General features: G+C 61.8%; 110 protein-coding genes and 2 pseudogenes (2 of these 112 only partly in view). 55 read left to right on the top strand and 57 right to left on the bottom strand.

What is annotated here, in order from left to right:
- From QCBJ_RS05190 to tam, 4 genes are all read left to right on the top strand, one after another.
- Positions 1-467, top strand: the 3' portion of a protein-coding gene (locus QCBJ_RS05190; protein WP_015886131.1) for an MFS transporter. 928 nt of this gene lie to the left of the window's left edge; only the last 467 of its 1,395 coding nucleotides appear in the window; its start codon lies off the left edge, out of view; the stop codon is at positions 465-467.
- A gap of 9 nt (positions 468-476) precedes the next feature.
- Positions 477-992: a single-stranded DNA-binding protein gene (locus QCBJ_RS05185; RefSeq protein WP_015886130.1), complete on the top strand. Its 516-nt coding sequence runs from the start codon at positions 477-479 to the stop codon at positions 990-992.
- A 169-nt stretch (positions 993-1,161) separates the two neighbouring features.
- Positions 1,162-1,920, top strand: coding sequence for a DUF4365 domain-containing protein (locus tag QCBJ_RS05180; protein ID WP_102060264.1), 759 nt, complete (start codon positions 1,162-1,164; stop codon positions 1,918-1,920).
- Positions 1,921-2,026: 106 nt separating this feature from the next.
- Entirely contained in the window at positions 2,027-2,788 is a 762-nt protein-coding gene (tam, locus tag QCBJ_RS05175; RefSeq protein ID WP_102060263.1) for a trans-aconitate 2-methyltransferase, read from the top strand.
- 21 nt (positions 2,789-2,809) lie between these two features.
- On the opposite strand, the gene QCBJ_RS05170 is transcribed toward tam, so the two are convergent.
- Positions 2,810-3,370 carry a cysteine hydrolase family protein gene (locus QCBJ_RS05170; protein ID WP_102060262.1) on the bottom strand — a complete coding sequence of 187 codons (561 nt, stop codon included), beginning with the start codon at positions 3,368-3,370 and terminating at the stop codon, positions 2,810-2,812.
- A gap of 96 nt (positions 3,371-3,466) precedes the next feature.
- Between QCBJ_RS05170 and QCBJ_RS05165 the strand changes: the two genes are divergently transcribed.
- The 3 genes from QCBJ_RS05165 (at position 3,467) to QCBJ_RS05155 (ending at position 6,452) form a co-directional block, all read left to right on the top strand.
- Positions 3,467-4,426, top strand: coding sequence for a GlxA family transcriptional regulator (locus QCBJ_RS05165; protein WP_043205977.1), 960 nt, complete (start codon positions 3,467-3,469; stop codon positions 4,424-4,426).
- Positions 4,427-4,597: 171 nt separating this feature from the next.
- On the top strand, positions 4,598-5,707 hold the full coding sequence (locus QCBJ_RS05160; protein ID WP_102060261.1) for a DUF3182 family protein: 1,110 nt from the start codon (positions 4,598-4,600) through the stop codon (positions 5,705-5,707).
- Positions 5,697-6,452 carry a S9 family peptidase gene (locus tag QCBJ_RS05155; RefSeq protein ID WP_102060260.1) on the top strand — a complete coding sequence of 252 codons (756 nt, stop codon included), beginning with the start codon at positions 5,697-5,699 and terminating at the stop codon, positions 6,450-6,452. The genes QCBJ_RS05160 and QCBJ_RS05155 overlap by 11 nt, the downstream gene beginning before the upstream one ends.
- A 55-nt stretch (positions 6,453-6,507) precedes the next feature.
- On the opposite strand, the gene QCBJ_RS05150 is transcribed toward QCBJ_RS05155, so the two are convergent.
- The 4 genes and pseudogenes from QCBJ_RS05150 to QCBJ_RS30305 all read right to left on the bottom strand — a co-directional run.
- The gene (locus QCBJ_RS05150) at positions 6,508-7,464 is read right to left on the bottom strand and encodes a lysylphosphatidylglycerol synthase domain-containing protein (RefSeq protein ID WP_015886123.1); all 957 of its coding nucleotides are present in this window, start codon (positions 7,462-7,464) and stop codon (positions 6,508-6,510) included.
- Positions 7,454-8,716, bottom strand: coding sequence for a cardiolipin synthase ClsB (gene clsB / locus QCBJ_RS05145; protein ID WP_102060259.1), 1,263 nt, complete (start codon positions 8,714-8,716; stop codon positions 7,454-7,456). Before clsB ends, QCBJ_RS05150 begins: the two co-directional genes overlap by 11 nt.
- Positions 8,713-9,492, bottom strand: coding sequence for an endonuclease/exonuclease/phosphatase family protein (locus QCBJ_RS05140; protein WP_046035687.1), 780 nt, complete (start codon positions 9,490-9,492; stop codon positions 8,713-8,715). Before QCBJ_RS05140 ends, clsB begins: the two co-directional genes overlap by 4 nt.
- Before the next feature lie 132 nt (positions 9,493-9,624).
- Positions 9,625-9,839, bottom strand: a pseudogene (locus QCBJ_RS30305) (hypothetical protein); the annotation flags it as partial.
- A 185-nt stretch (positions 9,840-10,024) separates the two neighbouring features.
- On the opposite strand from QCBJ_RS30305, the gene QCBJ_RS05130 reads away from it, so the two are divergent.
- Positions 10,025-12,130 (top strand): mechanosensitive ion channel family protein, encoded by a 2,106-nt coding sequence (locus tag QCBJ_RS05130; RefSeq protein WP_102060258.1) that lies wholly within the window; start codon positions 10,025-10,027, stop codon positions 12,128-12,130.
- 113 nt (positions 12,131-12,243) lie between these two features.
- On the opposite strand, the gene QCBJ_RS05125 is transcribed toward QCBJ_RS05130, so the two are convergent.
- Positions 12,244-16,503: a DEAD/DEAH box helicase gene (locus QCBJ_RS05125; protein ID WP_102060257.1), complete on the bottom strand. Its 4,260-nt coding sequence runs from the start codon at positions 16,501-16,503 to the stop codon at positions 12,244-12,246.
- Positions 16,504-16,644: 141 nt separating this feature from the next.
- Between QCBJ_RS05125 and QCBJ_RS05120 the strand changes: the two genes are divergently transcribed.
- Complete coding sequence (locus QCBJ_RS05120; protein WP_015886118.1) at positions 16,645-17,529, top strand: sugar nucleotide-binding protein; 885 nt, start codon at positions 16,645-16,647, stop codon at positions 17,527-17,529.
- 154 nt (positions 17,530-17,683) lie between these two features.
- Here the strand turns inward: QCBJ_RS05120 and QCBJ_RS05115 are convergent, their stop codons facing one another.
- From QCBJ_RS05115 to QCBJ_RS05095, 5 genes are all read right to left on the bottom strand, one after another.
- The gene (locus tag QCBJ_RS05115; protein WP_015886117.1) at positions 17,684-18,382 is read right to left on the bottom strand and encodes an OmpW family protein; all 699 of its coding nucleotides are present in this window, start codon (positions 18,380-18,382) and stop codon (positions 17,684-17,686) included.
- A gap of 94 nt (positions 18,383-18,476) precedes the next feature.
- Positions 18,477-18,998: a DUF3299 domain-containing protein gene (locus QCBJ_RS05110; RefSeq protein ID WP_015886116.1), complete on the bottom strand. Its 522-nt coding sequence runs from the start codon at positions 18,996-18,998 to the stop codon at positions 18,477-18,479.
- An 11-nt stretch (positions 18,999-19,009) separates the two neighbouring features.
- A complete protein-coding gene (locus tag QCBJ_RS05105) occupies positions 19,010-20,275 on the bottom strand; it encodes an ABC transporter permease (RefSeq protein WP_102060256.1) in 1,266 nt (421 codons plus the stop codon).
- A 1-nt stretch (position 20,276) separates the two neighbouring features.
- A complete protein-coding gene (locus tag QCBJ_RS05100) occupies positions 20,277-20,987 on the bottom strand; it encodes an ABC transporter ATP-binding protein (protein WP_102060255.1) in 711 nt (236 codons plus the stop codon).
- 6 nt (positions 20,988-20,993) lie between these two features.
- Positions 20,994-21,584, bottom strand: a complete 591-nt coding sequence (locus tag QCBJ_RS05095) for a DUF2796 domain-containing protein (protein WP_102060254.1) — start codon at positions 21,582-21,584, stop codon at positions 20,994-20,996.
- Positions 21,585-21,714: 130 nt separating this feature from the next.
- Here QCBJ_RS05095 and QCBJ_RS05090 point away from each other — a divergent pair, with 130 nt between their 5' ends.
- Positions 21,715-22,062: a hypothetical protein gene (locus QCBJ_RS05090; protein ID WP_015886112.1), complete on the top strand. Its 348-nt coding sequence runs from the start codon at positions 21,715-21,717 to the stop codon at positions 22,060-22,062.
- Here QCBJ_RS05090 and trxA read toward each other — a convergent pair.
- From trxA to QCBJ_RS05075, 3 genes are all read right to left on the bottom strand, one after another.
- The gene (trxA, locus tag QCBJ_RS05085; RefSeq protein WP_015886111.1) at positions 22,059-22,931 is read right to left on the bottom strand and encodes a thioredoxin; all 873 of its coding nucleotides are present in this window, start codon (positions 22,929-22,931) and stop codon (positions 22,059-22,061) included. The two genes, QCBJ_RS05090 and trxA, sit on opposite strands and share 4 nt — an antisense overlap.
- Positions 22,932-23,171: 240 nt before the next feature.
- The gene (locus QCBJ_RS05080) at positions 23,172-23,828 is read right to left on the bottom strand and encodes a methyltransferase (RefSeq protein ID WP_102060253.1); all 657 of its coding nucleotides are present in this window, start codon (positions 23,826-23,828) and stop codon (positions 23,172-23,174) included.
- Positions 23,825-24,280, bottom strand: a complete 456-nt coding sequence (locus QCBJ_RS05075; protein WP_015886109.1) for a YbaY family lipoprotein — start codon at positions 24,278-24,280, stop codon at positions 23,825-23,827. The genes QCBJ_RS05080 and QCBJ_RS05075 overlap by 4 nt, the downstream gene beginning before the upstream one ends.
- A 140-nt stretch (positions 24,281-24,420) precedes the next feature.
- Between QCBJ_RS05075 and nrdR the strand changes: the two genes are divergently transcribed.
- From nrdR to QCBJ_RS05020, 11 genes are all read left to right on the top strand, one after another.
- Entirely contained in the window at positions 24,421-24,891 is a 471-nt protein-coding gene (gene nrdR / locus QCBJ_RS05070; protein ID WP_015886108.1) for a transcriptional regulator NrdR, read from the top strand.
- Positions 24,888-26,024 carry a bifunctional diaminohydroxyphosphoribosylaminopyrimidine deaminase/5-amino-6-(5-phosphoribosylamino)uracil reductase RibD gene (gene ribD, locus QCBJ_RS05065; RefSeq protein WP_043205972.1) on the top strand — a complete coding sequence of 379 codons (1,137 nt, stop codon included), beginning with the start codon at positions 24,888-24,890 and terminating at the stop codon, positions 26,022-26,024. Before nrdR ends, ribD begins: the two co-directional genes overlap by 4 nt.
- A 48-nt stretch (positions 26,025-26,072) precedes the next feature.
- The gene (locus tag QCBJ_RS05060) at positions 26,073-26,735 is read left to right on the top strand and encodes a riboflavin synthase (protein ID WP_015886106.1); all 663 of its coding nucleotides are present in this window, start codon (positions 26,073-26,075) and stop codon (positions 26,733-26,735) included.
- A 15-nt stretch (positions 26,736-26,750) separates the two neighbouring features.
- Complete coding sequence (gene ribBA, locus QCBJ_RS05055; protein ID WP_015886105.1) at positions 26,751-27,842, top strand: bifunctional 3,4-dihydroxy-2-butanone-4-phosphate synthase/GTP cyclohydrolase II; 1,092 nt, start codon at positions 26,751-26,753, stop codon at positions 27,840-27,842.
- Between the two features lie 90 nt (positions 27,843-27,932).
- Positions 27,933-28,409 carry a 6,7-dimethyl-8-ribityllumazine synthase gene (gene ribE, locus QCBJ_RS05050; protein ID WP_003176356.1) on the top strand — a complete coding sequence of 159 codons (477 nt, stop codon included), beginning with the start codon at positions 27,933-27,935 and terminating at the stop codon, positions 28,407-28,409.
- Entirely contained in the window at positions 28,406-28,906 is a 501-nt protein-coding gene (gene nusB, locus QCBJ_RS05045) for a transcription antitermination factor NusB (protein ID WP_093544197.1), read from the top strand. Before ribE ends, nusB begins: the two co-directional genes overlap by 4 nt.
- Positions 28,907-28,924: 18 nt before the next feature.
- On the top strand, positions 28,925-29,890 hold the full coding sequence (thiL, locus tag QCBJ_RS05040; RefSeq protein WP_015886103.1) for a thiamine-phosphate kinase: 966 nt from the start codon (positions 28,925-28,927) through the stop codon (positions 29,888-29,890).
- 62 nt (positions 29,891-29,952) lie between these two features.
- Complete coding sequence (locus tag QCBJ_RS05035; RefSeq protein WP_102060252.1) at positions 29,953-30,681, top strand: transporter substrate-binding domain-containing protein; 729 nt, start codon at positions 29,953-29,955, stop codon at positions 30,679-30,681.
- A 129-nt stretch (positions 30,682-30,810) separates the two neighbouring features.
- Entirely contained in the window at positions 30,811-31,428 is a 618-nt protein-coding gene (gene ribA, locus QCBJ_RS05030; protein WP_046035696.1) for a GTP cyclohydrolase II, read from the top strand.
- Positions 31,425-31,844: a nuclear FMR1 interacting 1 family protein gene (locus QCBJ_RS05025; RefSeq protein WP_015886100.1), complete on the top strand. Its 420-nt coding sequence runs from the start codon at positions 31,425-31,427 to the stop codon at positions 31,842-31,844. Before ribA ends, QCBJ_RS05025 begins: the two co-directional genes overlap by 4 nt.
- Positions 31,841-32,629 carry a cobalamin-binding protein gene (locus QCBJ_RS05020; RefSeq protein WP_015886099.1) on the top strand — a complete coding sequence of 263 codons (789 nt, stop codon included), beginning with the start codon at positions 31,841-31,843 and terminating at the stop codon, positions 32,627-32,629. The genes QCBJ_RS05025 and QCBJ_RS05020 overlap by 4 nt, the downstream gene beginning before the upstream one ends.
- A gap of 19 nt (positions 32,630-32,648) precedes the next feature.
- Here the strand turns inward: QCBJ_RS05020 and QCBJ_RS05015 are convergent, their stop codons facing one another.
- From QCBJ_RS05015 to QCBJ_RS04985, 7 genes and pseudogenes are all read right to left on the bottom strand, one after another.
- Complete coding sequence (locus QCBJ_RS05015) at positions 32,649-34,544, bottom strand: TonB-dependent receptor domain-containing protein (protein ID WP_102060251.1); 1,896 nt, start codon at positions 34,542-34,544, stop codon at positions 32,649-32,651.
- A gap of 77 nt (positions 34,545-34,621) precedes the next feature.
- Complete coding sequence (dxs, locus tag QCBJ_RS05010) at positions 34,622-36,520, bottom strand: 1-deoxy-D-xylulose-5-phosphate synthase (protein WP_102060250.1); 1,899 nt, start codon at positions 36,518-36,520, stop codon at positions 34,622-34,624.
- A 110-nt stretch (positions 36,521-36,630) separates the two neighbouring features.
- Positions 36,631-37,518, bottom strand: a complete 888-nt coding sequence (gene ispA / locus QCBJ_RS05005; RefSeq protein ID WP_046035700.1) for a (2E,6E)-farnesyl diphosphate synthase — start codon at positions 37,516-37,518, stop codon at positions 36,631-36,633.
- Positions 37,515-37,757: an exodeoxyribonuclease VII small subunit gene (locus tag QCBJ_RS05000; RefSeq protein WP_003176346.1), complete on the bottom strand. Its 243-nt coding sequence runs from the start codon at positions 37,755-37,757 to the stop codon at positions 37,515-37,517. The genes ispA and QCBJ_RS05000 overlap by 4 nt, the downstream gene beginning before the upstream one ends.
- Before the next feature lie 75 nt (positions 37,758-37,832).
- Positions 37,833-38,972, bottom strand: a pseudogene (locus QCBJ_RS04995) (Fic family protein).
- An 89-nt stretch (positions 38,973-39,061) separates the two neighbouring features.
- Complete coding sequence (locus QCBJ_RS04990; protein ID WP_015886094.1) at positions 39,062-39,442, bottom strand: MerR family transcriptional regulator; 381 nt, start codon at positions 39,440-39,442, stop codon at positions 39,062-39,064.
- On the bottom strand, positions 39,381-40,025 hold the full coding sequence (locus tag QCBJ_RS04985) for an NAD(P)H-dependent oxidoreductase (RefSeq protein ID WP_102060249.1): 645 nt from the start codon (positions 40,023-40,025) through the stop codon (positions 39,381-39,383). The genes QCBJ_RS04990 and QCBJ_RS04985 overlap by 62 nt, the downstream gene beginning before the upstream one ends.
- Positions 40,026-40,236: 211 nt before the next feature.
- On the opposite strand from QCBJ_RS04985, the gene QCBJ_RS04980 reads away from it, so the two are divergent.
- Positions 40,237-41,025, top strand: a complete 789-nt coding sequence (locus QCBJ_RS04980; protein WP_102060248.1) for a PDDEXK nuclease domain-containing protein — start codon at positions 40,237-40,239, stop codon at positions 41,023-41,025.
- A gap of 185 nt (positions 41,026-41,210) precedes the next feature.
- The gene (locus QCBJ_RS04975; RefSeq protein WP_163825761.1) at positions 41,211-42,524 is read left to right on the top strand and encodes a sensor histidine kinase; all 1,314 of its coding nucleotides are present in this window, start codon (positions 41,211-41,213) and stop codon (positions 42,522-42,524) included.
- Between the two features lie 52 nt (positions 42,525-42,576).
- On the opposite strand, the gene ycaC is transcribed toward QCBJ_RS04975, so the two are convergent.
- Positions 42,577-43,209, bottom strand: a complete 633-nt coding sequence (gene ycaC, locus QCBJ_RS04970) for an isochorismate family cysteine hydrolase YcaC (protein WP_102060246.1) — start codon at positions 43,207-43,209, stop codon at positions 42,577-42,579.
- Between the two features lie 451 nt (positions 43,210-43,660).
- Between ycaC and QCBJ_RS04965 the strand changes: the two genes are divergently transcribed.
- Positions 43,661-43,897, top strand: a complete 237-nt coding sequence (locus tag QCBJ_RS04965) for a DUF6124 family protein (protein ID WP_043205969.1) — start codon at positions 43,661-43,663, stop codon at positions 43,895-43,897.
- A gap of 56 nt (positions 43,898-43,953) precedes the next feature.
- On the opposite strand, the gene fic is transcribed toward QCBJ_RS04965, so the two are convergent.
- A complete protein-coding gene (fic, locus tag QCBJ_RS04960) occupies positions 43,954-45,075 on the bottom strand; it encodes a protein adenylyltransferase Fic (protein WP_102060245.1) in 1,122 nt (373 codons plus the stop codon).
- 93 nt (positions 45,076-45,168) lie between these two features.
- Between fic and QCBJ_RS04955 the strand changes: the two genes are divergently transcribed.
- Positions 45,169-45,405: a hypothetical protein gene (locus QCBJ_RS04955; RefSeq protein ID WP_102060244.1), complete on the top strand. Its 237-nt coding sequence runs from the start codon at positions 45,169-45,171 to the stop codon at positions 45,403-45,405.
- Between the two features lie 227 nt (positions 45,406-45,632).
- Here QCBJ_RS04955 and QCBJ_RS04945 read toward each other — a convergent pair whose 3' ends face one another.
- The 9 genes from QCBJ_RS04945 to QCBJ_RS04905 all read right to left on the bottom strand — a co-directional run bounded on the left by QCBJ_RS04945 (position 45,633) and on the right by QCBJ_RS04905 (position 55,050).
- Positions 45,633-46,409, bottom strand: a complete 777-nt coding sequence (locus tag QCBJ_RS04945) for a S24 family peptidase (RefSeq protein ID WP_015886088.1) — start codon at positions 46,407-46,409, stop codon at positions 45,633-45,635.
- A gap of 213 nt (positions 46,410-46,622) precedes the next feature.
- Complete coding sequence (gene ppa / locus QCBJ_RS04940) at positions 46,623-47,150, bottom strand: inorganic diphosphatase (RefSeq protein ID WP_003219382.1); 528 nt, start codon at positions 47,148-47,150, stop codon at positions 46,623-46,625.
- A gap of 109 nt (positions 47,151-47,259) precedes the next feature.
- Complete coding sequence (locus QCBJ_RS04935) at positions 47,260-48,075, bottom strand: zinc-dependent peptidase (RefSeq protein WP_102060242.1); 816 nt, start codon at positions 48,073-48,075, stop codon at positions 47,260-47,262.
- A 6-nt stretch (positions 48,076-48,081) separates the two neighbouring features.
- Positions 48,082-48,738: a DedA family protein gene (locus QCBJ_RS04930; RefSeq protein WP_043205963.1), complete on the bottom strand. Its 657-nt coding sequence runs from the start codon at positions 48,736-48,738 to the stop codon at positions 48,082-48,084.
- 309 nt (positions 48,739-49,047) lie between these two features.
- Positions 49,048-49,506 (bottom strand): N-acetyltransferase, encoded by a 459-nt coding sequence (locus QCBJ_RS04925; protein ID WP_015886085.1) that lies wholly within the window; start codon positions 49,504-49,506, stop codon positions 49,048-49,050.
- Positions 49,507-49,598: 92 nt separating this feature from the next.
- Complete coding sequence (gene eutC, locus QCBJ_RS04920) at positions 49,599-50,432, bottom strand: ethanolamine ammonia-lyase subunit EutC (RefSeq protein WP_102060241.1); 834 nt, start codon at positions 50,430-50,432, stop codon at positions 49,599-49,601.
- Entirely contained in the window at positions 50,429-51,823 is a 1,395-nt protein-coding gene (locus QCBJ_RS04915) for an ethanolamine ammonia-lyase subunit EutB (protein ID WP_015886083.1), read from the bottom strand. Before QCBJ_RS04915 ends, eutC begins: the two co-directional genes overlap by 4 nt.
- 64 nt (positions 51,824-51,887) lie before the next feature.
- Complete coding sequence (gene eat, locus QCBJ_RS04910) at positions 51,888-53,321, bottom strand: ethanolamine permease (protein WP_093544214.1); 1,434 nt, start codon at positions 53,319-53,321, stop codon at positions 51,888-51,890.
- Between the two features lie 208 nt (positions 53,322-53,529).
- Positions 53,530-55,050, bottom strand: coding sequence for an aldehyde dehydrogenase family protein (locus tag QCBJ_RS04905; protein ID WP_015886081.1), 1,521 nt, complete (start codon positions 55,048-55,050; stop codon positions 53,530-53,532).
- 273 nt (positions 55,051-55,323) lie between these two features.
- Between QCBJ_RS04905 and QCBJ_RS04900 the strand changes: the two genes are divergently transcribed.
- From QCBJ_RS04900 to QCBJ_RS04885, 4 genes are read left to right on the top strand one after another with little or no spacing between them, the layout of a single operon-like run.
- On the top strand, positions 55,324-57,231 hold the full coding sequence (locus QCBJ_RS04900) for a sigma-54-dependent Fis family transcriptional regulator (protein ID WP_102060240.1): 1,908 nt from the start codon (positions 55,324-55,326) through the stop codon (positions 57,229-57,231).
- A 57-nt stretch (positions 57,232-57,288) separates the two neighbouring features.
- Positions 57,289-58,638, top strand: coding sequence for a UDP-N-acetylmuramate:L-alanyl-gamma-D-glutamyl-meso-diaminopimelate ligase (mpl, locus tag QCBJ_RS04895; RefSeq protein WP_015886079.1), 1,350 nt, complete (start codon positions 57,289-57,291; stop codon positions 58,636-58,638).
- Positions 58,635-59,264: a flavin prenyltransferase UbiX gene (gene ubiX, locus QCBJ_RS04890; RefSeq protein WP_010206807.1), complete on the top strand. Its 630-nt coding sequence runs from the start codon at positions 58,635-58,637 to the stop codon at positions 59,262-59,264. The genes mpl and ubiX overlap by 4 nt, the downstream gene beginning before the upstream one ends.
- Complete coding sequence (locus tag QCBJ_RS04885; protein ID WP_015886077.1) at positions 59,257-59,541, top strand: YceK/YidQ family lipoprotein; 285 nt, start codon at positions 59,257-59,259, stop codon at positions 59,539-59,541. Before ubiX ends, QCBJ_RS04885 begins: the two co-directional genes overlap by 8 nt.
- 189 nt (positions 59,542-59,730) lie before the next feature.
- Here QCBJ_RS04885 and QCBJ_RS04880 read toward each other — a convergent pair whose 3' ends face one another.
- The 3 genes from QCBJ_RS04880 to QCBJ_RS04870 all read right to left on the bottom strand — a co-directional run bounded on the left by QCBJ_RS04880 (position 59,731) and on the right by QCBJ_RS04870 (position 62,680).
- Positions 59,731-60,372: an oxidoreductase gene (locus tag QCBJ_RS04880; protein WP_015886076.1), complete on the bottom strand. Its 642-nt coding sequence runs from the start codon at positions 60,370-60,372 to the stop codon at positions 59,731-59,733.
- A 29-nt stretch (positions 60,373-60,401) separates the two neighbouring features.
- Positions 60,402-62,120, bottom strand: coding sequence for a C13 family peptidase (locus tag QCBJ_RS04875; RefSeq protein WP_064052197.1), 1,719 nt, complete (start codon positions 62,118-62,120; stop codon positions 60,402-60,404).
- 104 nt (positions 62,121-62,224) lie between these two features.
- Complete coding sequence (locus QCBJ_RS04870; RefSeq protein WP_003194496.1) at positions 62,225-62,680, bottom strand: MaoC family dehydratase; 456 nt, start codon at positions 62,678-62,680, stop codon at positions 62,225-62,227.
- 176 nt (positions 62,681-62,856) lie between these two features.
- Between QCBJ_RS04870 and QCBJ_RS04865 the strand changes: the two genes are divergently transcribed.
- The 4 genes from QCBJ_RS04865 (at position 62,857) to QCBJ_RS04850 (ending at position 64,851) form a co-directional block, all read left to right on the top strand.
- Positions 62,857-63,210: a CidA/LrgA family protein gene (locus QCBJ_RS04865; protein ID WP_015886074.1), complete on the top strand. Its 354-nt coding sequence runs from the start codon at positions 62,857-62,859 to the stop codon at positions 63,208-63,210.
- The gene (locus QCBJ_RS04860; protein ID WP_102060239.1) at positions 63,207-63,923 is read left to right on the top strand and encodes an LrgB family protein; all 717 of its coding nucleotides are present in this window, start codon (positions 63,207-63,209) and stop codon (positions 63,921-63,923) included. The genes QCBJ_RS04865 and QCBJ_RS04860 overlap by 4 nt, the downstream gene beginning before the upstream one ends.
- Before the next feature lie 21 nt (positions 63,924-63,944).
- Complete coding sequence (locus QCBJ_RS04855) at positions 63,945-64,535, top strand: LON peptidase substrate-binding domain-containing protein (RefSeq protein ID WP_015886072.1); 591 nt, start codon at positions 63,945-63,947, stop codon at positions 64,533-64,535.
- Positions 64,536-64,635: 100 nt separating this feature from the next.
- Complete coding sequence (locus tag QCBJ_RS04850; RefSeq protein ID WP_093544366.1) at positions 64,636-64,851, top strand: hypothetical protein; 216 nt, start codon at positions 64,636-64,638, stop codon at positions 64,849-64,851.
- Here QCBJ_RS04850 and QCBJ_RS04845 read toward each other — a convergent pair.
- Positions 64,845-66,161: a bifunctional DedA family/phosphatase PAP2 family protein gene (locus tag QCBJ_RS04845; protein WP_015886070.1), complete on the bottom strand. Its 1,317-nt coding sequence runs from the start codon at positions 66,159-66,161 to the stop codon at positions 64,845-64,847. The genes QCBJ_RS04850 and QCBJ_RS04845 overlap by 7 nt on opposite strands.
- 64 nt (positions 66,162-66,225) lie before the next feature.
- The gene (locus tag QCBJ_RS04840) at positions 66,226-66,909 is read right to left on the bottom strand and encodes a DNA-3-methyladenine glycosylase (protein ID WP_015886069.1); all 684 of its coding nucleotides are present in this window, start codon (positions 66,907-66,909) and stop codon (positions 66,226-66,228) included.
- 175 nt (positions 66,910-67,084) lie between these two features.
- On the opposite strand from QCBJ_RS04840, the gene QCBJ_RS04835 reads away from it, so the two are divergent.
- From QCBJ_RS04835 to QCBJ_RS04775, 13 genes are all read left to right on the top strand, one after another.
- Complete coding sequence (locus QCBJ_RS04835; protein ID WP_102060238.1) at positions 67,085-68,350, top strand: glutamate-5-semialdehyde dehydrogenase; 1,266 nt, start codon at positions 67,085-67,087, stop codon at positions 68,348-68,350.
- Positions 68,350-68,994, top strand: coding sequence for a nicotinate-nucleotide adenylyltransferase (gene nadD / locus QCBJ_RS04830; protein ID WP_102060237.1), 645 nt, complete (start codon positions 68,350-68,352; stop codon positions 68,992-68,994). Before QCBJ_RS04835 ends, nadD begins: the two co-directional genes overlap by 1 nt.
- 69 nt (positions 68,995-69,063) lie before the next feature.
- Positions 69,064-69,558, top strand: coding sequence for a ribosome silencing factor (rsfS, locus tag QCBJ_RS04825; RefSeq protein WP_003237041.1), 495 nt, complete (start codon positions 69,064-69,066; stop codon positions 69,556-69,558).
- 9 nt (positions 69,559-69,567) lie between these two features.
- Positions 69,568-70,035 carry a 23S rRNA (pseudouridine(1915)-N(3))-methyltransferase RlmH gene (gene rlmH / locus QCBJ_RS04820; RefSeq protein WP_003176297.1) on the top strand — a complete coding sequence of 156 codons (468 nt, stop codon included), beginning with the start codon at positions 69,568-69,570 and terminating at the stop codon, positions 70,033-70,035.
- 15 nt (positions 70,036-70,050) lie between these two features.
- Complete coding sequence (gene mrdA / locus QCBJ_RS04815; RefSeq protein ID WP_102060236.1) at positions 70,051-71,949, top strand: penicillin-binding protein 2; 1,899 nt, start codon at positions 70,051-70,053, stop codon at positions 71,947-71,949.
- 31 nt (positions 71,950-71,980) lie between these two features.
- The gene (rodA, locus tag QCBJ_RS04810) at positions 71,981-73,084 is read left to right on the top strand and encodes a rod shape-determining protein RodA (RefSeq protein ID WP_015886065.1); all 1,104 of its coding nucleotides are present in this window, start codon (positions 71,981-71,983) and stop codon (positions 73,082-73,084) included.
- Between the two features lie 17 nt (positions 73,085-73,101).
- Entirely contained in the window at positions 73,102-74,112 is a 1,011-nt protein-coding gene (gene mltB, locus QCBJ_RS04805; RefSeq protein WP_102060235.1) for a lytic murein transglycosylase B, read from the top strand.
- A complete protein-coding gene (locus QCBJ_RS04800) occupies positions 74,112-75,116 on the top strand; it encodes a septal ring lytic transglycosylase RlpA family protein (RefSeq protein WP_102060234.1) in 1,005 nt (334 codons plus the stop codon). The genes mltB and QCBJ_RS04800 overlap by 1 nt, the downstream gene beginning before the upstream one ends.
- 180 nt (positions 75,117-75,296) lie before the next feature.
- Positions 75,297-76,454 carry a D-alanyl-D-alanine carboxypeptidase family protein gene (locus QCBJ_RS04795; protein ID WP_015886062.1) on the top strand — a complete coding sequence of 386 codons (1,158 nt, stop codon included), beginning with the start codon at positions 75,297-75,299 and terminating at the stop codon, positions 76,452-76,454.
- Between the two features lie 84 nt (positions 76,455-76,538).
- The gene (locus tag QCBJ_RS04790) at positions 76,539-76,814 is read left to right on the top strand and encodes a DUF493 domain-containing protein (protein ID WP_015886061.1); all 276 of its coding nucleotides are present in this window, start codon (positions 76,539-76,541) and stop codon (positions 76,812-76,814) included.
- Positions 76,814-77,461, top strand: a complete 648-nt coding sequence (gene lipB / locus QCBJ_RS04785) for a lipoyl(octanoyl) transferase LipB (RefSeq protein WP_015886060.1) — start codon at positions 76,814-76,816, stop codon at positions 77,459-77,461. The genes QCBJ_RS04790 and lipB overlap by 1 nt, the downstream gene beginning before the upstream one ends.
- A 26-nt stretch (positions 77,462-77,487) precedes the next feature.
- Positions 77,488-78,489 (top strand): lipoyl synthase, encoded by a 1,002-nt coding sequence (gene lipA / locus QCBJ_RS04780; RefSeq protein WP_057444888.1) that lies wholly within the window; start codon positions 77,488-77,490, stop codon positions 78,487-78,489.
- A gap of 201 nt (positions 78,490-78,690) precedes the next feature.
- The gene (locus QCBJ_RS04775; protein WP_015886058.1) at positions 78,691-79,611 is read left to right on the top strand and encodes an LD-carboxypeptidase; all 921 of its coding nucleotides are present in this window, start codon (positions 78,691-78,693) and stop codon (positions 79,609-79,611) included.
- A 131-nt stretch (positions 79,612-79,742) separates the two neighbouring features.
- Here the strand turns inward: QCBJ_RS04775 and QCBJ_RS04770 are convergent, their stop codons facing one another.
- From QCBJ_RS04770 to leuS, 5 genes are all read right to left on the bottom strand, one after another.
- Positions 79,743-81,068, bottom strand: a complete 1,326-nt coding sequence (locus QCBJ_RS04770) for a lytic murein transglycosylase (RefSeq protein ID WP_015886057.1) — start codon at positions 81,066-81,068, stop codon at positions 79,743-79,745.
- Positions 81,069-81,129: 61 nt separating this feature from the next.
- A complete protein-coding gene (gene arfA / locus QCBJ_RS04765; protein WP_003176285.1) occupies positions 81,130-81,294 on the bottom strand; it encodes an alternative ribosome rescue factor ArfA in 165 nt (54 codons plus the stop codon).
- 217 nt (positions 81,295-81,511) lie between these two features.
- Positions 81,512-82,549 carry a DNA polymerase III subunit delta gene (gene holA / locus QCBJ_RS04760; protein ID WP_064052972.1) on the bottom strand — a complete coding sequence of 346 codons (1,038 nt, stop codon included), beginning with the start codon at positions 82,547-82,549 and terminating at the stop codon, positions 81,512-81,514.
- 39 nt (positions 82,550-82,588) lie between these two features.
- On the bottom strand, positions 82,589-83,194 hold the full coding sequence (lptE, locus tag QCBJ_RS04755) for an LPS assembly lipoprotein LptE (protein WP_015886055.1): 606 nt from the start codon (positions 83,192-83,194) through the stop codon (positions 82,589-82,591).
- 88 nt (positions 83,195-83,282) lie between these two features.
- The gene (leuS, locus tag QCBJ_RS04750) at positions 83,283-85,889 is read right to left on the bottom strand and encodes a leucine--tRNA ligase (protein ID WP_015886054.1); all 2,607 of its coding nucleotides are present in this window, start codon (positions 85,887-85,889) and stop codon (positions 83,283-83,285) included.
- A 262-nt stretch (positions 85,890-86,151) separates the two neighbouring features.
- Between leuS and QCBJ_RS04745 the strand changes: the two genes are divergently transcribed.
- Both QCBJ_RS04745 and QCBJ_RS04740 read left to right on the top strand, forming a co-directional pair.
- Positions 86,152-86,469: a hypothetical protein gene (locus tag QCBJ_RS04745; protein WP_043205955.1), complete on the top strand. Its 318-nt coding sequence runs from the start codon at positions 86,152-86,154 to the stop codon at positions 86,467-86,469.
- A gap of 98 nt (positions 86,470-86,567) precedes the next feature.
- Entirely contained in the window at positions 86,568-87,329 is a 762-nt protein-coding gene (locus QCBJ_RS04740; protein WP_102060233.1) for a YdcF family protein, read from the top strand.
- Between the two features lie 122 nt (positions 87,330-87,451).
- Here QCBJ_RS04740 and lnt read toward each other — a convergent pair whose 3' ends face one another.
- The 5 genes from lnt to miaB form a co-directional block, all read right to left on the bottom strand.
- Positions 87,452-88,975: an apolipoprotein N-acyltransferase gene (gene lnt / locus QCBJ_RS04735; protein ID WP_102060232.1), complete on the bottom strand. Its 1,524-nt coding sequence runs from the start codon at positions 88,973-88,975 to the stop codon at positions 87,452-87,454.
- Positions 88,976-88,983: 8 nt separating this feature from the next.
- Complete coding sequence (locus QCBJ_RS04730; protein WP_010206772.1) at positions 88,984-89,823, bottom strand: HlyC/CorC family transporter; 840 nt, start codon at positions 89,821-89,823, stop codon at positions 88,984-88,986.
- Positions 89,824-89,864: 41 nt separating this feature from the next.
- Complete coding sequence (gene ybeY / locus QCBJ_RS04725) at positions 89,865-90,323, bottom strand: rRNA maturation RNase YbeY (RefSeq protein WP_046036575.1); 459 nt, start codon at positions 90,321-90,323, stop codon at positions 89,865-89,867.
- Positions 90,316-91,320, bottom strand: coding sequence for a PhoH family protein (locus QCBJ_RS04720; protein ID WP_015886050.1), 1,005 nt, complete (start codon positions 91,318-91,320; stop codon positions 90,316-90,318). The genes ybeY and QCBJ_RS04720 overlap by 8 nt, the downstream gene beginning before the upstream one ends.
- A 215-nt stretch (positions 91,321-91,535) precedes the next feature.
- Complete coding sequence (gene miaB, locus QCBJ_RS04715; RefSeq protein WP_102060231.1) at positions 91,536-92,864, bottom strand: tRNA (N6-isopentenyl adenosine(37)-C2)-methylthiotransferase MiaB; 1,329 nt, start codon at positions 92,862-92,864, stop codon at positions 91,536-91,538.
- Positions 92,865-92,995: 131 nt separating this feature from the next.
- Between miaB and QCBJ_RS04710 the strand changes: the two genes are divergently transcribed.
- Entirely contained in the window at positions 92,996-93,322 is a 327-nt protein-coding gene (locus tag QCBJ_RS04710) for a DUF1820 family protein (protein ID WP_003194436.1), read from the top strand.
- 146 nt (positions 93,323-93,468) lie between these two features.
- On the opposite strand, the gene QCBJ_RS04700 is transcribed toward QCBJ_RS04710, so the two are convergent.
- From QCBJ_RS04700 to QCBJ_RS04685, 4 genes are all read right to left on the bottom strand, one after another.
- Positions 93,469-94,023, bottom strand: coding sequence for a tetratricopeptide repeat protein (locus QCBJ_RS04700; RefSeq protein WP_015886048.1), 555 nt, complete (start codon positions 94,021-94,023; stop codon positions 93,469-93,471).
- A 225-nt stretch (positions 94,024-94,248) separates the two neighbouring features.
- The gene (gene hemL / locus QCBJ_RS04695) at positions 94,249-95,532 is read right to left on the bottom strand and encodes a glutamate-1-semialdehyde 2,1-aminomutase (protein ID WP_102060230.1); all 1,284 of its coding nucleotides are present in this window, start codon (positions 95,530-95,532) and stop codon (positions 94,249-94,251) included.
- An 11-nt stretch (positions 95,533-95,543) separates the two neighbouring features.
- A complete protein-coding gene (thiE, locus tag QCBJ_RS04690) occupies positions 95,544-96,173 on the bottom strand; it encodes a thiamine phosphate synthase (protein WP_015886046.1) in 630 nt (209 codons plus the stop codon).
- Between the two features lie 18 nt (positions 96,174-96,191).
- Positions 96,192-96,989 carry a hydroxymethylpyrimidine/phosphomethylpyrimidine kinase gene (locus QCBJ_RS04685; RefSeq protein ID WP_015886045.1) on the bottom strand — a complete coding sequence of 266 codons (798 nt, stop codon included), beginning with the start codon at positions 96,987-96,989 and terminating at the stop codon, positions 96,192-96,194.
- 276 nt (positions 96,990-97,265) lie between these two features.
- On the opposite strand from QCBJ_RS04685, the gene QCBJ_RS04680 reads away from it, so the two are divergent.
- From QCBJ_RS04680 to QCBJ_RS04665, 4 genes are all read left to right on the top strand, one after another.
- A complete protein-coding gene (locus QCBJ_RS04680) occupies positions 97,266-99,656 on the top strand; it encodes a hybrid sensor histidine kinase/response regulator (protein ID WP_046036576.1) in 2,391 nt (796 codons plus the stop codon).
- Between the two features lie 67 nt (positions 99,657-99,723).
- On the top strand, positions 99,724-101,379 hold the full coding sequence (locus QCBJ_RS04675) for an acyl-CoA dehydrogenase family protein (RefSeq protein WP_102060229.1): 1,656 nt from the start codon (positions 99,724-99,726) through the stop codon (positions 101,377-101,379).
- A 178-nt stretch (positions 101,380-101,557) separates the two neighbouring features.
- Positions 101,558-103,030 (top strand): AMP nucleosidase, encoded by a 1,473-nt coding sequence (amn, locus tag QCBJ_RS04670; RefSeq protein ID WP_162471075.1) that lies wholly within the window; start codon positions 101,558-101,560, stop codon positions 103,028-103,030.
- 71 nt (positions 103,031-103,101) lie between these two features.
- Positions 103,102-103,737, top strand: a complete 636-nt coding sequence (locus QCBJ_RS04665; RefSeq protein ID WP_046036578.1) for a pseudouridine synthase — start codon at positions 103,102-103,104, stop codon at positions 103,735-103,737.
- Here QCBJ_RS04665 and QCBJ_RS04660 read toward each other — a convergent pair.
- Both QCBJ_RS04660 and QCBJ_RS04655 read right to left on the bottom strand, forming a co-directional pair.
- Positions 103,732-103,941 carry a DUF2788 domain-containing protein gene (locus QCBJ_RS04660; RefSeq protein ID WP_025999909.1) on the bottom strand — a complete coding sequence of 70 codons (210 nt, stop codon included), beginning with the start codon at positions 103,939-103,941 and terminating at the stop codon, positions 103,732-103,734. The two genes, QCBJ_RS04665 and QCBJ_RS04660, sit on opposite strands and share 6 nt — an antisense overlap.
- Before the next feature lie 199 nt (positions 103,942-104,140).
- Positions 104,141-104,620 carry an Lrp/AsnC family transcriptional regulator gene (locus QCBJ_RS04655; protein ID WP_003176264.1) on the bottom strand — a complete coding sequence of 160 codons (480 nt, stop codon included), beginning with the start codon at positions 104,618-104,620 and terminating at the stop codon, positions 104,141-104,143.
- A 397-nt stretch (positions 104,621-105,017) separates the two neighbouring features.
- Here QCBJ_RS04655 and QCBJ_RS04650 point away from each other — a divergent pair, with 397 nt between their 5' ends.
- On the top strand, positions 105,018-106,091 hold the full coding sequence (locus QCBJ_RS04650) for a DUF6515 family protein (RefSeq protein WP_102060228.1): 1,074 nt from the start codon (positions 105,018-105,020) through the stop codon (positions 106,089-106,091).
- Here the strand turns inward: QCBJ_RS04650 and QCBJ_RS04645 are convergent.
- Together QCBJ_RS04645 and QCBJ_RS04640 are read right to left on the bottom strand one after the other, a co-directional pair.
- Complete coding sequence (locus QCBJ_RS04645; protein WP_015886039.1) at positions 106,088-106,981, bottom strand: cation diffusion facilitator family transporter; 894 nt, start codon at positions 106,979-106,981, stop codon at positions 106,088-106,090. The two genes, QCBJ_RS04650 and QCBJ_RS04645, sit on opposite strands and share 4 nt — an antisense overlap.
- 9 nt (positions 106,982-106,990) lie before the next feature.
- Positions 106,991-107,410, bottom strand: coding sequence for a hypothetical protein (locus QCBJ_RS04640; RefSeq protein WP_043205945.1), 420 nt, complete (start codon positions 107,408-107,410; stop codon positions 106,991-106,993).
- Positions 107,411-107,534: 124 nt separating this feature from the next.
- On the opposite strand from QCBJ_RS04640, the gene hrpB reads away from it, so the two are divergent.
- Positions 107,535-110,045: an ATP-dependent helicase HrpB gene (gene hrpB / locus QCBJ_RS04635; protein WP_102060227.1), complete on the top strand. Its 2,511-nt coding sequence runs from the start codon at positions 107,535-107,537 to the stop codon at positions 110,043-110,045.
- A 122-nt stretch (positions 110,046-110,167) separates the two neighbouring features.
- Here the strand turns inward: hrpB and QCBJ_RS04630 are convergent, their stop codons facing one another.
- Together QCBJ_RS04630 and QCBJ_RS04625 are read right to left on the bottom strand one after the other, a co-directional pair.
- A complete protein-coding gene (locus tag QCBJ_RS04630; RefSeq protein WP_046036581.1) occupies positions 110,168-111,256 on the bottom strand; it encodes an endonuclease/exonuclease/phosphatase family protein in 1,089 nt (362 codons plus the stop codon).
- Between the two features lie 40 nt (positions 111,257-111,296).
- Positions 111,297-111,855, bottom strand: the 3' portion of a protein-coding gene (locus tag QCBJ_RS04625; protein WP_015886035.1) for a YciC family protein. 101 nt of this gene lie beyond the right edge of the window; only the last 559 of its 660 coding nucleotides appear in the window; its start codon lies beyond the right edge, outside the window; its stop codon occupies positions 111,297-111,299.

The raw sequence follows: 111,855 nt of genomic DNA, 5'->3' as shown, positions 1-111,855 counted from the left end.
TCATCGGCACGGTGGTGTTCTTCACCGCGTTCAACCTGCTGGAGGCGTCATTGCCTTCGCTGATCAGTAAGGTTTCACCGGCGGGCGGCAAAGGCACGGCCATGGGGGTGTACTCCACCAGCCAGTTCCTGGGTTCGGCACTGGGCGGCATCATGGGGGGCTGGATGTTCCAGCATGGCGGTTTGTCGGTTGTCTTCCTCGGATGCGCCGGGCTGGCTGCACTTTGGCTCGCCTTTGCTGTTACCATGCGCGAACCTCCCTACGTCACAAGTCTGCGTCTGCCGCTATCGCCTGAGGCGATCCGTGAAAGCGGCCTTGTAGAGCGCCTGAAGGCCGTCGTAGGGGTAACAGATGCAGTTGTGGTCGCAGAAGAGGCGGCCATTTACATCAAATTGGACACCGAATTATTGGATCGCGCGACGCTCGAGCAACTGGTCAACCCAGTGCCGACAGCGCGCCCAGCCTAGGAGAACGTTATGGCCCGTGGGGTTAACAAAGTCATATTGGTCGGTACGTGCGGCCAGGATCCCGAAGTTCGCTACTTGCCTAACGGTAACGCCGTGACCAACCTGAGTCTGGCGACCAGCGAGCAGTGGACCGACAAGCAGAGCGGCCAGAAGGTCGAGAAAACCGAATGGCACCGTGTGTCGATGTTCGGCAAGGTTGCAGAGATCGCCGGTGAATACCTGCGTAAAGGTTCGCAGGTCTACATCGAAGGCAAACTGCAAACCCGCGAGTGGGAAAAAGACGGCATCAAGCGTTACACCACCGAAATCGTGGTCGACATGCAAGGCACCATGCAACTGCTGGGCGGCCGTCCACAGGGCGACCAACAGGGCCAGGGTGGCATGTCCAACTCGGCACCGCGTCCACAGCAGTCGCGTCCACAGCCAAGCCAGCAGCCACAGCGTGAGTCGCGTCCAGCGCCACAACAGGCCGCTCCGCAACCGGCTCCGGATTTCGACAGCTTTGATGACGATATCCCGTTCTAGGATACGGCTCAGAGACTTGATGTAGAGTTTTACCCTGAAAGCCCCGGTGCATAAGCATCCGGGGCTTTTTCTTTGCCTGTGAGAAAGTAAAGATCACATGGCTGGCCACGCTGTAGACCTCAGCAGGGGCCGCATGATGTAAGCCACTTTTGGAGGGGGATAGTTAGCAATGAGGGCATTACCTAAACGTCCAGCTTCTCACGTCATAGGGACTCTGGCTGAGTCTCTGGTAGAACGGGCTATCACGGCGAGGGGCTGGATTTATCGCCGTCTGGAAAAAGATAAAGACTATGGCATCGACGGCGAGGTTGAAGTATTCAGCGAGCGTGGTCATGCGACTGGGATCCTCTTCAAGGTTCAAGTCAAAGGCTCCAGGAAGAAGGTACGAGCCCTGAAACTCAAGCAAAGTACTGAAAACTATCTTTCTATTTCGCCACTGCCTGTCTTCCTTTTCGTGGTTGAAGTGGAGAGCGGCACGATCAGGTTTCTGCTGGCCGAGCGCAATCGGGCAAACCATGGCGCGATTAGTCTGGATGAGTCCGAGGAGCTGGATGAGAGTGGCTTCGCATTGCTTGAGGAGATTGCCGGCGAACACTGTCAGGCGTGCTTAACGATGGGTGATTACACGTTGCACAACGCGTCGGCGCAGCTCATCAGGTGCCTTGATCTGATGTTGAATTTTGGTGGTGATGTGGAGGCGATGGTTAAGTGGTTACGTTTTTTTGCGTCAGATGAAGTGTTAACCCTTTCCTATGGGTACGCGGTGTTTTTGAGGAATGAAATAAAGCGAGACGAAGGTTTACTCGAGAGAATTCGTGAGTGGGTGATTGAATTTTTCCCTGAGTGTCAGGAGGAAATCGATCAGGCCATAGCGGCCTTTGATCGTGGAGAGGTGATGGGGCGGCGTCTGGAGGTTGCTCACCTTTGATTGGCGACGATGCTCTTTCCGCCGGCATGAACAGGCACTGGTGTTTGTGCATTGCAGGTCGCAAGAATTAGGCTGTCGCCCACCCTCAAAAACAAGGAAAGCCGTGATGACCTGGTCAGCCCAGCAGTACACGATGTTCGAACAGCAGCGCACCCGTCCTGTCCGTGACTTGGTCGCGGCCATTCCGAATGCTGAAGTGCGCCATGCCGTGGACTTGGGCTGCGGTCCCGGCAACTCCACAGAGGTGCTGGCCGCGCGCTTCCCGCACGCGCACGTCACCGGCATGGACAGCTCCGACGACATGCTGGCCGACGCCCGTAAACGCCTGCCCGCGCTGAACTTCGAGCTGGCGGATATCGGTGCCTGGAACCCCGCGCAAGCCTTCGATGTGATCCTGGCCAACGCGTCCCTGCAATGGCTGCCGGACCACGCCACGCTGTATCCGCACCTGGTCAAGCACCTGACGCAAGGCGGCACGCTGGCGGTGCAAACCCCGGACAACCTTGATGAACCCGCCCACCGTCTCGCCCGCGAAGTCGCGGCCGATGGCCCATGGTCTGCCAAAATCGGCGCGGTCAAACACAATGAGCGCCACACCGCGAGTGACTACTACGAGCTGCTGAGCACACATTGCAGCACCGTCGATGTGTGGCGCACCACCTACCAGCACCCGCTGGCGGACCACGGCGCCGTGGTGGAATGGTTCAAGGCCTCAGCCCTACGTCCATTCCTGGCGCCGTTGAGCGACGACGAAAAAGCCGCTTTTCTTCAGGCATACAAAGCGCGGATCACCCAGGCTTACCCAGCGCTGGCCGATGGCACCGTACTGTTGCCATTCCCGCGCTTATTCATCATCGCGACTCGCTGATATGCCCTGAGCAAGCGGTGGTCAAGACGCCGCTTGCGCCTTCAAGTATTCATCCGCCGACACCACGCCCGCATAACCAAACGCCAGCGACGCCATATAAGCCCCATGCACCTGCGCCGCTGGAATCACCGTGCCATTAAATTCCAGATCCCGCGTCGCACACGCATCATGAATCACCGTGACCTTGTAACCCAGGTCCGCCGCCGCCCGTACCACGCCGTCAATACACATGTGGCTCATGCTGCCGACTACCACCACTTCGGTGATGCTGCGTTGCTCCAGTAAGGCACGTAGGTTGGTCTCGCGAAACGCATTCACGAAATGCTTGAGTACCACTGGCTCACTGCCCTCGTTCAGCACTTTGCTATGCAGGTGCGCGCCCTCGGAGCCTGGCGTGAAGAACGGCGCTTCATCGGACGTGAACTCATGACGCACATGAATCACTGCATCGCCGGCCTGGCGAAAAGCATGCAGCACCTGCGCGGCTTTGTCTGCCGCGGCCTCCACGCCGTCGAGTGGCCACTTGCCCTGGGGGAAGTAGTCGTTCTGGATATCGATTAGGATGAGCGCTTGCTTGGCCATGTGTGTTGCCTCGTGATGGGTTGATGGGCCCAGTATGTTAGCTGGCGCCTGCACTTAGGATTGGCTGCACCGACAATAACAGGGGGAAAACTGACAATGGTCGTTGTTGAGCTGGGCGTGTTGATCTACCAAGGCGCGCAATGGGCGGCCGTGCATGGCCTGACCGACCTGTTCGGCGTGGCCAATCGCATCGCCGCCGAGCACCAGTCCGCGCAATTGCCGTTGCTGCGGGTCAGCCATTGGCAGGTGGAGGCGAGCGGCACACCCGTGCGCGTATTCAGCAGTGCCCCCGGCCCCGATCAACCGTTGATGGCCGTACTGGTGCCGCCCTCGATGGGTGAGTTCACCGAAGACCAGGCGCCCCCTGCGCTACTGGAATGGCTTCGCCGGCAACACACGGCCGGCACGGTGTTGGGCGGCGTGTGTGTGGGCTCGATCATGCTGGCGCGCAGTGGACTGCTCGACGGGCGCAGCGCCACCACCCATTGGTCTTCCGCCGAATCCTTCGCGGCCCGCTACCCGGCCGTACGCCTGGAGGCGAACAAACCCATTGTCGATGACGGCGACCTGATCACCACCGCCGGTTTGATGGCCTGGTCCGAGCTCGGCCTGCGCCTGGTCGATCGCCTGATGGGCCCAAGTGTCGCGGCCGACACAGCGCGTTTCCTAGTGATCGAGCACAGTGACAGCGCCAGCCAGTGCGGCAGTAACTTCGCGCCCATTCTCGGCCACGGTGACGCAGCCATCCTCAAGGTTCAGCATTGGCTGCAGGCCAGCGGTGCGGTGGATGTGTGCGTGGCGGCGATGGCTCAGGAGGCGGGCCTGGAAGAGCGTACGTTCCTGCGGCGTTTTCGCAACGCCACCGGCTTGAAACCCACCGAATACTGCCAGCACCTGCGCGTGGGCAAGGCACGGCAGATGCTTGAGTTCACCAACGGCACTATCGACCATATTGCCTGGACCGTGGGTTACCAGGACCCCAGTGCCTTTCGCGCTATCTTCAAGAAGATCACCGGCATGGCGCCCAGCGATTACCGCAGCCGCTTTGGCGTCTGAATCGTGCAGAACGCCGCGGCGCTGAAGCACTGTCGTGCAGAATGAAGCAGGCCAACTGCCATCGGTTTTCCGACAACTGCTTGATTTGAAAACCTTCTCCCCTGAAACAGCCTTGGCCTGATCCCTGCAGCCTTCTCTGCACACACATGGCTGGATGGCCAAGGGGGACGCATGACCCCGATTCAACGCAAGAAGCTGGTAGTCGCGCATTCCATACGCGAGGGCGCGCCGCTGCATGAGGTCGAGACCAACCGCGCCCTGGCGCGCTGGCTGGCGCAGATCCTGGGGCTCAAATTCGGCGGCAGCTATGACCCCGACCTGCATGCGGGGCGAGCGCTGTACCTGCTGCCCACGCAAACCCTGGTCGGCCCGGCGCAGGCTCGAACGCTCAATATCAAAGGGCCTGAGGATGTGTGGGGTGGCTACGTCGACCACGACTTCATCTGCACCAAGGCCATCAGTCATGGCTTGCTTGGCCCCGAGGCGAAAGCGCCGGAAGGTTGGTCTGCGCTGTTCTGCGAGCGTGTGCGAAACGTCGTGCTGGATGGCTTGAGCGTTTTCGCCCTTGAGGATGCACGGCCTGCCGCCACGCGCTTGCTCTACAGCGGGCCAATCCGCATAAAACCTGTGCACGCCTGTGCGGGGCGCGGGCAGGAAGTTATCCACAGCCTCGACGAATTCGACGCTGTGCTGGCGCGACCTGACGCTGCGAAGCTGTTCAGCGAAGGCGTGGTGCTGGAGCAGGACCTGCACGATGTGGTCACCCACAGCGTTGGCCAAAGTTTTATCGGCGGGCACGTGTTCAGTTACTGCGGCGAGCAATACCTGACGAAAGACGGGCAGGGCGAAGACGTCTACGGCGGCTCCAACCTGCTGGTGGTGCCGGGAGGCTACGCCGACCTGTTGCTGCTCGACTTGTCCGACGACGTGCGTGAAGCCATTGAGCAAGCCCAGGTTTTCGACAATGCCGCCGATGAGGCCTACCCTGGCTTTTATGCCTCACGGCGCAACTACGACATCGCCCAAGGCCTGGACAGTGACGGCCAGCGTCGCAGCGGCGTGCTCGAGCAGTCCTGGCGTATGGGCGGGGCGAGCAGTGCGGAAGTCGCGGCGTTGCAGAGTTTTATCAACAACCCTGGCCTGCGCGCGATCCATGTGTCCTCGGTGGAAACCTACGTGGACGAACCGTTGCCGGCTGATGCCATCGAGGTGTATCGCGGCCCGGCGGAAAACAGCGGGTTTCTTCTCAAGTACGTGACGGTTAAATCTTATGACGGCTAGAAGCGAAAGCATTACGATCGATATCGACGACGAACAGATGAGCGGCACATTCCTGAGCCCCAAATCCAAAGTGCCGGGGGTGTTGTTCGTGCACGGCTGGGGCGGGAGCCAGGAGCGCGACCTTGAACGTGCCAAGGGCATCGCCGGCCTCGGGTGCGTGTGCCTGACCTTCGACCTGCGAGGCCACGCCGGCTCCGGCATTCCGTTAGCCCGTGTGACCCGCGAAGACAACCTGCGCGACTTGCTGGCGGCGTACGACCGGCTGTTGTCACACCCGGCCATCGACACCTCGGCGGTGGCCGTCGTCGGCACCAGTTACGGTGGATACCTGGCGGCGATCCTCACCTCCTTGCGTCCGGTACGCTGGCTGGCGTTGCGCGTGCCTGCGTTGTACCGCGACGACGAATGGCTTAAGCCCAAGCGCGATCTGGACAAGATGGATTTGATGGATTACCGCAGCACCCTGGTCCACGCGGAAACCAATCGCGCCTTGCACGCGTGTTCGGCGTTTACCGGCGACGTGCTGATCGTCGAGTCGGAAACCGACGACCACGTGCCCCACGCCACCATCATGAGTTACCGCGCAGCGTGCCAGCAGACGCATTCACTGACTCACCGCATCATCGACGGGGCCGACCATTCCCTCAGCGATCCGGTGTCCCAGCAGGCCTACACCTCCATCCTGGTGGACTGGATCACGGAGATGGTGGTGGGTGAGCGGTTGAGCATCATCCAGGCTCAATAGTTTAGATCGCTATCGCCGGCTTGCCTGCGATAGCGCTTGATCAACCCACATTCTTTCAAGCCGGTGTTTTCTTCACCCGCAATGCCTTGGCCTTGGCTTCCACGCCGAGGTACATCACCAGCGCAATCAGCAGCGGCACAATAAAGTAGATCGCCCGATAAGCGATCAACCCCGCCAGCAAACTGCCCCGCGACGCCTCGTGTTGCAACAGCGCAATAAACACTGCCTCCAGCACCCCAAGCCCGGCCGGTATGTGGGTGAGCACCCCGGCAATCGCGCTGATCAGCAACACGCCCAGCACCAGTGGATAGTCCAGCTTGGCCGGCAGCAGGGTGAAAATCACCGCAGCCATCAGCGACCAGTTCAGCGCGCCCAACATCAATTGCAAACACGCCATGCGCAGCGACGGCAGGTTGATTTCCATGCCGCGAATCGTCCACGCACGCTTTTTCGAATACTGGCAGGCCGCCAGATACCCGAGGCTGACCAGCACTAACACCGCACCAATGCCTTGCAATGCAAGGGTACTGACCTTCCACCCCGGCGGCATCGTGACTAGGCCGCTGCTGAAAATCACCCCGGCTATCGCCATGTAGCCAAACCAGTTGGTGGCCAGGCTCAGGCCCAGGATCTTGGCGATATTGCTGTTGCTCACGCCCAGCCGTGAATACAGCCGATAGCGCATCGCGATGCCCCCGACCCACGCACTCAGGTTGAGGTTGAACGCATAGCTGATGATGCCCACCGGCAGGATCTGCTTCCACACCAGGGGCTGGCGAATATAGGTGCGGCCGATCAGGTCGAAACTGGCGTACACCAGAAAACTGCATAACGTCAGCGTGCCTGCGATCACCAGCGTGCGCAGTTTGAAATCGCCCAAGGTCTGCACCACTTCGCTCCAGTCGATACGCCGGGCGAGCATGGTGAACAGTACGATCAGCAGCAGGAAGAAGGCGATGGTCAGCGGTTTCTTCCAGCGCTTGAACCGCGAGCCTTTGGTTTCAGACGTCATGGGACGGGCTCTCGAAAGGTTTCAAACGGGGCTTGTGCGCCGGCAACCAACCCGTCAGCGCGGGAAAGTGGCGCATCACATGGAACACCAGGAACCCCACGGTCAATCGCCAGAGCCACAGGCGCGGCTTACGGTTTTCCGGCATCGTCTGGCAATGATTTTTTGCCAGGGTTTCCAGGCGTTCATACAGCTGCTGATTGAACGCACGGTCGCGGATCAGCACGTTGGCTTCCAGGTTCAGTGACAGGCTCAACGGGTCCAGGTTGCTCGAGCCGACGGTGCTCCATTCGTCATCCACCAAGGCGACTTTGCCATGCAGCGGGCGCTGGCAATATTCGTGAATCACCACGCCATCCTTGAGCAGATAGTCGTAGAGCATGCGCGCCGCCAGCTTGGCCAGCAGCACATCGGGCTGGCCCTGCATGATCAGTTGCACCTGCACGCCACGGCGCGCTGCATTGCGGATCTCGCGCAGCAAGCGGTAGCCGGGGAAGAAGTAAGCGTTGGCGATTACCACGCGATGTTGTGCCTTGCTCAACGCATACACATACGCTTCTTCGATGTCGTCGCGGTGCTGCAGGTTGTCGCGGTAGATCAAGCGCACCTGGCCGTCGCTCTTGTCGGTGGACCACAACGCCCGTCGCTGCTGGCGCCGCCGCCAACCGCGCCGCGTACGTACCTGGCGACCGCTTTGGGCAAGGGCGAAATGATGCACGTCCGCCACCGCCGGGCCGGTCACCCGAACCGCATAGTCCTGCTTGGCCTCAGGCCCATAGTCACCCAAGTGATCGGCGGAAAAATTGATCCCGCCGATGAACGCCACCTCGGCGTCCACCACCACAATCTTGCGGTGCAGGCGGCGGAACCAATTGGTACGAATGCCGAGGGTTTTCGGCGCAGGGTCGAACATCTGCACCGCCACGCCCGCCTCGGCCAGCTCACTGAGAAACACCGGGCTCAACTCGCCGCAGCCAAAACCGTCGAGGCTGACCACCACGTTCACGCCGCGCTGCGCCGCCTCGATGAGAATGCCCTGCAGCTCATGGCCGACCTTGTCTTCGAAGAGAATGAAGGTCTCCAGCAGGATCTCCCGCCGCGCCGCGCGCAGTGCCTCGAACACCTTGGGAAAGTACGCCTCGCCATTCTCGAGCAACTCAACCTGGTTGCCGCTCTGCCAGCCGTAATCCAGGTCACGGGCCTTGGCTTCATCCGGCGGCTGGTCAGTGGAAATATGTTCTACGGCAACGTTCATAGTTCGATCTCCACCGACAGCGGCACATGGTCGGACAAATGCGACCAAGGCCGTGAGGTCAGCACCCGAGGGTTATGCACTTTCACATTGCGCACATAGATGCGGTCCAGTGGCAGCAAGGGCAGGCGCGCCGGGAAGGTGCGCGGGAGTTTGCCGTGGGTCTCGATGAAGACTTCCCGCAGTCCGCTTTGACTGAGGTCGGCCTTCTGGCGCCAGTCGTTGAAGTCGCCCGCGACTACCAGGGGTGCATCGGCCGGGATCTCGCTGATGCGCTGCTCCAGCAAGCGCAACTGTTGCTGGCGATGCACCTCACGCAGGCCCAGGTGGATGCAGATCGCGTGCACTTCCTGCCCGGTGCCCGGCAAGCGCAGCACGCAATGCAGCAGCCCACGGTTTTCATGCCCGCTTTGGGAGATATCGAGGTTGTCGTAGTGCACGATCTGGAATTTCGACAGCAGGGCATTGCCGTGGTCGCCGTGGGGGTAGACCGCATTGCGCCCGTAGGCGAACTGCGGCCAGATGCTGTCGGCAAGGAACTCATACTGAGGCATGTTCGGCCAGTCGCTGAAGCGCTGGGGGTGACGCTCATGAGTGCCGTGAATTTCCTGCAGGAACACCATGTCGGCGCCCACACTGCGCACCGCCTCACGCAGCTCGGGCAGGATGAAGCGTCGATTGAGGGCGGTGAAACCCTTGTGGATATTGACCGTCAGCACCGTGAAGCGACTGATGGCGACGCTGGGGGTTACGGGCACCCAGTCAGGGATCGCAGCCATAATTGCTCCTGTGAAAAAGTGGGGGCCTGGCCCCCGTTTATGGCTGACTATGATTTTTGGCTGAAAGTTTCCACCTTCCTACAGACGGCATAGAACCCATGTGGGAGGGGGCTTGCTCCCGATAGCAGTCGATCAGTCGACACCTGCATCAACTGCCCCACCGCTATCGGGAGCAAGCCCCCTCCCACATTGGATGTGTATGGCTGCTGATTCAGTGCCGGCGACTATCCGCGTCGAACGCTCTGCGTATACCGGCCCCAACCGATCCAGGCCGTGTGGATGAGCCCCATATGCGTCACGATCAACCCGCCGCCGCAGGCGCCACCGGCGATCCCCAGGTTAAAGGCAATGGGCATGGCTGCAACTCCGGTGGGTTTCAATCAGGAGCGCAGTGTCGAGTGTTGGCTGTTGCGGAAAAAGCCAGGGATTGGCATTTGATAGTTGCCTGCAAGTCAAAGATGCCGCAAACGGGGAACGATCAAGGCTCAAACCCGTCAGTTCCTTACAGACCCTTCTGAAGGAGCCCGGTGTTTTGCTGAATCTAAAGACTGCATTACTGCTCGGCGCGCTGCTGTTTTGTCCCACTGCCGCACTGCAAGCCGCGGCCACCGCGCCGGAACCTGAAGCGCCGGCCAAGCCGGAATTGCTGGTCGAGGGCGGCCTGCTCGGCGCGATCAGCTCCAGCATCGATGATGTGCAAGAGAAGCTCGACCTCAACCAGAACCTGATCGACGCCTGGCGCCTGCGGGCCGACCGTGCGGCGGATGAAGTCGGGCGGCTGGTCGACCAGACGTCCGAGCGTTCGCCATGGAGCATCGCGGGGAACTTCCTGCTGTTGTCGGGGGTGTGGATCGGCGCCTTTACCCTGCTGACGCTGCTGGGGCGTTTTATCGTCCAACGCATGAGCCGGCGCCCATTTGTCGCCCGGCGCGGGCGCCTGCAAGCGGTGCTTGGGTATGTGCTGCCCTACACGATTCCCGCGCTGATCTGCCTGCCCCTGACGCTGTACGTCAGCCACTTTTTACCCACATCGATAGGGCGTGCGCTGGCGTTGTGTTTTGCCTACGCCACCAGCAGCGGTATTTTTTCCACGTCGATGCTGTTGTGCGTGATTGTGATGTTCAATGTCGGCCACAAGCGCCCGGCGGTGCAGATCATCCGCAGCTACTGCCCCACGCCGTTGTTCCTGATCGGCTTTCTCGCCGCCCTCAGCGACGCGCTGACCAGCCCGCAAATCGCCCGTCAGTTCGGCGGCAATATCACCAGCAGCATCGCGGTGTTTACCGGCCTGTTCGCCGCCGTGATCTTCGGCGTGCTGGTGGTGCGCCTGCGTCGACCGGTGGCCCACCTGATCCGCAATCGACCGTTGACTCAACGCCTTAAACACCCCGCGTTGCAGCAATCACTGCGGGTGTTTTCCGGGTTGTGGTACTGGCCGATCCTGTTGATGGTGCTGGTCTCGGCGATCAACTTGATCGGGGCCGGCGACGATAACCAGAAGGCCCTGCGTTGTGCGTTGTTCACCACCATTTTGCTGATTGGTACGGTGTTCCTGAGCACCGTGCTGCAACACCTGTTTAAATCCCGCAGCCAGGTCGCGATCCAGCGCAGCAGCGCCTACAAGGAACGCTTCCTCAGCTTGTTGCATGCGATCCTGCGTATCGTCATGGCCATCGCCTTTATCGAGATTCTTGGACGAATCTGGGGCGTGTCGCTGTTCGAATTTGCCCAGCGTAACTCGGTGGGCCGGGCGATCAGCGACTCCCTCAGCAGCATCGGCCTGATCCTGCTGATGACCTGGCTGTTCTGGGTGGTACTCGACACGGCGATCCAGGAAGCGCTCAAGCCACCGGTCAATAAACGCTCCAGCCGCCAGCCCAGCACGCGGGTCAAAACCATCCTGCCGCTGCTGCGCAATGCGGTGAAAATCATCCTGGTGGTGATCTGCGCGATCACCACCATGGCCAACCTCGGGATCAACGTCGCGCCGCTGCTGGCGGGGGCCGGGGTGGTCGGCCTGGCCATCGGCTTTGGGTCGCAGCAACTGGTGCAGGATGTGATCACCGGCCTGTTCATCATCATCGAAGACACCCTGTCCATCGGCGACTGGGTGGTGCTTGACTCCGGCCACGCCGGCACCGTCGAAGGCCTGACCATCCGCACCCTGCGCCTGCGCGACGGCAAGGGCTTTGTGCACTCGGTGCCGTTCGGGCAGATCAAGGCGGTCACCAACCAATCGCGGCAATTTGCCTATGCGTTCTTCTCAGTGCAGTTCACCTACGACACCGACGTGGACAAGGCAGTGGAGCTGATTCGCGAAGCGGGGCAGTCGATCCGTGATGACGTGTTTCTCAAGTACAACCTGCAAGGGCCGCTGGAGGTGTTCGGCGTCGACAAGATGGACCTCAATGGCGTGGTGCTTACCGCGCAGTTCCGCACGGTGTCGGGCGGGCAGTATGCAGTGAGTCGCGCGTTCAATCAGCGCCTCAAAAAGCTTGTGGATAACTGTGATGAGGTGCACTTCGCGCAGACTTATCCACAGCAGGTGCTGTTGCCTAAACGTGCGGCGCAGGTGGATGAGCCGGATGAGGAGGTGCCTGCATCGGTGGTGTTGACGGAGCAGCCCAGGCCTCAATGAGTTGTGTTGACGCTTAAGGCCTCATCGCAGGCAAGCCAGCTCCCACACGTGGAATGCATTCCCAGGTGGGAGCCGGGCTTGCCCGCGATGAGGCAGGCAGGGTCAATACAGGCTCAATGCCTGATCAACTTCTCCTGCACCACCTGCTGATCCACCTCCAGCAACACCTGCTGCTTGCCCGCCACCATGACCGCCGCGGGCAACCCATCCCGGTACACAATGCGATTGCCACTCACCGCCGGCACCTTGGTGCCCGGTAACAGCGTGCCCACCAGGTTCAACGGGTCCGCGCCACACACCGCAATCAAACTCCCATCATGGGGTCGACGCCGCACTTCACGCAGCAACGGAATCGCCTCCGGCAACGCAAACTGTTCCCCCGCCAAACCACTGACAAACCGCCCACCCCGAATCTCCCCGCGCGCCTCCAGCCGATGGAAAGTGCGCAGCAACTCGCGCCAGCTCGGCAGCCACTCCGCCTCGCGCTCCAGCAAGCGCCAGAACACCACGCCATAGCGGCGCAGCAAGGTCATCGCCACATGCTCCAGGGTCTCGGCGGAAGGCGGACCTGCGGCAGTCGACGGGCGTCGGATCAGCGCCCAACGCCCCGCATCGTCCATACCGCCGATAAACGCGCCGCGCCCGCGCCGACTGCTGCGCGCCTGGCGTTTGCTCGCGGGGGTGGTCAGCGCACGCAACCCGGCAAAGCTGTCGGCGTTCACCAAACCGGCACCCACCAGTTCCTGCAAAGCGGTTTCCAGTTCGCTGCGCAGTAAGTGGGCTTCATGCACCAGTTCATCAAAAAACAGCGCGCCGTGGTCGCGCAGGGCTTGATGCACCTTCTGCGCCTTGGGCGACAGCGTGGTGGCGTCGGTGGGTTCGGTCAGTCCGCTCCACAGTCCCACTTGGTTGCGTGGCAGCAATACCACCGGAGTGCTGCGCAATGCCATGGCGCTGGTCTTGTTGCTCAAGCGCGTCCACACCAGTTTGCCGCTGCGGCATAATTCATCGAGCCAAGTCGAGGAGTAATCCTTGAGCCGCGCACTGAGCAAGTCGCTGTCCCAGGCGGAAGTGGCGGCGGCGTAACCTTCGAACTGCCCGACGATCTGCGGCAACATCGCGCTGCCCTGGCCACGGGTGCCGTCGGACAAATGCTGCCAATCGAACAGAAAACGCATGAAGTCCTGCAGCGCCACCGGCTCGATTTCCCGGCGTAGGCGCTTAACCGTGTAACGATGAATGCGCGCCAGCAGATGGCGTTCGCACCATTGCTCCTGGGTGGCGCCGGGGCTGAAATGCCCGCGCAGCACGTAGCCTGCCTGCTCCAGGCGGGCCAGTGCCTGGGTGACATCCGCCACCGGCAAGGCCAGGGGCGCGGCGATCTCGATCAGGCTCAGCGGGCCAAACCCACCGAGGCGCGCGCGCAGCACTTCCGTGACGGCCTCCTCAACGGTCCAGGGCTCATCGAAGCCGGGCAGCAACGGCACGTTGCCGGGGTAGATCGTCTGCACACAACTCAGGCGTTCGACGGCGACCCACAGGCGGGTGTGTAAGTGAGTGTGCAGTTGATAGGCGCGGCCACTCTGGGCCAATGCGTGCAGCCAAGTCGCCCATTGCGGCGTGACTTCGTTACCGGCGATGCACGCCAGGCTCATCAACGCCTCATGCATTTCGTCCGGCCCGTTGGGCGCCGGCCAGGCTTCTTCGCGCACGCCGGCGATGGCATCCGCATCCAGTGCGCCGAGGTCGTCGGTGCTCTGCGGGTCGCTCCAGCGCCGGTTGAGCACGGCCTGGGTGCGGCGCTCTTCCAGGGGGGCATCGTCGAGAAAGGTGTAGGGGCGGGCGCTGAGGATTTCTGCGGCCATGGGCGAGGGCGCGGGCAGGTCGCGGCTGATCAGGCGCACCTCGCCGCGTTCCATGCGCCGCAACAGCGCCAGCCAACCCTCGCTGTCCATGGCTTCGTGCAGGCAGTCGTCGAGCGTTTGCTCGACCAGCGGGTGTTCAGGCACCTCGCGCTCGCCGGCGAGGTTTTCCAGGCAAGCGATCTGGTCGGGGAAGACGCTGGCGATCAGGTCTTCGCTTTTCATGCGCTGAATCTGCGGCGCCACTTTGCGCCCCCCGGTATAGCGCGGCAACGCCAGCGCCACCCCCGCATTCCAGCGCCAGCGCACGCCGAACAGCGGCGCATCCAGCACCGCTTGTATCAGGATATGCTCGGCGCTCTGGCTATTGAGGTAACGCCACACCTCGTCCAGCTCGAAACTGTGGCCGGTGGACAGCGACAGCACGATTGCGTTTTCGCTGGCCGCCGCCTGCAATTCAAAATTGAACGTGCGGCAAAAACGCTTGCGCAGGGCCAGGCCCCAGGCGCGGTTGACGCGGCTGCCGAATGGCGTGTGGATGATCAGTTGGGTGCCGCCGGACGCGTCGAAAAAACGCTCCATGATCAACGTGTCCTGGGACGGCAACGCACTCAGGGCCAGGCGAGCGCGGGCCAGGTAATCGAGGATCTGCTCGGCGCTGGCGCGGTTCAGGCCGAGGGTGGCGGTAAGCCAATCCTGTGCGGCGTGCAGGTCACCCGGCGTGGCGCTGAGCAGCGCGTCCATCTGACCTTGGAGGCGCGCCACCGCCGCTGACAATTCGTGGCTGCGCCCCGGCGCCTCACCGAGCCAGAAGGGGATGGTCGGCGGTTGGCCATGGGCGTCCTCGACGCGCACTTTGCCGGCTTCGACCCGCAAGATGCGATACGAGGTGTTGCCCAGCTGGAAGATATCCCCGGCGATGCTTTCCACCGCGAAGTCTTCGTTGACGCTGCCGATGTTCAGGCTCTGGGGTTCGAGCAACACGCTGTAGTCGGCGTTGTCGGGGATGGTGCCGCCACTGGTGACGGCGGTCAGCTTGGCGCCCCGTCGACCGCGCAGGGTGCGAGTCAGGGCGTCGCGGTGCAGGTAGGCGCTGCGGATGCCCTGGCGACCGTTGTAACCGTCGGAGAGCATTTGCAGCAGTGCCTGGTAGTGGCGCTCATCCAGCGTGGCGTAGGGCGCGGCGCGGTGGATGAGCGCCAGCAAGGCCTGCTCGGACCATTCCTGGGCGCTGACCTCGGCGATGATCTGCTGGGCCAGTACATCCAGAGGCGCCACGGGAATCTGTAGCGTGTCGAGTTCGCCCCGGCGCACGCAGTCGAGCAGGGCGGCGCATTCAATCAGGTCGTCGCGGGTGGTGGCGAACAGTCGTCCCTTGGGCGTGCCACCCACCTGGTGGCCGGAGCGGCCGACTCTTTGCAGAAAGCCGTTGATGGAGCCGGGCGAGCCAATCTGGCAAACCAGATCGACATCGCCGATATCAATCCCCAACTCCAGGGACGCGGTGGCGATCAGCACCTGCAGCTCGCCGCCCTTGAGGCGCTGTTCGGCGTCCAGGCGCATTTCCTTGGCCAGGCTGCCGTGGTGGGCGGCCACGGCGGTTTTGCCCAGGCGCTCGCTCAAATGCCGCGCCAGGCGCTCGGCCAGGCGCCGGGTGTTGACGAAAATCAGCGTGGTGCGGTGTTCGCGGGCCAACTCGGCGAGGCGGTCGTAGACCCGTTCCCACACATCGTTGGCCATCACCGCAGAGAGCGGCACGGGCGGCACCTCGATATCCAGGTCGCGCGGGCGGGCGTGGCCGATATCCACAATCGCGCACGCCCGGCCGCTGCCGACGAGGAACCGCGACACCGCGTCGATGGGCTTTTGCGTGGCCGACAAGCCGATGCGCATCAGTGGCTCGGCGCACAAGCCTTGCAGGCGTTCCAGGCTCAAGGCCAGGTGGCTGCCACGTTTGCCGGCGGCGATGGCGTGGATTTCATCGATGATCACCGTGCGCGTGCTGGCGAGCATCTGTCGGCCGGAGTCCGAGCCCAGCAGCACGTAGAGCGATTCCGGGGTGGTCACCAGGATATGCGGCGGGCGCTTGCGCATCAGTGCGCGGTCTTTTTGCGGGGTGTCACCGGTGCGCACGGCGGTGCGGATGGCCAGCGGCGGCAGGCCCAGGTTCCGCAGGTGCTCAGTGATCCCGGCCAGCGGGTTTTGCAGGTTGATCTGGATGTCGTTGGACAGCGCCTTGAGTGGCGACACATAGACCACCAGGGTTTCATCCGGCAGTTCACCGCCGTTGGCCAGGCCTTGGTGGACCAAGTCATCCAGCACCGCCAGGAACGCTGTGAGCGTCTTGCCGGAGCCGGTGGGCGCGGCGATCAGTGTTGATTGGCGCTGTCGGATCAGCGGCCATGCCTGGGCCTGGGCGCCTGTCACCGAGGGGAAGGTGCTGCGGAACCAGGTGCTGACGGCGGGGTGGAAGCCGGTCAATGCGGTGTCGGTGGATTCAGGAAGGTTCATGGAGTGATTGATAGCCCCTGCTCCAACAAGTTGCAATCGCGCACTTTATCCGTGACGGTTGCGCTACAAACCCGCAAAATGCAACGATTCTGACAAATACCTGAAAACCTTCGTTCCACACAGACCGGGCCTGCTCAATCTATGCGAATGCGCCTTATGTTACTGGGCGGCGGGAATGCCCTCGGGCAGGCGCTGATTCGCCTCGGTGCAGAGGAAGACATCGGTTTCCTCGCCCCCAAACCGCCCAAAGACGGCTGGGATGCCGCGAGCCTTACCCAACTGCTCGACGACACCCGTCCCGATGCGTTGATCAACCTCGCCTACTATTTCGACTGGTTCCAGGCCGAGGTGGTCAGCGAAACCCGTTTGGCCGCCCAGGAATTCGCCATCGAGCGCCTGGCCGAACTGTGCCAGCACCACAACATCACCTTGCTGCAACCGTCCAGCTACCGCGTGTTCGATGGCTCCCGCGCCACCGCCTACAGCGAAAAAGACGAGCCGGTGCCCCTGGGCCTGCGCGGCCAGGCGTTGTGGCGAATCGAACAGAGTGTGCGCGCCACCTGCCCACAACATGTGCTGTTGCGTTTCGGCTGGCTGCTGGATGACAGCGTCGACGGCACCCTCGGGCGCTTCCTGGCGCGGGCCGAGAAGCCGGATGAATTGCTGATGGCGGACGACCGTCGCGGCAACCCGACGCCGGTGGATGACGCGGCGCGGGTGATCATCTCGGTGCTCAAGCAACTCGATTGCGCGGCGCCGTTGTGGGGCACGTACCACTACGCCGGGCATGAGGCGACCACACCGTTGGCGCTGGGCCAGGCGATTTTGACTGAAGCACGTACCTTCCACCCGCTGGCGATCGAATCCCCCACCGCCCAGGCCCATGCGGCCCGGCCGGATGCGGCGGATGAGCCGCAACACGCGGTGCTGGCTTGCAAGAAAATCCTTCACACCTTCGGCATCAAGCCACGGGCGTGGCGGGCGGGGCTGCCGGCGTTGCTGGACCGGTTCTACCGTCACAGCTGATCCCGCACACAAACCTAATGTGGGCACGAGCCAAATGTGGGAGGGGGCTTGTCCCCGATAGCGGTGGTTCAGTCAAATATGTGTTGGCTGACACACTGCAATCGGGGGCAAGCCCCCTCCCACATTGAGTTTTGTGTTACTGGTCAGGTTGGTGTCAGAATTTGTAGCCGATACCCACCATGTAGACCATCGGGTCCACGTCCACATTGACCTTGGCGCGCGTGCCCTGGCCCAGGGCATTGTTGTCCACCGTCGCTTTGGTGCTGATGTCGATGTAGCGCGCCTGGGCGTTGATCATCCACTTGTCGTTGATCATGTAGTCGGCACCGATCTGCGCCGCCCAGCCCCAGGAGTTTTCGGCCTTGAAGTTGCTGAAGCCTGCGTCCGATGCGCGGCTGCCGACGTGTTCGTCATAGATCCAGGTGTAGTTGATACCCGCGCCCACGTACGGCTGGAAAGCCGACTTGTTGTCCAGTGGGTAGTACACGACGCTCAGGGTCGGCGGCAGGTGTTTCAGGGTGCCGAGTTTGCCGTTCGCGGCGCCAAGGGCGGTGTTCTTGATCTTCACGTCATGCTCGAACGGTGTGGCCGCCAGCAGTTCGATACCGACGTGGTTGGTCAGCATGTAGGCGAAGTTCAAGCCCAACTGAGTGTCGCTGCTCATGGTCGCCTTGCCGCCCAGATTGGCGCCGGCCAATGGGCCCTGGTCAACCTTGACGCTGCTGCTGTCTGCCTTCGGGTTCACGGTGATTGCACCGGCGCGAATCAGAATGTCGCCCGCTTCGTGAGCGTGTGCAACAGGGGCAGCGAGGGCGAGCGCGAAGAGGGACGCGCCGAGCAGAGACTTGTTCATGGGAGCTCCAAAGGACGTTTAAAAGTTGTACGTCCAATGGTAAAGATCGTTCCGTTCGGTCTTTTGACTCAGCTCAATGAAAGGGCGATCAGCGCTATTCCGGCAGCTCGTACATGTAAATTTTCTCGGCATCCATCTGGTAACCGGCATCGGCGAGTTCGCTGGTGGACGGTTTGACTTGCATCGCGCCTTCGATCCAGTACGGCTGGTAGAGCTCATCGAGCTTCACGCCGATTTCGCTTTTGACATGCACGATCTGGTTCGACGGTGGCGGCGGCACATGGATGCACGCGCCGAAATACGGCACCAGCAGAAACTCGGTGGTACGGCCTTCTTCGCTGACTTCCAGCGGCACGATATAACCCGGTAAACGGATGTGCTGACCGTCGAGGCTCTGCACCACCGGCGCGTTGGGCAAATCCTGTTTGGCGGCCGGCGCCGCCTCGACGGACAACGCATCGGCCATGTTCGACAGGTCGTGCAGCGGTTTCATATTGGGAATTTCCGGCGGCGCGTCCGGCGGGATCATTTCCTGCCAGGACAAGTCCTTGGGCTGATCTTCCGCCCAGGCGGGCAGGGCAATCAGCAGAAACAGGGCAAGCAGGGCGCGACGCATCAAAGCCTTCCTCATAAACGTATGGACAGGCCATCGGCCAGGGATTGTCGATAGGCGCGCCACGCGGGCACGCTGCCCATCAACAGCGCTGCCGCCAGGATACCGGCGAGCAACGTCCATTCATATTCGCTGGGCCACGACATCGGCAAGTCCAGGCCGTAGTTGGCCTGCAGGTACCCGCGCGACGCGGCTATGCACACGTACAGCAAACCCACGCCCGCGATCACGCCAGACAGCGCCAGGGCGAAGGCTTCGAAGATCAGCAGCGTCGCGATATGCCACGGGCGTGCGCCCACCGAACGCAGGATCGCCATCTCGCGGCGGCGTTCGTTGAGGCTGGTGAGGATCGCCGTGAGCATGCCGATCAGGCCGGTGAGCACCACGAACAGCGAGATCACGAACAGGGCTTTTTCGGCGGTGCCCATCATGCTCCACAACTCTTGCAGTGCCACGCCGGGCAGGATCGCCAGCATCGGTTCGCCGCGGAATTCGTTGATCTCCCGTTGCAGGGCGAAGGTGGAAATCTTGTTGTTCAGGCCGAGCATGAACGCGGTGATGGCCTGCGGCGTAAGGTCCATGTTGCGTGCCTGGTCGGCGCTGATACGGCCTTTGCCCTGCGCGGGCACGCCGTTGTGCCAGTCGATATGGATCGCTTCCATGCCGCCAAGGCTGATGTGCAACGTGCGGTCCACCGGCGTGCCGGTGCGCTTGAGAATGCCGACCACGGTGAACGGTTTGTCGTCGTGCTTGACCAGGCTGACCACCGCCACGCCGTGGGCGAGCACCAGTTTGTCGCCGAGTTTGTAATGCAACGCGTCGGCGACTTCGGCACCGAGCACCACTTCGAACGGGTCGGTCGCGAAGGCGCGGCCGCTGGCCAGTTCGAGGTTTTGCTTGCGGCCGTATTGGTAGTGTTCGAAGTAGGACGCGTTGGTGCCCATCACGCGGTAGCCGCGATGGGAGTCGCCGAGGGACATCGGGATCGCCCACTTCACCTGGGGGCTGGCGGCAAAGTGTTCGAAGCTGTCCCAACGGATGTTGTTGGTGGCGTTGCCGATGCGGAACACCGAGTACAGCAGCAGGTTGACCGAGCCCGAGCGGGCGCCGACGATCAGGTCGGTGCCGCTGATGGTGCTGGCGAAACTGTTGCGCGCCTCAACGCGCACGCGCTCCACCGCGAGCAACAAGCAGACTGAAAGCGCGATGGCGAAAGCAGTGAGGATCGCGGTAAAGCGGCGATTAGCCAGGCTGGCCATGGCTAGACGGAACAGATACATCTCAAACCTCTGCGGGCGTGGCGGCGCGATTGAGTTCGGCCAGCGACAGGTTGCGGTCGAACAGCGAAGCCAGGCTCTGGTCATGGCTGACAAACAACAGGCTGGCGCCCGCTTCGCGGCATTCGGCGAACAGCAGTTGCAGGAAGGCTTCGCGGGCGTCGTAGTCCAGGGCCGAGGTAGGCTCGTCGGCGATCACCAGTTCCGGCTGGCCGATCAACGCACGGGCGGCGGCCACCCGTTGTTGCTGGCCGATGGACAGCGAGTCGGCACGCCTTTCGAGCAGGTCTTTGTCTTTCAAACCCAGGTGCGCGAGCAACGCAGCGACGGCCTGGTCGACACTGCCGTGGCGCTGTTTTGCTCGTTGCGCGCGCAGCGTGGAAAAGTGGCACGGCAATTCGACGTTCTCGCGCACCGACAGGAACGGCAGCAGGTTGAACTGCTGGAAGATGTAGCCGGTGTGGTCGACGCGGAAACGGTCGCGGGCACCGGCCGAGAGCTCAGTCAGCTCCTGGCCGAGCAGGCGGATGCTGCCTCGGCTGGGTTTCTGCACGCCGCCGAGCAGGCCCAGCAGTGTGGTTTTGCCACTGCCGCTCGGGCCTTTGAGAAACAGGGTTTCCCCCGCTTCCAGGCGGAACGCGGGGATGTCCAGCAACTGTGGGTGCCCAGGCCAGTTGAAGCCCAGGTCAGACAGTTCGATCAATGCGTGGGTCATGGGGACTCAGAACTTCAGGGTGGCTGCGGTGGCCGTCGCTTCAACACCTTGCTGGCCGCTCGGGCCGATCAGTTGTACCTGAATTTTCTGGGTGGCGGGGAAGGTCTTGAACACCTGGGTCAGGTCAAGAGTGCTCAGGGCCGCCGGTGTGGCACAGTTGAACTGGTAGTGGGCGTGGATTTCGCTGTGGTCGTGAGGGTGTTCGTGGGCGCCGTCTTTGGCGTCGTCATCATCGTCGTCATGGTCGGCTTCGGGTTTATCGCCGAACAGCGGGCTGTTGAGCTCCTGGGTGCTGACCACGCAACCGGCAGCCTTAGGCAGGTTGAACAGGGCGACGGGGTTCTCCAGTTGCTTGCGCGCGGCGGCGACCTTGGCTTTGTCCGCCGGGGTGGTGGCCAGGTGTTCGAAACCCACCAGGTTCATTGCCGGGCTGTCCAACTCAAGCTCCAGGGCCTGGCCGTCGAGCACTGCGTTGAGGCGGCCGACGCCATGCTCGTGGGCGCCGAGGCTGCCGTGTTCATGGTCGTGGTCGTCATGAGCATGGGCAACCGCCAATGGCAGCAGGGCAAACGGCAAAGCAAGCAACAAACGGCGCATGAGAAGACTCCAGAACATGAAAGTTTTGTTATGTGATCTTATAACAATTGGCCGAGAGTTTGACCGCCCGCTTGGCGTTGCGCAAGCCGCATGGGAGCATGCTTGTCGGAAAAATGCAGGAGTAAGGACGATGTTGCGAATTCGTGGAACGGTCGGCGACCTGCCGGTGGACTTGACCCTGGAACTGGATGACGGCGATTGGGCACGGCTGGGCGCGCACTTGCAGGCTACGCCCGTCGCCAGCCCGGCCGCCGCGCCCGTGGCTCCGGTCAAACACAATGATGAGCTGTGGCAGGGCGCCCAGGCGCTGTTGCGCAAGGCCGGACAGCTCAGTGGCCTGGAGTTGCTTGACCAGTTGGAAGGCCTGGCCGGCGACGCCTCGGCGGGCAAGCGCCTGTTGGTACGCCTGCGCCACAGCGCCCAGGTGAAGGTTGCCAGCGGCGGGGATACGCCGCTGTACAGCTGGGTCGGCGATTAGTACAGCGCGGCGAACAACTTGCGGCGGTACACGGTCACCAGCGGGTGGTCGTTGCCCAGCAGTTCGAACACCTGCAGCAAGGTCTTGTGCGGCAGGCCTTCGCTGTAGCTGCGGTTGCGGATAAACAGCTTGAGCAAACCTTCCAGCGCCGCGTCGTACTGTTGGCGCGCCAGTTGCTGGATCGCCAACTGATAGGCCGCTTCGTCGTCCTGCGGGTTTTGCGCCAGGCGGCTTTTCAAGTCGGCGGCGTCCGGCAGGTCGGCAGCCTGGCGCAGGAAGGTGATCTGCGCCTTGGCCCCGGCGAGGGCGGCTTTGTGATCGTCGCTCTTCACCGCGTCCAGCACGGTCTGGGCTTCACCCAATTCACCGCGTTCGGCCAGGCAGCGGGCGTACAGGATCAACGCCGCGGCGTTAGTGTTGTCTTCGCCCAGCAGCGTCACCAGCACGGCTTCAGCATCGCTGATGCGACCTTCGGCAAACAGTGCCTGGGCCTGCTCCAACGGATCCGCCGCCGCCGGTGGCGGCATCTGCACATGCGGCTCGAGCATCGCCCGCACCGCCGACTCCGGCTGCGCTCCGGCGAACCCATCCACCGGCTGGCCATCCTTGAACAGCACCACCGTCGGCAGGCTCTGAATGCCAAACCGCGCAACGATGTCCTGCTCGGCCTCGCAATCGACCTTGGCCAGCAGCAACTCGCCCTGATAACTCTCGGCAACCTTCGCCAGCATCGGCATCAACGCCTTGCATGGCGCGCACCACTCGGCCCAGAAATCCACCAGCACGGGTTTTTCGAAGGAGTTCTGGATCACGGCCTGGTCGAAATTGGCGGTGGTGACGTCGAAGATATACGGCGTGGGTTCACTCATGGGGCGTCTCGAATAAAGCGGGAATGAGGCAACTATAAGGGCTGGCGCTGGCTACCGGAAGCGGCTTGGAGTTCAAACGCGTGATGCCTGCCACTGTAGTGAGCGGGCTTGCCCCGCGCTGGGTGGCGAAGCCGCCCCAATCCGGTCACCGCAACCTTCCAGACAGAATTTAGTCGCCTGTTTTGGGGCGGCTCCGCCACCCGGCGCGGGGCAAGCCCGCTCACTACAGGAGGGATGCTTTCAAGAGCGCCGCGAGTGGTAAAGACTCACCTTGCGAAACTCCCAAGGCTCGGCCAGGTCCGGCAATGTCAGCGCATCAAGGATCTCCAGCCGCTGGTAATCCGGGTGCTGGAAGTCCCTCACGCGCGAATCCGCCACCAACGCTTCGCGGCCTCGGGTGAGGAACTGGTCCAGCAGCGGCAGGTTCGCCCGGTCGTAGAGCACATCGGCGACCAAGATCAGGTCGAAGCGGTCGGCTTCGGCGAAAAAATCGGCGGAGTAGCCCAGTTCTACACCGTTAAGCTCGGCATTCGCCCGGCATGACGCCAAGGCCAGTGGGTCCAGGTCGCAGGCCACCACTTCCCGTGCGCCAGCCTTGACCGCTGCAATCGCGGCCACGCCGGAACCCGCGCCGAAGTCCAGCACGCGCTTGCCCGCGACCCACGTAGGGTTCGCCGCCAGGTAGCGCGCCAGCGCCAGGCCGCTGGCCCAGCAAAAACTCCAGTAGGGCGGTTCATGCAGGATGCGGCGGGTTTCTTCGGGGCTGAAGGCGCGGTCCATGTTGTCGGCATCCAGCAGCCACAACGACAGCTCGGTGCCCGGCAACGGGCAGGGCACCAGCTGTGCGTCGCCGATCAGTTCGCTCAGCGCCGCTTGCAGGTCCAACGGTGGCGTCATGGTGCCTTGACGAGTTGCAGGGGGCCGGTGCTCTGGGTGATCGCCTGGGTGATGCGCACGGCGGGCAGGTGCAGGATCAGCTGGCCGGACTGGCTGGCGCGGCCGCGCAGTTCAACCCGCGCACCGGCGGGGAAGGCTTCGGGGTTGTAGCGCAGGCGGAAGGCCAGGGGCTGGCCATTGCCGGTCAGCACACTGCTGGCCAGCAGTTGTTGCGGACGCGAACGGTCGTCGATCACCAGCAACGCCATCTCGACTTCAGCGCCGGCCGGCACGTTGGTCAGGCTGCCGCTGATTTCACGCTGGTAGGCGGGCAGGGGACCGGTGTCTTCAATGCCGGGGACTTTTTTCTCTTGCGCCGGTGCCGGTTGAGGGGCGGCAGGCTTGGGGGCTTCGCTGCTGCAGGCGACCAGGACACTGAACAGGGTGAGCAAAACAAGTGGTCGTAACTGCATGTACGGCTCCAGAAAGGACAAAATCCGTGGCTTGAAAAATATGAAACATAATAGCCAGCCTATATACCGTAAAGGCTATGGCTTGTCTTGCCACGGGGATGCGCTACCATGGCCCTCCCTTTATTTGTTGCCTGCCCACCATGCACTGTCCCTTCTGCGGTGCCAACGACACCAAGGTCATTGACTCGCGTCTGGTCGCCGAGGGCGATCAAGTGCGTCGCCGGCGCGAATGCCTGGCCTCTGGCTGCGGTGAACGTTTCACCACCTTCGAAACCGCCGAACTGGTGTTGCCACGGCTGATCAAGTCCGACGGCAGCCGCCAACCCTTCGACGAAGAAAAACTGCGCGCCGGTATGCAGCGCGCCCTGGAAAAACGCCCGGTGAGTGTCGAGCGGCTGGAGGCGGCGCTGGTGCATATCAAGCACAAGCTGCGTGCGACCGGCGAGCGCGAGGTCAAGAGCCTGGTGGTTGGAGAACTGGTAATGGGCGAGCTGCAAAAGCTCGACGAAGTTGCCTATATCCGTTTCGCCTCGGTGTATCGACGCTTCCAGGACCTCAATGAGTTCCGCGAAGAGATCGACCGCCTGGCCCGTGAGCCTGCCAAAGAATGAATTCACCCTCTGCCGAACAAGCTGTGCTCGACGCCCATTACATGGCCCGCGCCCTCGAACTGGCGCGCAAGGGTCTGTACACCACCCACCCCAACCCTCGGGTGGGCTGCGTGATTGTGCGCGATGGGCAGGTCGTCGGCGAAGGCTGGCACGTGCGCACCGGCGAGCCCCATGCCGAAGTTCATGCCCTGCGCGCTGCCGGTGACAAGGCGCGCGGCGCCACCGCCTATGTGACCCTCGAACCTTGCAGCCACTATGGGCACACCCCGCCGTGCGCCGATGCGCTGGTGAGTGCCGGGTTGGCGCGGGTGGTCGCGGCGATGCAGGACCCTAACCCGGAAGTCGCCGGGCGCGGCATGCAGCGCCTGGCCCAGGCCGGGATCGACGTGCGCAGCGGTGTGTTGGAAAGTGAAGCGCGGGCCCTCAACAGAGGGTTCCTCAAGCGCATGGAGCAGGGCCTGCCGTTTGTGCGGGTCAAGCTGGCGATGAGCCTGGACGGCCGCACCGCGATGGCCAGCGGCGAAAGCCAATGGATCACCGGCCCCGCCGCCCGCGCTGCCGTACAGCGCCTGCGCGCCGAGGCCAGCGTGGTGCTGACCGGCGCCGATACGGTGCTGGCCGACGGTGCGCGCCTGACCGTGCGCGCCGCCGAACTCGGCCTGGATGACGCCACCACCGCCCTGGCCATGTCGCGCCCGCCATTGCGCGTGCTGATCGACGGCCGCCTGCGAGTGCCGCTCAACGCGCCGTTCTTCAAGGCCGGCCCGGCGTTGGTCATCACCTGCGTGACCGCCGAAAATCAGTTCCCCCGTGGCCCTGAGTGCCTGGTGGTGCCGGGTGTCGAAGGCCAGGTCGACTTGCGCTCGGCACTGGTCGCGCTGGCTGCGCGTGGCGTCAACGACGTGCTGGTGGAAGCCGGTCCAAGCCTGGCGGGTGCGTTTGCCCAACAAGGCCTGGTAGACGAATACGTGATATTCGTCGCAGGCAAGTTCCTCGGCTCCGCCGCCCGGCCTTTGCTGGATTGGCCGCTTGATAAACTGGCCGACGCCCCCCAACTCAAGATCACTGAAATGCGCGCTGTAGGCGACGACTGGCGGGTCACTGCCATCCCTGTGCCAGCAGCGAGCGTATAATTCCCGGCCTGCGCTTGAGCGTCAGCCCCTCGTTTTCAGGAGAACGAAATGTTCACCGGCATTATCGAATCCATCGGCAGCATCCGTGCAATGACCCCCAAAGGCGGCGACGTGCGCCTGCTGGTTGAAACCGGCAAGCTCGACCTCGGCGACGTCAAACTGGGCGACAGCATTGCGGTCAGCGGCGTGTGCCTGACCGTCATCGAACTGCCGGGCAACGGTTTTGCCGCCGACGTCAGCCGGGAAACCCTGGACTGCACCGCGATGAACGATCTCAAGGCCGGCAGCCCGGTCAACTTGGAAAAAGCCCTGACCCCGACCACCCGCCTGGGCGGTCACCTGGTCAGCGGCCACGTCGACGGCGTCGGCGAAGTGGTCGCCCGCAGCGAAAATGCGCGGGCCGTGGAATTTCGTATCCGCGCGCCCAAAGAGCTGGCCAAATACATCGCCCACAAAGGCTCGATCACTGTCGATGGCACCAGCCTGACCGTGAACGCCGTGAACGGCGCCGAATTCGAACTGACCATCATTCCCCACACCCTCAGCGAAACGATCATGGCCTCGTACCAGCCGGGTCGCCGGGTGAACCTGGAAGTCGACTTGCTTGCCCGTTACCTGGAGCGCCTGTTGATGGGCGATAAGGCCGCAGAGCCAACATCCGGGAACATCACCGAAAGTTTTCTGGCCGCTAATGGCTACCTGAAATCCTGACCAAGGGGGTGCCCTGTGGCGCTCAATAGTATCGAAGAACTGGTTGAAGACATCCGCCAAGGCAAGATGGTCATCCTGATGGATGACGAAGACCGCGAGAACGAAGGCGACATCATCATGGCCGCCGAGGCCTGCCAGGCTGAGCACATCAACTTCATGGCCAAGCATGCCCGTGGGCTGATCTGCATGCCCATGAGCCGCGAGCGTTGCGAGTTGCTCAAGCTGCCATTGATGGCGCCGCGCAATGGGTCGGGTTTTGGTACCAAGTTCACCGTGTCGATTGAAGCGACTACCGGCGTGACCACCGGTATTTCTGCCGCTGACCGCGCGCGCACGGTGCAAGCCGCCGCCGCCAAAGACGCCAAGGCCGAAGACATCGTCAGCCCAGGCCACATTTTCCCGCTGATGGCCCAACCGGGCGGCACCCTGGCCCGCGCCGGCCACACCGAAGCCGCCTGCGACCTGGCACGCATGGCCGGTTTCGAGCCAAGCGGCGTGATCTGCGAAGTGATGAACGACGACGGCACCATGGCTCGCCGTGCCGAACTTGAAGCCTTTGCCGCCGAACACAACATCAAGGTGGGCACCATTGCCGACCTGATTCACTACCGGATGATCCACGAACGTACCGTTCAGCGGATTGCCGAGCAGCCACTCGACAGCGAACTGGGCCAATTCAATTTGGTTACCTACCGTGATTCAGTGGAAGGCGACGTGCACATGGCCCTCACCCTGGGCACCATTTGCGCCGAAGAGCCGACCCTGGTGCGCGTGCACAACATGGACCCGCTGCGTGACCTGCTGATGGTCAAGCAGCCGGGCCGCTGGAGCCTGCGCGCCGCGATGTCCGCGGTGTCCGAGGCGGGCAGCGGTGTGGTGCTGCTGCTCGGCAACCCGGTGGACGGCGACGTCTTGCTGGCGCATATCCGCGAAACGGCTGACCACGCGCCGGTGAAAAAGCCGACCACCTACAGCATCGTCGGTGCCGGTTCGCAGATCCTGCGGGACCTGGGCGTGCGCAAAATGCGCCTGATGAGCGCACCGATGAAATTTAATGCGATATCCGGTTTCGACTTGGAAGTAGTAGAATACGTGCCCTCCGAATAAAGGCTGGCGGTTTTCGCCCTTTGTTCGCGGTTCAAATATCACTAAGGGACGCGTCATACACGCGTCCCGGCTCTTTAAGAGATTTGTCGAATGACCCTGAAGACCATCGAAGGTACCTTCATCGCCCCCAAAGGCCGCTACGCCCTGGTGGTCGGCCGCTTCAACAGCTTCGTGGTTGAAAGCCTGGTAAGCGGTGCCGTGGACGCCCTGGTTCGCCACGGTGTGAGCGAGAGCGACATCACCATCATCCGTGCCCCTGGCGCCTTCGAAATTCCACTGGTTGCGCAAAAAGTTGCCCAGCAGGGTGAATACGCGGCGATCATCGCCCTGGGCGCGGTCATTCGTGGCGGTACCCCGCACTTCGAATACGTGGCCGGCGAATGCACCAAGGGCCTGGCCCAGGTGTCCATGGAGTTCGGCGTACCGGTCGCTTTCGGCGTACTGACCGTTGATTCCATCGAGCAAGCCATCGAGCGCTCCGGCACCAAGGCTGGTAACAAAGGCGCTGAAGCTGCCCTGTCCGCGCTGGAAATGGTCAGCCTGCTGTCGCAGTTGGAGGCCAAGTGATTTCCGACGAGAGCGACAACTTCAACCCGCGTGACCCACGCCCAGCCGATGCCGGCAAGCCATCCAAGAACGAGAAGCGTCGCGCTGCTCGGCAGTTGGCGACCCAGGCGCTGTATCAGCGTCAGATGGCGGGCGCTTCGTTGAACGAAATCGAGGCACAGTTTCGCGTCGACAACGATTTCACCTTCGCCGACCTGCCGTACTTCCACGACATCCTGCACGGTGTGCATGCCCACCTGACCGAGATCGATGCAGCCCTGGCGCCATGCCTGGACCTGACCATCGACGAGCTGGACCCGGTTGAGCTGTGCGTGATGCGCCTGTCCGCCTGGGAGCTGCTGTATCGCGTTGACGTGCCGTACCGCGTGGTGATCAACGAAGGTATCGAACTGGCGAAAGTCTACGGTTCGACCGACGGCCACAAGTTCGTCAACGGCGTGCTCGACAAGCTGGCACCACGCCTGCGTGAAGCCGAAGTGAAGGCGTACAAGCGCTGAATCGCGCTTGAAACCTGAATGGGCGAGTTTGAGCTGATCCGCAACTACTTCGCCGCCGCGCCTTGTGCGCAAGGCGGCGAGGGGATTGCCCTGGGGATCGGCGATGACTGCGCCTTGCTGGCGCTCCCCACTGGGGAGCAGTTGGCAATCTCCACCGATACACTGGTGGCCGGGGTGCATTTTGCCGACCCCTGCGACCCCTTCCTGCTCGGCCAGCGCTCGTTGGCCGTGGCGGTGAGTGACCTGGCCGCCATGGGCGCCCATCCCCTCGCGTTTACCCTTGCCCTTACCACACCGACGGTCGATGCCGATTGGCTGCAACGCTATGCCCAAGGGTTGAATGCCATGGCGCAACGTTGCGGCGTGGGGTTAGTGGGCGGCGATACCACGCGTGGCCCCCTGAGCCTGACCTTGACCGTGTTGGGTCGTGTGCCGGCCGGGCAAGCCTTGACCCGCAGCGGCGCGCGACCGGGCGACCTGCTGTGTGTCGGCGGCGAACTGGGCAACGCCGCCGGCGCCTTGCCGCTGGTATTGGGCCAGCGCAGCGCCGATGCGGCGATCGCCGATCCGTTACTGGCTCATTACTGGTCGCCGCAACCGCAGTTGGCTCTGGGGCTGGCGCTGCGCGGCAAGGCCACGTCGGCGATGGATATTTCCGATGGGCTCCTGGCCGATTGCGGGCATATCGCCACGGCATCACAGGTCAGCCTGTTGATTGAGCGCCAGCGTTTGCCGTTGTCCACGGCGCTGCTGGCGTTCGTCGGTGATGACGAAGCGCGGGTGGCGGCCCTGAGCGGGGGGGACGACTACGTGCTGGCGTTCACCCTGCCGCCCGCCGAACTGGCACCACTGCTGGCCGATGGGTTGCCGATCCATGTGATCGGCCGGGTCGAGCCGGGGCAGGGCGTAACCCTACTCGACGCAGACGGGCAGGACATCACCCCAGCCATTCGTGGCTATCAACACTTTCGCGAGGCGCCGTAACCGGGCGACCTGCGCTACCCTATAGCCTCATACGGATGCAAAACCTGTAGGAGGTCATCATTATGGATGTGCGCCGCTGGCTGAGTGTTCTGCTGTGTTGCGTCGCCCCCTTGGCGCAGGCACAGGAGGCCGCGGTGGCTCCCGGTAAAGTGTCGCTGGCCAGTGAGGCCTGGGATGACTACACCAATGCCGATGGCAGCGGCCTGGCCTGGGACTTATTGCGACAGGTATTTGAGCCCGCTGGGTTCAAGCTGCAAACCCGCTCTGTGCCCTACACCCGCTCGGTTGGCCTGGCCCAGCGCGGTGAGGTGGATGGCTGGGTCGGTTCCTATCCGGGCGAAGTCAAAGGCGTGGTGTACCCGCATTGGCGCTACGATTCCGACCACATTTATGCGCTGGGGCTGGCGACCACGCCCACGCCGACCCTGACCACGCTGGCCAACTACCGCCTGGCGTGGGTGCGCGGCTACAAGTTCGAGGCGTACTTGCCGAATGTACAGCGTTTCAACCAGATCGAACGCCGCGATGGCATCCTGCCGATGCTCCAGCACGGCAGAGCGGACTTTTATATCGACTCCCTCACCGAGTCCAAATTCGTACTCAGCCAGGCGAAAGACCCCACACAGTTTAAGCTCACCCCTGTCGTTGAGTTGCCGCTCTACGTCGGGTTTACCGACAGCGAGCGAGGGCGGGTGTTGGCGGGCGTGTTCGACCAGCGTATGGACGCGTTAGTAAAAAGCGGCGAGCTGAGACCGATTTTCGAGCGCTGGCACCAGGCCTATCCCTTCTAACCTGCATAGAACCAGGACGAAGGCCAATCGAACCGATTGATCTTTATCAGCGATAATTCAGCTTAAGCGTCTGTAGGAACCTGCTGTTACAATGGCCGCCTTTGTAAAAACTGAAATCAGGAGCACACGGTGCCCGTCGTTTTCGTCGCTGCTTCCAAGCTGCCTACCCCTTTTGCCACGTTCACCATGAACGGCTTTCTCGAAGAAGCCACCGGGCGCGAGCACGTTGTGCTTAGCCTGGGCGATATCGCTGATGGCGCGCCGGTACTGGGCCGGGTGCACTCCGAATGCCTGACCGGCGATGCGCTGTTCAGCCAGCGTTGCGACTGCGGTTCGCAACTGGAAGCAGCCATGCGGGCCATCGCCCGTGAAGGCCGGGGCGTGCTGTTGTACTTGCGCCAGGAAGGCCGTGGCATTGGCCTGATGAACAAGATCCGCGCCTATGAGCTGCAAGATGGCGGTGCCGATACCGTCGAGGCCAACGAGCGCCTGGGCTTTGCCGCCGACCAGCGTGACTACGCGATCTGCCTGCCGATGCTGGAGCACCTGGGCGTCAACTCCCTGCGCCTGATGACCAACAACCCGCGCAAGGTCAAAGCCTTGACCGAGATGGGCATCACGGTCGCCGAGCGCGTGCCGCTGCACACCGGACACAATCCGCACAACAAACTCTACCTGGCCACCAAGGCCAGCAAGCTCGACCACATGATGGGTAACGAGCACCAGGGCGAGGTCGACCGCGCGTGACCCGTGGCCAGGTGAAACGGCGGCTATCCTTCAATTGGTGGCAGTACCTGGCCCTGGCGTTGCTCCCATTGTTTGTGATCAACCTGGTGTTTGGCCAAGCCGAGTCCCTGCTACCCGTGCTGGCCATGCCCTTCTTTATCGCCGGCGTGGCCTCGATGTTCCTCAGCCTGCGTTATTTCAACGGCTATAAACATGCGTTGATCGCCACCTCCAAAGCCCTCGATACTCCCGAAGAACCCGCTGCCTGGATCACCCTGGCGGCCCGTCGGCGCACGGCGTTGCTGATCGCTGCCGTGCCGGCCTGGATCGGTGCGTTGTCGGTGTTCGTCGGCCTGGAAGCGGTGCCGCTGTTCCTGCTGGCGCTGTCGACCGTGGTGCTGTTCTACCTCTATCGCATTCCCCGTCAACTGGGATGAGGTGTCACTGGCTGGCGGTGGTGCTGCTGGCATTCAGTGCCCAGGCGCTGGCGATCGAACGGGTCGTGAGCCTGGCGCCGTCGCTTTCTGAAATCGTGGTCGAACTGGGCGCCGCCGATCTGTTGGTGGGCGTGCTGGACGGCGGCGAGCGCCCGGCGGCGTTGGCGCAAGTGCCGTCGGTGGGGCATTACGGCCAGTTGGACATGGAGCGCCTGCTCAGCCTCAAGCCCGACCTGATCCTGCTCTGGCCCGGCAGTGTCGGCCCCGCCCAGCGTGAGCAGTTGCAGCGCCTGAATATCCCGGTGTACGTCGCCGAACCTCATAGCCTTGAACAACTCACCACTCAGGTCCAGGCCATCGCCGAGCAATTGGATCGCCCTGAGGCCGGACGGCAACTGGCCGCGCAATTGCGCCAACGCCTGGCCGAACTGCGCCAGCGCTATCAGCGTGCCGAGCCGCTGCGGGTGTTTTACCAAGTCTGGAATCAGCCGCTGTACACCGTGGGCGGTGGGCAGATCATCAGCGATGCGCTGACGGTGTGCGGTGCACGCAATGTGTTCGATGACCTCAAGCTGCCTGCGCCGCAGGTCAATATCGAGTCGGTGCTGCAGCGTAATCCCGAGATGATCCTGGTGGGTGATCAGGCTCAGCAGGAGGCCTGGAAGGTTTGGCCGACGATGGCGGCGCGGGTGCGGTTAGTGCCGGACAAAGGCCTGGAGAGGCCCAGTGGGCAGATGTTGGAGGCGGTGGGGCGGTTGTGTCAGGTGATTGCGCCGAACCTGTGATACCGCCGCCGCAGGCACCTCAGATCTCAGGCGTCCACGTCACCCCAAACATCCACACCCGACCCTCTTCGCGATAATCCTGATTGTTTAAAAAGCCCGGGTCGTTATAGCTGTAACGCGCCCGCGCATAGGACCTGTCCAGCAGGTTATCGACCTTCAACGACAGCGCCACTTGCCGATTCAACGCCCAACTGCTGCGCAACCCAAGCAAGGCATAGCCGCCCAGGCGGTGAGTGTTGTCTTCATCGTCATAGCTGCTGCTGATGGCCTGCCAGCTGGCGCCCAGCCCCAGCGTGTCGAATTGCCGATCCAGATCCAGGTTCAACGTCCGCCGCGCCCGGCGGGCCAACGTGTGGCCGCTGTCGCGGTCGCGTGGGTCGATGAGCGACAACCCAAGGTTGCCTTGCCAGCCAAACAGCTCCTGCTTGAGTGCGGCCTCAAAGCCGTTGATACGCGCCGACGCCACGTTCTGCGGCTTGCCGGAGCGGTCGAGGATGATCGCATCGCTCAAGTCGGTGCGGTACAGCGAGGCTTCAAGGCGCGTGCTGTCGCTCAGTTGACTGCGCCATTGCAACTCGTAGCTCTTGGAGGTTTCGGGCTGCAGGTCGGGGTTGCTGTACTGCGTGTCGGGGTAGTACAGGTCGTTGAAGGTCGGCGCGCGGAAGCCTTCGCTGTAGGTCAGCAGCAGGTCGTTGTCCGGGTTGACCGGCACTGTCACGGTGCCGCTCCAGCTGTTCTGCCCGCCGAACTGCTGGTTTTGGTCGCGCCGTAGCCCCAGTTCGGTGGAAAACCACTCGCCATGGAAGCGATGCTGTACGAAGGCGGCGCGGTTCCAGCGACTGTTTTCGGTGAAGGTGGTGGAGCCGTGGATGCGATCTTCGTACCAGTCGCCGCCAAGTATCAGGCTGTTCTGGTCATTCAGCGTCAGGTCGTTCTGCCAGTTGACCGAATCGCGGTAGGTGTTGAACACGCTGAAGTCATCGCTGAGGGTGTCGCGCTTGGTATCGCGGTTCTCGCTATGGCCCAGCTCCAGGCGCGATTGCCAGTGCTCGTTGAGCGTGGCATCGACATAGCCGCTGGCGCTGCTCACGGCGTAGTCGGTGTAGGGCTTTTGCCCAACTGTTTGCCCGGTGGCGAGGTCGTAGCGGCCGAAGCTGTTGTCGTATTCCGATTTGCCACGGTTATCCAACAGGTTGAAACCCGCCTCCAGCGCATCGCTGAAGGAATGGCTGAGGTTCAGGCTGAGGGACTGGTTGCGGTAGGCATCATGGTCGCCATCGCTGGGGAATGAGGTGTGCGTCGAGTTGATCCCGGCGGTGTCATCCAGGCTCGCCCCCAGGTTGAAACGCGTTTGTTCGTCGCCGCCGGAGAGGCCGAGGCTGCGCTCCCAGGTCTGATGGCTGCCAAACCCGAGTTTCAAGCGCGGCTGTACGCCTGGCTCGGCGTTGCGCCGGGTAAACACCTGGATCACCCCGCCAATCGCATCGCTGCCATAGATCACCGAGCGTGAGCCGCGCAGCACTTCCACCCGTTCGATCTGGTCGACATTGAGGTATTGCAGGCCGCTGTCGCCGGAGGTGGTATTGGCGATGCGCTGGCCGTCCACCAGCACCAGGCTTTGCGCGGATTTGGTGCCACGCATATAAATCCCCGGCAGGCTGCCACGGCCACCGCTGGGCGCGACTTGTACACCGGGCACGCGGCTGAGGAGGTCGGTGAGGCGGGTAGGCTGCAGGCGGTCGATGTCGTCGCGGGTGAACACCGTGTTGGCGGCGCTGCTGTCGTTGCGGGCCTGCACCTGGCGGTTGGCGCTGATGACGACGTTGGGGAGTTTCAGCGTGTCGTCGCGGGTGTCGGCCAGCAGGTCCGGGGCGCAGAGAAGCAGCAAGGGCAGAGCAAGGCGAAGGCGATTCATCGGCTGTCCGTAGCTTCAGACGTGATACATAAACCATGTGGGAGAGGGCAAGCCCCTCCCACCTGTTGAGCCGGTTTCTACAGCGCCAGCAGTGTCATGCGTTCGCGTACTGAGGTTTCAATGCCCGCTTCATCCAACCCACACTCCGCCAGCATCTGCGCCGGCTTGGCGTGTTCGACATACACATCCGGCAAGCCCAGGTGCAGCACGGACTTGAGGATATTCTCCCGCGCCAGGAACTCGCTGACCGCCGCACCCGCGCCGCCCATGATGGCGTTTTCTTCGACGGTCACCAGCAGTTCATGGCTGCCGGCGATCTCGCGCACCAAGGCCTCATCCAGGGGTTTGACGAAGCGCATGTCGACCACGGTGGCGTCGATCTTCTCGGCCACCTTCAGTGCTTCGGCCAATTGCACGCCGAACACCAGGAACGCGGTCTTGCTGCCTTGGCGACGCACGATGCCCTTGCCGATCTCGATAGGCTCCAGGTCCTTCTCGATCACGGCATTCGGGCCATTGCCACGCGGGTAGCGCACGGCGGCGGGGCCGTTGTACAAGTGGCCGGTGCTGAGCATCTTGCGCAGTTCGTTCTCGTCGCTCGGCGTCATCACCAGCATGCCGGGGATGCAGCGCAGGTAGGACAGGTCGAAGCTGCCGGCGTGAGTCGGGCCGTCTTCGCCCACCAGGCCGGCGCGGTCGATGGCGAACAGTACGTCGAGGTTCTGCACCGCGACGTCATGCACCAACTGGTCGTAACCGCGTTGCAGGAACGTCGAGTAGATCGCCACCACCGGCTTGGCGCCTTCACAGGCCATGCCGGCGGCGAAGGTCACCGCGTGCTGCTCGGCAATCGCGACGTCGAAGTAGCGCAGCGGGAAACGCTCGCTGAACGCCACCAGGTCGGAGCCTTCCTTCATCGCCGGGGTAATGCCTACCAGGCGTGGGTCGGCAGCGGCCATGTCACACAGCCATTCGCCGAACACACCGGAATACTTCGGCCCGCTGGCCTTTTTCGGCGCAGCGGCGGGAGCGTTCAGTGGGTCGAGCTTGGTGATTGCGTGGTAACCAATCGGGTCGACCTCCGCCGGGGCGAAGCCTTTGCCTTTTTTGGTGACGATATGCAGGAATTGCGGGCCCTTGAGGTCACGCATGTTGCGCAGCGTGGCGATCAGGGTGGGCAAGTCATGGCCGTCGATCGGGCCGATGTAGTTCCAACCCAACTCTTCGAACAGGGTGCCCGGGACCAGCATGCCCTTGGCATATTCTTCGGTGCGCCGGGCAATTTCCCATGCACCTGGCAGACGCGAGAGCACCTTCTTACTGCCTTCACGCATGCTTGCATACGTGCGGCTGGAGAGGATTTTTGCCAGGTAATTGGACAGGCCGCCGACATTACGCGAGATCGACATGTCGTTGTCGTTGAGGATCACCAGCATGTTGGCGTCCACTTCCGGCGCATGGTTCAGCGCTTCGAAGGCCATGCCGGCGGTCAGCGCGCCGTCACCAATCACGGCAATCGCCTTGCGATCGCTGCCCTGCAGGCGGGCGGCAATCGCCATGCCCAGCGCTGCACTGATGGAGGTGCTGGAGTGGCCGACGCCAAAGGTGTCGTATTCGCTCTCGGCGCGGCGCGGGAAGGCGGCAATGCCGTCCTTCTGGCGCAGGGTGCCCATTTGCTCGCGGCGGCCCGTGAGGATTTTGTGCGGATACGCCTGATGGCCCACGTCCCACACCAGCCGGTCATCCGGGGTGTCGAACACGTAATGCAGGGCGATGGTTAGCTCGATGACGCCCAGGCCGGCACCAAAATGCCCACCGGTCTGGCCGACCGTGTAGAGCAATTCCAGGCGCAACTCATCGGCCAGGGTTTCCAGCTCGGCTTCACCCAGTCGACGCAGGCCGACCGGCGTGACAGCACGGTCAAGCAGGGGCGTGGACGGGCGCTTGCGGGGAATCTCTTGAAACGTCGTGGGCATCAGGCGAATCGTTATAGGTATAGAAGAGGCGGCAGTTTACCTCAAGCATCGCAAACTGCCCACGCAGAGCGCCGAACTTGGCCGATATGCGGCCGTAAAGGCCACGCGTGTCAGTGGCGGCGTTCGACGATATACCGCGCCAGGTCACGCAGTGGCTCGGCCGCCGCGTCGAATGGTCGCAGGGCGTCCAGGGCCTGGTCACGCAGCTCCAAGGCATAGGCTTTGGCCGCAGCAAGCCCGAGCAGCGCAGGGTAAGTCGGTTTGTCCCGTGCGATATCGGCGCCCTGGCGTTTGCCCAGGGTTGCGGTGTCACTTTCTACGTCAAGAATGTCGTCCTGCACCTGGAACGCCAGGCCGATGGCCAGCGCGTAGGTCTTCAGCGCCGCCAATTGAGGCGCTTCAGCACGCCCGCTGGCCAGCGCGCCCAAGTGCACGGCGGCTTCGATCAAGGCGCCGGTCTTGTGGCGGTGCATGTGTTCGAGGGCTTGCTGGTCCAGCTTGAGGCTGACCGAACCCATGTCGATCGCCTGCCCGCCCACCATGCCTGCCGGGCCCGCAGCGTGTGCGAGTGCGGTCACCATGCGCAGGCGGAGCTCGGCATTGACGCTGCTCAGCGCCGGGTCCAGCAACGCGCTGAACGCCAGGCTCTGCAAACCGTCACCGGCCAGGATCGCATACGCTTCATCGAAGGCTTTGTGGGTGGTGGGTTGGCCGCGCCGCAAATCGTCGTCGTCCATCGCCGGCAAATCGTCATGCACCAGGGAGTAGGCGTGAATCAGCTCGACCGCGCAGGCCGCGCCGTTCGCCTGTTCGGCCGGCGCACCGAGTGCTTCACAGGCCGCATACGCCAGCAACGGGCGCACACGCTTGCCGCCATTCATCACGCTGTAGCGCATGGCCTCATAGAGGCGCTTCATTTCCGGGCTTGGCGCAACAAACAAGGGTTCCAATGCCGCATTGACCCGGGCTTGGCTACTGGCCTGATACGCGTCGATCATTCGGGCTGTTCCGCATCGAAAGGTTCTTCGGCCAACTCCCCGTCACGTTCCAGCAGTACTTGCACCTTCTGCTCCGCCTGCGCGAGCGCGCTCTGGCAGTCACGGGTCAGGCCGATGCCTTGCTCAAACGCGGTCAACGAGTCTTCCAGCGACAACTCACCGTTCTCCAGACGCTCGACCAAGGTTTGCAGGTCGGCGAGGGATTGTTCGAAATCGAGTGCAACTTTTTTGCGGGCCATGGCGGCTATTCCGGTAGACGGTAAACCGGCGCGACACTAGCAGACATGGGGATTCTGGGCAAATGAGTGGGGGTGTCACCTGTTCGCTGTATTGACTTGATACCGCGTGCTGCGGCCGCCTCCGGGGAGTCGGACCAGGCAGTTCTTTTCCAGCAAATCAGCCAGATGACGCGTCGCCGTGGCCTTGGACACCTTTGCCACTGCTTGGTACTGCGCCGCGCTGATACCGTGCTCAGAACCCTTTTCACCGCCATCGAGCAGGCGGTTGAGCACCTTGATCTGTTCGGCAGACAACGCGAGGTCGCGGTGCTGCTGCCAGAACCGGCTTTTGTCCGATACCCGGTCAATCCGCACCATGGCTTGCTGCAGGCTGCGCAGCAGGGTCTTGAGGAACCATTCCAGCCAGTCGGTAATATCCAGCGTGGCTTTTTGGCTGGACTCCAACGCTTTGTAATAGCCTGCGCGGTCCTCAAGAATGCGGGCCGACATGGCGTAAAAGCGGATGGCCTGGTGTTCGCCCTGGGCCAACGCCAAGTCGGTGATGGTGCGTGTCAGTCGACCATTACCGTCATCGAAAGGGTGTAGCGTGACAAACCAGAAATGCGCCACGCCGGCGCGGACCAGCGGGTCCAGTTCCGGTTGATTCCGGCTGGTTTCGAACCACTCGAGGAAGTCTTCCAGCGCTTGCTCCAGGCCTTTGCGCGGCGGTGCCTCGAACTGCACCATCGGCCGATCAAGCCGCCCCGACACCACCTGCATCGGCTCATCGCCACGCAATGCTCCAACATTCAGTGCACGTGCGGCATAACCCGCTTCCGGTGCTGGAAACAGCCAATGATGCCAATTCAAAAGACGGGCGAGGGTAAAGGGCTGGGCGTATTGCTCGGTGGCGTCCATCATAAGATCGGCCAAGCCTTCACTGCGACGGCTGACGCTGGCGTCCTTCAACGGCTCCAGGCCCAGGCGCCGTGCCAGTGATGAGCGCACCGAGCCCACATTCAACTGTTCCCCCTCGATGGCCGAAGAGGTCAGGATGTTTTGCAGCAACGCATCCAGCTTGTTGTGCGCGTTAACCGCCTGGCTGACGGTGCCGAGCATGCCCAGCAGCTTGCCTTGCGCTTGCCCGCACTCACGTAGCAAGGCCGCCAAGCGTCCTGGTTGTCAATGGAAGTGCGGCCAGTCGGGGTGTTGCCAGATCCAGAACGGGTGGTCCATGGGAGGTACCTGGTTGCGTGAGCCGAATAAAAACGTTATTCGGCTCATGTAGTGAGCCGATTGTGCCTCCTATTCGGCTCATCTTCCACTCAGGCAGATGTTGTGGCCGGTTGAGCGCAGCGGCCTTCTGCATCCTTTAGCTGGGCTTCGAACGCAAGCAATCCTGCCTGCGTCTTTTGCAGTGCTGCAATCTGAGTGGCCAATTCGTGTTTCTTCTCGGCGATTGCCTGATCCGCCCGCTCCCAGGGCAATACATCGCCTACGTGGCCTGCAAGAATCTCCTGCAACTCCTTGAGCTTGAACCCCAATTGCTGCGCGCACTTGATAAACATCAGCAGCTCAACGCTTTGCTCCGAATACACCCGGTATTGACCCTGGCGCTGCGGCGGCGGCAACAGGCCGATCGCCTCATAGTGACGAATCGCCTTGATGGTGGTGCCCGCCAACTGCGCGGCTTTGCCGATGTACATGAAAACTCCCTTTTTCAAATAGTCCGCCGGCCTGCTTCAGCCACTTCGCCCGCTGCGCCGGTGTAGACCCCAGTATCGGCCCGAACATCAAGGTCTTGATTGGCTTGATGCCGCAAAACGCCAGCGTAGTCGCACGCATCTGGTGAATGCCCGGCATGCGATAGACCCAGCGGTAATACCACGGGGGCGTGTCCAGGGTCACTAACAAGTGCGCGGTGCGTCCTTGCAACAGTTTGTCAGGGAATGCCTTGCCCGCTCGGTATTTGAAGGCAAAACCGGGTAGGAAGATGCGGTCGAGGAAACCCTTCATCAACGCCGGGATACCGCCCCACCAGATCGGAAAAACAAATACCAGATGAGTCGCCCAGAGGATGTCGGACTGGGCGCTGAGCAAATCGGGCTCCAAGGCTTGAATGTCGCTGTAGCCGTTGTGAAGCACCGGGTCGAAAACGAGTTCACCCAGGCGTAGCACACGTACCTCATGGCCGGCGTTTTTCGCCGATTGGGTGTAGGTGTCTGCGAGGGCCGAACAGAAACTGGTGCTAGAGGGGTGGCCGAGGATGAGCAGGGTGCGATGAGCCACGGAGAGTGTCCTGGAAAAAAAGAGGCTCAGGGTAGGGGCTGCCGTATAGGGGAGAGTCAAGATTTGACGCCGAGAGGGGACGATTTTTAATCGCCAGTAGGACGATTCCGAGTCCTTCGCAAGCGCCTTCCTGATGCGGGCTCCAGCGCTTGTGAGAGCAAAATCCCCTGGCTAGGCTTCCTCCCGTTGCTAATACGAGAGTGAGCCAGGCATGAAAGAGCGATCGATTGGCGTGACCACGGCCCCCGAGGGTTACCACGATTGGCTGGTCGATCTCAAAAGTCGCATTCATACCGCTCAGCAGCGCGCTACGCTGGCGGTAAACCGCGAGTTGGTGCTGCTTTACTGGCAGATCGGCAACGATATCCTGACCCGCCAGGCGAAGCAGGGCTGGGGCGCCAAGGTCATTGAGCGCCTTGCGCAGGATCTGCGGGCCGCCTTCCCGGAGATGAGGGGGTTTTCACCGCGTAATCTCAAGTACATGCGCGCTTTTGCGGAGGCTTGGCCAGATGTGGAGTTTGTGCAACAAGCTGCTGCACAATTGCCCTGGGGGCATAATTTAGTCCTGCTGGACAAACTCCCCGGTCCCGAAACCCGCCGCTGGTATACCTCCCAGGCAATCAAGCACAACTGGTCGCGCAATGTGCTGGTCATCCAGATTGAGGCCCGCCTGCTGGAGCGCAGCGGCAATGGCGTGAGCAATTTTGAGAGCCATCTGCCCAAGCCTCAATCCGATCTGGCGCGCGAGTCCCTCAAAGATCCTTATCGCTTTGATTTTCTCAGCCTGACTGCGGATGCGCATGAGCGTGATATCGAGAGCGCCTTGATCAAGCACGTCACCGATTTTCTGTTGGAGCTGGGTGCGGGCTTTGCCTTTGTGTCGTTGCCGGCAGAACTGCAAACCAGCCTGCCTACTATTGAACAGATCGAGCGTGAGTTGGCCGGTGACGGTGCTCCCGTTCAAGAGAAAGAGTCACCCATCCAGGCTGGGAACGAATAATCGCTCAGTGCTTCTAAGCAACGGCTTCATTCACACCGTTTACCGCCGGAGCGCCCAAAAAACACAACCAACCCTCGAAGGCTGCCTGACTGAGACACGGAAATAAGGTTCTCTTCATTTACCTTGCTGCGCCGTGCTTCGCCGAGCATCATTCTTTTCCCTGGACCCGACCGCGACGTATGCAGATGCCTCATCTTCCTGCCCCGCTCCCCGCCAACGAGCAGGAGCGCCTCTGGTCCCTGGAATCTCTGGGCATCCTAGACAGCGCGCCTGAACCTGGTTTTGATGACATTGTGTTGCTGGCAACCAACCTGTGCGACGTACCGATTGCGTTGGTATCGCTGGTGGACAAGGAGCGCCAGTGGTTTAAGGCTTGTATAGGCCTCGACGTTCGTGAGACGCACCGCGACCTGGCGTTTTGCGCGCACGCCATCCTGTCTCCCGATGAGGTGCTGGTGGTCGAGGACGCCGCCCTGGACGCGCGTTTCGAACACAGCGCGCTGGTGTTGGGGCCGCCGTATATCCGCTTTTACGCGGGCGCACCGATTCGCGATGATCGTGGTTTTGCACTGGGCACGGTCTGTGTCATCGATACCCGGGCCCGCACGCTGACGGTCGCGCAACACAATGCCTTGTTGGCGCTGGCCCGGCAAACCGCCTCGTTGCTGCAACTGCGTCTGCTCAGTGAACAGCGGGAATTGCGTGCCCGGCACCTCGAACACGAACTTGCTCAAGCGCAGGCGCTGGGGCGCCAGGCCGAACAGTTCATGCACCATGCCAAGCGGGTTTCGTCGCTTGGCATGGTGGCGGCCAGCATCGCCCACGACTTCAACAACCTCCTGCAAGCGTTGAGTGCCAGCTTGCAGATGGTGCGATTGCGCGCGCGCCGCCCGGACGACGTCGAGCGCTTCAGCGATGCCGGCCTGCAAGCGGTGGATCAAGGCCGTTTGCTGGTCAATCACCTGCTGACCAGCGTGCGTCACGACAGCCCCAACTTGATGTGCATCGACGTCAATGAGCGCCTTGAAAGCATGCGTGACGTGTTGCTGCGGACGGTTTCGGACGGGGTCGAGCTCTCCCTCGACCTGGCAGCTGCCGGCACCGGTGTGTTGTGCGAAGAGGCACAATTGAGCGCCGCGGTGATCAACCTGCTGGCCAACGCCCGCGATGCCCTGGGCGGCAATGGCCGCGTGCACATCCGCTCACGGCTGGTCAGCGTCGAGCAGGACGAAGCGCTGGCTGCGGGTAATTACCTGCTGCTCAGCATCGCCGACAACGGCCCCGGTATGCACGAGGAACTGGCTGCCCAGGTCTTCGAGCCGTTCTTCACCACCAAATGCGCGGGCAAAGGCACCGGCCTTGGGTTGTCCCAGGTATTGGAGTTCGCCCAACGCGCGGGAGGCACGGTCAAAGTGCAAACCGCCCCAGGCGCCGGCACCACGATGAACCTCTATCTGCGGGCCCTTGGCCGTATCGACACCCACCTGCCCGTCGGCTGAAACGCCGAAAGCCTGCTTTTAAGGGCAGGCTTTCGGTATGCAGCGGTTTACGTCAGTCCTTGCGCGCTGTCAGCGCAGAGTAACCATTCATCAAGTTACGATAGTTGGGAATACGTTGCGACAACAGATTCCCCAGGCCTTCGATATCGTTGCGCCAGTCGCCCTGCAACTCACACGCTACCGAAAACCAGTTCATCAACTGCGCACCGGCTTGCATCATCCGGCTCCACGCCGCCTGCTGCACCGTGGTGTTGAAGGTGCCCGACGCGTCGGTCACCACAAACACCTCAAACCCCTCCGCCAGCGCCGACAATGTCGGGAACGCTACGCACACATCCGTGACCACACCGGCAATGATGATCTGCTTACGGCCGGTGGCCTTGATCGCCTTGACGAAGTCTTCGTTGTCCCACGCATTGATCTGACCAGGGCGCGCGATGTACGGCGCATCCGGGAACATCTCTTTCAGCTCCGGTACCAGCGGGCCGTTGGGGCCTTGCTCGAAGCTAGTGGTGAGGATCGTCGGCAGGTTGAAAAACTTGGCCAGGTCGGCCAGGGCGAGCACGTTGTTCTTGAACTCGTTGGGCGAGAAGTCCTGGACCAGGGAGATCAGGCCGGTTTGGTGGTCGACCAGCAGAACGATGGCGTCGTCTTTGTTCAAGCGGTTGTAGGTTGCAGTGCTCATGGTTGAATCCTTTTTGTTTAAGTAGGGAAGGGCGTTGCGTTCAACATGGGCATAGATTAATGGGTGGGTGGCGAGGGATAAATCGGGTGAAATAGGTAATACAGTCAACTCATAGGAGACAATGCTTGCATGGCCAGCAGTACCGATCCCTTTCATTTGCAGGACGTTTCCTAGAGAATCCCAGCCGCTTGCGCCAGCAAAATCCCGCGACTAGGCTGCGGTTTGTCACTGCCTATTCAGTGATCGGGTTTAGTCGCCCGGACTTCGCTAGGCGCACGCGCCATCTAAAAGACAGGTGTTTTCTTACCTGCACTTTATGGTGGCTGTGCGCAGGGCACCTTCGGGTGCGCCGGTGCCTAGCGGCCGGTCGACTAACCTGCGTACAGCCGCCACCTCTGCTCGTTTAGTCGCGAAAGGACGGTGGTAATCACCTACCGCTAGAGGTTTTGTTATGGATAAGTTTTTTTCAGATTCGCCGTCATCGGCAGCGACCAACCCATTTACCGTCAATGAAGAGCTGAGCTTCGAGGATGCCTGGGTGCGTGTAGCGGAGTTGCTGCAGTGTGCGGTGGCTACGTCGCAGGTGCTTGGGCAACCGCTGGCTGCGCCGCAGAGGGCAGTGATGCATTTGGTGGAGATGGCGAAGATGGTGGCGGATCGGGCTGTGGAGTGTATGCAGCCTAAGTAAGACAACTTCGCCTGTTCAGCCTTCAACGTTCAGGCGATTCAATCTTTAAGTACAGCTCAGGCGTATAGCCTGAAGTCGTTGCTGTCGCGAATCAGTAGCTGCATCAGCTTGTGATGAATGAAGAGCTTTTCCTTGCCGATCTGAACCTCTTCTAAAACGCCAATAAAGACCAATTCTTTGAGGTAGCGAGAGGCGGCCTGGCGTTGAGCGATCTGCTTGTCGACGACGTTGCTGATGCGGCAGTAGGGCTGTTCAAAAATCACATCCACTAATTCGCGGGAATAGGTTTTTGGCAGGCGCTCACGGACAAACTGGCTGGTGTGCTCGGATAGGCTGCGAATGGCAGCAATTTTGGCGGTGGTCCATCGAGCGGTTTCTTCCACGGCGGTGAGCATGTACAGCAGCCAGGGCTCCCAGGCTTGTTCGCGCGTGACATCAAGTAGTAGTCGGTAGTAATCGGCTCTATGCGCAATGATGAAATGACTCAGGTAGAGAATCGGCAGATTCAACAGTCCTTCCTGAATCAAATAAAGGGTATTGAGCACCCGCCCAGTACGGCCATTGCCGTCGGTGAACGGGTGAATGGCTTCGAACTGGTAGTGCCCCACCGCCATTCGTACCAGAGGATCGAGGTCGGTCTCGTTGTGTAGAAAACATTCCCAGTTGGCTAGCAAGTCGCGTAAGCGATCTTCACCCTCTGGGGGGGTATAGATGATTTCGCCGGTACGATCATTGGCCAATTGGACGCCAGGGACTCGGCGGATGTCCATGTTAACGCCCTTGAGCGTACGACAGATCTCTACGGCCGTACCGGTGGATAGTGGTCGCTCAGCCAACGATTGGTAGCCGTTATGCAGAGCTTTGCGGTAACGCAACGCCTCTTTGGTCGCTGGGTCTGCATGGTTGGCGCCATCCTGAGCGTGCTGGAAGAGCAAGTCCGTAGTGGTGACGATGCTTTCGATCTCAGAACTGTCCTTGGCCTCCAGCAACGGGATGGTGTTTATCAGCATCGTTTTGTTAGGGATCAGCTCGGCCGCTTGTTTCAATTCGGCCAAGGCTGCACGGGCTTCAATGCAGCGTTTGAGTACTGCCCGGGTTTCCAGCTCAGTTGTCGGCGGCAATGGCGGAAGCTGGTTGTAGGGTTTATCGGCCTGCCAAGGAAAATGGGATTGAGTCATCGGGGCGTGCGCTCACTAGGTCGTCCAATTAACGGCTAGGCCGCTCTCGTGAGCGCCTTTCTCATGTCGTCAGTGTAAGCATGTGAGCAAAACGTGTCGCTGTTTTTGTATTTTTGCGACATGTTTCCTGCTCGTGTCGCTGGTAACGACATGTTGAATATCGACCAGCCTGCAACCGACACCCAGGGTATGAACCAAGCTGCGGTTACACTGATTCAGTTGGATCTCAACGCTAAGTTTGTCCAGTGGATCAGCCTTGAGTGGTGTGGGCATCCAATTCGATGCCGGCTTGGCTTGCCAGGCGGTCGTGGTAGTGAGTTGCTCAACTAACTAATAATAAATATTGCAGGCATTAAAAAGCCGGCTTGTGGCCGGCTTCTCGGGGACTGCTTCAGCTTGTTTTTGACAAGCCTCACCAGCCTTCAAATCGCTCAGCCCACATCGCGTCTGGCTGAATAGTAGGGGCATCCGCGGGAACTCCTCCGCTTCGCCGAGCAGGGTGGATAGCGTCAAGCCACCCCCTGCCAAATGTGCGGCGCATGATACCCACATTCATTTCAAATGCCCACCTCCGGATCCGATTTAGAGCCTTCCCAGCCGATTAAATGCTCATCCAGCGGCACGGGCGGGCGACGGTTGTTCAGTGTGGACCACCAGAATACCCAGCCCAGGATCTCGACGTTCTGCTCAAAACGTTGCTCATGAGTCAGGTACTCGTCGGGATGCTCGCCAGCATTGTGGCTGCGCATGCGCAAGCCGCCACCGGGTCGGTTGTAGAGGTATTTGATGCGCAGCATGCCGTCGTGCTCTACCGCGTAAATCTCGCCGTCGATGATTTGGGTGCGGCCTCGGTCGATGGCGAGGGTGGCGCCTTGTTGGATGATGTCGATCATGCTGTTGTCGACCATGTAGGCGCCCAAGGCGCGGTCGGGGTTTACGGTGAGGGTCTGGAGGGTGTGCAGGGAGACGCGGATGCGCTCAGTTGAGGTGAATGAAGGGTGGAGGTCGATCTCCACGTCGATTTTTTCCGGGAGACAGGCGGGGCCTGTGAGGTATTTGCCGCTTCCTTCGCGGGTGGTGGGCAGTCCTTTTCGGGTGTCCGGGCCTTCCAGCAGGAAGTTGGCCGGTGGGTGTTTGGGGCCTTCGCCGGTGCGCAGCCAACGGCTGGAGATGCACAGCAGTTCTGCGATCTCGTTGAGTCGACCCATGGGTACACCGCGCTTGAACCAGTTGTTCACGTGTTGAGGCGTGACACCACGGTTTTTGGCGAAGTCGGAGGCGGAAAGATGAACTTCCCGCAGTAGCGCTTTTAAACGATCACCTGATGTATTCATAAACGCAGAGTTTACTGGCCGGGAATACAGATCAAATAAACCATGCGTTGAGTTGCGGTTGTAGGTCTTTGCTTAGTTGTAGCTTGATACTTCGGATTTTGAATGAAGTTAAACAGTGTTTATGAAACATTGAACTTGTCGTTTAGCGTTTCCCACAAAAAAGCCCCGAATGATCGGGGCTTTTTCAATTGCCGAAGCAATGAGGAACCGGTATCAGCCTTTGTAGGCAGCAACCGACTTCAGGATCTCGGCGCGGGCGGCGTCTGCGTTGCCCCAACCGTCGATCTTCACCCATTTGCCTTTTTCGAGGTCTTTGTAGTTCTCGAAGAAGTGCTTGATCTGTTCCAGCAGCAGTGGCGGCAGGTCGGTGTATTCCTTCACGTCGACGTACAGCTGGGACAGCTTGTCGTGAGGGACCGCGATCACTTTGGCATCGCCGCCGCCGTCGTCGGTCATGTTCAGGATGCCGACTGGGCGTGCGCGGATAACCGAGCCTGGAGTAACCGGATAAGGGGTTACGACCAGCACGTCGAGGGGGTCACCGTCGTCAGCCAGGGTGTTAGGGATAAAACCGTAGTTGGCCGGGTAGAACATCGGGGTGGCCATGAAACGGTCAACGAACAGGCAGTCGCTGTCTTTGTCGATTTCGTATTTGATCGGCGCGTGGTTGGCCGGAATCTCGATGGCGACGTAGATGTCGTTCGGCAGGTCTTTGCCAGCCGGAATCTTGCTGTAGCTCATTGGGCGTTGCCCCCGTTAGTTGGCCAAGAAACTTGGCCGGATTGGCCTAAAAGTGGCGGCGATTATAGGCACATTCCGCCGCCGATGCCATGCGCCAGACGTCGTACGGTCATTCGCCCTGCGACTGATAACGCGGGTCGTCGGCTTGCAGTCGAGTAAGGCGGGCCAGGGGATCCTGGCGATAAAAGCGGCTCAGTTGGGCGTACACCTGTGGATAACAACTGACCAGTAAATCCGGGGCGCTGAAAAAATACTCGCTGGTGACGGCAAAGAATTCCGCCGGGTTTTCAGCGGCGTAGGGGTCAATCTCAGTTTCAGCGTCCGGGTTGTCGTCCAACTGGCGATTGAGGTCGTCGTAGGCGCTTTGCATCACGCAGGCCCATTCCTGCACGCGCATGTCGTTGTGCAGCGGCGGCAGGCCGTTGGCGTCGCCGTTGAGCATGTCGAGCTTGTGCGCCAGTTCGTGGATGACCAAGTTGTAGCCTTCCCAGTTGCCGCTGGCGAGCACGCCGGGCCAGGCGAGGATCACCGGGCCTTGTTGCCAGGCTTCGCCGCTGTGTTCGCCGTCCCATTCGTGCTCGATGCCGCTGCTGTCGCGATGGCGCTGGGGGCTGACGAAGTCGTCGGGGTACAGCACGATTTCGTGAAAGCCCTGGTACCAGTCAAGGTCGCCGAGGTTCATCAGCGGCAGTTGCGCCTGGGCGGCGAGCAGCAGGCGTTGTTCCTGGTGCAGCTCAACGCCGGGCAGGGCGGTCAGGTGCTTTTCGGCGAGGAACACCACGCAGGCTTCGCGCAGCCACTGGTCCTGCTCGGGGCTGATGCCGTCGAGGAAGGTCAGGTGGTGGCGCACCCGTTGCCAGGTGTCCTCGGCAATCGGGTGCTTGGCCAGCAAGCGCCGGCGACGCCAGGCGCTGAGGGACCACATCGCAGGTTACTGCGGCTTGGCTTCGGAGGATGCGCGGCCAAAACGGCTGCGGAACACGCCAATAATCATCGGCACCAGCGACAGCAGGATGATGAACACCACCAGCAACGACAGGTTTTTCTTGATGAACGGTACGTTGCCGAAGAAGTAGCCCAGGGTCACCAGGCCGCCGACCCACAGAATGGTGCCGAGCACGCTGAACCCGAAGAACCGCGCGTAGGGCATTTTCGCGATACCGGCAACGAACGGTGCAAAGGTGCGCAGGATCGGCAGGAAGCGCGCCAGGGTCACGGTTTTGCCGCCGTGCTTGTCGTAGAAATCGTGGGTTTTTTGCAGGTAGTCGCGACGGAAGATTTTCGAGTTCGGGTTGTTGAACAAACGTTCGCCCAGCGTTCGCCCGATCACGTAGTTGGTACTGTCGCCCAGGATCGCCGCCAGCATCAACAAGCCGCCGAGCAGGACCGGGTCCATGCCGCCACCTGCCGCCACGGCGCCGGCGATGAACAGCAACGAATCACCCGGCAGGAACGGCATGACCACCAGGCCGGTTTCGCAAAAAATGACCAGAAACAGAATGGCGTAGATCCACGGACCGTAATTGGTTACCAGCAGGTCGAGGTACACATCGAGATGCAGGATAAGGTCGAGCGGGTTGAAATCCATGGATGGCACCTGTGTGAATGGCCCGGCTCAGCAGGCCTGTGCGGAAGCTCGGGTAATAAGGCTACAAGTGTATGCCGCATTTCTTACAACCCTGAAAGGTCCGCATTATACGGATTGAGTCGTGAAAAGCGTGTTGGTTTTGTAGCGGGGGATGTCGTGGTACTCGGGCTTGCAAGCGCTGCAGGGCTAAATGTGGGAGGGGGCTGTCCCCCGATGAGGCAGTGCCAGTTACAAATTGGCTGACTGACACACTGCTATCGGGGGCAAGCCCCCTCCCACATGAGATTTGAGGTGTTTGGGCTGCCGCGATCAATCCTCACTGATCGGCAGCGTGTAGTTCTTGAATTCGGTGTCTTCGCGAAACCCGATCGACTCATAGGTCTTCTGCGCCACTTCGTTGTCACTGCTGGTCGACACCCGCAGCCGCACCGCGTGGGTTTCCTTGGCCATCTTCTTCGCCGTGCGCATCAGGTTATCCGCCACCAGTTGCCGGCGAGCGTCCTCCGCCACATAGATGTCATTGAGGATCCACACCCGCTTGAGCGACAACGACGAAAAGCTTGGGTACAGCTGGCAAAAGCCCAGCAACTTCTTGTCGTCATCATCGGCCAGGGCCAGGTAAATCACCGACTCCTTGCGGCGCAGGCGTTTTTCCAGAAAGCCGCGCGATGAGTCCGGGAAGGGCAAGGCGCCGTAGAACTCACGGTATTTGACGAACAGCGGGGTCAACAGGTCCAGGTGTTCCAGGGTCGCTTGAGTAATCCGCATGCCAGGCCTCAACTTCCAAATGGGGTATGACCACACGAGCGGCCGTGACTCGATGCTGCCTAAAGGCACGAAAAAGCGCAATCGTGCCGCAATCAGTCATCCGGTGAACTGAGCAGGAAATTGCCTTTCATCAGGTCAGGATCATCGGATTCGAGGGTCTGGACCTGCGCCTCGTCCTTGAGATTGACCCCCGACAGTTGCCGCCGACACGCCTCTCGCATCAAGTAAAGCAGGCGGTGGGCCGCCATGCCGTAGCTCAGGCCTTCCAGGCGTACGTTGGAGATGCAATTGCGATAGGCATCCGTAAGGCCGACCTTGGGGTTGTAGGTGAAATACAGTCCCAGGCTGTCCGGCGAACTGAGCCCAGGCCGCTCGCCGATCAGGATCACCACCATCTTGGCACCGAGCAATTGCCCGATTTCATCCGCCACTGCCACGCGGCCTTGTTCCACCAGGATCACTGGCGACAAGGACCACCCTTCAGCGTGGGTTTGTTCCTCCATGCGCGTCAGAAACGGCAAGGTATGTTTATGCACGGCCAGTGCCGATAAACCATCGGCCACGACCACTGCCAAGTCCACGCCGCCGGGATTGGCTGAGGCGTGGTCACGCAAGGCCTGGGCCGATTCATCGCTGAGGCGCCGCCCCAGGTCCGGGCGTTGCAGGTAGCTGTGCCGGTCGGCAGCAGCGCTGTGCAGCAGCAGGCTGTCGCGGCCGCGTTCGGCCAATTGGCTGCTGAGGCCTGCATGATCAAAGGGTAAATGCACCGCGTCCCGCGCCTGAGCGTGGGCGAACTGAAAATCCAGCTGCGCGTTGGTGGGGATACTGGTGCCGGTGCGGCCCAGGGCGATACGGGCTGGCGTCAGGCGGCGCAGTTCCAGCCAGGGGTTGGCAGGCAGGTCGAGTTGCACAGGCGGCTCCTTCATCCCAATTGCGCCAAGGCTTGGCGAAACGCCGGTGGCAGGCTGTTGCCGAAGTGCACCTTGCCGTCGGCTTGCGTGAAGATGCCCATTTTCGCCAACCACTGCTCAAACTCCGGCGCCGGCTTCAACCCCAAGGTCTGGCGGGCGTACAAGGCGTCGTGGAACGAGGTGGTCTGGTAGTTGAGCATGATGTCGTCGGAGCCGGGAATGCCCATGATGAAGTTGATCCCGGCCACGCCCAGCAGGGTCAGCAGGGTGTCCATGTCATCCTGGTCGGCTTCGGCGTGGTTGGTGTAACAGATGTCGCAGCCCATCGGCACGCCGAGCAGCTTGCCGCAGAAGTGGTCTTCAAGGCCGGCGCGGATGATTTGCTTGCCGTTGTACAGGTACTCCGGCCCGATAAAGCCCACCACGGTGTTCACCAGGAACGGCTTGAAGTGCCGAGCCACCGCATAGGCGCGGGTTTCGCAGGTTTGCTGGTCGACACCAAAGTGCGCATTGGCCGACAAGGCGCTGCCCTGGCCGGTCTCGAAATACATCAGGTTCTGGCCCAACGTGCCACGATTGAGGCTCAGACCCGCTTCGTAACCCTCCTGCAGCACGCTCAGGCTGATGCCGAAACTGGCGTTGGCCGCTTCTGTGCCGGCAATCGACTGGAACACCAGGTCCAGCGGCACGCCACGGTTGATCGCTTCGATGGACGTGGTGACGTGGGTGAGTACGCAGGCCTGGGTCGGGATTTCGTAGCGCTGGATGATCGCGTCGAGCATCTCCAGCATGGCGCAGATCGAGGCGATGCTGTCGGTGGCCGGGTTGATGCCGATCATGGCGTCGCCGTTGCCATACAACAGGCCGTCGAGAATGCTCGCGGCGATGCCTGCCGGTTCGTCCGTCGGGTGGTTGGGCTGCAGGCGTGTGGATAAACGTCCGCGGAGGCCCAGGGTGCCGCGAAATTGCGTGACCACGCGGATCTTCTGCGCCACCAACACCAGGTCCTGGACGCGCATGATCTTCGACACGGCGGCGGCCATTTCCGGTGTCAGCCCTGGCGCCAAGGCGCGTAGGGCGTGTTCATCGGCCGCGTCGCTGAGCAGCCAGTCGCGCAGGCCGCCGACGGTCAGGTGGCTGACGGCGGCAAATGCCTGTTTATCGTGGGTGTCGATGATCAGGCGGGTGACTTCATCGCTTTCATAGGGGATCAGCACTTCTTGCAGAAAGTGTTTCAGCGGGATATTCGCCAACGCCATCTGCGCCGCCACCCGCTCACCGTCGTTCTGTGCGGCCACGCCGGCGAGAAAGTCTCCGGAACGCGCGGGGCTGGCCTTGGCCATCACGTCCTTGAGGCTGTCGAAGCGGTAGGTTTGAGCACCCACCGCGTGGGAAAAGCTTGCCATACAGTGTCTCCTTGATGGCGCGGGCCCACTGTGAGAATGGCACCCGCGTCGAGGTTTACGGCATCTAGTGCAGGGCGGCCTCTGCGGCCTGGATCGCCGCGAATTCCTCTTCGGGCGTACCCGCTACCAAGTGATGCCGGCTGTAGAAAGCAAAGTAAGCAATTAATACTCCATAGATGATCGCGGCGCCAATCACCACGCGCGGATCCACCAGAAAGCCCGCCACTACGGCCACACAGGCCAGCACCAGCGCAACGCCTGAGGTGAAAATACCGCCCGGCGTGCGGTACGGACGATCCATTTTGGGGCGACGGATGCGCAAGGTGATGTGCGCGGCCATCATCAGCACATAGGAAATGGTCGCGCCGAACACCGCTACCAGAATCAGCAGATCACCCTGGCCGGTCAGCGACAGGCCAAAGCCGATGATGCCGGGGATCACCAGGGCCAGCACGGGAGCCTTGCTTTTATTGGTCTGGGACAGTTTGCGCGGCAGGTAGCCGGCGCGGGACAGGGCGAAGATCTGCCGCGAATAGGCGTAGATGATCGAGAAAAAGCTCGCGATCAGCCCTGCGAGGCCGACCAGGTTGACGAAGCTGCCCATCCAGGTCGAGCCGCCGTAGGCCAAGGCCAGCGCTTCTACCAGTGGGTTGCCGGACTTGACCAGCGCATAAGTGCCGGCGCCCCCTGGAGCAATCACCAGGATCAGCAGGGCAAAACTGGTCAGCACCACAATGGCGCCGATCAAGCCGCGCGGCAGGTCGCGCTTCGGGTTCTTGGTCTCTTCGGCGGCCAGGGGCACACCCTCTACCGCCAGGAAAAACCAGATGGCATACGGAATCGCCGCCCACACACCCACGTAGCCGAAGGGCAGGAAAGTGCTGGCGCCCTTGGCCTCGCTCACCGGGATATCCAGCAGGTTGGCGACGTTGAAGTGCGGCACCATGGCGACCAGGAATACCCCCAGCGCAATCGCAGCAACGGCCGTAATCACAAACATCAGCTTCAAGGCTTCGCCGACACCGAAGATGTGGATGCCGATAAAAATGATGTAGAACGCCAGGTAAATCATCCAGCCGCCGATGCCGAACAGCGATTCGCAATAGGCGCCGATAAACACCGCGATGGCGGCGGGGGCGATGGCGTATTCGATCAGGATGGCCGTGCCGGTGAGGAACCCGCCCCAGGGGCCGAAGGCGCTGCGGGCAAAGCCGTAGCCACCGCCCGCGGTGGGGATCATGGACGACAGTTCGGCGAGGGAAAAACACATGCACAGGTACATGGTGGCCATCAGCAAGGTGGCCAGGAACATGCCGCCCCAGCCACCTTGGGCCAGGCCGAAGTTCCAGCCGGCGTAGTCACCGGAGATCACGTAGGCAACGCCAAGGCCGACTAACAGCACCCAGCCGGCGGCGCCTTTTTTCAATTCGCGTTGTTGGAAGTATTGGGAGTCGACTTTTTCAAAGTCGACGGATGAACTTGTAGGTTCGCTAGGCATGGGAAAGTACCTTTCGTTGTTATTTTTTTTAGTTCGGCATCTTTGTGCCGGATGCACTTCGCAAGTACTTATGAAGATCTAAAACGGTGGGAGTGGGCTTGCCCCCGATGACGGTGGATCAGTTAAAAAGTTAGGGGCTGACACACTGCAATCGGGGGCAAGCCCCCTCCCACATTTGATTGCATTTCAAATGTGGGAGGCGGGTTAGTTAAAAGAAGCCCAGTGGATTAATGTCGTAACTCACCAGCAAGTTCTTGGTCTGCTGGTAGTGATCCAACATCATCTTGTGGGTTTCACGCCCCACGCCGGACTTCTTGTAGCCACCGAATGCGGCATGCGCCGGGTACAGGTGGTAGCAGTTGGTCCACACGCGGCCCGCCTTGATCGCCCGGCCCATGCGGTAGGCGCGGTTGATGTCGCGGGTCCACACCCCGGCGCCCAGGCCGAACTCGGTGTCGTTGGCAATGGCCAGGGCTTCGGCTTCGTCCTTGAAGGTGGTGATGCTCACCACCGGGCCGAAGATCTCTTCCTGGAACACGCGCATTTCATTGGTGCCCTTGAGCAGGGTCGGCTGGATGTAATAGCCGCCGGCCATATCGCCGGTGAGCTTCTCGACCTTGCCGCCGGTCAGCAGTTGCGCGCCTTCGCCCTTGGCGATTTCCAGGTAGGACAGGATCTTGTCGAACTGCTGCTCGGACGCCTGGGCGCCGACCATGGTGTCGGTGTCGAGCGGGTCGCCACGTTTGATCGACTCGATCTTCTTCATCACCACTTTCATGAAGTCGTCGTAGATCGACTCTTCCACCAGTGCGCGGGACGGGCAGGTGCACACTTCACCTTGGTTGAAGAACGCCAGCACCAGGCCTTCGGCAGCCTTTTCGATAAACGACGGTTCGGCCTTCATGATGTCGGCAAAGAAGATGTTCGGCGACTTGCCGCCCAGCTCCACCGTCGACGGAATAATATTCTCGGCCGCCGCATGCATGATGTGCGAGCCCACTGGCGTGGAACCGGTGAAGGCAATCTTGGCGATGCGTTTGCTGGTGGCCAGGGCTTCGCCGGCTTCTCTACCGAAACCGTGCACCACGTTCAGTACGCCCGGTGGCAGCAGGTCGCCGATTAATTCCATCAGCACGTTGATGCCCAGCGGGGTTTGCTCGGCAGGCTTGAGCACCACGCAGTTACCGGCGGCCAGGGCCGGGGCAAGCTTCCATGCCGCCATCAGCAGCGGGAAGTTCCACGGGATGATCTGGCCAACCACGCCCAGTGGCTCATGGAAGTGATAGGACGCGGTGTGTTCATTGATTTCGGCGCTGGTGCCTTCCTGGGCACGGATGCAACCGGCGAAATAGCGGAAGTGGTCGGCCGCCAGCGGAATGTCGGCGTTGAGGGTTTCACGCACGGCCTTGCCGTTGTCCCAGGTTTCGGTAATGGCCAGCAGTTCGAGGTTCTGTTCGATGCGGTCGGCGATTTTCAGCAGGACCAGCGAGCGGTCCTGGGCCGAGGTCTTGCCCCAGGCGTCGGCGGCGGCATGGGCGGCGTCCAGGGCTTTGTCGATGTCTTTGGCCGTGGAGCGCGGGAATTCGGCGATGGGCTTGCCGTTGACCGGCGAGGTGTTGGTGAAGTAGTTGCCATCGACCGGCGCAACGAACTCGCCACCGATGTAGTTGCCGTACTTGGCCTTGAACGAAACGATGGCGCCTTCAGTACCGGGGTGTGCGTAACGCATGGTGGGTATCTCCTGGCTTTTATGTTTATTGGGAGCGCAGCGCAGCAAGCGCTTGATAAAGCGTAGAGCAAAGGTTGGGCCACCGCTTCGTGGGCCAGGGAAATCAAGGGCTTGGGCATTGTTGCAAGGCGTTGCTGTGGCAGGGCTGATACAGGTCATGTGACAGTTTGTGCCATATACGGTACAGCCCGTGACCAGTGGGTCGGCCCGGGATTGCATTGGTCGGATGGCTGGGGGATGCTGGGCGCTCTCACGCAGGGAGAATAATAAGAAATGCACAACGATCATTTCAGTCGCCATGCCCAGCAGGTGCTCACTGTGGCGCATGGCCGCGACCCGTCCAGCGACCCCTCCATCGCCCGCTCCTGGCTGCGTTGTCTGGAGGACTACCACCTCGACCCTGCGCAAACCATTGCCCCCACCGTGCTCGAACACGGCCGCCTGCTGGAAAGCCGCGAGCGTCTGCAACAGGTGCTGCACATCGCAGGCAGCGAGATGAACAGCCTGCATCAGCAGCTCTCGGGCGCGGGGCACGCCGTGCTGCTCACGGATGCGCGGGGCGTGATCCTCAACTGTGTCACTGCGCCGTCCGAGCGTAAGATTTTCGAGCGCGCCGGGCTGTGGCTGGGGGCGGATTGGAGCGAAGCCTGCGAAGGCACCAATGGCATCGGCACCTGCCTGGTGGAGCGCCAATCCCTGACCATCCATCGCGATGAGCACTTTCGTGGCCGGCATACCGGGCTGACGTGTTCGGCGAGCCCGGTGTTCGATCCCCACGGTGACCTGCTGGCCGTGCTGGATGTGTCTTCGGCGCGCGAAGCCGTGTCGCGCCAGAGCCAGTTTCACACCATGGCGTTGGTGAACCTGTCGGCGAAGATGATCGAGAGTTGCTACTTCCTGCGTCACTTTGAACACCACTGGTTGCTGCGTTTTCATCTGCAGGCGGAGTCGGTGGGCCTGTTCAGCGAAGGGCTGCTGGCGTTTGATGGCAACGGGCGCATTTGTGCCGTCAACCAGAGCGCGCTGAACCTGCTGGGGCAGCTGCGTGGCGGCTTGTTGGGGCAGCCGGTGGAGGCGTTTTTCGAATGCTCCCTGGACCAGTTGCTCGGGCGCGCCAGTGCCAATGCCACGGCCAGTTGGCCGCTGCGTACCCGTGATGGCCGGCCGCTGTTCGCGGCGCTGCGCGGCCAGGCGCGCAGCGTTCCCGCACCGGTCGCCAGGCCTGCCGTGGTGGAGCGGCCGCGCCTGCCCGGCATCTGCCTGGGCGATCCGGCGCTGCAACGGGACTTCAGCAAGGCGCTGCGGGTATTCGAGCGCGATGTGCCGTTGCTGATCAATGGCGAAACCGGTTCCGGTAAAGAGGCCTTCGCCAAGGCGGTGCACCAGGCCAGCCAGCGTGCCGACAAGGCATTCGTGGCGCTCAACTGCGCCGCCATCCCGGAAAGCCTGATCGAAAGCGAACTGTTCGGCTATCGCGGCGGCAGCTTTACCGGCGCGCGCAAAGAGGGCATGCAAGGCAAGTTGCAGCAGGCCGATGGCGGCACCCTGTTCCTCGATGAAATCGGCGATATGCCCCTGGCGCTGCAAACCCGTCTATTAAGGGTGCTGGAGGATCGGCTGGTGGTCCCGCTCGGCGGTGAGCCCCAGGCTGTGAATGTGCGAATTATCAGCGCAACCCACCGGAATTTGCTGGAGCGTGTGCAGGACGGCAGCTTCCGCGAGGACTTGTATTACCGGCTCAATGGCCTGGAAGTCGGGTTGCCCGCTTTGCGCGAGCGCAGTGATAAGTCCCAGTTGCTGGATTTCCTGCTGGTGCAGGAGGCCAACGGCGAAGCGGTGGCGCTCGACCCGGCGGCGCGTATGGCGCTGTTGGCATTTGCCTGGCCGGGTAACGTGCGCCAGTTGCGCACGGTGCTGCGTACGTTGGTGGCGCTGTGTGATGAAGGGCGCGTAGCGCTTGAGGACTTGCCCGCGCAGATTCGCCAGGCCCGCCCGGTGGTCTTCGCGCAGGCCAGGCCCGCAGAGTCGCCGCTGGAAGACGCAGAGCGCCTGGCATTGCTGACCGCTTTGCAGCAACAGCGCTGGCACATGACGCACACGGCGGAGCAGTTGGGCGTCAGCCGCAACACGCTGTATAGAAAGCTGCGCAGGCACGGCATTGCACGCCATGCCCTCAGCTAAAGGGTGCGATTTTCGCCCCCCTGCGCTAACCTGCCTCGATGTTTTACGAGGTCGACTATGCACATTCATATTCTCGGTATTTGCGGCACGTTCATGGGCTCGATGGCGGTACTGGCCAAAGAGCTGGGCCATCACGTCACCGGCTCCGACGCCAACGTTTACCCGCCCATGAGCACGCAACTCGAGGCTCAGGGCATTGCGTTGACCCAAGGCTACGACCCCGCGCAATTCAACCCGGTGCCGGACCTGGTGGTGATCGGCAACGCCATGTCGCGTGGCAACCCGGCGGTCGAGTACGTACTCAATAAAGGTTTGCCTTATGTGTCTGGCCCGCAATGGCTGGCCGACCATGTGTTGCAAGGCCGGTGGGTGCTGGCGGTTGCCGGCACCCACGGCAAGACCACCACCAGCAGCATGCTGGCCTGGGTGCTGGAACACGCGGGCATGAGCCCGGGTTTCCTGATCGGCGGTGTGCCGCAGAACTTTTCGGTATCCGCGCGTTTGGGCGATACGCCGTTCTTCGTGATCGAGGCAGACGAATACGACAGCGCCTTCTTCGACAAGCGCTCCAAGTTCGTTCACTACCGCCCGCGCACGGCGATCCTGAACAACCTGGAATTCGATCACGCCGACATCTTCCCCGATCTGCCGGCCATCGAGCGGCAGTTCCACCATTTGGTGCGCACTATTCCAAGCGAAGGCCTGGTGATCCACCCGACCACCGAGCCCGCCTTGCAGCGTGTGATCGAGATGGGCTGCTGGACCCCGGTGCAGACCACCGGGGCGGGCGGGCAGTGGCAGGTCAAGCTGCTCAGCGAAGACGGTTCCAAGTTTGAAGTGCTGTTCGACGGCGAAGCCCAGGGCATTGTCGATTGGGACATGACCGGCCAGCACAACGTCGCCAATGCCTTGGTGACCCTGGCGGCTGCGCGGCATGTGGGCGTGGTGCCGTCCATGGGCATTGCCGCCTTGAGCGCATTCAAGAGCGTAAAGCGGCGTATGGAAAAAGTCGCCGACGTGAATGGGATTACCATCTACGACGACTTTGCCCACCACCCGACGGCCATTGCTACCACATTGGATGGCCTGCGCAAGCGTGTCGGTGATGCGCCGATCATTGCGATCATCGAACCGCGTTCCAACTCCATGAAACTCGGCGCGCACCGCGATGGTTTGCCCGAAAGCGTCAACGATGCCGACGAGGCGGTGTGGTATGCCCCCGCCAACCTCGGCTGGGACCTGCCGGGCATCGCCGCCCTGTGCACCGTGCCCTCCACCGTCTGCGATAGCATCGAGGGCATCATTGAGCACGTTCGGCAGCAGGCCAAACCCGGTACCCACGTGGTGGTCATGAGCAACGGCGGCTTCGGCGGCCTGCACGGCAAATTGGCCGAGGCGCTGAAATGAGCGGGCCGGAACGTGTCACCCTGGCGATGACCGGTGCATCGGGCGCGCCCTATGGCCTGCGGCTGTTGGATTGCCTGGTGCGCGAAGAGCGCGAAGTGCACTTCCTCATCTCCAAGGCCGCGCAATTGGTCATGGCCACTGAGACCGACGTGGCGTTGCCGCCCAAAGTGCAGATGATGCAGGCCTTCCTCACTGAGTACACCGGTGCGGCGGCGGGGCAGATCAAGGTCTACGGCAAAGAGGACTGGATGTCGCCCGTGGCCTCCGGCTCGGGTGCCCCGGCGGCGATGGTGGTGGTGCCATGTTCCACGGGCACCTTGTCGGCGATTGCCACCGGTGCCTGCAACAACCTGATCGAGCGCGCGGCCGACGTCACCTTGAAGGAGCGCCGCCAGTTGATTCTGGTGCCACGTGAAGCGCCGTATTCGAGTATTCACCTGGAGCACATGCTCAAATTGTCGAACATGGGCGTGACGATTCTGCCGGCCTCGCCCGGTTTCTATCACCAGCCTCAGACCATCGATGACCTGGTGGACTTTGTAGTGGCGCGTATTCTCAACCTGCTGAACATCCCCCAGGACATGCTGCCGCGTTGGGGTGAACACCATTTGAGCAGCGATGAATAAGGCCCTGCTGATCTTGCTGGCGTTGCAACTCACGGGCTGCGCCACTGCGCGCACCTTGGATGCCGCGCAGCCAAACGCGCCAGTGGTGTATGCCGGCACGCGGTTGGATTTGTATGCAATGAACGGTGGTTGCTGCGCCAAGGATCGGTTTGGTGCTGAGGCGCCGACTTATCCGGGTGTGGACCTGCCGGCGAGTGCATTGCTCGATACCTTGTTGTTGCCGCTGTCGGTGTTGACGGTGCTGGGCGTTGGATTCAACGCCACAGGCGGCCTATAGGGCCCATCTTTGTAGTGAGCGGGCTTGCCCCGCGCTGGGCTGCGAAGCGGCCCCAATAAATACACCGCCGAACTTCAGGTAAACACCATTCGCCTGGTTTGGGGCCGCTTCGCGGCCCAGCGCGGGGCAAGCCCGCTCACTACAGGGAGATTTTCAGCCTTTGAACAGGCTTGCCCGGTCACCGCAACATTACTTACCTAGCTTGCGCAACTCATCCGATTCCACCACCCGCACCCCATCCTGCTCTTCCAGCGCCAGGCGCCACATGGCTCGCGCCAGTTCGCACACTTCGATGCCGTGGTACTTGCCCGGAATCAACCGCGACAACGGTCCGGCCAATTGTTCGGCCAAGCGCGGCTCCAACCGCTCCCCCAGCAGCAACGACGGCCGCACGATGGTCAGTTGTGGCCAGTCCTGGGTCTTCAGTGCCTGTTCCATTTCCCCTTTGACCCGGTTATAGAACACCGAGGATTTCGGGTCGGCGCCGATCGCGCTGATCACGATCAGGTGCCGCGCGCCCATTTCCCGCGCACGCTTGGCGAACGCCACGACCATGTCCAGGTCGACGGCGCGGAAGGCGGCTTCGGAGCCTGCCTGTTTGATCGTGGTGCCGAGGCAGCAGAAGGCGATGTCCACCCGGCCACTCAGTTGCGGCAGAAACACGGCCGGGTCGCCCACCGGGTTTTCGAGGCGTGGGTGTTCGGCCAATGGCTTGCGGCTGGGTGCGAGCACGCGGGTGACGGTGGGTTCGTTGAGCAGGCGGTCAAGCAGGTGTTCGCCGGTAAGGCCGGAAGCTCCGGCGAGCAAGATATGCTGAGGCGTCAGGTACATGGTGTTTCCCCCTTGTTACACAGTTCAGCTTAGTTGCCTTTGGCTTCCTTGCTATTCATTGAGACGCTTTCGAGCGCCTTTCGTGCCTGCTGTTTGCGTAATAATTGCCAGTGGGCGATGACGCCCTTGGGGGCCCAGATCTGCGGTTCGGAGGCTTCGAAGTTGTCCGCCTGTTCGCGTTCGGCCACCTGCAGTTGTGCCAGCTTGAAGGCTTGCTGCAAGTCGTCGGTCTGGTTGAAGGCTTGGGCGAAGAGGGCATCGCCAAAGTAGGTGAAGTCAGCTTCCTCGGAACACCCGAAGGACACCCGGTCGGCCCGCGAGGCGGTCATGATCAGGGTGCGTTCATCTTTCAGCGCCGGGATGAACCCGCCGGAGTAGCAGGCCGAAATCACCACGATTTTGTCGCGGTTCTTCAACGGTGCCAGTACGGCGGCCAACTCATCGGCAGGCAAATCGGCCAGCTCCATGCGCGGTTGGTCCAGCACCAGTTCGTGTTCGTGGGTGCCGTGGCTCGTCATGTAGATAAATACCAGGTCTTCCGGGCCGGTGCGCTCGGCCAGGGTTTGCACCGCGCGACGCAGGCTTTCGCGCGTGGCCAGGGGGCGGTCGGCGATGTGGTCGCGGTGATTGACCAGGCGGATCTGCCCACGCGCGCCGAACCGGGTGGCGAGCAGGTTACTGACGTAGTCGGCCTCGCGCAGGAACACGCTTTGTTTGCCGTCGCCGGCCACGGCCAGGGTATAGAGCTCTACGGCGGGGGTGGAGGCGGGCACGGCGGCAAGCGCCGCATCCAGCAGGTGGCCCTGGGCTAGTACGCCGATTTCCAGAGGGTCGGGCAACAGTTTTCCGTCGGCGTCGCGCACGCGCATGCCATTGACCCAGGTGCCGGCGTGTACGGTGCCGTCAGTAAGGACAAGGGTGCCTTTGCCTTGATAGCTGTCGCTGTCGAAACCACCGATATAGAAACTGCCGTCGGACAGGTTCAGGCGGCCCTCACCGGTAAAGCGCCAATCGCTGAACTGGCCGACATAGTGGCTGCCGTCGACGCCGATCAATTCGCCTTTGCCGCTGAGCGCGCCCTCCTTGAACTGGCCGATCCACACGTCGCCGTCGGCGTTCTCATAGCGGCCCTTGCCGTTGAGCTGGTTCTGTTTGAACTGGCCGACATAGATATCGCCGTCGGCACTGTTGAACGTACCGTTGCCTTCCAGTTGGCCATCGACGAAATGGCCGCTGAACTGGTTGCCGCTGTCATCGTTGCGCTGGCCTTCGCCATTCGGTTTGCCGTGGGCGAACTGGCCTTGATACTGACTGCCGTCAGCCAGTTCCAGACGACCGAGGCCCGAATACTGGTCGTCCTTGAATTCGCCGCGATAGGTCATTTGCCCCTCTTTGAGGGTGCCTTCGCCGTTGCGCCGGCCATTCTTGAAGCCGCCCACATAGTGGCTGCCCGCGGTGGTCAGGCTGCCCTGGCCATCGAACAAACCCTGCTGGAACTGGCCTTTATAGACTTCGCCATTGCTGCCATGCCACTCGCCCTGGCCGTGCCATTGGCCTTTGTCGAACTGGCCGGCGTACCAACTGCCGTTGGGGTAGTCCACGCGCCCCTGGCCTTGCAGCAAGCCATTGACCACATCGCCCCGGTAGCGTCCGCCGTCGGGCAGGCGCGCATCGGGCGGCAACAGCGATTCGCCATCTCCGCAAGCGGTGAGCAACAGGGCAAGGGCGAGGGGAGCGAGTGGGCGCATAGCGGGATCCGGATAATTGAGCGCCGAGTATGCCGCAGCTGCGAGTTACATACATAAATTTACATACACTGTGGTGAGGTTTTATCCCTCACCACAGGGAAGGCTTACACGAAGCAGAGCGACAACGACTCAGCAATGTAAGCCGGTTTTTCCTGCCCTTCGATTTCCAGGGTGGCGGTGGCCTTGAACAGCCATTGGCCAGGCTTTTTCTCGGTGACGTCGGTGAGGGTCACGTTCAGGCGCACCTTGGAGTTGACCTTCACCGGCTGGATAAAGCGCACACTGTCCAGACCGTAGTTGACCGCCATCTTCAGGCCTTCAGGCATGATCAGGATGTCTTCCATCAACTTGGGCATCAGCGACAGCGACAGGAAACCGTGGGCGATGGTGCTGCCAAACGGAGTCTGCGCGGCCTTGACCGGGTCGACATGGATGAACTGGTGGTCGCCCGTGGCCTCGGCGAACAGGTTGATGCGCGCCTGGTCGATGGTGAGCCACTCGGAACGTCCCAGTTCCTTGCCGACATAGTCTTTGAGCTGCGCTACGGGTACATAGGGCATTGCGTCTCTCCTTGGTTCATCATGCGGTGCACAACGTCGGGGTTTTATGGGTTACAGAGAACCAATGTAGATCATCATGGCCAATCAGCCCGGTCAACCCACCATGCTTTTGGCGAATGCCGGTGCATAGGGCGGGCGTGCTTATAATGCGGGCGAGTCTTGAGGGGGAAGAACGGATGCTGTTACGTGGCCTGACCTGGCTGGTGCTGTTTCAACTGATCGGCACCGCGATCAACCATTTGCTGTTGCCGGTGCTGCCGGGGCCGATCATCGGTTTGCTCCTGATGCTGGGCTTTCTGGTCTGGCGAGGTGAAGTCGGCGAGCCATTGAGCCTGGCGGCCAGCAGCCTGTTGCGGTACCTGCCGTTATTGCTGGTGCCGCCGGCGGTGGGGGTCATGGTGTATGCCAAGGACATCGCCGCTGATTTCTGGGCCATCGTCGGCGCGCTGGTGCTGTCGCTGGTGATCGCCATGGGCTTTGTCGGCGTGCTGATGCAACAGATGGTCAAGCGCAAGGAGAAGGATCAATGACCTTCGACTGGCAGGGCGCGTGGACGGCGGTGATCCACCATCCGTTGTTTGGCATCGGCATCACCCTCGGCGCTTATCAAGTGGTACTCGCAGGTTTCGAGAAAACCCGCTGGATCTTCCTGCAGCCGGTGCTGGTGTCCATGCTGCTGGTGATCGGGGTGTTGCTGACCTGTGGCCTGAGCTACGCCGAGTACCGCAAGAGCACCGAAATCATGAGCATCCTGCTGGGCCCGGCGACGGTGGCCCTGGCCGTACCGCTTTATTTGAACCTGCGGCGCATCCGCCAATTGTTCTGGCCGATTTTTACTACGCTGGTGGTAGGCGGGGTGCTGGCTACCGGGCTCTGTGTCGTGCTGGGTAGGTGGTTTGGCGCCGAACACATGATGTTGATGACCATGGCGCCTAAGTCGGTGACCTCGCCGATTGCCATGCTGGTGGCCGAGCAGATCGGGGGCGTGGCGGCGCTGGCGGCGGTGTTTGTGCTGATCACCGGGGTGGTGGGTGCGATGATCGGCCCGGCGTATTTGTCACGGTTGGGCGTGTACAGCCCGGAAGCGCGCGGCATGGCGCTGGGCATGACCGCCCATGCTGTCGGCACCTCGGTGGCCTTGCAGGAAAGCGAAGAGTGCGGCGCCTTTGCAGCGCTGGCCATGAGTCTGATGGGCGTGGCCACGGCAGTGTTCCTGCCGCTGGCCGTGTCGGTGATCGTTTAAACCGGGTTTAAGGAAACCTTTATGAGTCTGGCGCTGTTCCCGCTCAATACCGTGCTGTTCCCTGGCTGCACCCTCGACCTGCAATTGTTCGAGGCGCGCTACCTGGACATGATCAGCCGCTGCATGAAAAAAGGCGAAAGCTTCGGCGTGGTGTGCATCCTCGACGGCAAGGAGGTAGGCATGGCCCCGGACGGCTACGCGCTGATCGGCTGTGAAGCGCTGATTCGCGACTTCAAGCAGCAGGACAACGGCCTGCTGGGCATTCGCGTGGAAGGCGGTCGCCGGTTCCGGGTACGTGACGCCGGCGTGCAGAAGGACCAATTGCTGGTGGCCGACGTGCAATGGCTCGAAGACCTGCCGGACCAGCCGCTGGAAGAAGAGGATGCCGACTTGCTGGCGCTGCTGCAGGCATTGGCCGAGCACCCGATGGTGGCCTCGCTGGACATGGACGCCCGCGCCGAAGGGCAGCAAGCCTTGGGCAACCAGCTGGCGTATCTGCTGCCCTTCACCGAGGCCGACAAGATCGACCTGCTGCAACTCGATGACCCGCAGCAGCGGCTGGATGCGATCCAGATGTTACTGGATGAGTTGCAGGGTGAGCTGTTCAACTGACTTCGGAAATATCCGGCGTTGTTATCAGACGTTCCTTCGTTGTCCCGTGCGCGGGGCCTGAAATAGTCTCCGATCACACACTCAGGGTCAGGGGATGAACATGATTCGGCTAGCGCACTCGGAGCAGGCGGTCTGGGACGGGTTTCTCATCAGCGTGACCGCGCAACTGATCCAGCAAGAGGCAAACCGCGGCCCGGAGTACATCGCCGAGCGCGCGGCGGAAATTGCCGATGAGATGTTGCTGGAGCGGCGTGAACGCTGCGTTGAGCGCCGAGCCGCCTCCGTCGATTGGATCGGCCCGGCCAAGGGTCAGTAGGCATATCGGAGCAGGGCGTGAGGGGTGCCGGTGAGCGCGATGAAGCTCAGCACCGCGATCAGCGCCGGTAACAGCAGCCACCAGGTCTTTTGCGACATGGCCGGCAGCGGGCTTCGATACTCGCTGGCGCCCAGGCTGAATGCACACACCGTCATCGCCAGCAGCGTGCCGGCCAGGATGTCGGTGGGCCAATGGGCGCCGAGGTAGACCCGCGACAGCGCAATGAACGCCGCGGGAATGCAGCCCAGCAGCATCCAGGTCAGGCGCAGCCGGATGGGTTGTCCACGACCGGCCAATACCGCCAACGCCAGGAAAAACGCGAACGCGCCGGACGCATGGCCGCTGGGCATGCTGAAACTGGTCAGTGGGTCTGTAAGGATTTCCGGGCGGCCACGGGCGAAAAACAGCTTGGTTCCCGTATTGATGACAGCAGACCCGGCCAACGTGGCGCCGACGAACACAGCATGACGCCATTGCCGCGCCAGTAACAGCAGGCCGGTGAACACGGCGCTGGCGAAAAACATTTTCTTGAACTCACCCAGTTGGGTGATCCGCACCATGACTTCGTCGAGCCACGGGCTACGATGCTCCTGCACGAGGGCGCTCAGGCCCTGGTCAAAGTTGTCCAGCGAGTGATAGCCGATAAACACGGCGATCAACAACGTCAGGCTGGCGCAGCCGACCCACAAGGTGGCGCGACGATGGCCGCGCAAGCTGCTGTTCAGGCTGAGCCCAATCAACACAGCAAGGCACGCAGCCACCACCGCCGCCTCGGGCCAGAAACCTTCGGGCAACGGCAGGCGGAAGGCGGCACCAGTCGCCCAGCCCGGCAGCAGATAGGCGACCGACCAGCCCGCGGCGGCCACAATGCTCACCACCGCGAAGCGCGGAAACGGCATGTCGCACATCCCGGCCACCATCGGCAGCATGGGGCGCAGCGGGCCGATGAAGCGTCCGACCAGCAGGCTGGCGATGCCGTATTTGTGGAAGTAGGTTTCAGCGCCGTTCATCCATTCGGGGTGATGGCGAAGGCCTGGCAGGCGCCGGATGTTCTGATGGAAATGTCGACCCAGGTAATAGGAAACCCCGTCCCCGAGTAGCCCCCCCAGGAAGCCCACCAGCAGGGTTTCGCTCAATGACAGCGCGCCGCTGCCGGCCAGCGCCGCAATCGCAAACAATAAAACCGTGCCCGGCACGATCAGCCCGGCAATGGCCAGGCACTCCACACAGGCGACGATAAACACCGCGACCGCCAGCCATTCGGGGTTCAGGGTCAGCCAGCCGGTAATGCTATCGAGCCATTGGCCCATACAACGTCACTCCCTCTATGTAATACATAACTTGATCTGCTGTGTTGCAGCCGTCTGGATCCATTCAAATCAAAACGTAGTCGCGGCCTTCGACCTGGCCCCGGCGCAGCGGGTTCCGTGTGCAATATGGCGCATAGCCTGCATCGACGAAGCGGTACATCAGGTGTTCATCGCGGCCGCTGGGGATGCCCAGGCGGGTGGTTTGTATGATCTGCGTCGGGGTCTGGCCCACGTCTTCAACGTAGAGCAACGCCTGATCGAAGCGCTTGGCGTCCCACATCGGTACCTTCAACCCCAGGGCTTTGCACAGCAGTGTCTGGCCGGCGCACAGCTTTTGCGCGGCGCGCGGGCTGCCATCGGCGTTCGGGTTGTTCAGCAGCATCTGCGCCAGGCTGGCCGGGCCGGACACGTCGTCGACCCATGGATACGCTGATTTGATCAGCACGGCATTGCCCGGCCCATGGGCGCTGAAGTTCAGGGAGTCGCCGCCACGGGCGTAGTACATGTAGATATGGCCACCATCCAGAAACAAAGCCTTACGTTTTTCTGTGTAGCCCAATGAAGCGTGACTGCCTTTTTCGGCCACGTAATACGCTTCGGTTTCAATAATTCGCGCCGAAAGCCAGATTTCGCCGACACGATGGCGTATGACTTTTCCGAGCAATGCTTGCGCGAGGATTTGCGCGTCCCGGTCGAAGAAGCGGTCGGGCAGGGCGCTGGCGGGGCGTTGGGGCGATGAGCTGGGCATGGCGGTCAGGGGTAAATACGGCTAAATGTGACCGAATCATAACAACTCCCACCTTAATTACCGCTGAACCCCAGGTTTTTACAGTTCATTTCGACCATCCGCCCCTCACCGCTGTCAGTCGGGCGGCGTCACAGCTATAATCTGCCGCTTTCCTCTTTGCCAAGACTCCCTGACCATGACTGAGTCCGTTCTTGACTACATGACCCGCCTGGGTCGCGCTGCCCGTCAGGCCTCGCGGTTGATCGCCCGTGCGAGCACCGCGCAGAAGAACCGTGCCTTGCTGGCCGCCGCCGACGCTCTGGATGCTTCGCGCTCCGAGCTCACCGCCGCCAATGAACAGGACCTGGCCAACGGCCGCGCCAATGGCCTGGAGCCGGCCTTGCTGGACCGCCTGGCGCTGACCCCGGCACGCATCGACGACATGATCGAAGGCCTGCGTCAGGTGGCCAAGCTGCCTGACCCCATCGGTGAAATCCGCGACATGCGTTACCTGCCGTCCGGCATCCAGGTCGGCAAGATGCGCGTGCCCCTGGGCGTGATCGGCATCATTTACGAGTCGCGTCCGAACGTGACCATCGATGCCGCGAGCCTGTGCCTCAAGTCCGGTAACGCCACCATCCTGCGTGGCGGTTCCGAGGCGATCAATTCCAACCGTGCCATCGCTGCCTGCATTCAACAGGGCCTGGCCGTGGCCGAGTTGCCCGCCGAAGTGGTGCAAGTGGTTGAAACCACCGACCGCGCCGCCGTGGGTGCGCTGATCACCATGCCGGAATTCGTCGACGTGATTGTGCCGCGCGGTGGCAAGAGCCTGATCGAACGCGTCAGCCGTGATGCCAAGGTGCCGGTCATCAAGCACCTGGACGGTGTATGCCACGTGTTCGTCGACATCGCCGCCGATATCGACAAGGCGATCCGCATCGCCGACAACGCCAAGACCCACCGCTACGCCCCGTGCAACACCATGGAAACCCTGCTGGTGCACGTCGGCATTGCCGATCGCGTGCTGCCGCCGCTGGCTGCCATCTACCGCGACAAGGGCGTGGAACTGCGGGGTTGCGAGCGCACCCGAGCGCTGCTGGGGGCGGACGTGATCGAGGCGACCGAGTTGGACTGGTACACCGAATACACGGCACCGATCCTGTCGATCAAGATTGTCGACGACCTGGACGAGGCCATCGAACACATCAACACCTATGGCTCCAAGCACACTGACGCCATCGTTTCCGAGCATTTCAGCGATGCGCGGCGCTTCCTCAACGAAGTGGATTCCGCTTCGGTGATGATCAACGCCTCCACGCGTTTTGCCGACGGCTTCGAGTATGGCCTGGGCGCGGAGATCGGTATTTCCACCGACAAGCTCCATGCGCGCGGCCCGGTTGGCCTGGAAGGCCTGACCAGCGAGAAGTACGTGGTGTTCGGCGACGGTCATGTGCGCACTTGATGGCTAAACGCATCGGGCTGCTCGGCGGTACCTTCGACCCCGTGCACATCGGCCATTTGCGCAGTGCCCTGGAAGTCGCGGATGCCCTCGCGCTGGATGAGTTGCGCGTGATGCCCAACGCCCGGCCGCCCCATCGCGATACACCGCAGGTGTCGCCGCAGCAGCGCCTGGAAATGGTGCGGTTGGCGGTGCAGGACATCGCGCCGCTGGTGGTGGACGACCGCGAGCTCAAGCGCGATAAACCGTCCTACACTGTTGACACCCTGGAGCTGATGCGGGCCGAGTTGGCCGCGGATGACCAGTTGTTTCTGCTTTTGGGCTGGGACGCATTTTGCGGCCTGCCCTCTTGGCATCGCTGGGAGGAACTCCTCCAGCATTGCCACATCCTGGTTTTGCAACGCCCGGATGCCGACAGCGAACCGCCGGATGCTTTGCGCAACCTGCTGGCCGCGCGGTCGGTAAGTGACCCCTTGGCCCTGACCGGGCCGAACGGGAATATTGCATTCGTCTGGCAGACCCCGCTTGCGGTGTCCGCCACCCAGATCCGTCAACTGCTGGCCAGCGGGAAGTCGGTACGTTTCCTGGTGCCTGACGCGGTCCTGGCCTACATCGATGCGCACGGGCTTTACCGTGCGTCGAACTGAAAAGGCGCGCTTGAACGTACGTACAGTCGTACAGCGAGCGCCCGAACATACGAGCAAAACGAGTTTTATATGACGAACAAAGACGTAAGCAAAGTTAAGCGCAAAGGCACCTTCAAAAGCGCCCCGCTGCCGGTTGAAGCCCATGTTGGCCCTGAGCTGGCTGGCGAAGAGCTGGTAAAAGTCGCCGTGGCGGCCTTGGAAGACGTGAAAGCCCAGGACATCCAGGTGCTGGACGTGCGCGACAAGCAGAGCATCACCGACTACATGATCATCGCCACCGGTACCTCGAACCGCCAGATCGGCGCGATGCTCGACAAGGTCCGCGAAGCCGTCAAAGCCCAAGGCGTGAAGCCGCTGGGTGAAGAAGGCAAGGGCGACAGCGACTGGGTGCTGCTGGACATGGACGACGTGATCGTTCACATGATGACTTCCAATGCTCGCCAGTTCTATGACCTGGAGCGTCTATGGAAAGGCGCCGAGCAGAGCCGTGCCGCCGATGGCAAGCACCACAGCCCGGAAGTGGGCCACGCGCACTTCGACAAGCTCAACAAAGACCAGGAATAAGGAACGGCTGTGCGCCTGCGTCTGATCGCTGTCGGTTCACGCATGCCCAAGTGGGTGGAAGAAGGCTGGCACGAGTATGCCAAGCGTCTGCCCGCTGAGCTTTCGCTTGAACTGGTGGAAATACCGCTCAATACCCGGGGCAAGAATGCCGACGTGGCGCGCTTCATCCGTCAGGAAGGCGAAGCCATGCTGGCCAAGGTCGGCCCTAACGAGCGCATCGTCACTCTTGAAGTGCACGGCAAGCCCTGGAGCACCGAGCAACTGGCGGTGGAGCTGGATCGCTGGCGCCTGGATTCGCGTACGGTCAACTTCATGGTCGGCGGCCCCGAAGGGCTGGCGCCGGAAGTCTGTGCGCGGGCGGACCAGCGTTGGTCGCTGTCGGCGCTGACGCTGCCGCACCCGTTGGTAAGGATCCTGATCGGTGAACAGCTGTATCGCGCCTGGACAGTTCTGTCCGGGCACCCTTACCACAAATAATCTGCGCCCCTCCCGATGACCCAACCGATCCGCATCAAGGACCACGAGAAAGACGCACGTCTGGTACGCGCTCGGGTCGTGTTCGGTGCTTTTTTGGTGGTGGGGTTGATCGGGGTGTTGATTGCGCGCCTGTATTTCCTGCAGGTGATCCAGTACGACTATCACTCCACGCTGTCCGAAAACAACCGGGTGCATGTGCAGCCGATTCCGCCCACCCGTGGGCTGATTTTCGACCGTAATGGCGTGGTGGTCGCGGATAACCGGCCCAGCTTCAGCCTGAGCATGACCCGCGAGCGCTCCGGCGACTGGGCGCAGGTCCTCGACGTGATCGTCGAGGTGCTGCAACTGACGCCGGAAGACCGGTTGATCTTCGAGAAACGCATGAAGCAGGGGCGCCGACCTTTCGAGCCGGTGCCCATCCTGTTTGAGCTGACCGAAGAGCAGATCGCGCGGATCGCGGTAAACCAGTTCCGTCTGCCGGGCGTGGAAGTGGTGGCGCAGTTGGTGCGGCATTACCCGCAAGGGCCGCACTTTGCCCACTCCGTCGGCTACATGGGGCGGATCAACGAGAAAGAGCTGAAGACCCTCGACCCGGTCAATTACAGCGGCACCCACCACATCGGCAAAACCGGCATCGAGCGTTTCTACGAGCCCGAGCTGCACGGCCAGGTGGGTTACGAGGAAGTCGAGACCAACGCCCGCGGCCGCGTGCTGCGGGTGCTCAAGCGTACCGACCCGGTACCGGGCAAGGACATCGTGTTGAGCCTGGACATCAAGCTGCAGGAAGCGGCCGAGATGGCGTTGGGCGGGCGACGGGGGGCGGTGGTCGCGCTGGACCCGAAGACCGGCGAAGTGCTGGCGATGGTCAGCCAGCCAAGCTTTGACCCCAACTTGTTTGTCACGGGCATCAGCTTCAAGGCTTACGCCGAGTTGCGCGATTCCATCGACCGCCCGTTGTTCAACCGCGTACTGCGCGGCCTGTATCCGCCGGGGTCGACGATCAAGCCTGCGGTGGCAATTGCGGGGTTGGACGCAGGGGTGGTCACGGCCTCCAGCCGCGTGTTCGACCCGGGCTACTACATGCTGCCCAACTACGATCACAAATACCGTAACTGGAACCGCACCGGTGACGGCTATGTCGATTTGGACACCGCGATCATGCGCTCCAACGACACCTATTTTTACGACCTGGCCCATAAGCTGGGTATCGACCGTTTGTCCGCCTACATGGGTAAGTTCGGCCTCGGCCAGAAAGTCTCCCTGGACATGTTCGAAGAATCCCCAGGCCTGATGCCGTCGCGGGAGTGGAAGCGCGCGACCCGTCGCCAGGCCTGGTTCCCAGGCGAAACGCTGATCCTCGGCATCGGCCAGGGCTATATGCAGGCAACACCGTTGCAGCTGGCCCAGGCCACCGCGCTGGTGGCCAACAAAGGCATCTGGAACCGCCCGCACCTGGCCAGGACCATCGAAGGCGAAAAGCCTTTGGATGAAAACCCGATCCCGGACATCATGCTGCGCGACCCGTCCGACTGGACCAAGGTCAACCACGGCATGCAGCAAGTCATGCACGGCGCACGTGGTACCGCGCGCAAGGCGGCGATCGGCGCGCAATACCGTATCGCCGGCAAGAGCGGTACCGCCCAGGTAGTGGCAATCAAGCAGGGCGAAAAATACGACCGCTCCAAGGTCCAGGAACGTCACCGCGACCATGCCCTGTTCGTGGGTTTTGCGCCGGCGGACGACCCGAAGATCGTGGTGGCGGTGATGGTCGAGAACGGCGAGTCCGGTTCCGGCGTCGCCGCGCCCGTGGTGCGCCAAGTGATGGACGCCTGGCTGTTGGCCGACGACGGCAGGCTCAAGCCCGAATATGGCGGCCCCCCTTCAAGCACCGAGGTTACGGCCAGTGAAGAGTAATTTTGACCGCATCCTCTCCAGTGAGGACGTGATGCGTCGCCGCGCGACGTTGCTGCAGCGCATGCACATTGACGGCCCGTTGCTGATCCTGCTGCTGACCCTGGCGGCCGGCAGTCTGTTCGTGTTGTATTCGGCCAGTGGTAAGAACTGGGACCTGCTGATCAAGCAAGCGTCGTCGTTCGGCCTGGGCTTGTTGTCGATGGTAGTGATCGCCCAGCTGGAGCCGCGCTTCATGGCGCGCTGGGTGCCGCTCGGTTATGTAGCGGGCGTGTTACTGCTGGTGGTCGTGGACGTGATGGGGCACAACGCCATGGGCGCGACCCGCTGGATCAACATTCCGGGGGTGATTCGCTTCCAGCCGTCGGAATTCATGAAGATTCTGATGCCGGCGACCATCGCCTGGTACTTGTCCAAACGCACCTTGCCACCGCAGCTCAAGCACGTGGGGATCAGCCTGATCCTGATCGGCGTGCCGTTTATCCTCATCGTGCGCCAGCCGGACCTCGGTACCTCGCTGCTGATCCTGGCCGGCGGTGCGTTCGTGCTGTTCATGGGCGGCTTGCGCTGGCGCTGGATCCTCAGCGTGCTGGCCGCCGCCGTGCCCGTGGCCGTGGCCATGTGGTTCTTCTTTATGCACGACTACCAGAAGCAGCGGATCCTGACCTTCCTCGACCCCGAAAGCGACCCGCTGGGCACCGGCTGGAACATCATCCAGTCGAAGGCGGCCATCGGTTCCGGCGGCGTATTTGGTAAAGGTTGGTTACTGGGCACTCAGTCGCACCTGGACTTTTTGCCCGAGAGCCACACCGACTTCATTATTGCGGTATTGGGCGAAGAGTTTGGCCTGGTAGGCATTTGCGCGCTGTTGCTGATCTATTTGCTGCTGATCGGTCGCGGCCTGGTGATCACTGCGCAGGCGCAGACGCTGTTCGGCAAATTGCTGGCCGGCGCGCTGACCATGACGTTTTTTGTTTACGTTTTCGTCAACATCGGTATGGTCAGTGGCCTGCTGCCGGTGGTGGGGGTGCCGTTGCCGTTCATTAGCTACGGCGGAACTTCGCTGGTGACATTGCTGTCAGCGTTTGGGGTTTTGATGTCGATTCATACGCATCGCAAATGGATCGCACAGGTTTGAATAAGGTGAAGATGTCAATGCAAGTAATGCGCGGCTGGGCGACTCGGCATGCGTCCTGGATGGGCCTGATTGGGCTGCTGGGCGCAACGCAAGAGGCGCAGGCCGGTGACTACGATGGTTCACCCCAGGTCGCCGAGTTCGTCGGTGAAATGACCCGCGACTATGGTTTTGCCGGTGAACAGCTGATGGGCGTGTTCCGCGAAGCCCAGAAAAAGCAGGCGATCCTTGATGCCATTTCCCGCCCTGCCGAACGTGTGAAGCAGTGGAAGGAATACCGTCCGATGTTCCTGACCGACGCCCGCGTGGCGCGTGGCGTTGACTTCTGGCGCCAGCACGAAGCGGTATTGGCGCGCGCCGAACAGGAATACGGTGTGCCGGCCCAGGTGATCGTTGCGATCATCGGCATTGAAACCTTTTATGGGCGCAATACCGGCAGTTACCGGGTGATCGACGCTTTGTCGACCCTGGGCTTCGATTACCCGCCCCGCGCCGACTTCTTCCGCAAGGAGCTGCGCGAATTCCTGCTGCTGGCCCGCGAAGAACAGGTCGACCCACTGACCCTCAAAGGCTCCTACGCCGGTGCGATGGGCTTGCCGCAGTTCATGCCGAGCAGCTTTCGCGCCTATGCCGTGGACTTTGACGGTGACGGGCACATCAATATCTGGAGCAATCCCGACGACGCCATCGGCAGCGTGGCCAGCTACTTCAAGCGCCACGGCTGGGTCGGCGGCGAATCGGTGGTGATTCGCGCCGATGTCTCCGGCGATCGCGCCGATGAAGGGCTTACCCAGGGCATCGAGCCGGCCAAGACGGTCGGGGAGTTGCGGGCGTTGGGCTGGTCGAGTCAGAATGCGCTGCCTGATGATATGCCAGTGACCGCGTTCCGCCTCGACGGCGAAAACGGCCCGGAATACTGGATGGGCCTGAAGAATTTCTACGCAATCACGCGTTATAACCGCAGTGTGATGTACGCCATGGCCGTGCATCAGCTGTCAGACATGCTGGTCCAAGCACGGGGCAACAAGTAATGCGGGCATCGCCGTTCAAACAACCGCTCAAGCTGGTGGCGTTCGCCGCGTTGTCCTTGCTGGTCGTCAGTTGTTCCACCACCAACAGCCGCGCGCCGGCGCAAAAGTCCGGCGGCGCAGTCGTCCGTGCCCAGCCGGGCCTGGACATCAACCGCGCACACAAAGACGGCGCGCCGTGGTGGGACGTCGACGTGTCGAAGATCCCGGATGCCACGCCAACCCTGCACACCGGCCCGTACAAGGCCAACCCCTATACCGTGCTGGGTAAGAGCTACTTCCCGTTGCAGGACTCCAAGACTTACGTCCAGTCGGGCACGGCATCCTGGTACGGCACCAAGTTTCATGGCCAGAACACCGCCAACGGCGAAGTGTATGACCTGTACGGCATGAGCGCGGCCCATAAGACCTTGCCGCTGCCCAGCTATGTACGGGTGACCAACCTGGACAACAACCGCACGGTGATCCTGCGCGTCAACGACCGTGGGCCGTTCTATTCGGACCGCATCATCGACTTGTCCTACGCCGCCGCGAAGAAACTCGGTTACGCCGAAACCGGTACCGCGCGCGTCAAGGTCGAAGGTATCGACCCCGCGCAGTATTGGGCCCAGCGCGGCAAACCGGCGCCGTTGATGCTTAACGAACCGCAAGCCCAGCAGCCGCAAGTGACCGCCTCAACCGGCAAGATCGAGCAGTGGACGCCGCCACCGGCACAGCATGCGCCTGACACGGTGGTCGTACCTCATGCCGCGCCGGGCGCTTCGATGGCTGGCGGGCAATACCTGCAGGTCGGCGCTTTCGCCAACCCGGATGCGGCAGAACTGTTAAGGTCCAAGCTCAGCGGTATGGTCAACGCACCGGTCTTCATCAGCTCCATCGTGCGTAATCAACAGACGTTGCACCGTGTGCGAATGGGCCCGATAGGCTCGCCGAGCGAAGTCGCCCAAGTACAGAACAGCGTGCGCATGGCCAACCTGGGGCAACCCAGCGTGGTCACTGCCGAATAATAAAAGATTGATGGTTCAAGCCCGTGCGCGGGCCTGGGCCCAGGTTGTTGGCTCGTTGAACAATAAAAACCCGGGGGCAAGGGGTGAGCGGGCAACCGAACACGTGACAGTCTGGAAGCGGGCTGTCTGAATAAGTTTTGCCCGCGAGGGCAAGTTTCCATAAGCAATTTCGAGAGACGGATGAACATCACCACCTTAGCCAAACGCACGTGCCTGCTTATCTCGCTGATCATCACCCCGGCCGCCTGGGCGGTTGAAATGGTGCCGGCTTCACCGCAACTGGCTGCCAAGTCCTGGGTCCTCATGGACGCTGCCAGTGGCAACGTGCTGGTCGAGAGCAACGGTGACCAGCGCCTGCCGCCGGCCAGCCTGACCAAACTGATGACGGCCTACATCGCGACCCTGGAAATCCGTCGCGGCCAGATCGGCGAGAACGACCCGGTCACCGTCAGCGAAAACGCCTGGCGTACCGGCGGTTCGCGGATGTTCATCAAGGTGGGTTCGCAGGTCACTGTGAGCGACCTGCTGCACGGCATCATCATCCAGTCCGGTAACGACGCCAGCGTCGCCCTGGCCGAGCACATCGCCGGCAGCGAAGACGCGTTCGCCGACATGATGAACAAAACCGTGGCCGACCTGGGCATGACCAACAGCCACTTCATGAACCCGACCGGTCTGCCGAACCCAGAGCACTACTCGTCGGCTCACGACATGGCGATCCTGGCGCGCGCGATCATCCGCGTCGACCCGGTGCACTACGCGATCTACTCCCAGAAGGAATTCTTCTGGAACAACATCAAGCAGCCTAACCGCAACCTGTTGCTGTGGCGCGACAAGACCGTCGATGGCCTGAAAACCGGTCACACCGACGAAGCCGGCTACTGCATGGTGTCGTCCGCTGTACGTGACGGCCAACGTCTGATCGCGGTGGTCTTCGGTACTAACAGCGAGCAGGCCCGTGCGGCCGAGACGCAAAAACTGCTGACCTACGGTTTCCGTTTCTTCGAAACCCAGACCTTCTATCAGAAGGGTGCTGAGCTGGCGACCGCGCCAGTGTGGAAAGGCGCTACCTCCCAAGTCAAAGCCGGCCTGGCTGAAGACCTGACCCTGACTATGCCTAAAGGCCAGCTGAAAAAGCTCGCAGCCAGCATGACCATGAACCCGCAGTTGGTTGCCCCAATCGCCAAGGGTGATGTGATCGGTAAGGTTGAAGTGAAGCTGGACGACAAAGTGGTTCACAGTGCTGACCTGATCGCACTGGACGCCGTTGACGAAGGTGGTATCTTCCGCCGCGTCTGGGATAGCATCCGTCTATTCTTCTACAGCTTGTTCAACTGATAGTGTGCACCTGCAAAGCCCCGTGTTGATCCGACACGGGGCTTTGCCCGTCGCCACGGCTTACGCTTACGAGGCCGTTACGCCATGACCGATAAAGAAGTAAAGGCGCCAAAGATCGAATTCCCGGTGGTGGACTATCCCATCAAGGTGATCAGCGATACCGGTGTCGGCCGTAAAGACCTGATCCTCGAGATCGTGCGTAAACACGCGACGATCAACGATCAGCGCGTGGATGAGCGCTCCAGCTCTACCGGCAAATACACCACGATTCAGTTGCACATCGTTGCGACTGATCAAGACCAGCTCTACAACATCAACAGCGAACTGCGGGCCACCGGCTTCGTGCACATGGTGTTGTGATGTCTCACGTCCTGGGCTTTCGCGAGCTCGGCCGGATGGACTATGAGCCCGTCTGGCACGCCATGCAGCGGTTCACGAATGAACGCGGCACGTCGGCTGAAGATGAAATCTGGCTGGTGGAACACCCGCCGGTCTTCACCCAGGGCCAGGCCGGCAAGGCCGAGCATCTGTTGCTGCCGGGTGATATTCCGGTGGTGCAGGTCGACCGAGGGGGTCAAGTGACTTACCATGGGCCCGGTCAACTGGTGGCTTACCTGCTGCTGGACGTGCGCAAGCTTGGGTTTGGAGTGCGTGACCTGGTGAGCCGCATGGAGGCTTGCCTCATCGAGTTGTTGGCCAGTTACGGCGTGACCGCCGCGGCCAAGCCCGATGCGCCCGGTGTGTACGTGGACGGCGCGAAAATCGCTTCCCTGGGGCTGCGTATTCGCCACGGTTGTTCCTTTCATGGCCTGGCGCTGAATGTGGACATGGACCTGGCGCCGTTCCGGCGGATCAACCCGTGTGGCTATGCCGGGTTGGCGATGACGCAACTGAGCGACCACGCCACACCGATTAAATTTGCCGAGGTTAGTGCCCGGCTGCGTGCGCAGCTCGTCAAACACCTCGACTATGCTGAGCAGACGACCCTTACGGGCGGAATCGACTGATTATGACTACTGATGCAGTGCAAACCATGATCCCGACGCTGGACATCACCGAGCGTCCGGCCCCGGCCCCGCGTGCCAAGGTGGAAGCCGGCGTCAAGCTGCGTGGCGCCGAGAAGGTTGCACGCATCCCGGTGAAGATCATTCCGACCACCGAACTGCCGAAGAAGCCTGACTGGATCCGAGTGCGCATCCCGGTTTCGCCGGAAGTCGACCGTATCAAGGCGCTGCTGCGCAAACACAAGCTGCACAGCGTGTGCGAAGAAGCCTCCTGCCCGAACCTGGGCGAATGCTTCTCCGGCGGCACCGCCACCTTCATGATCATGGGTGACATCTGCACCCGTCGTTGCCCGTTCTGCGACGTCGGCCACGGCCGTCCGAAGCCACTGGACGTCAACGAGCCGGAAAGCCTGGCTATCGCCATCGCCGACCTGAAACTCAAGTACGTGGTGATCACCTCCGTCGACCGCGACGACCTGCGTGACGGCGGTGCCCAGCACTTTGCCGACTGCATCCGCGAAATCCGCAAGCTGTCGCCGAACGTGATGCTTGAAACCCTGGTGCCGGACTACCGTGGCCGTATGGACGTAGCGCTGGAAATCACCGCCGCCGAGCCGCCGGATGTGTTCAACCACAACCTGGAAACCGTGCCACGCCTGTACAAGGCAGCGCGCCCGGGTTCGGACTACCAGTGGTCGCTGACCCTGCTGCAGAAATTCAAGCAGATGATGCCGCACATTCCGACCAAATCCGGCCTGATGCTGGGCCTTGGCGAGACCGACGAAGAAGTGATCGAAGTCATGAAGCGCATGCGCGAACACGACATTGACATGCTGACCCTGGGCCAGTACCTGCAACCGTCGCGCAGTCACTTGCCGGTGCAGCGTTTCGTGCACCCGGACACCTTCGCCTGGTTCGCCGAGGAAGGTTACAAGATGGGCTTCAAGAACGTCGCGTCGGGCCCGCTGGTACGTTCCTCGTACCATGCGGACGAGCAGGCCAAGCTGGTCAAGGCGAGCCTGGTTTCGTAAGCCGCACCGCTGCCTCAATGTGAGAGGGGGCTTGCTGTGGTGACCGGGCTCGCTGTGGGTGAGCGGGCTCGCTGTGGTGGGAGGGCTTGCTGTGGTGAGCGGGCTTGCCCCGCGCTGGGCTGCGAAGCAGCCCCATCTAATCTTAAGTAAACTCGCCCCCCTCCCACATTTTGTTTGGCGTTATTTCAGGAAGAACTGCGGATGACTGCTGCCGTACCTGCATTGCGTGCCGAAGGCACCATCGCCTTGATCGCCCCCGCTGGCCCCGCCACGCTGGACGTTGAAAAGGCCGGCCAATGGATGCGTACCCGTGGCTACGACCTGCGAATCTTCCCCGGCGTCTATGAACGCGACGGCTACCTTGCTGGCAGCGATGCAGTGCGCCTGCGTGACCTGCATGCCGCCTTCGCCGACCCTGAAATCGATGCCATCTTCTGTCTGCGCGGCGGCTACGGCACCCCGCGTCTGCTCGATAGCTTGGACTTTGACCTGCTGCGCGCCAACCCCAAGCCATTCGTAGGTTATAGCGACATCACCGCGCTGCACCTGGCAATCAGCCGTTACGCGGGCTTCGTGACCTTCCACGGCCCGATGCTCAATGCCGATCTGTTGGGCGACAAGCAACCCCCCACGGAGTCGTCACTGTTCAGCCTGTTGCGCGGTCAGTTGGGCGCCGGCAGCGAGTTGGTGCACCCGGTGGCCTACCCGTTGACCACGATCGAGCCTGGCATCGCCTGCGGGCGCTTGCTGGGTGGCAACCTGTCGATGATCGCGGCGGTCATGGGCACGCCTTACGAAATCGACGCAGGAGGCATCATCCTGTTTATTGAAGACGTCAACGAGCCGATCTACCGCATCGACCGGCTGCTGACGCATCTGCGTCTGGCGGGCAAGCTGGCACACGTTGCGGGTGTGCTGGTGGGGGATGTGGCGGGTGTGGACAAGGCTGCGCTGGAGCGGCTGCTCAAGCAGACCTTTGCGCCGTTATGCATTCCGGTATTGTCAGGCTGGCGCAGTGGGCATTGTGATCCGAACCTGACGTTGCCGATGGGCGCGTTGGTGAGGTTGGATGCGGGGGAGCAGCGGGTGGTGTTGGAGCAGGATGTGGTGTTCAGAGCCTGAAGCTGTTGTCGTCTGCCAAAACGCTATCGGGAGCAAGCCCCCTCCCACATTTGACCGCATTCCAAAGGATGTACGCGGCCCAAATGTGGGAGGGGGCTTGCTCCCGATAGCATTAGTCGCCCTAGGCAGATCTAGCGGTTTTGCAGTGACTCGAGCAACTTCACCGTCGGATACCCATCCGCCGGCCAGCCCAGCGCTTGCTGCGCTGCACGAATCGCCTTGCGCGTGTTGGCGCCGATAATCCCGTCCGGGTTGCCTGCGTCATAGCCGTTGGCACTCAGCGCCGTCTGCAAGTCGATACGCTGTGAGCGGCTCAGTGGCAGCTCATCCTTCGGCCAATCGCCGCGAATCACACCCCCGCCACCGAAACGCTCCGACAGCAGTCCCACCGCCAGTGCGTAGGACGACGAGTTGTTGTACTTGAGGATTGCGCGGAAGTTATCCAGCACCAGGAACGCCGGGCCACGATAACCCGCCGGCAACAGCAAGGCGGCGGACAGTTGGTCGACGTTGGGCGGCATGCTCGCGCCTGGAGGCAGCTGGATGCCCAGCTTCAGCCATTCAGCCACCGTCTTGCGGGTGCCGCCATCGGCCAGGGCGTAATCGAAGTTCGTCGGCAGCTGTTTCACTTCCATGCCCCACGGCTGGCCTTTCTGCCAGCCGGAGCTTTGCAGGTAGTGTGCGGTGGAGGCGAGGGCATCGGCCGGGCTGTTCCAGATATCGCGGCGACCGTCGCCATCGAAGTCCACGGCGTGGGTGTTGTAGGTGGTGGGGATAAATTGCGTCTGGCCCATGGCCCCGGCCCAGGAGCCTTTCATCTGGTCGGCCTGGATATCGCCGTGCTGGATGATCTGCAGCGCTGCCAGCAACTGCGCTTGTGCAAACGCGGGGCGACGGCCTTCGTAGGCCAGGGTCGCCAGGGAGCGGATCACCGAGTTATTGCCCTGGAACTGGCCGAAATTACTTTCCATGCCCCACACCGACACCAGCGCCTGGCGGTCGACACCATAACGTTGCTCGATGCTTTGCAGGATGTCGGCGTACTTGATCAGCAATGCCTGGCCATTACGCACGCGCACGGGAGACAGGGCGCCGTCGAGGTATTCCCATACCGGGCGGGAAAATTCCGGCTGGCTGCGGTCGGCGCGGATCACCGCCATGTCAGGGGTGACGTTGGCGAAGGCATTGTCGAACACGGCGGCGGTGATGCCGGCCTGCAGGGCTTGCACACGAAAGGCCGCCTGCCATTCGGCAAAGGTCTGGGTCGGTTGGATATCGAGGTTATCCACAGCCAGCGGGGCCACGACAGCGGGCGCTACCACGGGTGCGGTCTGGAGCTTGGGCAGCGGTTGAGCGTCGGCGGCGGTGGGTTTCTCGGCGCAGGCGACAAGCAGAATGAGGCTGGAGGCAGCGATCAGTTGGCGCAGGTGCCAACGACGGGAAAGACTAGAGGGCATGCACAGGTCCAGGGATTACAAATCAGGTGCAGACCTTATCATGCCAGAGGGGCGCTTGCCTTCAGGCAGCCAGAAAGTAAGAAGCCTCCCAGCTATTAGACTGGAAGGCTTCGCGGCGGTAGCTGCCTTTGCCCTTGCCGGCGCGTTCCTGACGGCTGCGGAACAGTGGCTGGGCGATGATGGATTTGGCCTTGTTGGGGCCATGCTTGGATGGCTTTTTGCTCATGGTTACTTCTCTCTTGGAGGGGGGAAACGGTGCGAATCATCTGCCGAAGTTGCTTGCCTGTAAAGCCCAGCACATTTGTGGAAATGTAAATGCAATCAAAATGTGGGAGGGGGCTTGCCCCCGATGAGGGAGTGTCAGTAATACATCTTTGACTGATACACCGCTATCGGGGGCAAGCCCCCTCCCACAGTGGATTTTCAGTGATTTGAGAGAGGGGTTATTCGGCGGGAAGTGTCAGGCGCTGGCCGGCCATCAACAGCGACAAACGGCTCAGGCTCATCCACGGCGAACCGGCCGCCTGGCCCTTGATCTGCGCATCAATGCGTTGCGCCTCAAGCAAAAGCTGCGCCCAGCGTTGCGCCGAATGCCGTTGCAGGGCTTTGCTCATCAAGGGTTTGCGCTTGTCCCACACCGGCGGCTTGGCCTGGCTGAAGGCTTTGTCCAGCGGCGTGCCCTGGCTGTATTGCAGGGCGATGTTGGCCAGCACCCGCAACTCCCGGGCCAGGGCCCAGAGAATCACCGGTGGCTCGACGCCTTCACCGCGCAGGCCTTCCAGCATGCGCAGGGCGTGAGCGGGTTCGCCATTGAGGATCGCGTCCACCAGTCCGAACACATCAAAGCGCGCGCTATCCGCGACGGCGCCTTGGACGGTCTCGACGGTAATCTGCCCGTCTTCGGCCATCAGCTTGAGCTTTTCGATTTCCTGGGCGGCGGCAAGCAAGTTGCCTTCGACTCGGGCGGCGATCAGTTCCACTGCGTCCTGGGTGGCCGACAGCCCTGACTGAGACAGGCGTTGGCGAATCCACTGCGGCAACTGGTTGCTGTCCACTGGCCATATCTGGATGAACTGGGTTTGCGCCCCTTCCACCAGGGCCTTGCCCCATTTGGTTTTCTGCGCGCTGCCGTCAAGCTTGGGCAGGCTGATCAGCAAGACCGTGTCTTCGGCAGGCCGTGAGCAGTATTCAATGAAGGCGGCCGCGCCCTTGTCACCCGGCTTGCCCGACGGTAAGCGCAGTTCCAGCAGGCGTTTTTCGGCAAACAGCGACATGCTCGCGCCAGCTTGCAGCAACGTGCCCCAGTCGAAACTGGCGTCGGCGCTGAATACCTGGCGTTCATCGAAACCTTGCTGGCGCGCGGCGGTGCGAATCGCGTCGGCGGCTTCCTGGCACAGCAGCGGGTCATCACCGCTGACGATGTAGACAGGCGCGAGGCCACCTTGCAGGTGTTTGGCGAGTTGGGCGGGGGCGAGTTTCATAGGCAGGGCGAACGGGGCGTTTGAAGCGCCCCGTCTGGCTTACTCGACAGGTACTTCAACAGGCGATTGTTTCGGCGTGTTGTTTTCATACTCTTGCGCGGCTTTCAGTGCGTCGGCATCCGCCTTGGCCTTGTCGTCAGCGCGTTGCTGCAGGGTCTCGAGTTGTTCCGGGGTGATCATCGACAGGCGCAGGACCATGCGCTGTACCAGCTCACGACGCATTTCCTTGCGCACCTGGATGATTTCGGAATCCGAACCCACGAGGTTGTTGCCGTCGTGGCTGACGATTTTCTGCACTTGGATGTTGTCAGCCATCAAGGGCAGGTGGTCGCGGCCCTGGATTTCAAAGTTGAGCTGGGTGCTCAGTTCGATATCGGACGCACGCCCGGCGCTGGCGTAGCTCAGGTTGCGCTGGGTTTCTTTTTCATTGGCCAGGAACAACTTGTAGGTCGCGCCGGTGTAGACGTGAACGCCGCTGTTTTCCAGGACCTGACGCAGCTGCGTGACTGTCTGGCTGTAGGCGTCGCGGGCGCTGACGTCCAATTCCTTGATCGTCAGGTCAGTGGTGCCGGTGCCGCGCAGCTGGAAGCCGCAAGCGCTCAACAGCACGGCAAGGCCCATCACCAGCAAATTGCGTTTGATCATTTTGTTGCTCCCCTTGAAACCATGTGGGCCTTATCGAGGCCCTGAAGGCTTTGTTCGGCGCAGGGCTCAAGCCCCGCGCCCGATCCGATTAGCTAGCGACGATATTGACCAGTTTGCCAGGCACGACGATCACTTTGCGGATCGTCAGGCCTTCGGTAAAGCGCAGCACGTTTTCGTTGACGCGGGCAGCCGCCTCGACGTCTTCGCGGCTGGCGGTGGCCGGCATATCGATCTGGCCGCGCAGTTTGCCGTTGACCTGGATCACCAGTTGCAGCGTGTCCTGTACCAGGGCGCTGTCATCCTGCACCGGCCAGCGCGCATCAATGACGGCGTCGCTGTGGCCCAGACGGTTCCACAGGTCGTGGCTGATGTGCGGCGTGATCGGGGCCAGCAGCAGGGTGACCGTTTCCAGGCCTTCCTGCACCAGCGCACGATCCTGTTCAGTGGCTTGTGGCGCTTTTTCCAGCACGTTCATCAGCGTCATCACTTGGGCGATGGCGGTGTTGAATTTGTGGTTCTGGCCCACGTCCTGGCTGGCTTGCTTGATGGCCAGGTGGATGCTGCGGCGAATGAGTTTCTGCTCGTCGCTCAATGCGGCCACGTCCAGTTTGCCTGGCAGGCCCTGGCTGATGTGGGCGTGCGCCAGGCGCCAGACGCGCTTGAGGAAGCGGTGCGAGCCTTCGACGCCGGAGTCGGACCATTCGGCGCTCATGTCGGGCGGCGAGGCGAACATCATGAACAGGCGGCAGGTGTCGGCGCCGAACTGATCGATCATCGACTGTGGGTCGACGCCGTTGTTCTTCGACTTGGCCATCTTCTCGGTGCCGCCGATTTCCACCGGCAGGCCGTCGGCGATCAGTTTGGCGCTGATGACCTTGGCTTTGCTGTCGCGCTCGAGCTCGACGTCGGCCGGGTTGAACCAGGTGTACGCACCATTGGCTTCACGGCGATAGTAAGTCTCGGCGACTACCATGCCCTGGGTCAGCAGGTTCTTGAACGGCTCATTGGAACTCACCAGGCCTTCGTCACGCATCAGCTTGTGGAAGAAACGCGCGTACAGCAGGTGAAGGATGGCGTGTTCGATACCGCCAATGTACTGGTCCACCGGCAACCAATGGTCGGCCGCGGATTTTTCCACCAGGCCGCCTTCATAGTGCGGCGAGGCGTAGCGGGCGTAGTACCACGAGGACTCGACGAAGGTGTCCATGGTGTCGGTTTCACGCTTGGCAGGCTGGCCGCATTTCGGGCAGCTGCATTCGTAGAACTCGGGCATGCGTGCCAGTGGCGAGCCAGCGCCGTCCGGCACCACGTCTTCCGGCAGGACGACCGGCAATTGGTCTTCCGGTACTGGCACGTCGCCACAGCTTTCGCAGTGGATGATCGGGATCGGGCAGCCCCAGTAGCGCTGGCGGCTGATGCCCCAGTCGCGCAGGCGGAACTGGGTGCGCGAGGCGCCGAGGTTTTTCTTGATCAGTGCGACTTCGATGGCGTCGAAGGCGCCCTGGAAGTCCAGGCCGTCAAACTCGCCGGAGTTGATCAGCTCACCGTGCTCGCCGTAGGCGTCTTGCCACGGGGCCGGGTTGGTGTCGCCCGAGCTGGTGCGCACCACGGATTTGATCGGCAGGCTGTACTTAGTGGCGAATTCGAAATCGCGCTCGTCGTGGGCCGGCACAGCCATGACTGCGCCATCGCCATAGTGCATCAGCACGTAGTTGGCGACCCAGACCGGCAGCTTTTCACCGGTGAGTGGGTGCTCGACGAACAGCCCGGTCGGCAGGCCTTTTTTCTCCTGGGTGGCGACGTCGGCTTCGGCCACGCTGCCGCCTTTGCATTCGGCGATGAACGCTTGCAGCTCAGGGTTGTTCTGGGCGGCCTGGGTGGCCAGCGGGTGTTCGGCGGCCACGGCGACGTAGGTCGCGCCCATCAGGGTATCCGGACGGGTGGTGAAGACTTTGAGTGCGCCCGCTTCGCCGATCGAGTCGACGTTGTACGGGAACTGCACTTCCATGCCCTTGGACTTGCCGATCCAGTTGCGTTGCATGGTCTTGACCTGTTCGGGCCAGCCCGGCAGATCGTCGAGGCTCGACAAGAGTTCATCCGCGTAGGCGGTGATCTTGAAGTAGTACATCGGGATTTCGCGCTTTTCGATCAGCGCGCCGGAACGCCAGCCGCGCCCGTCGATCACTTGCTCGTTGGCCAGGACGGTCTGGTCGATCGGGTCCCAGTTCACGGTGCCGCTTTTTTTGTAGATCACGCCTTTTTCGAACAGGCGAGTGAACAGCCATTGTTCCCAGCGGTAGTAGTCCGGCTTGCAGGTGGTCACTTCGCGTGACCAATCCACCGCCAGGCCCAGGCTGCGCAGCTGGTTCTTCATGTAGGCGATGTTTTCGTAGGTCCACTTGGCGGGGGCCACGTTGTTTTTCATCGCGGCGTTTTCCGCCGGCATGCCGAAGGCATCCCAACCCATGGGTTGCAGGACGTTCTTGCCTTGCATGCGCTGGTAGCGCGAAATCACGTCACCGATGGTGTAGTTGCGCACGTGCCCCATGTGCAGCTTGCCGCTGGGGTAAGGGAACATCGATAGGCAATAGAATGTCTCCTTGCCTGGCTGTTCACTGACTTCAAAGGACTTCTGCTCGTCCCAGAAGGATTGGGCGGCATTTTCTATTTCACGGGGCTGGTAGTGTTCGTGCATGGCTACTTTTGAACTGAATAGGGGTGGCCTAATCCTCTTCGGTGCATGGCTTGGGTTGATCGACACCAAAAAGCGGCGCGTCCGTGCCCAAACCCTGCGGGAAGTGGAGTTACAGGAAGCGCCGTAGCATACATGACCCCACTCTATCGAGGGAAACCCTGATTGCGCAGGCAGGGCCGTCTGTCGCGGCGCCAGGCAGGTACAGCCACGGGGGCTACGCTGTTTATTGGGGAGTGAGTCATATCTTCAATGAGGTGAGGGGATGGTTGAATCGCAGCGAATCGTATCGAAACCGGATATCTACGAAGGACTGATCGACCGATTGGGTCGTGCATTGGATGCAGCGAGGACGGCGGGCCGATTGCGTGATGAACGGCCTGTTGAGTTGGAACTGCGCGGCTTGAGCCGTGCGGAGCTGGAACTGATCAAGGCTTATCTGGAACGCAATGGGCGCAGCGCGCCTCCCTGGGTGGCAACCCCGCCCATCAAGGAGCCTACGCATTCAGCCAAGGTGGTGTGGCTAAAGGACTTGTCGGCCGGTCGTGGCCCGGAAAAGCTCCGGTCCGCCCGCTACAAGTAATTCACTGCCCCCCTGAACGGCATCACCGCCATTTCACTGTAAAGATTGTCGCTAAACCCCGTTACACCTTAGGCTTCGGGCATCTATGGAGATGCCCGATGCCTATTAGTTATTTCATCAAACAACTGCTGCTGCCGCCCGGCATTTTCTTGCTGCTGCTGGCGCTTGCCTGGTGGTTTCGTCGCAGCCGCCCGCGCTTGGCGGCTGGCTGCTTCGCCCTGGGTTTGGGGGGCATGTGGCTGATCAGCCTGCCGGTGGCGGTGGAGTGGGGCGCACGGGCGCTGGAAAGCGAGCCGCCGTTGGCCCGTGAGGACTGGTCGACCCTGGCCCAGCGCGCCGATGCCATCGTGGTCTTGGGCTCGGGGCGTGAACGCGGTGATCCGGCCTGGGGCACCGACCAGCCCACGGGTATCGGCCTGGAGCGCCAGCGTTATGCCGCACGATTGGCCAAGGCGTCCGGGCTGCCGGTGCTGACCACCGGCGGCCTGCATTACGGCACGCCGCCCAGTGAGGCGGCGTTGATGGCGGTGTCGATGCAGGATGACTTTGGCGTGACGGTGCGCTGGAAAGAAGAGCGCAGCCGTACGACCTGGGAAAATGCGCAGATGAGCGCCGAGATCCTGCTGCCCGAGGGTATCAAGCGCGTGGTGGTCGTTACTCAAGCCTGGCATATGCCGCGTTCGGTGTGGAGCTTTGAGAAGGCCGGCTTTACCGTGGTGCCGGCACCCGTGGGTTTCCTGGGCGTGGACAACGCCAGGCCGCTGGGCGGGTGGATGCCGGAGTTCAAGTCGGTGTGGCAGAGCGGGCAGTTGATCAATGAAGCGGTGGGGCAGATAGGCTACCGGTTGTTTTACCGATAACACCGCAAATCCAAATGTGGGAGGGGGCTTGCTCCCGATCGCGTGTATCAGTATCGGAGGTACCGACTGACATTTCGCTATCGGGAGCAAGCCCCCTCCCACATTAGTAGGTTTTGATTCTGTCAGACGGTTTTGGCCATCCGGCCCGCCAGCAATGCCCAGCCAAACAACCCCAGGCACACGATGATCAACGGCCATGAACGCCATTGCAGGTACGGCGTGAGGTTGTGCATTGGCACGACTTCTCCGTAGAGGATGCCGCGTTCGAATTGCGGGATTTGCGCGGTGATCTGCCCAAAAGGGTTGATCAGGCCGGTCACGCCGTTGTTGGTGGCACGGATCATCCAGCGTCCGGCTTCCAGCGCACGCATCTGCGCCATTTGCAGGTGCTGCAGGGGACCGATCGAGCGGCCGAACCAGGTGTCGTTGCTGATGGTCAGCAGCAAATCGCTCTGGGCTGACAGCCCGGCAGCGAATTCCGGGTACACCACTTCGTAGCAAATGAACGGCGCAATCTGATAGCCCTTGGCCTGGAGCATCGCCTGGTCGGACGGGCCGCGCGCGAAGTCCGACATCGGCAGGTCGAAGAAGGCAATCAGGCCGCGCAGCATGTCTTGCAGCGGCACGTATTCACCAAAGGGCACCAGCTTCTGTTTCAGGTAGGTACCGTCGCCTTCGCCGACCACGGTGATGCCGTTGAAGTAGCGCTTCTGGTGGTGCACTTCCTGGCGGATCGGTACGCCGGTGATCAGCGCGGTGTGCCGGTCGGCGGCGAACTTACCCATCATGCCCAGGTAGCCCTCGACGGACTCCTTGAGCACCGGCACCGCCGTTTCCGGCCACACCAGCAAATCGACACGCTTGGAACTGAAGCTCATGTCGCGGTACAGCGCGAGCTGCGCGTTGAGCTGCTCCGGGTCCCATTTCATGCTTTGTTCGACATTGCCCTGAATGGCCGCCACGCTCAGCGGCGCGCCAGACGGGCTGGTCCAGGCGTGATGCTTGAGTGCCAGGCCGATCGCCCAGGGCGCGACCAGCAACACCAGGCCCGCGCCGACAAACGCGTTGCGCTTAGTGGCCAACAGGCGCGGCAGGTTGCACAGCAGGGCCGCCGTCAGTGCGAGGGCAAAGGAAATCAGCCACATGCCGCCCACGGGCGCCAGGCCAGTGAGGGGGCCGTCGAGTTGGCTGTAACCGGAGTACAGCCACGGGAAACCGGTGAGGAACCAGCCGCGAAACGCTTCCTGGCCGACCCACAACGCGGCAAACGTCAGCGCATCCGCCAACGGCGCCTCATTGCGGCGCAACCAGCGCGCCCACAGCCAGGCGGGCAGGGCGAAGAACCAGGCAATCGCGGCGGTAAACAGCAGCATCAAGAAGCCAGCCAGCAGCACCGAAGCGCCGCCGAAGTGGTGGATGCTGTAGTAGATCCAGCTGGTGCCGGCGCCAAACAGGCCGAAACCGAAGCACCAGCCACGGCCCAGCGCCTGCCGAGGGCTCAATTCACGCAGCCCTACATAGAAGAATCCGACCGCTACCAGTGCAAACGGCCACAGATCGAACGGCGCCAGCGCCAGGGTCGTGATAGCGCCGGCCACCACGGCCAGCAAATTACCGGGCCAGCCGGGAGCGGTGAGACGGCGCATTTCAGTCCTTAGCGAGCAATAGGTGTCAGGCGGATCAGGTGGATACGACGGCTATCGGCATTCAGGATGCGGAAGCGATAAGCGCCGATCTCGGTGGTTTCGTTACGTTTTGGCAGATGGCCAAACGCACTCATCACCAGGCCGCCGACGGTGTCGAACTCGTCGTCGGAGAATTCGCTGTCGAAGAACTCGTTGAAGTTCTCAATCGGCGTCAATGCCTTGATCAGGAAGTCACCGCTGGGCAGTGGCTTGATGTAGCTGTCTTCTTCGACGTCGTGTTCGTCTTCGATGTCGCCGACGATCTGTTCCAGCACGTCTTCAATCGTGACCAGGCCCGCCACGCCACCGTATTCGTCGATCACAATGGCCATGTGATTGTGGTTGGCGCGAAACTCGCGCAACAGCACATTCAGGCGCTTGGACTCAGGCACGAAGGTGGCCGGACGCAGCAGGTCCTTGATGTTGAAGCTGTCGCCGTTCTCCTTGAGGATCAGCGGCAGCAGGTCCTTGGCCAGCAGGACGCCCATGACGTCGTCATGGCTTTCACCGATCACCGGGTAGCGCGAGTGCGCGGAGTCGATCACGGCCGGGAGGAATTCCCGTGGTGTCTGGGTCGCCTTGATGCTGATCATCTGCGAGCGCGGGACCATGATGTCCCGTACTTGCAGGTCAGCCACCTGGATGGCGCCTTCGACAATGGCCAGCGCTTCGCTGTCCAGCAACTTGTTTTGATGGGCCTCGCGCAGCAGCTCAAGCAGCTCCTGGCGGTTTTTCGGCTCGTGGGCAAAAGCCTGGGTCAGTTTACCCAGCCATGACTTCTGCCCGTTGCTCGATCGGTCTTCGCTCATAGCGATTACTCTGAATCCTTTATTGTTACGGTTGAGTGTTTTTAAGCGTCGTCGTCTGCATACGGGTCCGGATGACCCAATTCTGCAAGCAACGTTTGTTCCAGTGTTTCCATTTCCTCGGCTTCGTCATCGTCTATATGGTCGTAACCCAAGAGATGCAAGCAGCCGTGGATGACTAGATGAGCCCAGTGGGCCTCAAGTTCCTTGCCCTGTTCCTTCGCTTCGCGCTCCACCACCTCGACACAGATGACCAGGTCGCCCAGCAACGGGATATCCAGCAGTTCATCCGGCACGTCGGCGGGGAAGGACAGCACGTTGGTCGCGTAATCCTTCTGGCGCCAGGTGTGGTTCAGCTCGCGGCCCTCGGGCTCGTCGACCAGGCGAATGGTCAGTTCCGAGTCGGCGGTGCGCTGGCGCAGGGCCAGGGCGCACCATTCACGGAACTGTGCTTCGCTGGGGGCGGGCGCTTCGGTGGCCAGCTGCAGGTCTAGCTCAAGCATCGCGGCGCACGTCCTTGGCCGGCGCATCGTCGCGATGGTCGAAGCGCTCGTAGGCTTCGACAATACGCTGCACCAGCGGATGGCGGACCACGTCCTTGGGCATGAAGTGCGTGAAGCTGATGCCCGGTACGTCCTTGAGCACCTCGATCACCTGGGCCAGGCCCGACTTGGTGCCCTTGGGCAGGTCGACTTGGGTGACGTCGCCAGTGATCACGGCGGTAGAGCCGAAACCGATCCGGGTGAGGAACATCTTCATTTGCTCAACCGTGGTGTTCTGGCTTTCGTCGAGGATGATGAAGCTGTTGTTCAGGGTGCGCCCGCGCATGTAGGCGAGCGGGGCGATCTCGATCACCTGGCGCTCGATCAGCTTGGCCACGTATTCAAAGCCGAGCATCTCGTAGAGTGCGTCGTAGAGCGGGCGCAGGTACGGGTCGATCTTCTGGGCCAGGTCGCCGGGCAGGAAGCCGAGCTTTTCGCCCGCCTCGACCGCCGGGCGCACCAGCAGGATGCGGCGCACTTGCTCGCGCTCCAGTGCGTCGACCGCGCAGGCCACGGCCAGGTAGGTCTTGCCGGTACCGGCGGGGCCGATGCCGAAGTTGATGTCGTTGCCGAGGATTTCCTTGACGTACTTCTGCTGATTCAAGCCGCGCGGGCGAATCATGCCTTTTTTGGTACGCAGGGCCACGCTGGCTTCGGCCACAGGATTGTTGGCCAGGTCTTCCACTGCCGATTCCTGCAGGTACAGGTGCACCGTTTCCGGCGACAGTTCGCTGCCCTTGGTTTCGCGGTAGAGACGGCGCAGCAGGTTTTCTGCGGACGTGGTGTGTTGAGGTTCACCAATGAGTTCGAACTGATTGCCGCGGTTGCGGATCTCGATGCTCAGGCGTTGTTCGATCAGGCGCAGGTGCTCGTCGAACTGTCCGCACAGGTTGGCGAAACGGCGAGCCTCAAAAGGCTCGAGGAGAAAACGATGGGGTTCTACTATGGGTGCGTTCAAGGTCGCTTTTAGCCGCCCTTTGGCTGTTGAGGTGAAATAGAGAATAACGCCAGAGGCGCGGGTACGAAAGCACTTATCTAACCCTGATGCCATGCAGTTCAAATGTGGGAGGGGGCTTGCCCCCGATAGCGATGTGTCAGCAATAAATGTGTGATCTGATTCGCCGCCATCGGGGGCAAGCCCCCTCCCACATTGAGTCGGTGTTAATCAGGTCATTATTGCAACAACGACCCACGCAACGAATGGGGCTGAGCCGCATCGATGTGCACATCGGCAAACTGGCCGATCAGGGTCGGATTGTCGCAACGGAAGTTTACGATTCGGTTGTTCTCGGTACGGCCCTGCAGTTCACCCGGGTCTTTTTTCGAATAGTCGGTGACCAGGATGCGCTGGGTGGAACCGACCATTTGTCGGCTGATCTCGAAACCCTGCTGGTTCAAGCGATGTTGCAAGGCGTTGAGACGCTCTTTTTTCAGCGCTTCCGGGGTTTCATCCACAAGATCGGCCGCCGGGGTGCCGGGGCGCTGGCTGTAGACGAACGAGTAGGAAAAGTCGAAACCGATGTCTTCGATCAGCTTCATGGTCTGCTGGAAGTCTTTCTCGGTTTCACCGGGGAAGCCGACGATGAAGTCCGAGCTGATGCAGATGCCGGGCACCGCCGCGCGCAGTTTGCGCAGTTTGGATTTGTATTCCAGTGCGGTGTGGTTGCGCTTCATCGCTGACAAAATGCGGTCCGAACCCGACTGCACCGGCAAGTGCAGGTGCTTGACCAGTTCCGGCACTTCGGCGTGGGCCTGGATGAGGCTGTCGGAGAACTCCAGCGGGTGCGAGGTGGTGTAGCGAATCCGCTCGATACCGTCCACCGCTGCGACCACGCGGATCAGCTCCGCCAAGTCGGCCAGGCGGCCGTCCTGGGTCAGGCCACGATAGCCGTTGACGTTCTGGCCCAACAGGGTCACTTCGCGCACGCCGTTTTCGGCCAGGTGGATGATTTCCGACAGCACGTCGTCAAATGGCCGGCTGACTTCCTCGCCACGGGTGTAGGGCACCACGCAGAACGTGCAGTACTTGCTGCAGCCTTCCATTACCGACACATAGGCGCTCGGCCCGTCGATACGCGGCTCGGGCAAGTGGTCGAACTTTTCGATTTCCGGGAACGAGACGTCAACCTGCGGCAGCTTGGTGATACGGGCGGCGTCGATCATTTCCGGCAGGCGGTGCAGGGTCTGCGGGCCGAAGACCACGTCGACATAGGGCGCGCGGTCGCGGATCGCGGCGCCTTCCTGGCTGGCCACGCAACCGCCGACGGCGATCACCATGTCCGGGTTGGCCAGCTTCAATTCGCGCCAGCGGCCCAGCTGCGAGTACACACGGTCCTGGGCCCGCTCGCGGATCGAGCAGGTATTGAGCAGGATCACGTCGGCATCTTCGGCGCGGGCGGTGACTTCCAGGGCCTGGTGTTCACCCAGCAAGTCGACCATGCGCGAGCTGTCGTACTCGTTCATCTGGCAACCGTGGGTTTCGATGTAAAGCTTCTTGGCCATGGGAATCGTCAACTGGTGGTAAAGAACCGCGCATTATAGGGGTCATGCCCATCGGTTCCTAGCGCTGTGCATCGGGTGCCATGCTATAGTTCGCGCCCTCTTTTATATCCCCCATGTGTTCCTCGCCCACCATGACCAAACGTGAAGCTCCAATCTATAAGGTGATTTTCCTCAACCAGGGCCAGGTGTTCGAAATGTACGCCAAGCAGATCTATCAGAGCGATCTGTGGGGTTTCCTGGAGGTGGAAGAATTCGTCTTTGGCGAGCGCACTCAATTGGTCGTCGACCCGGGCGAGGAGAAGCTCAAGGCTCAGTTTGAAGGTGTGGTGCGCAGTTTTGTGCCGATGCATTCGATTGTGCGCATCGATGAAGTCGAGCGCCTGGGCACGCCGAAGATCAGCGAGGCGCGGGGCACCAGCAATGTGATGCCGTTTCCGATGCCGATGCCTGAGAAATAAGTCTTTTGTGGCGAGGGAGCTTGCTCCCGCTGGGGCGCGAAGCGGCCCCAATGCCATACAGGTGTGTCATATAGAAGTCAGTGAAGGGGGGCTGGAGCCGCGTCGCAGCCCAGTGGGAGCAAGCTCCCTCGCCACAAGGGCAGTGTCTAGGGCAGGGGGGAGAAGGGCGATCGCCCATCCGCGCTCTGCAGTTCCTGCAGGTAATTACGGAAAATCTGGCCGAGTACCTGGGTCGCCACTTCGAGTTCATCGCGCTGCATGTGCTCGGCCACTTCGTCGGCCGTATCCAGCGCATCTTCCGCACCGTTGACCGCCGCCATTTTCAGCACGATATACGCTTGGACGTTATTGGCCGGTACGCCTTCGCCTTTGAAGAACATGTTACCCAGTTCGAATTGCGCCTGCGCATGGCCCTGCAACGACGCTTTCTCGAAGTAGCTCAAGGCTTTGTTGAGGTCGCGTGCAGGGTTTTTGCTGTCGTGGAAGTACTCGCCCAACTCGTATTGCGCTTGCGCATCCCCGCCGTCAGCCTGTTTCTGGCACGCGCTCAGGGATTCGGCCTGGCTGTCTGGCTGGGTATTGAGGGTGCAGCGACCCATCGCTGGGATTAACAACGAGTTGCCGCCTGCTTGTGCATGTGCCAGCAGCGGCTGAAGGAGCAACAGGCAGCCCAGAACCAGGGTGCGGCCGGTGCGTTTCATGGGAATCGACTTACCTCTGACGGGGCACGCGGACCCTCGGGGGATCCAATAAGCGCGCATTATGAAATAAGCAGGCCTCTGCTTACAAAGTCTTTACTCGTTTTTCTGCTGGTTGGGCAAGTTATCTGCCGGATTGCAGGTAATTTCTCGAAAAAACTCGGAAAGCTCTGTAGGCAAAGTAGCAAATCAGACACCGTTTGGGCGGTGTCTGATTTTTGCGGCCAATTATTTCAGTGCAGCGAAGGCGCGTTCAGCGGCGTCGAGGGTCAGTTTCAGCTCGGCGTCGCCATGGGCGATTGAGGTGAAGCCAGCCTCGAAGGCGCTCGGCGCCAGGTACACGCCGCCTTCCAGCATCAGGTGGAAGAAGCGTTTGAACAGGTCGGCGTCGCTGCCCATCACGTCATCAAAGGTGACGATGTCGTCGGCACCGCTGAAGTACAGGCCGAACATACCGCCCGCCTGGGTGGTAACAAATGGGATACCGGCGGCATCGGCGCGCTGTTGCAGGCCGTCGAGCAAGCGCGTGGTGTAGTCGGTCAGCTCGGCGTGGAAGCCTGGACGGCTGATCAGGCGCAGGGTGGTCAGGCCGGCGGCCATCGCCAGCGGGTTACCGGACAAGGTCCCGGCCTGGTACACCGGGCCCAGCGGCGCGATGTGCTGCATGATCTCGCGTTTACCGCCGAAGCAGCCCACCGGCATGCCGCCGCCGATGATCTTGCCGAAGGTGCTCAGGTCCGGCGTGACGCCGTAGTGAGCCTGGGCACCGCCGAGGGCGACACGGAAACCGGTCATCACTTCGTCGAAAATCAGCACCACGCCGTGCTTGTCGCACTGCTCGCGCAGGCCTTCGAGGAAACCCGGCGCCGGCGGTACGCAGTTCATATTGCCGGCCACTGGCTCAACGATGATGCACGCCACGTCCTGGCCCACTTCATTGAGCATCTGCTCGACGGCGGCGATGTCGTTGAACGGCAGGGTCAGGGTGTGTTTGGCAAACGCCGCCGGGACACCGGCCGAGCTCGGCACGCCCTGGGTCAGCAGGCCGGAGCCGGCTTTCACCAACAGGCTGTCGGAGTGACCGTGGTAGCAGCCTTCGAACTTGATGATGCTGTCGCGGCCGGTGAAACCACGGGCCAGGCGGATCGCGCTCATGGTGGCTTCGGTGCCGGAGCTGACCATGCGCACCATTTCCATCGACGGCACGATGGCGCACACCAAGTCCGCCATTTCGGTTTCCATGGCGGTCGGCGCGCCGTACGACAGGCCGTGTTCCAGCTGCTTGCGCACCGCGTCCAGCACGTCCGGGTGGCTGTGGCCGAGGATCATCGGGCCCCAGGAGCCGACGTAGTCGACGTAGCGTTTGTCATCTTCGTCGGTGACGTAGGCGCCTTCGGCATGCTTGAGGAACAGTGGCGTGCCGCCGACGCTCTTGAACGCACGCACGGGGGAGTTCACACCGCCGGGGATGTGTTTCTGAGCATTGGCAAACAGCGTTTCGGAACGGGACATGAGGGGGCTCTCTAAACTGAAATTTTAAGCAGATCGTTGAACGCGCGAGCGCGGCGCGTGACTTCCTGCGTACTGTCGGCGCCAAACAGGCCGTGCACCACCGCCAGCAGGTCGGCGCCGTGCGCCACCAGCGGTTCGGCGTTCTCCAGGGTGATGCCGCCGATTACGCAGATCGGCAGCTGCACGCGCGCACGGGCTTGGGCCAGCATCTCGACCGTGGCGGCCGGAGCGCCGGGCTTGGTGTTGGAATTGAAGAAGCGGCCGAAGGCGACGTAGCTGGCGCCTTCCTTGGCGGCCTGTTCGGCCAGTTCGATCTGGCTGTGACAGGTCGAGCCGATGATGGCCTTGGAGCCCAGCAGTGCGCGGGCCGGGGTCAGTGGGCCGTCGGTCTGGCCCAGGTGCACGCCGACGCCGAGGCGCGCGGCCAGTTCAGCGTCGTCGTTGATGATCAGTTGGGTCTTGTAGCGCGAGCACAGCTCCCGCAGCTTTTCGGCTTCGCGCAGGCGGCGGGCTTCGTCGCTGCTTTTGTCGCGGTACTGCAGCAGGGTCACGCCACCGTCCAGCGCCGCTTCGACGTAGGCGAGGAATTTGCCGGCCAACAGTTGGCTGTCGGTAATGGCGTAAAGGCCACGTAGTTTCATCAGGCAGGCCTCGTGCTTTTAAGAGCAGAAATCCAGCGGCAACCGGCGCGGTACAAACTGGCCCTGGCCGAGTTGTTCAGCGTCACGCAGGGTGCGCCAAGTGTAGTTGAGTGCCGATTGCACGGCGCTGACCAAGCCTTCGCCGTGGGCAATCCGACCGGCCAATGCACTGGCCAACGTGCAGCCCGAACCATGATAGCTGCCGGGCAGGCGCTGGCAGGTAAAGGTCTGGCGCGTGCCGTCGCGGCTGTATAAGCGGTTGTGCACTTCGTGCTCGTCCCCGTGGCCGCCGGTGATCAGCAGGTGCTTGATATACGGCAACAGCTTCTCGGCGCATTCGTCCGCGGTGCCTTCAGGCAGTTCAGCGAGGATGCGCGCTTCGGGCAGGTTCGGCGTGGCGATCAGCGACAGCGGCAACAGCCGCTCGCGCATCGCATAGCCGACTTCGTCCTTGCCCAGGCTGCCGCCGCCGCCGGCACGCAGCACCGGGTCGCACACCACTGGCAGGTGTGGATGCGCCTGCAGCAGCTCGACCACGGTGTCGACCATCGCGGTGGAGCCGAGCATGCCCAGCTTGACCGCCGCCACGTCCGAGTCGCTGAGCACGGCATTGGCCTGGGCCAGTACCCACTCGCGGTCGAGCACGCGGAAATCGCTGACATTGACGGTGTTCTGCACGGTCAGGGCGGTGACGGCCGGGGCCGCATGGCAACCCTGGGCGAGCAGGGCTTCGATATCTGCCTGCAAGCCGGCGCCACCACTGGGATCATGGCCGGAGAGACAGAGGACAACGGGGCGAGAGCTGTAGATATTCATGGTGCGCGAGCTTACCACCAAACGCTTTTGGCGGGGCCGTCTGGCGGTGGTTGAATTTTGTCCGGATTACCGCGCTTTTTTGGCACGGTGCTGGCCGTTAAAACCGTCTGGGACGCTTGTTCTAGAGCCTTTCAAAAAATTATTTCAATGGTGTCCAATAGCCTTTAATGGCTATGCTAGAGTGGATCCAAACGACTAACTGTATGACCGGTGTACGTCATCTCAAAAGGAATGGGGGGCTTTTTGACATAACCGGACAGGCCACGCTGGGGCTCTATGCGCTATTTGCTGATTTTATTGTTGTGCGGGCTGCCGATGCTCGCCAGCGCCATCGAGTTCAACCAGGACACGCGAAGCCTGCCGCTGGGCCGAGCCATGCAAGTGCTCGAAGACCCGACCGACGCCCTCACGATTGCCGACGTCAGCGCGCCTTCCGCCGCCACGCAGTTCAAACCCCACGATAAAGACACGCTGAACGCCGGCTACTCGCGCTCGGTGTTCTGGCTGAAGGTCAATCTGCATTACCTGGCCCAAAACCCCGACGTGCAACGCACCTGGTTGCTGGAGCTGGCGTACCCGCCGCTCGACCACCTCGACCTCTACCTGCCCGACAGCACCGGCACCTACCGCCTGGCCGGGCGCACGGGGGATGCGCTGCCGTTTTCCGCCCGTGAGATTCGCCAGAACAACTACCTGTTCAAGGTCGACTTCACGCCGGGCGAGACAAAAACCGTCTACCTGCGCCTGCAAAGCGAGGGTTCGATCCAGGCGCCATTGACGCTCTGGTCCAGCACGGCCTACCTGGAACAACAGCCGCTGCGCCTGTATGTGTTGGGCCTGATCTATGGCGTGTTGCTGGGGATGCTGGTCTACAACCTGTTCATCTACCTCAGCGTGCGCGACACCAGCTACCTTTATTACATCTTGTATATCGCTTCGTTCGGCATGTATCAGCTGTCGGTGAATGGCGCGGCGGTGGAGTATTTCTGGCCGAACAACCCCTGGTGGGCGAATGCCGCGACGCCGTTCCTGATCGGTGCGGCAGCGCTCTTCGGCAGCCTGTTTGCGCGCAGCTTTTTGCACACCGCCCAGCACAGCCGCTGGATCAACCGTCTACTGCTGGCGCTGGTGGCGGGTGGTGGCGTAGTGATGCTGTTGTCGTTGATGACCAGCTACGCGCTGGCGCTGCGCCTGGCCACCGGTTTGGCATTGGTGTTTACCGTGACCATCTTTGTCGCCGCCATCAAGGCCTGGTATTGCGGCCAGCGGGTGGCGCGCTATTTCATCATTGCCTGGTCGGCGTTCCTGCTGGGTGGGGTGGTGAATACCCTGATGGTGCTGGGCTACCTGCCCAATGTGTTCCTGACCATGTACGCCAGCCAGATCGGCTCCGCCATTGAAGTGGCGCTGTTGTCCCTGGCCTTGGCCGACCGCATCAACGCCATGCGCGAACAACAGGCGCAGATCCTCTTCGATGCCAGCCAGAAGCTCGAGGTGCTCAACGCGCAACTGGCCCGCAGCAACCGGCTCAAGGATGAATTCCTCGCCACCCTGACCCACGAACTGCGCACCCCCATGAACGGTGTGATTGGCTCCCTTGAGCTGATGCAAACCGTGCCCCTGGACGCGGACCTGGCGCAGTACCAGCAAACCGCCGCCGGTTCGGCGCGGGACATGATGCGCATGGTCAACGGCATTCTCACCCTGACCGAATTGCAGGCCGGACGCCTGAATGCCCAGCCCCAGGTGTTCAGCCTGCGCGGTACGCTCGACACCTTGCGCCAGCAGTTCAGCGCCAGCGCCCAGAGCAAAGGCCTGGCGTTTTCCATCGACGTGGCGGACGAACTGCCGGACCGTGTGCTGGGTGACGCCGACAAACTGCTGCAGTGCCTCGATTGCCTGCTCGATAACGCGTTCAAGTTCACCCACGAAGGCTCGGTTCGCCTGCGGGTGGTCGGCGTGCCCCACAGTGACGGTGGCTTGCGCCTGAGCTTTATCGTCACCGACACCGGTATTGGCTTCGCTTTCCTCGACGAGGCCACGCTGTATCAGCGTTTCTTCCAGCTCGATGGTTCCACCACCCGCGAATACGGTGGCCTGGGTATCGGCCTGGCCATTTGTCGGCAGCTGATCGAGTTGCTGGGGGGGCGCCTCACTCATCATTCCGAACCGAGCAAAGGCAGTCGCTTCCAGCTGGAAATGGAAGTCAGCCCGCTACCGGCCGAATCCAGCCCCGTCCCGGATAAGCAGCGCGCCCCGCAGGACTGCTCGGTGCTGCTGGTGGATGACAACAGCGTGGGCCAACTGGTGGTACGCGGCATGCTGCTCAAGCTCGGCTATCGGGTGAAAACCGTAGACAGTGGGCCGAATGCACTGGCGGCCTTGCAGGGTGGGAATTTCGACGCGGTGTTGTTGGACCTTCCCGAAGGTGGCTTCTCATTGTGCTGTCAGATCCGTGCACTGCCTGGTTGCGGCGAGTTGCCGGTAATCGCCTTGAGTACCTCACTGAATGTGTCGGAGCGCGAGCACTGCCATGGCATCGGCGTCTCCGAACGCCTCGCCAAACCCGTACGTTTCGAGGCCTTGCAGGCGGTGTTGGCGCGGCGGTTACTGGGCACGGTAGAGGGCGAAAGCGCCGGACATTCGGCGGGTATGCCACTGTTTTAAGGCGTATGACGGTGCTTAACTGAAATTCAGGCCTCAAATAAACGTGGCCTTTTCCAGGAGGCCCGTCATGAACCTGCATCAGTTCGCCGAAACCCACGACGTCACCAACCAGCCCCCGTCCCTGGACGGCACCAACCTGTACCGCATCGATTTGCCCCTGCAGGAATGGTCGCGCCGCTTTGGCGCCGGCTGGGCACACGCGCGCATTGATGCGTACGGTGCGTTGGCCGGCGGGCCGCTGATGGAGGCCGGATTCCTGGCGAACCAGAACAAACCGGTGTTCAGCAGCCACGACCGTTATGGCCATCGCATCGACCTGGTGGAGTTTCACCCGGCTTACCACGAGCTGATGCGCACGGCCGTCGAGCACGGCCTGCCGTCGCTGCCGTGGGCTCATCCGCAGTCCGGCGCCCATGTGGCCCGCGCCGCCATGACCTACCTGCACAGCCAGGCTGAAGCGGGCACCGGCTGCCCGCTGACCATGACCTTCGCCTGCGTACCGGCCCTGCGCCTGCAACCTGACCTTGCCAAGACCTGGCTGCCGAAGATTCTCAGCACCGACTATGACCCGCGCAACGTCGGCATCGCCCATAAGGCCGGTGCCACCATCGGCATGGCCATGACCGAGAAACAAGGCGGCACCGACGTGCGCGCCAACACCACCCGCGCTTACCCCGTAGGCGCGGGCGGCCCCGGCCAGGCGTATGAACTGGTGGGCCACAAGTGGTTCTGCTCGGCGCCGATGTGCGATGCCTTCCTGACGCTGGCCCAGACCGACAAGGGCCTCACCTGTTTCCTGCTGCCCCGGCACCGCCCGGATGACACGCGCAACGAGTTCTATATCCAGCGCCTGAAAAACAAGCTCGGCAACTGCTCCAATGCCTCCAGCGAAGTGGAGTTCCGTGGCGCCCTGGCCTGGATGATCGGCGAGGAAGGTCGTGGCGTGCCGACCATCATCGAGATGGTCGCCATGACCCGCTTTGATTGCATGGTCGGCTCCAGCGCCCTGATGCGCCAGGCGCTGACCCAGGCCAGCCATCATTGTGCCCATCGTTCCGTGGGTGGCCGCGTGCTCAGCGAGCAACCGCTGATGCAAAACGTGCTGGCCGACCTGGCGCTGGAAAGCGAAGCCGCACTGGCCTTGAGCCTACGCATGGGCTGGGCGCTGGATCACCTGGGTGATGAGCAGGAAGCCAAGTTTTCCCGTCTGGTGACAGCGGTGGGCAAGTATTGGATCTGCAAGCGCGCCCCGGCGATGATCAACGAAGCCGCCGAGTGCATGGGCGGTGCCGGGTATGTCGAGGACAGCATCTTGCCGCGTTTGTACCGTGAGGCACCGGTGAATTCGACGTGGGAAGGTTCCGGCAATGTGCAGTGCCTGGACGTGCTGCGGGCGTTGTCGAAAGAGCCGGGTGTGTTGGAGGCGCTGTTTGTGGAGCTGGGGGATGGGCATGGCGACCGACTGTTGGCGCGGCATATCGAACAGCTGAAGTCGGCGTTCATGGACACCCAGGACATCCAATACCGCGCGCGGCAGCTCACCGAGGACATTGCCGTGGCGTTGCAGGCCAAGTTGCTGCTCGAGGCGGGGATTGCGGCGGTGAGTGATGGGTTTATCGCCAGTCGGTTGGGCGAGTCGTCCGGCCGGGTGTATGGCACGTTGCCGCGAGGCGTTGACGTCGACGCCATCGTCGCTCGCTCAAGCCCGCATTCATCTATGTAAACGCGGTCAAAATGTGGGAGGGGGCTTGCCCCCGATAGCGGTTTGTCAGCGACAGAGGTGTTGGCTGACCGTCAGCTATCGGGGGCAAGCCCCCTCCCACATTTACTGCATTCCAACTCTGGTGTTTCGGTGCGGCCGGGATACAGGCAAGATAAAGGCCTGCAAGTCAGAACACAGGATGCTTACCGTGACCGAAGCTTTTGTTGTCGTTCAAACCGCCGAAGAGGCCGTCGATCGGCTGGCGGCTCTGCATGAGCGTGCTACCGGCGCGCTCAATCAAGCCCTCAAGCAATACCTCAAAGACCGCGTCGAGCCCGACGCCGCACAACGTGCGCTGTTTCGCTACCCGGAACTGCGCCTGACCTACCACTGCCACGGCGAAGTCCCTCAGACCACCCGCGCCTATGCCAAGGTCCAATTGCCGGGGACCTACAGCGTCACCGTCACCCATCCTGCAGCGTTTCGTAAGTACCTGCTGGAACAACTGGTGCCGCTGATGCACGACTTCACCGTGACGGTGGAAGTCGGCGTCAGCCAGCAGAACATCCCGTACCCGTACGTGGTGGAGCAGGGCGACGAACTGGCCGGCTCCGGCGTGACCGCTGCGACCCTGGCGCGCGTGTTCCCCAGCACCGACCTGTCGGCCGCCACCGATGGCATCGCCGATGGCCTCTACGATTGGGAAAACACCGACCCGCTGCCCCTGGCGCTGTTCGATGCTGCCCGCGTGGATTTCTCGTTGCGTCGCCTGGTGCATTACACCGGCAGTGACTGGCGCCATGTACAGCCGTGGATCCTGCTGACCAACTACCACCGTTATGTCGACCAGTTCATCCTGCATGGCCTGGAGCAACTGCGCAGCGACCCGCGCTTTATCCGCATGGTGCTGCCGGGCAACGTGGTGATCGACAAGGCCATGGACCACGGCGAAGCGTCGGCGATTGCCGCCGGCGTGGTGTGGCACCGTTACCAGATGCCGGCCTATCACCTGCAAGCCACTGATGGCCACGGTGTGACCCTGGTGAATATCGGCGTCGGCCCGTCCAACGCCAAGAACATCACCGACCACCTGGCGGTGCTGCGCCCGCATTGCTGGCTGATGATCGGCCACTGCGGCGGACTGCGCCAATCCCAGACCATCGGCGATTACGTACTGGCCCACGCCTACATGCGCCGCGACGGGATTCTCGACCGGGTGGTGCCGCCGAATATCCCGATCCCGGCCTTGGCCGAAGTGCAGATGGCCTTGCAGCAAGCGGCGGCCAATGTCACTGGCGAAAAAGGCGAAGAGCTGAAAAAACGCCTGCGCACCGGCACCGTGTTGACCTACGACGACCGTAACTGGGAACTGCGCTGGGCCCAGGAGCGCCCGCTGATCAACCTGTCCCGCGCCGTCGCCGTGGACATGGAAAGCGGCACCATCGCGGCCCAGGGTTATCGCCTGCGGGTGCCGTACGGCACGTTGCTGTGTGTGTCGGACAAACCGCTGCACAGCGAAATCAAGCTGCCGGGTTCGGCCAATGCGTTCTATGAGCGTGCGGTGAGCCAGCACTTGAAGATCGGCATTGAGGCTGTGGATTTGCTGCGTACCGAACTTAACTCGCTGCACTCGCGCAAACTGCGCAGCTTCGACGAACCGCCGTTCCGCTAAGCGGTTGGGATGGTTATTTAACGGTCAGGCCACTAGCATTGTCGGTCCTGACCGTTAGATGTTCCTTTGCCATGTCCCGTCCCTCCCGTCCCGATTCACGCCGCCCAGGTGTGAAACCCCCGTATTCCGCTGCGCGGCGTGTCGCCAAGGCACCACCGGCCGAGCCGAAGTTGATCCTGTTCAATAAGCCGTTCGATGTGCTGACCCAGTTCAGCGACGAAGGCGGGCGCGCGACCCTCAAGGATTTTATCGACATCCCCGGTATCTACCCGGCGGGCCGCCTGGACCGTGACAGCGAAGGCCTGTTGCTGCTGACCAATGACGGCCAGTTGCAAGCGCGGATTGCCGACCCCAAGCACAAACTGGCGAAAACCTACTGGGTGCAAGTGGAAGGCGAGCCCACCGAAGAGCAGCTGCAACGCTTGCGCGACGGCGTAGCGCTCAACGACGGCAAGACCTTGCCCGCCGAAGCGCGGCTATTGGAAGAACCGGCGTTATGGCCACGTAACCCGCCTGTGCGCTTTCGCAAAAGCGTGCCGACCCATTGGTTGGAATTGGTGATTCGTGAAGGACGTAACCGCCAGGTGCGGCGTATGACGGCGGCCGTGGGCCTGCCCACTTTACGCCTGGTGCGTGTACGAATTGGCGATTGGACAATCGATGGCCTGGATCAGGGCCAATGGAAAGAAGTGCCGGCGCGCTTATAAAGCGCCGGACTCGATCAGGCCGATCACCACGCTCTTGATGATGAACGCGGCCACGCCCAGGCCCAGTACGAAGAACAGGATGAACGAGCCAAAGCGCCCAGCCTTGGACTTCTTCGCCAGGTCCCAAACGATAAAGCCCATAAAAATGATCAAGATCGTGACCAGGCCGGTCATCATCCATTCTTCGAAGAGGGCGGGGTCGATGTTGTTCATGGGGTATTTTTCCGACAGGGCAGGCGGGAAGTATACGGCAGCGTTACCGACGCAACATTGACCTGGATCGAAGTGCAATCCAAATGTGGGAGGGGGCTTGCCCCCGATAGCGGTGGGTCAGTTGATAAATAACTGACTGACACTCAGCCATCGGGGGCAAGCCCCCTCCCACATTTGACCTTCACCGATCTTAAGTGCGCAGGTGGGTCAGGGGCAGTTCGGTGCTGTTCAATACCTGATTGAGTACAAAGCTCGAGCGCACGCTGGTCACGCCTTCAATGCGAGTCAAATGCCCCAGCAGCAGTTTCTGGTAGTGATCCATGTCCGGCACCACCACTTTCAACTGATAGTCAGCATCCATCCCCGTCACCAAACTGCACTCCAGCACCTGCGGCAGGGTGCGGATCGCTGCTTCAAAATTCTCGAAGCGCTCGGGGGTGTGGCGGTCCATGCCGATCAGCACGTAAGCCGTCAGGCTCAGCCCGAGCATCTTGCGGTCGAGCAAGGCGACCTGACGGGAGATGTAGCCGTCGTCCTCCAACTGCTTGACCCGGCGCGAGCACGGTGACGGCGACAAGCCGATGCGTTCGGCCAACTCTTGGTTGGAGATCCTCGCGTCGCGCTGCAATTCCGCCAAAATACTCAGGTCGTATCGGTCAAGCTTGCTCATTGGGATGGCCTTTGTCGTAACTATTGCGGTGAATTATCCATGAAGGGTTAAAAATTGCGCAAGCACTGTTTATTGACGCAATCTTCGCAATCATCTGTCGGGCGCAGGCGGGTATCTTTATCAACAGAATCACCGCCTGGACAACAGTCCACAGCAGCTCGCCCAATCAGGCCTGCTGCGGCCGCCACCCCAGCAGGGTTGAGCCGGCCTCCAGGCTGCACACTGTCCACAAGACGGCGTGAGGTGAGCCAACGTCAAAAGCGTTGAGCCAGGACGAAGTTCTCAAGGGGTGGCCGACGGGTCACCCCTTTTCTTTTGCCTGCTGATAACCTGTGCGAGAACCGGGCCTGGCTTTTCCAGTCTCATGGACAGGCCCTAATCCGCAGTGAGGAATAGCATGAAGCGCATCTGGCGTTTGGCAGGTGTAGGTTTGCTGATTGTCACCGTTGGCGCCCAGGCAGTCGCCGACGAGCGTGACAACGCACCGCGCGGTGACGGCGGTGGTCAGCATGAAAGAGGGCCGGAGGGCGGTCGGCCTGGTGGAAATGAACAGCCGCGTCCGCAGAACAACCCACCGCGCCCGCAAAATGCCCCGCAACGGCCGGAAAACACTCAGGCACGGCCCGAAAACAATCAGCCGCGCCCACAGAATCAGCATTTTGATCGCGGTGGCCAGAACGGTGGTGGCCAATGGCAGGGGCGCCCCCAAGGCAATGAGCAGGGGCGACCGGTGCAACCGCCGCAACCGCAACCGGCGAATAACCTGCCGATCCAGAGTCGCCCCGACACCGTGCGCCAGACCCAGGAACCCCGCCAGGGTTATTACCGCGACATCCCTCGACGCAATGATGGCAACCCGCACTGGGAAGCCGGTGGCCCAGGCTCTCGCCCCGGTGACAACCGCTGGCCAGGCCGCCCCGACGGGCACGGCAATGGCTGGGGCCCAGGCCCCCAACATCGCCCCGGCTACGTGGTCGACCGCTTCCCCGATCACAATTACCGCGTGCCTTACCGTGGCCAGGATTACTTCTACTCCGGCGGCTACTGGTACCGCCCGCAAGGCCCACGTTATGTGGTGGTGACACCACCGTATGGCATCCGCGTGCATTCCCTGCCGGACTATGCGCGTGAAGTGTGGATAGGCAGTGCGCTGTTCTTCCTCGCAGCGGGCTCTTACTACACCTACGAAAGCAGCTCCCAGCAGTACGTGGTGGTGCAACCGCCGACCGCCGTGCCGTCGCCGCAGCCTACGCCGCAAGGTAATGGCTATGACGTGGTGGCGTATCCCGCCAACGGCCAGTCACCGGCCCAAGTGCAGCAGGACGGTTATGACTGTTATCGCTGGGCGGTGCAGCAAAGTGGTTTCGACCCGCAGCAAGTGACCTACGCCCCCGACCCGGCGGTGGTGCAAACCTACCGCCAGGCCCAGGGCAACTGCCTGAGCAGTCGTGGTTATCAGGTGCAGTACTAGGTTTTATTGCCCGTGACCACTTCCCGCGGGTCGGCGTGCACCAGCACTTCGGCGCGCGGGTAGGCTTTGTGAATGGCATCGGCGGCTTGGTCGCTGATGCCATGGGCCACTGACAGCGTCAATTCTCCCGGCAGTTCCAGGTGCAGTTGCACAAACCAGTGGCTGCCGGAAATCCGCGTGCGCAAATCATGCGCACCCAACACCCCCGGTACGCCACGGGCCAGTTCCAGCATGTGCTGGCTGACGTCCGGCGGCAGCTCTTCATCCATCAGCACCGCAAAGCTTTCCCGGGCGATCTGGATCGCGCTCCACAAAATGTAGGCGGCGATGCCCAGGCCAAACCAGGCGTCGACTTGATGAAAGCCCATGCCCGCCAGCACCAGTGCCACGAGAATGCTGCCGTTGAGCATCAAGTCGGAGCGGTAGTGCAGCGAGTCCGCACGCACGGCGTTGGAGCCGGTTTCGCGGATCACCCGGTGTTGCAGCATCAACAGCGCCACCGTCAGTACCAGGGAAAAGATGATCACGCCAATGCTTAACCACGGCGCGCCCACCGGCTCTGGATGTTGCAGGCGCTCGTAGGCCTGGAACGCGATCAATACCGCACTGCCGCCGATAAACAGCGCCTGGGCCATGCCCGACAGCGACTCGGCCTTGCCATGCCCGTAACGGTGATCGTCATCGGCCGGGCGCAGGGCGTAATGCACCGCGACCAGGTTCAGCAGCGAAGTCACGCCGTCCAGCAGGGAGTCGGTCAAGCCGGCGAGCATGCTCACCGAGCCGCTGAGCCACCAGGCGATGGCCTTGGTGATAATCAGTGCACAGGCCACGCCCACCGACGCGCGGGTGGCCAGGCGCAGGAGCCTGGCGTGTTCGGGGCTGATGGTCATAGACGGTCCTTAAGCGGCGGGTTGCAGGCCCAGGCTGGCGAGCTGTTGCACGCTGCCCTTGAACTGGATCATGCGCGGGTCGTCGAGCGGCAGGGTGCGGCCGGTTTCTTTCTGGATGATGCTTTGCAGTTTGGCGTTGTCGACCTTGCCATCGGCGCCAATGGCTTCGTGGAGTTTTTGCGGGTCGACCTGGGCGGTCTTGCCCGGTTCGAAATAGATTGCGCCGGTGGCGAAGTCCACGCCAAACGCGATCAGGCCAGGGATCACATAAAACAGCAGGCCCACGGCATCGAGCACGGCAATGGTCGGGTCGATCTTGCCGTCGATCTGGCCACGGCGGTCGGGGTAGAAAATCGAGCCGCAAGCCGTCAGTTGGCTCAGCAGGGTGACGGCGAGGACACCGCCGATGACACGGGAAGCGATACGCATGGAAACTCTCCTGAACACGGTTGATACGGGACTATATAGCAACGGTCTTATGGCAATGGCCTTGAGACCATCGTCGGCACTCGGCAGTTCGCCGTTATACTCGCCGCTCTGCTTTGGAGCCAGTATGAATTCGTTGCCGATTGATGATGTTTTACCCGCCCTGCGTGACGCCTTGGCGATTCGCCATGAGGCCGTGCTGGAAGCGCCGCCCGGCGCCGGTAAAACCACCCGTGTGCCGTTGGCGTTGTTGAATGAGCCATGGCTGACCGGGCAGACCATCCTGATGCTCGAACCCCGTCGTCTCGCCGCCCGTGCGGCGGCCGAACGCTTGGCCAGCGAGTTGGGCGAGAAGGTCGGTGAAACCGTCGGCTATCGCATCCGCCTGGACAGCAAAGTCGGCCCCAATACCCGCATCGAAGTGGTCACCGAAGGCATCCTCACCCGCCGCCTGCAGGACGACCCGGCGCTGGACGGCGTGGGCCTGCTGATCTTCGATGAGTTCCATGAACGCAGCCTTGATGCCGACCTGGCGTTGGCCCTGAGCCTGAACGGCCGCGAGCTGTTTCGCGATGAGCAACCGCTGAAAATCCTGCTGATGTCCGCCACCCTCGAAGGCGAACGCCTGGCCAGCCTGCTGGATGACGCGCCGATCCTGCGCAGCGAAGGGCGCATGTTCCCGGTGCAGATGCGCTGGGGGCGGCCGTACCAGCCGGGTGAATTCATCGAGCCGCGTGTGGTGCAAACGATCCTCGAAGCCCTGCATGACGAAACCGGCAGCGTGCTGGTGTTCTTGCCGGGGCAGGCGGAGATTCGCCGGGTCAACCAGCAGTTGGCCGATGCCTTGGGCGATCGCACCGATGTGCTGCTGTGCCCGTTGCATGGCGAGCTCGACCTCAACGCCCAGCGCGCGGCCATCGACCCGGCGCCCGCGGGCAAACGCAAAGTCGTGCTGGCGACCAACATCGCCGAGACCAGCCTGACCATCAACGGCGTGCGCGTGGTGATCGATGCCGGGTTGGCGCGGGTGCCGCGTTTCGACCCCGGCAGCGGCATGACCCGCCTCGACACCCAACGTATCTCCCGCGCCAGCGCCACCCAGCGCGCCGGCCGGGCAGGGCGCCTGGAACCTGGGGTGTGTTATCGCTTGTGGTCCGAGGACCAGCATGAAGGGTTGGCTGCGTACGGCAGTGCGGAAATTCTGGCGGCCGACCTGGCCGGCCTGGCGCTGCAGTTGGCGCGCTGGGGCGTCACGCCTGCGCAGTTGGTATGGCTGGATGTGCCGCCGACCGCTGCGTATGCCCAGGCTCAGGATTTGTTGCAGCGCCTCGGCGCCTTGAATGATGACACGCTCACCGCCCATGGGCAGAAGATGGCCGAGCTGCCGGCCCATCCGCGTATCGCCCATTTGCTGCTGCGCGGGCAAGATCTCGGGTTGGTGGCGACGGCATGCGACGTGGCCGCCTTGCTGGGAGAGCGCGATATCTTGCGCGGTGGCGGTGCGGATTTGCACAGTCGGCTGGCGCTTCTGTCCGGCGAGGAGCGCGCACGCGGCACCCAAGGCGGCGTGCAGCGGGCCAAGCAACTGGCGCGACAATATCGTGGCTACTTAAGAGGCCAGGCGACTCAACCCGTTGCCGACCCCGATCACCCGCGCTGGCTCGGTGCCTTGCTGGCCCTGGCCTATCCGGACCGTGTCGCCCAGCAACGGCGCCCCGGTGGTGCCGAATACCGCCTGGCCAATGGCCGCGCAGCAGTGTTCGCCGAGGCTGACAGCCTGATGAAGCAACCCTGGCTGGTCATCGCCGATCTGGGCAGTCGCCAGGGCCAGCGTGAAGAACGCATCTACCTGGCGGCGGATTTTGACCCGATGCTGTTCGACACGGTGCTCGCCGAACAAGTGTGCAACGTCGACCAGTTGGACTGGGATGAACGCGAAGGCGTGCTGCGCGCCGAACGCCAACGCAAAGTCGGCGAATTGGTGCTCAGCCGTGAGCCGTTGACCGGTCTCGACGAATCCGCACGCAGCCAGGCGCTGGTCAACCTGGTGCGCCGCAAAGGCCTGGAACTGCTGCCGTGGACGCCGGAGCTGCGCCAGTGGCAGGCCCGCGTCATGCTGCTGCGCCAGCTGGACGCCGGTAAAACCAGCGAATGGCCCGACATCAGCGACAAGGCGTTGCTCGCCAGCCTCGAGCACTGGCTGATGCCCTACCTGGGCAAAGTCTCGCGGCTGAGCCACTTCGCCAGCCTGGATATCTCCAGCTTCCTGCACAACCTGCTGCCCTGGCCGCTGCCCCAGCGCCTGGACGAACTGGCGCCGCAGCATGTGAAAGTGCCCTCGGGTTCGTCGGTGCGGCTGGACTACAGCGAGCAGCCGCCGATTCTGGCGGTGCGTTTGCAGGAATTGTTCGGGCTGGCGGATACACCCCGCATTGCCGGCGGACGCCAGGTGGTGAAGCTGCACCTGCTGTCCCCGGCGCGTCGGCCGGTGCAGGTGACGCAGGACCTGGCGAACTTCTGGCGCAGTACCTACGCCGAGGTGAAGAAGGATTTGAAGGGGCGGTACCCGAAGCACTATTGGCCGGATGATCCGTTGGTGGCCGAAGCGACCGCGCGGATAAAACCTCGCAAGTCGTAACGCCACAGGTCCAAATGTGGGAGGGGGCTTGCCCCCGATGGCGGTCTGTCAGCTAGAGAGGTATTGGCTGACACACTGCCATCGGGGGCAAGCCCCCTCCCACATGGGTTTTGCGGTGTTGGTTATGGCGCGGCGGGCAGCAGGAAGCGGGCAATCACCGGAAGATGGTTGGAAATACGCAACGTATCCTCCTGGCGCACCTTCGCCTCCACCCGCTTGATCCGCGGGCTGTAGAACAGGTAGTCCAGCGTGCGGTCGGGCCCGTCCACGCTCGGGTCGTTGGGGAAGTGGGTCAACCATTTCTCACGGTCAATCCCGCTGGATTGGCTATTACTCGGGATCATCGGGTACTTGTCCCACAGCAAATGCAGCTCGCTGTCCGGCGAATACTGCCCGCGCTTGCCGGCGTCCAGTCGCAGGAATTGCCCCAGGGGCAGCAGGTTGAAATCGCCACCGATCAGCCAGGGCGTGCCACGGCCTTCGAATTTATCCAGCAGCTTGACCGTGGTTTTTACTTGTTCCTGCACCGCACTGCGCCCAGGGCTATCACCGTCCAGGCGGGTATTGAGCACGGCCAGTTGGCCACCGTCGCTCAGCGGCAGGTAGGTCAACAGCAGGGCGGGCTTGGGTTGGAACTGGCGGCTGATGATATTGGCTTCGGGCGCCGGCAGCTGCAGGCGTTCGGCGTGCTCGATCTGGTAGCGGCTCAGTGTCGCCAGCTTGCGACCGACGCTGCCGAAGATATGCCAGTCGGGAACAAAGTCGGCCTTCCAGTCGAAGGCCTGGACGCTGCAGGGGTAGAGGTCGACCAGGCGCTCCTGCAGCAGGGCAAGCTGGTCCTGGTAATGGGAGGGCTTGGCGTTTTCGTCGAGTTCCTGCAGCAGCAGGATGTCGGGTTGTTCATCGCGAATCACCCGTGCCACTTCGTCGAGGCTGGCGGCCATGTCTTCCACGGTGGGACGGTCGTCCGGGCCACTGCCGTCGGCGGTGTCGTACCAGAACACGTAGTTCTTGCCGGCCAGGTATTGGACGTTCCAGGTCATGACCTTGAGCGCCTGCCCCGGCAGCAGCGTGGGCGCACGCGGTGCAACGCAGCTCACCGGCAGGGTTTCCTTCGGCTCGGGGCGCCAGGTGAGGCTGTAGATCAGGGTGGCGAGCAGGCCTGTGATGATCAACAGGCCCAGCAGGGTGATGCGCAATAAACGGGTCATCGGCTCGGCTTATAGCGTTTCAGGAGTGGCACGGAGCATATCACCGTGCGTCTGCATCGCCACCGATCAGCATGAATAAACGAAACAGCACCACGCTGGTAAACAGTTGCAGGAAGCTGTGGGCGCTGTCCAGCAACAGTCCCAGCAGCGGCGCAGGCTCGGGATACGCCGCAACACTGGCGCCCTTGAGCAGCCACAAGGGGGTCATCACACACAGCAGGCACACCAGGATCATCCAGAAATGCCCACGGCTCAGGCGGAAGCTTTCCTTCATCGCTTCCAGCGCCGGCATGCCGCGCAGCACCAGCAGGTACTCGGCAAAGGCCAGCACCACCATCAGCCACAGGCCCGGCAGGAAGTACAGCGACAGCCCCAACAGGATCAGCAGCGTGCTCATGGCCGTCAGCAGGGCGAAGCGCGGCCACAGGGTGAGGGCCATGGCCCATATATCTTTAGTGCGCGGCGACTCGCCCCGTGTGCGAGCATCCAGAAACAGGATCAGCGCGCCGGTGTACAGCGGGTACACCAGCAACCCCACCACCACGCTGTAGCCGGGGAACGCATCCGGGCCCACCACGTGGTTGAGCACCTGTTGCAGC

Source organism: Pseudomonas sp. QC2 (assembly GCF_002859085.1).
GTDB lineage: Bacteria > Pseudomonadota > Gammaproteobacteria > Pseudomonadales > Pseudomonadaceae > Aquipseudomonas > Aquipseudomonas petroselini.
The sequence above is the reverse complement of the archived record's forward strand: the minus strand, read 5'-3'. Positions and strand labels throughout refer to the sequence as shown.

Bases quoted from the DNA above. Each gene is read 5' to 3' on its own strand.
- QCBJ_RS05185 (WP_015886130.1), top strand. From the start codon at position 477: ATGGCCCGTGGGGTTAACAAAGTCATATTGGTCGGTACGTGCGGCCAG.
- QCBJ_RS05180 (WP_102060264.1), top strand. From the start codon at position 1,162: ATGAGGGCATTACCTAAACGTCCAGCTTCTCACGTCATAGGGACTCTG.
- tam (WP_102060263.1), top strand. From the start codon at position 2,027: ATGACCTGGTCAGCCCAGCAGTACACGATGTTCGAACAGCAGCGCACC.
- QCBJ_RS05170 (WP_102060262.1), bottom strand. From the start codon at position 3,370: ATGGCCAAGCAAGCGCTCATCCTAATCGATATCCAGAACGACTACTTC.
- QCBJ_RS05165 (WP_043205977.1), top strand. From the start codon at position 3,467: ATGGTCGTTGTTGAGCTGGGCGTGTTGATCTACCAAGGCGCGCAATGG.
- QCBJ_RS05160 (WP_102060261.1), top strand. From the start codon at position 4,598: ATGACCCCGATTCAACGCAAGAAGCTGGTAGTCGCGCATTCCATACGC.
- QCBJ_RS05155 (WP_102060260.1), top strand. From the start codon at position 5,697: ATGACGGCTAGAAGCGAAAGCATTACGATCGATATCGACGACGAACAG.
- QCBJ_RS05150 (WP_015886123.1), bottom strand. From the start codon at position 7,464: ATGACGTCTGAAACCAAAGGCTCGCGGTTCAAGCGCTGGAAGAAACCG.
- clsB (WP_102060259.1), bottom strand. From the start codon at position 8,716: ATGAACGTTGCCGTAGAACATATTTCCACTGACCAGCCGCCGGATGAA.
- QCBJ_RS05140 (WP_046035687.1), bottom strand. From the start codon at position 9,492: ATGGCTGCGATCCCTGACTGGGTGCCCGTAACCCCCAGCGTCGCCATC.
- QCBJ_RS05125 (WP_102060257.1), bottom strand. From the start codon at position 16,503: ATGAACCTTCCTGAATCCACCGACACCGCATTGACCGGCTTCCACCCC.
- QCBJ_RS05120 (WP_015886118.1), top strand. From the start codon at position 16,645: ATGCGAATGCGCCTTATGTTACTGGGCGGCGGGAATGCCCTCGGGCAG.
- QCBJ_RS05115 (WP_015886117.1), bottom strand. From the start codon at position 18,382: ATGAACAAGTCTCTGCTCGGCGCGTCCCTCTTCGCGCTCGCCCTCGCT.
- QCBJ_RS05110 (WP_015886116.1), bottom strand. From the start codon at position 18,998: ATGCGTCGCGCCCTGCTTGCCCTGTTTCTGCTGATTGCCCTGCCCGCC.
- QCBJ_RS05105 (WP_102060256.1), bottom strand. From the start codon at position 20,275: ATGTATCTGTTCCGTCTAGCCATGGCCAGCCTGGCTAATCGCCGCTTT.
- QCBJ_RS05100 (WP_102060255.1), bottom strand. From the start codon at position 20,987: ATGACCCACGCATTGATCGAACTGTCTGACCTGGGCTTCAACTGGCCT.
- QCBJ_RS05095 (WP_102060254.1), bottom strand. From the start codon at position 21,584: ATGCGCCGTTTGTTGCTTGCTTTGCCGTTTGCCCTGCTGCCATTGGCG.
- QCBJ_RS05090 (WP_015886112.1), top strand. From the start codon at position 21,715: ATGTTGCGAATTCGTGGAACGGTCGGCGACCTGCCGGTGGACTTGACC.
- trxA (WP_015886111.1), bottom strand. From the start codon at position 22,931: ATGAGTGAACCCACGCCGTATATCTTCGACGTCACCACCGCCAATTTC.
- QCBJ_RS05080 (WP_102060253.1), bottom strand. From the start codon at position 23,828: ATGACGCCACCGTTGGACCTGCAAGCGGCGCTGAGCGAACTGATCGGC.
- QCBJ_RS05075 (WP_015886109.1), bottom strand. From the start codon at position 24,280: ATGCAGTTACGACCACTTGTTTTGCTCACCCTGTTCAGTGTCCTGGTC.
- nrdR (WP_015886108.1), top strand. From the start codon at position 24,421: ATGCACTGTCCCTTCTGCGGTGCCAACGACACCAAGGTCATTGACTCG.
- ribD (WP_043205972.1), top strand. From the start codon at position 24,888: ATGAATTCACCCTCTGCCGAACAAGCTGTGCTCGACGCCCATTACATG.
- QCBJ_RS05060 (WP_015886106.1), top strand. From the start codon at position 26,073: ATGTTCACCGGCATTATCGAATCCATCGGCAGCATCCGTGCAATGACC.
- ribE (WP_003176356.1), top strand. From the start codon at position 27,933: ATGACCCTGAAGACCATCGAAGGTACCTTCATCGCCCCCAAAGGCCGC.
- thiL (WP_015886103.1), top strand. From the start codon at position 28,925: ATGGGCGAGTTTGAGCTGATCCGCAACTACTTCGCCGCCGCGCCTTGT.
- QCBJ_RS05035 (WP_102060252.1), top strand. From the start codon at position 29,953: ATGGATGTGCGCCGCTGGCTGAGTGTTCTGCTGTGTTGCGTCGCCCCC.
- QCBJ_RS05020 (WP_015886099.1), top strand. From the start codon at position 31,841: ATGAGGTGTCACTGGCTGGCGGTGGTGCTGCTGGCATTCAGTGCCCAG.
- QCBJ_RS05015 (WP_102060251.1), bottom strand. From the start codon at position 34,544: ATGAATCGCCTTCGCCTTGCTCTGCCCTTGCTGCTTCTCTGCGCCCCG.
- dxs (WP_102060250.1), bottom strand. From the start codon at position 36,520: ATGCCCACGACGTTTCAAGAGATTCCCCGCAAGCGCCCGTCCACGCCC.
- ispA (WP_046035700.1), bottom strand. From the start codon at position 37,518: ATGATCGACGCGTATCAGGCCAGTAGCCAAGCCCGGGTCAATGCGGCA.
- QCBJ_RS05000 (WP_003176346.1), bottom strand. From the start codon at position 37,757: ATGGCCCGCAAAAAAGTTGCACTCGATTTCGAACAATCCCTCGCCGAC.
- QCBJ_RS04990 (WP_015886094.1), bottom strand. From the start codon at position 39,442: ATGTACATCGGCAAAGCCGCGCAGTTGGCGGGCACCACCATCAAGGCG.
- QCBJ_RS04980 (WP_102060248.1), top strand. From the start codon at position 40,237: ATGAAAGAGCGATCGATTGGCGTGACCACGGCCCCCGAGGGTTACCAC.
- QCBJ_RS04975 (WP_163825761.1), top strand. From the start codon at position 41,211: ATGCCTCATCTTCCTGCCCCGCTCCCCGCCAACGAGCAGGAGCGCCTC.
- ycaC (WP_102060246.1), bottom strand. From the start codon at position 43,209: ATGAGCACTGCAACCTACAACCGCTTGAACAAAGACGACGCCATCGTT.
- QCBJ_RS04965 (WP_043205969.1), top strand. From the start codon at position 43,661: ATGGATAAGTTTTTTTCAGATTCGCCGTCATCGGCAGCGACCAACCCA.
- fic (WP_102060245.1), bottom strand. From the start codon at position 45,075: ATGACTCAATCCCATTTTCCTTGGCAGGCCGATAAACCCTACAACCAG.
- QCBJ_RS04945 (WP_015886088.1), bottom strand. From the start codon at position 46,409: ATGAATACATCAGGTGATCGTTTAAAAGCGCTACTGCGGGAAGTTCAT.
- ppa (WP_003219382.1), bottom strand. From the start codon at position 47,150: ATGAGCTACAGCAAGATTCCGGCTGGCAAAGACCTGCCGAACGACATC.
- QCBJ_RS04935 (WP_102060242.1), bottom strand. From the start codon at position 48,075: ATGTGGTCCCTCAGCGCCTGGCGTCGCCGGCGCTTGCTGGCCAAGCAC.
- QCBJ_RS04930 (WP_043205963.1), bottom strand. From the start codon at position 48,738: ATGGATTTCAACCCGCTCGACCTTATCCTGCATCTCGATGTGTACCTC.
- QCBJ_RS04925 (WP_015886085.1), bottom strand. From the start codon at position 49,506: ATGCGGATTACTCAAGCGACCCTGGAACACCTGGACCTGTTGACCCCG.
- eutC (WP_102060241.1), bottom strand. From the start codon at position 50,432: ATGAAGGAGCCGCCTGTGCAACTCGACCTGCCTGCCAACCCCTGGCTG.
- QCBJ_RS04915 (WP_015886083.1), bottom strand. From the start codon at position 51,823: ATGGCAAGCTTTTCCCACGCGGTGGGTGCTCAAACCTACCGCTTCGAC.
- eat (WP_093544214.1), bottom strand. From the start codon at position 53,321: ATGCCTAGCGAACCTACAAGTTCATCCGTCGACTTTGAAAAAGTCGAC.
- QCBJ_RS04905 (WP_015886081.1), bottom strand. From the start codon at position 55,050: ATGCGTTACGCACACCCCGGTACTGAAGGCGCCATCGTTTCGTTCAAG.
- QCBJ_RS04900 (WP_102060240.1), top strand. From the start codon at position 55,324: ATGCACAACGATCATTTCAGTCGCCATGCCCAGCAGGTGCTCACTGTG.
- mpl (WP_015886079.1), top strand. From the start codon at position 57,289: ATGCACATTCATATTCTCGGTATTTGCGGCACGTTCATGGGCTCGATG.
- ubiX (WP_010206807.1), top strand. From the start codon at position 58,635: ATGAGCGGGCCGGAACGTGTCACCCTGGCGATGACCGGTGCATCGGGC.
- QCBJ_RS04885 (WP_015886077.1), top strand. From the start codon at position 59,257: ATGAATAAGGCCCTGCTGATCTTGCTGGCGTTGCAACTCACGGGCTGC.
- QCBJ_RS04880 (WP_015886076.1), bottom strand. From the start codon at position 60,372: ATGTACCTGACGCCTCAGCATATCTTGCTCGCCGGAGCTTCCGGCCTT.
- QCBJ_RS04875 (WP_064052197.1), bottom strand. From the start codon at position 62,120: ATGCGCCCACTCGCTCCCCTCGCCCTTGCCCTGTTGCTCACCGCTTGC.
- QCBJ_RS04870 (WP_003194496.1), bottom strand. From the start codon at position 62,680: ATGCCCTATGTACCCGTAGCGCAGCTCAAAGACTATGTCGGCAAGGAA.
- QCBJ_RS04865 (WP_015886074.1), top strand. From the start codon at position 62,857: ATGCTGTTACGTGGCCTGACCTGGCTGGTGCTGTTTCAACTGATCGGC.
- QCBJ_RS04860 (WP_102060239.1), top strand. From the start codon at position 63,207: ATGACCTTCGACTGGCAGGGCGCGTGGACGGCGGTGATCCACCATCCG.
- QCBJ_RS04855 (WP_015886072.1), top strand. From the start codon at position 63,945: ATGAGTCTGGCGCTGTTCCCGCTCAATACCGTGCTGTTCCCTGGCTGC.
- QCBJ_RS04850 (WP_093544366.1), top strand. From the start codon at position 64,636: ATGATTCGGCTAGCGCACTCGGAGCAGGCGGTCTGGGACGGGTTTCTC.
- QCBJ_RS04845 (WP_015886070.1), bottom strand. From the start codon at position 66,161: ATGGGCCAATGGCTCGATAGCATTACCGGCTGGCTGACCCTGAACCCC.
- QCBJ_RS04840 (WP_015886069.1), bottom strand. From the start codon at position 66,909: ATGCCCAGCTCATCGCCCCAACGCCCCGCCAGCGCCCTGCCCGACCGC.
- QCBJ_RS04835 (WP_102060238.1), top strand. From the start codon at position 67,085: ATGACTGAGTCCGTTCTTGACTACATGACCCGCCTGGGTCGCGCTGCC.
- nadD (WP_102060237.1), top strand. From the start codon at position 68,350: ATGGCTAAACGCATCGGGCTGCTCGGCGGTACCTTCGACCCCGTGCAC.
- rsfS (WP_003237041.1), top strand. From the start codon at position 69,064: ATGACGAACAAAGACGTAAGCAAAGTTAAGCGCAAAGGCACCTTCAAA.
- mrdA (WP_102060236.1), top strand. From the start codon at position 70,051: ATGACCCAACCGATCCGCATCAAGGACCACGAGAAAGACGCACGTCTG.
- rodA (WP_015886065.1), top strand. From the start codon at position 71,981: ATGCGTCGCCGCGCGACGTTGCTGCAGCGCATGCACATTGACGGCCCG.
- mltB (WP_102060235.1), top strand. From the start codon at position 73,102: ATGCAAGTAATGCGCGGCTGGGCGACTCGGCATGCGTCCTGGATGGGC.
- QCBJ_RS04800 (WP_102060234.1), top strand. From the start codon at position 74,112: ATGCGGGCATCGCCGTTCAAACAACCGCTCAAGCTGGTGGCGTTCGCC.
- QCBJ_RS04795 (WP_015886062.1), top strand. From the start codon at position 75,297: ATGAACATCACCACCTTAGCCAAACGCACGTGCCTGCTTATCTCGCTG.
- QCBJ_RS04790 (WP_015886061.1), top strand. From the start codon at position 76,539: ATGACCGATAAAGAAGTAAAGGCGCCAAAGATCGAATTCCCGGTGGTG.
- lipB (WP_015886060.1), top strand. From the start codon at position 76,814: ATGTCTCACGTCCTGGGCTTTCGCGAGCTCGGCCGGATGGACTATGAG.
- lipA (WP_057444888.1), top strand. From the start codon at position 77,488: ATGATCCCGACGCTGGACATCACCGAGCGTCCGGCCCCGGCCCCGCGT.
- QCBJ_RS04775 (WP_015886058.1), top strand. From the start codon at position 78,691: ATGACTGCTGCCGTACCTGCATTGCGTGCCGAAGGCACCATCGCCTTG.
- QCBJ_RS04770 (WP_015886057.1), bottom strand. From the start codon at position 81,068: ATGCCCTCTAGTCTTTCCCGTCGTTGGCACCTGCGCCAACTGATCGCT.
- arfA (WP_003176285.1), bottom strand. From the start codon at position 81,294: ATGAGCAAAAAGCCATCCAAGCATGGCCCCAACAAGGCCAAATCCATC.
- holA (WP_064052972.1), bottom strand. From the start codon at position 82,549: ATGAAACTCGCCCCCGCCCAACTCGCCAAACACCTGCAAGGTGGCCTC.
- lptE (WP_015886055.1), bottom strand. From the start codon at position 83,194: ATGATCAAACGCAATTTGCTGGTGATGGGCCTTGCCGTGCTGTTGAGC.
- leuS (WP_015886054.1), bottom strand. From the start codon at position 85,889: ATGCACGAACACTACCAGCCCCGTGAAATAGAAAATGCCGCCCAATCC.
- QCBJ_RS04745 (WP_043205955.1), top strand. From the start codon at position 86,152: ATGGTTGAATCGCAGCGAATCGTATCGAAACCGGATATCTACGAAGGA.
- QCBJ_RS04740 (WP_102060233.1), top strand. From the start codon at position 86,568: ATGCCTATTAGTTATTTCATCAAACAACTGCTGCTGCCGCCCGGCATT.
- lnt (WP_102060232.1), bottom strand. From the start codon at position 88,975: ATGCGCCGTCTCACCGCTCCCGGCTGGCCCGGTAATTTGCTGGCCGTG.
- QCBJ_RS04730 (WP_010206772.1), bottom strand. From the start codon at position 89,823: ATGAGCGAAGACCGATCGAGCAACGGGCAGAAGTCATGGCTGGGTAAA.
- ybeY (WP_046036575.1), bottom strand. From the start codon at position 90,323: ATGCTTGAGCTAGACCTGCAGCTGGCCACCGAAGCGCCCGCCCCCAGC.
- miaB (WP_102060231.1), bottom strand. From the start codon at position 92,864: ATGGCCAAGAAGCTTTACATCGAAACCCACGGTTGCCAGATGAACGAG.
- QCBJ_RS04710 (WP_003194436.1), top strand. From the start codon at position 92,996: ATGACCAAACGTGAAGCTCCAATCTATAAGGTGATTTTCCTCAACCAG.
- QCBJ_RS04700 (WP_015886048.1), bottom strand. From the start codon at position 94,023: ATGAAACGCACCGGCCGCACCCTGGTTCTGGGCTGCCTGTTGCTCCTT.
- hemL (WP_102060230.1), bottom strand. From the start codon at position 95,532: ATGTCCCGTTCCGAAACGCTGTTTGCCAATGCTCAGAAACACATCCCC.
- thiE (WP_015886046.1), bottom strand. From the start codon at position 96,173: ATGAAACTACGTGGCCTTTACGCCATTACCGACAGCCAACTGTTGGCC.
- QCBJ_RS04685 (WP_015886045.1), bottom strand. From the start codon at position 96,989: ATGAATATCTACAGCTCTCGCCCCGTTGTCCTCTGTCTCTCCGGCCAT.
- QCBJ_RS04680 (WP_046036576.1), top strand. From the start codon at position 97,266: ATGCGCTATTTGCTGATTTTATTGTTGTGCGGGCTGCCGATGCTCGCC.
- QCBJ_RS04675 (WP_102060229.1), top strand. From the start codon at position 99,724: ATGAACCTGCATCAGTTCGCCGAAACCCACGACGTCACCAACCAGCCC.
- amn (WP_162471075.1), top strand. From the start codon at position 101,558: ATGCTTACCGTGACCGAAGCTTTTGTTGTCGTTCAAACCGCCGAAGAG.
- QCBJ_RS04665 (WP_046036578.1), top strand. From the start codon at position 103,102: ATGTCCCGTCCCTCCCGTCCCGATTCACGCCGCCCAGGTGTGAAACCC.
- QCBJ_RS04655 (WP_003176264.1), bottom strand. From the start codon at position 104,620: ATGAGCAAGCTTGACCGATACGACCTGAGTATTTTGGCGGAATTGCAG.
- QCBJ_RS04650 (WP_102060228.1), top strand. From the start codon at position 105,018: ATGAAGCGCATCTGGCGTTTGGCAGGTGTAGGTTTGCTGATTGTCACC.
- QCBJ_RS04645 (WP_015886039.1), bottom strand. From the start codon at position 106,981: ATGACCATCAGCCCCGAACACGCCAGGCTCCTGCGCCTGGCCACCCGC.
- QCBJ_RS04640 (WP_043205945.1), bottom strand. From the start codon at position 107,410: ATGCGTATCGCTTCCCGTGTCATCGGCGGTGTCCTCGCCGTCACCCTG.
- hrpB (WP_102060227.1), top strand. From the start codon at position 107,535: ATGAATTCGTTGCCGATTGATGATGTTTTACCCGCCCTGCGTGACGCC.
- QCBJ_RS04630 (WP_046036581.1), bottom strand. From the start codon at position 111,256: ATGACCCGTTTATTGCGCATCACCCTGCTGGGCCTGTTGATCATCACA.